Source organism: Desertivirga arenae (assembly GCF_017355785.1).
Classification (GTDB): Bacteria; Bacteroidota; Bacteroidia; order Sphingobacteriales; family Sphingobacteriaceae; genus Desertivirga; species Desertivirga arenae.
Window position 1 is genome coordinate 57,672 of the sequence record NZ_JAFEWE010000014.1, and the last position, 115,343, is coordinate 173,014.

Here is a 115,343-nt window from a genome sequence, read left to right on the forward strand (position 1 = left end):
CCAACAGAAAGGCTTCATCTTTTACCGATATACCTATCTCTAATATCTCCAGAAATTCAGCCCTGTTGTTTGCATTTTCCTGCTCAAATACTGCCTGTAGAAGCTGCAAAGCTTTATCAGGATCTGTCGTCCTTAGTCGGGCCAGAAAGAGCTTACGGTCTTCGAGGCTCCCCGTTTCCCAATCGATTTGCTCCTCATTCTTCAGGGTTAGTCTCTGCCAGTTTGGGTTTAAAGAGCAAAGCCACTCTCCTGTTTTCCCGCAAACAGCGATTAGTTTTTCAGCTTTTCTTTTCTGTTCAATTGCTCTATTTAGCAACAGCGGTACCAATTTAGAAGAAACGGTTTTATCGGCCTCGAGGGTTTTGGTTAACAGGTATTCGAAAAATACTTCGTCTTTTGATAGGAGCGCATCTTCTAAGTGCTGACTTGTACTTGCACTCAATTCTTCCCTGGTATCATCAGGACATTCAGGGATAGTATTTATTGAATCCTTAGCCTCCTGGCCGCTCTCCTCATAGATAAAAGCTATTGCGGCGGACTTAAGGAAGGCATCCTCTTTATCCTCCTGCTTAGTGGTGATACCATCCTTAATATCCGACAACTCTTCTGGAAGTTGAAATTGTATTTTGTCAGTACCCAGCAGGGCTGTTTTTATAATATCGTTCTGGAGGCTCATTTTATCGAATAGTATCTATTGGAAGGCCATAAAGCCAGGATATTGTACGACTCATTTTCATAGATCCCGAAACAAGGAAACATTTTTCCTTTACTGATTGAAAGAATAGTCCAGCATTGCTCTTCATTATTAGAAAGTCGCAAACCACTCCCATCATCTCCTATAATGTACCAGTTTTTTCCATTAAGAGCTATCCGCCCAGAAGATAAAATAAAGGGTATTTCAGAAACAAACGGATTAAGTGAAAATTTACTTGTCACATCCTGCAAAAGTGTTGATATAGAACTTCTAATGCCAGGTTGTATGAACCTTCCATTTATCTCAAACGGTTCTTTCATTAATCCCCGTAGCGGGGTTGTTGACGGGTAGAACGCCAGTTCACCTTTTACTGTTCCCCCTTCCACAAAAGCGTGTCCACTTAGTTGTGCCCCAGCATAAAAATTTAGGATAAGTGCAAATTTTTGACACCCTAAACCAAAAAGCCAGATCTTTTCGGTCCTTAAATTTCCCTCTTCTTCGTTCGAAATACTTAAGATCAGCCACTCGTCTTTTATACCTGTTGAATTCAACACATCCTCTTTCGGAGTGTTCCATCCTATTAAGGTTTTAATGTCTGATTGAAGTTCAGTGTTTAGGGCCTCAATATTTTCATATGCCTCTGTTATCAGATAGGTCTTGCTTAACTGCTTAATAAGTGCCTTCTGCCAGCCTTCCTGGTAAAAGTTAATTTTATTGATCCTCCTTAACTGATTCGCTAATCCAGCAGCCTGAGAATCAACCATCCGGGCAATGATATTTTGATTAAACTGATAAGGATCTTGTGGCACATTCATAATTCCAGTTCTTACCACATCCTTCATCCAAAACCTTAATTCTTCAATGCCGCCCCTTACCTTTTTCTCTCTTGCTTCAATACGTTTTTGCTGTGCTTGTTCATCCGGTGCTGCTTTTTCAACCTGAACGGGTTTGCTTTCTGCCCTTTCGGCGCGCTTGCCAAGCCACTCACCTACATGTTCAGGCAGTTCCTTTTCTACAGAAAACACATTAGGGTTGGCAGCGTAAAGGAAGAGTAAACCAAGCCCATGTTTACAGGGGAACTTGCGACTGGGACAAGAGCATTTAAAGGCAAGATTAGTCAGATCTATAATCGTTCTATAAGGATTTTTACCACTTCCCTGGCAGTCGCCCCACAAAGCTTTCTCATGTACGCACCTTAAAACCCACTTGGAATTACTGGCAAGAGCTTTACCTGCTTTCGCTGAAGCATCATCGGGAGCTAGTTTAGTAACCTGTTCCTGTGTAAACTGCATGTTAAATAGCAAGAGTATAAGAGTTTATAGAAATGTTTTTAGTTGAGGTTTCCAGACAAGGTTTATTCTGCATTAGAAATGATTTAATTCTCTCAAACATAAAAATTTGAGCGAATTAAATGGATGATGTGCGAAAAAAATATGTGTTATGCACTTACCTAGCCCCTCGTATTTCCATATATTCAAATAATATTTATTTTTGAGTTCCTTATTGCAATATGGAATATAATCCCGGGTTACACATTTTAGCTGAATTTAAAACAGAGAGAGCTGATCTTCTCTGCTCTTCGGCAGCTTCAAGAGAACTTTTTGAAAAACTCATCACGAGGTTTGAGCTATCTTCTGTTGGTGAAGTTTATCATGACTTCGAGCAGGGAGGCTTCACAGCTGTAATTTGTCTTACAGAATCACATCTTTCTATACATACCTGGCCGGAGTTTAAGCTTGCCACTTTTGATATATTCCTTTCCAATTTCAGGAAGGACAATACTGAAAAGGTTAGAGCGATTTACAAGGAAGTGCTGGCATTTTTTGAAGGCAGCGAATTGCAGAAAACCGAATTAAGGCGCTAATTATGGCAACAGTGAAACAGCTTTCTTTCCCGGAACCGGAAACCTTCAAGTGTCCGAACTGTCATGAATCGATTACACTTTTTGATCCAGATGGAAGTGAATTCTGTATTTGCGGTTCATGTAATTCCTTTATTCGTTTTGTTACTGCTTATACACCGAAAGTCCAAAAAAACGTTCCTCCTGTTAAAGCAAAACCCCTTATTCCCCTTGGGGCAGAAGGAACCTTAAAGGACCATAAGTTCCGGGTGATAGCCTACCTCGAAAAGAAAGAGAAAGGTACAAGCTATGGCTGGAAAGAATATTTGCTATATAACTACGAAAAGGGATACGCAACATTGTCGGAGTTTAACGGGCACTGGAATTTTATTGTTGACAAGATATGGGAGCCTTCCCTGGAAAAAGCGTATAGCGATTCTGGAACTGCTACACATAATAATATTGAATATCGGATTTTTAATAAATATACTCCAGTAATTACTGGCCTAATTGGAGAATTTGATTGGGATGTTATGGAAGACCATCCCAGAGTGAATGAATATATCGCCCCACCCTTTATTATTAGCAGGGAAGTTGGAAACTCCGGAAGTAACAAAGCACAGTATTTTTGGGGGGAATATACTGAGCCGGAAGAAATTGCTGAAGGTTTTGGATTGAACGCGGATAGTTTTCCACCTAAAGTTGAGATTGGGGCAAATCAACCGTCCCGACAGGGAGCGAGTTTTGACACCCTGGCCAAGGTCAGTATTCTAGCTGCTCTTGCTGTTTTGCTGGTTGTATTCCTTTTCAGGGCAATCAGGCCTGAGCGGGAATTGCTTAATAGTGATTTTAATATTTCATTTGAGCGAAACTCCACAGATTCAACTAGTTATTTGGGTTCCAGTTCAGGCACTTACGAATACAAGCCATTCTTAAGCTCTTCTTTTGAGCAACCCTATGGAAAAACAACGCTTGAAATAGAAGTACGCGCAAACGTTGATAATAGCTGGATGGAAGCGACAGTTGTTTTGGTTAACGAAGGCACAAATGAAACCTGGGAAGTAACTAAAGGAATTGAATACTATCACGGCTATGAAAGCGGTGAATCATGGTCTGAGGGATCGAAGAGCCAATCTATAATCCTCTCGAAAATCCCTGAAGGTAAATATCATCTTAATATTTATCCAGCTTCAGGTGATCCCACTCAAACCTATCTCCATATAGCGGTTACTGCAAACGTAATGATGTGGCGTAACATCCTACTAGTCTGGCTTCTACTAAGTATTTACCCAATCATTAGTTACATCCGCTGGACAAGCTTCGAAAGGAAGCGTTGGATGAGCAGTGATTATTCTCCTTACGAAACTGATAATTAAGATATGGATATCAAACCATTAAAATACTATATAGGATTTATGCTGGTTATTCTGTTTTATTTTGGTTATGCTACCTGGAATGGAATTACATTTTGGGCAGATAAGGCAGAAAAAAACACCGAGTATACAAATACGAACCGTGGACATTTTGGTTCAGGAGCAAGGTTTTACCACAAGTAGGTTAACCAGTCATCTCAAATAATAAGAAAACTTCAAAAAAATAAGAAAATGAGTTTACACGAACTGATCAATTACAAGTATTTAGTTGCATCCTTGGTTTATTCAGTACTTGGTATTGTAATCCTGGTTATTTCTTTCGTTATAATAGAAAAGATCACTCCGGAAAATCTGTGGAAAGAGATCGTTGATAAGAAGAATAACGCACTTGCTATTGTTTGTGCTGCATTTATTATTGCCATCGCTATAATTATTAGTTCTGCCATTCACGGATAGAAAATATGAATAACAAACTTCCTGCAGTGTTGCTGCTCTCTGTATTTGTAGTTGCAACATGCGGGTTAATTTATGAACTGATTGCCGGAACTCTTGCCAGTTACCTTCTTGGAGATTCCGTAACGCAGTTCTCTACCATTATTGGTGTTTATTTATTTTCAATGGGAATTGGCAGCTGGTTGTCCAAGTACTTTGAGAAAAATATCTTATCCTGGTTTATCCAAATAGAAATATTGGTTGGAATTGTTGGTGGAATAAGTTCTACTTTACTATTTCTTCTATTTGAAAGCATTGCCTCTTTCAGGGTACTGTTGTACGGTCTGGTATCCCTTACAGGAATATTGGTAGGTTTGGAAATCCCCTTGCTGATGCGTATCCTTCAGAACCGTTTTGAGTTTAAGGATCTTGTGTCGAAGGTGTTTACCTTCGACTATATTGGGGCCTTGCTTGCATCCCTTATCTTTCCGCTGGTATTGATCCCCTATTTAGGCTTGGTAAAAACAGCATATCTGTTTGGCATCCTCAATGTCTCTGTTGCTTTATTGGTCTGTGTAAATTTTAAAAAAGAGATACCAGCGGTTAATTACCTTCAATCTGCCTCTATAATAAGTATCCTTGGTCTGCTGCTGGGTTTTGTATACGCCGAAAAGATCACCAATTTCTCCGAAAGTCTCAGCTATAACGACACCATTATTTATTCCAAGAGTACCTCTTACCAACGCATTATCCTGACTAAACGAGGAAAAGTCCTACGGTTATTCCTGAACGGAAATCTTCAGTTCAGTTCCGACGACGAGTATCGCTATCATGAGGCCCTGGTACACCCCGGTCTTCAGGCCCTGCCGCAAGCACGTAAGGTTTTGATAATGGGAGGCGGCGACGGTTTGGCGGTTAGAGAAATACTTAAATATCCTAATGTAGAGCAAATTACCCTTGTTGACCTGGACAAAGGAATGACCTCTTTGTTTCAAAAGAATGAGATGTTATTGAGTTTGAACAAGAAATCATTACTGTCGAAGAAAGTGAAGGTGGTTAATGCAGATGCTTTTACCTGGGCCCGTCAGCAAAAGGAAACTTTTGATTTTATAGTTATTGATTTCCCGGATCCTTCTAATTATTCTGTAGGAAAATTATACACAAATTCCTTTTATTCAATAATTAAGGAACTATTAAATCCAGACGGGATCATGGTGGTACAATCTACATCTCCTTTTGTAGCCCCTAAATCGTTCTGGACCGTCAATAAAACTCTTGAATCTGTAGGTCTGCACACTGTTCCCTATCATAACTATGTTCCATCTTTCGGTGAATGGGGATATATTATGGCGATGAAGAAGAGTTTCTATAAGAAGCCGAACTCCTTTATTTCCAACCTTAAGTTCATAAGTAAGGAAAGCATGGATCAAATGCTGTATTTTCCAAAAGACATGGCCAAGAGAGAGACGGAAGTGAATAAATTGAACAATCAGGTGCTGGTGAAATATTTTGAGGATGAGTGGGCATCGGTTCTTTAAGAACTCAATTACAAATAGTATCAGCAGAAGAGGATTTATGCTTCGTGCGGGACTTATTTGTTCTGGCATTGCGCTCAATGCCTGTATCCGAAAAATTAAGCCCGGGTCTTCTCCTTATTCCGATATACCAGCTGAACTTAAAGGACCCGATGCAAGCGCTGGACATGTTCTGAGGGACAAGGTATCACTACCTAAACCCTCTTACTCCAGGGATGTTGGTGTTTTAGTTATTGGAGGGGGAATTTCCGGCCTTTCGGCTGCGCGTTGGCTGAAGAAAAATGGCTTAGAGAATTTTGAACTGCTGGAATTAGAGAACCAGACAGGGGGAAACTCAAAGTTCGGGGAATCGAAGGTTTCAAAATACCCTTTGGGTGCACACTATGTTACCCCTGCCAATAATGAAAATAAGGATCTGATTGATTTTTATCAGGAATGTAACCTGATCACTCATTTCGAGAACGATCTCCCTTTTTATAATGAATATTCAATCTGTTTCGACCCGGAGGAAAGATTACTCATAAACGGACAGTGGCAGGAAGGCCTTATTCCTGAATTTGGTATACCCGCAGAGGATAAAGACCAGATAAAAAGATTTCTGGCTTTAATGGAGGAACTGAGATATGTTAGAGGAAATGATGGAAAGTATGCTTTCGATATTCCCTTGGATCACAGTTCGACAGATACTACATGGCGGAAACTTGATAACCTATCTTTCAGCGATTACCTAAAGGAAAGCCGCTTCAACTCCCCTTACCTCCTATGGTATCTTGAATATTGTTGTAAGGACGATTATGGCCAGAAGCTTGACAAGATATCAGCGTGGGCTGGCTTGCACTACTTCGCAGGAAGAAAGGGAAAGGCAGCGAATGCCGAGAGCTCAACAGTTCTAACCTGGCCTGAAGGAAATGGATATTTGATGCAACGTCTTACTGCCCGACTTGAAGGGCACGTTCGTTCTTCTACACTTGTTTATGGTATTAGGGAAGATAAGTCTTTCATGCTGGTCGACGTGTATGATCTGAAGAAAAAAGAATCTTACCAGATAAGGGCAAAGAAATTGATCATGGCAACACCTCAATATGTAACAAGGAAATTGCTCAAAAATTTCACAAGAGCCGAGGTGGATTATGAAGGCTTTAACTATGCGCCCTGGCTGGTTGCCAACATTACACTTAAAGGCTTAGCAGGAGCACCGGGCGCGCCACTTTCCTGGGATAATGTAGCTTATAACACGCCCTCCGTTGGTTATGTCGATGCAAATCACCAGGATATTACAGCAGAGGGCGGTTCCAAGATCATTACGTACTATCTTCCTTTATGTGATCAAGATACCCGTATTGCCCGGCTAGCTGCTTACGCTAGAAATCATGAACAATGGCTGGACATAGTAGTGCCCGAGCTTGAGTACCTGCATCCTAATATCACCGACCAGATTGAAAATGTAGAGTTCTGGGTTTGGGGACATGGAATGATAAGTCCTGCAAAAGGTTTTGTTTGGGGAGAAAGCAGAAGAAATGCTAATCAGCCACTAAATCATCAGATATTTTTTGGACATAGTGATTTAAGTGGAGTTAGCATTTTCGAAGAAGCCTTTTACCAGGGAATAAAGGCAGCCAAACAAGTACTCGATTCGTATGGAAAAGTTTAAGGAGATCAAGCAACCCTGGTTAAATTCTGTTAGCTCAGACACTATTTTTATCCTACTTCCACCCTTTCTGGCCTTGTTTATTGTTGGTTTATTCCCAACGCAATTTAAGGAATCAGATGCAATGCCCGCTCTTTATTGGCTAATATTGATTGTATTTGTGGATGTGGCCCATGTTTACAGCACTTTATACCGCACCTATTTTAACCCCAGGGAACTCAAAGCAAAAAAATCCTTATTAGTGGCTGTACCTTTGTTCTGCTACGTGATCAGTGTCGTTTTCTACAGCCTTGATCAACTATTGTTCTGGCGCGTACTAGCTTATCTGGCGGTATTTCACTTTATCCGGCAACAGTACGGGATCATGCGGTTATACTCAAGAAATGAGAAAGAAGATAAACTATCCATAGTGATCGACTCTCTAACGATCTATTCAGCAACCCTTTATCCGATCTGCTTCTGGCATCTTAACCCCAACCGGAACTTCAATTGGTTTATTGAAAACGATTTCCTTCGTTATCCTCTGCCCTTCCTATCACTGTTATTTGCCTGGGTATATGTTGCTGTACTTATACTTTACATCCTTAAGGAGATAACTCTGTTAAACAAACATAAGCAGTTTAATGTCCCCAAAAATATATTGATCCTTGGCACAGTCTTATCCTGGTATTTCGGTATCGTTTACTATAATGGAGATATGGCCTTCACTACCCTTAATGTTTTATCGCATGGGATCCCCTACATGGCTTTAATCTGGTTTTTCGAAAAGAAAAGATATAGTAAAGAGATAACTGAAGGCAGCAAGGTATTAAAATTTTCCTTTGGGAAGTATGGTGTTGTAGTCTTCATCCTTATCCTTGCCTCTTTAGCATACGCGGAAGAAGGACTTTGGGATGGTTTAATCTGGAAGGAACATAATGACCTTTTTCCCGTATTTTCAATTTTACCAAAGATTGAAGAAAGGCAACTACTTTCATTATTGGTTCCCTTGCTTGCCCTTCCTCAATCCACCCACTACGTTCTTGATGGCTTTATTTGGAAAATTAGAAAGAAATCTTGATCCGATCACTCTTTATTGACCTAAGGCAAGTCAAGCGATTAAAACCCTTTATGTCTTAGTCTTCAACCTCCTTAAACTTTATCCTTAATCTCACTTTCTGGGTCCCTGCTTTAGGCCCGTGCCAAGCCGGTCCGTCTACTACCAGGCTGATCGCCTTAACATTTAGATTTGGACTATCGGTTTTTACAATCTTGAAATCGCTGAGAGATCCATTAGAAGAAACAGAGAAGCTTAGTACAACCGTACCTTTTTGTCCTTTTGATACTATCGCGTTTTTCTTTATGTACTTGTTATATTCCTGCCATCCATGAACAGGTGCAACTTCCCTATTTTGATTATCCGCAGGATCATCATCTCTTTTACTTCCGTAGCCGACTACCACAACTTCATTTAGTGAAGAACTGGAAGGATTCATGGCGATAACAATACTATCGTTCTTATTTACCTTTATTGATGCGCTGTCGAAACCTATGTAAGCTAGTTGCAAGGTTTGATTAGAGTCAGGAACCGCTAACTTAAATTGTCCGTTAAGATCTGTAACAGTCGCAATGTCAGTTCCTTTTACTTTTACAAATACCCCTGGGAGTGTTTGGTTAGTCGTTTTGTCTCTCACTGTACCTGTTACTTGTTTTCCATCACCTTGTAAGTTTGTTTTAAGTGATGATGAGCCTCTAATCTTAAACGTCTTAGACTTCAATTCGTCTACTGCCACTCCTGGAACACGACCTTGCAAGGCTATTTGCGGAGCTAATTCCTCTGCTTTGATAGTAGCGACAGCACCTGTAACAGAACTTTTCTTTTGAGTGCCATAGCCTATAATAACTACCTCATTCAATTGCCCAGGATCCTTTTTTTCGGGAACCTCAAGCATTGCTATTTCTGGTTCAGCTCTTGATACGGTTACTAAGTTGTCTCGCGGTTTTTCCGGAGCTGGCTTGCGCTTTCTGGAGTTTGTTGCAATATCCACCTTTTCATCCATAACTTTAGCTGGGTCAGGATTTGCAGGTTTTAACACACTATCAACTTTCGATGATCTCTCTTTTTGATTTCCTGCTGAAATCCTTCCTGGAGATTTATCTTTTATCACAAATAACGCAGCAAGGCCAGAAACGATAAGTATGGAAGCAGCAATACTCCACCTAATTAAAGGAAGAATACATGATTTTTCGGGTCTTGTCCTTTGATCGATAAGATCATCGATCTCTAGTAACACCCTTTCATGTTCCTGCGGCTCCCCCGATTCCATCCCCATGATCAGATCCATTAAAAGCGGATCTTCCTGGGCTTGGCGTTCAAGCTCATACATAGCTTTAGCATCAAGTTCTCCATTGAGATACTTCCGAATTAAGGATATGTTGTATTTGTTACTCTCCACCGTTCTTCTCCATACAAATTTTTAAATTCCTTTTTCCGTTCTGTATATAGCTTTTAACCTCATTCAAACTGAAGCCTGTTAAATCCACAATCTCTTTGTAGCACTTCTCATTTAAAAAGAACAGGTCGATACTTTGTTTTTGCCGTTCTGGTAGCTTCTCCACGCATTTCTCGAGTGCGGTAAGGGCTGCCTCCTTTTCTTTATGGTCTTCCTGATGCTGACTTACAGGAAATTCCACAAATTCATCGAAAGAAACATATTGCATTTTCTTATTTGAACGCAGCTGCATCAGGCAGTAGTTCTTGGTCAACACATAAAGCCAGCTGGCAAATTGCCTGATCTCCTGCTTTTCTATCTTCCTGATAAGCTCTTCGAAGATCTGCATTACAGCATCCTTACTACGTTCAGTATCCTGGAAGTAGCGATAGCAGACATAGTAAACCATTGAGGAATGGCTTTTAAACAGTTTACCCAGGATTTCCAGATCGCGCGTAGCCAGATAACGGTCCAGGAGTTCCTGGTCGCTAGACTGATCTGTTTTCCCTGAATTACTAAACCAACTCATTTAAGTGTCTGAAAATAATTTTTATTTATCGCTTATGGAAATTTTCCTGATGATGCATCCTTCGCCAAAATTCAATAACATGAAAGGAAATCTATACCTCATTATCCTGCTCTTAAGTCTGGTTGGCTTTAAAAGCAGTTCAGTGCGCACTATCAGTGGAACGGTGCGCGATCAATTAGATGGCTCTCCTCTACCGGGTGTGTCCGTAAGAGTGGAAGGTACAACTATTGGAGCATCAACAGATACCAAAGGGCATTATTCTTTAAAGATCCCATCGAACGAGGTGAATCTGGTCTTTTCATTTATTGGCTATGAAACTCTGAAAGTCAAGCCGGGGAAAACTGATCGCCTTAATGTTACTCTAAAGCAGTCGAAATCCGAACTGAAGGAAGTAGTGATAGTTGGATATGGAACCCAAAGAAAACAGGACGTCACTGGAGCAGTGGCAGCTGCTCCTACAGCTGCTATGCAGGCTAAGGTATCTGGGATTGCAATAAGGGGCCAAAACAATCAAGTATATACCCGACATATATTAATTCCCGACCACAACACAGAATCTTACAAGGAGATTACCGAAAACGGTTTCCAGAATCCCAAAGATCAAGCTTTATCGACCTTTGCAGTAGATGTGGATGGCGCTTCCTATACAAATCTGCGTCGCTTTATTAATAATGGGCAGCTTCCTCCCAAAGATGCCGTGCGTGTAGAGGAGATGATCAATTACTTTAAATACGACCTGGAGGGTCCAAAAGACGATAAACCAGTCGCAATTCATACAGAACTGTCCTCTGCGCCCTGGAATGCCCAGCACCAGCTACTACGGATAGGTTTAAAGGCAAAAGAGGTTAAGACAGAAAAATTGCCGGCCTCTAATCTTGTTTTCCTGATCGACGTTTCAGGCTCAATGTCTCCAGAAAACAGGCTTCCTTTAGTCAAGACCTCCCTGAAGATGTTGGTTGATCAGTTAAGGGATAAAGATCAGGTTGCTATAGTAACTTATGCAGGCTATGTGACATTGGCGTTAAAAAGTACTCCAGGTAGCCAGAAAGCTGAAATCAAAAATGCGATTGATGCTTTAGGTTCAGGCGGATCGACAGCGGGTGGAGCAGGATTAAAAATGGCTTATCAGGTCGCTCGTGAAAATTTCAAGAAAGAGGGTAATAACAGGATCATTATGGCGACGGATGGTGACTTTAATGTAGGAGCCTCCAGTGACAAGGATATGGAAGATCTCATTGTGCAGGAAAGAGAAAGCGGAGTAAACATTTCTGTTTTAGGATTCGGAATGGGAAATCTTAAGGACAGTAAAATGGAAACCATTGCTGATAAAGGAAGGGGTAATTATGCATACATCGACAATATTACCGAAGCCAGGAAAGCAATGGTGACAGAATTTGGCGGAACGCTTTTCACCCTGGCGAAGGACGTAAAAATACAGGTCGAGTTTAATCCCGGCAAAGTTCAGGCCTACCGCTTAATAGGATATGAAAATAGGTTGATGGCAAAGGAGGATTTTAATAATGATAAGAAAATAGGCGGAGATATAGGTGTTGGACATACGGTGACCGCACTTTATGAAATAATTCCGGTAGGCGTAACAAGTGATTTCACAGGAAATGTTGATCCTCTTAAATACCAAAAGTCTGAAAAGAAGCCAGATGCAGCTATTTCTGAGGAAGTAGCAACTATAAAATTCAGGTATAAAGATCCTCATTCTGATAAAAGCCGCCTGGAACAGGTAGTTCAGGAAGACAAACCGATATCCTTTCAGTCAACCTCTGCAGATTTTCGTTTCGCAAGTGCGGTTGCAGAATTCGGAATGCTCCTGAGAAATTCAGAGTTTAAACAAGCTTCTTCTTTTGATAAACTTATTTCAAGAGCAAAAGGCGCCAGAGGAAAAGATGATGATGGTTACCGGGCCGAGTTTGTACGCTTGGCCGAAAGTGCTGCGATGCTTTCTAAAGGAATGGAACTTGCTAAAGATTCTGATTAAAACTGATTGGGCATCCTAAACCGTGCCAGGGAGAATTCGATAGTTCTCGAGACCAGCATAGTTTCTGTGCTGGTCTTTTTCAATCTTGCTCCGAAAAAGTCTTAAACTCATCTCCTACAACTCCATAAAGAATTCAGCGAGATTTTTATCATGTTCCAGGTTCAGTTTCTTCCTTAAGCGGTAACGGCGTATCTCCACTCCTCTTACCGAAATGTTTAACAAAGAGGCCATTTCCTTACTGCTCATGTTCATTCTCAAATAAGCACAAAGTTTTATATCGTTAGGAACAAGATCAGGGTAGCGCGATTTAAGCTTTATGAAGAAGCTCTCATGGGCCTCATTAAAACTCGTCTCAAATAAATTCCAATCTCTCTCGTCATTCATCCCCTGGTCAATTACCCGGTAGATCTTTTTCAACTGCTCTGCAGACAATTTCTTTCCGGCAGCATCTTTTAGATGACTTAATTCATCCTTTATCCCCTGCAGCAGCTCGTTCTTGTAAACGATATTCATGGCAGAATTAGCCAACTCCCGGTTTTTACTATCGAGATCTGCTTTTAATTGCTCATTCATAAGGCGAACAATCTTCTGCTCATTCGCTACGGCTTCTTTTTGTAGCAGCTCTTCCTTCTCCTCCTGAAACTTCTGGTGGATAAAGTCCTGGTGCTTCCGTAGTTTCAATTTATACCATTCACGCAGAAGGTATAGTCCTAAGAGAGCAAGGAGAAAATAGACCATGTAAGCCCAAAAGCTCGCATACCACGGGGGTAACACTTTAAATTCAATAACCGCCTCGTCAGAAATATAAATGCCATTTACGCGTGCACGTACTTTAAATTTATAATCTCCCCATGAAAGGTTAGTGAATTCCTTTTGGGCGCTGCTGCTCCAATCAGACCATTTGTCGGAGTATCCATCCAAATAATACTGATATTGGATCCTGGCTACCCTATAGTATGGTAAGGAATAGGAAACTCGAATATTATTGCTTGCATAAGGTATCCTGACACCATCAATAGCAGTAGCATTTTCTGTAACTAAGGATGGTGTTTCCGTTATATTTTCTAAACGTCTTATGAGCACCTGTGGTAATGTTTCCATCCTTTGCTCCTTTCTACCAGACACATCATAAATAACAAATCCATCATCAACGCTAATTAGATAGATGCTCTCATTTATACGGCTGATATTCTCATAATACTGAACCATCGAACCGTTCAGACTGCTAAAAGTGACAAAGTCGATCGAAAACTTACCCGTACTGATCTGGGCCAATGCTACTTTGCCGTGGTTGATGAACCAATACCGGTCACCGCCAGCATTGATGATCCTGTTTGATGCTGAAAAGGAACCAAGGCGTTTGTTCAGGTGTTGGTAGGGGAAAAATTTGTCCGAGATCTCGTCATAGATGTAAAAGCCAGCATCTGAGGAGAAAACGATCTGATTATTCAAATTGGAGATGTTCACATGATAGTCAGAGGGCAACCCATGCGATTTATCATAGGCTTTAGCTTCAATAACCTGACCGAATTCCGGATCAAGTCTCAGCCTGTAAACACCCTTATTCGCATCTGAAGCCCATATGTTTCCTTTTGCATCCTGCTCTACAAATCTTGTGGGTTTATCAAAGCCTTTTACCTGATGCGAAAACGACCATTGTCCATGCGCATTTTTCTTGTAAATCACCAGTCCACTGTAAGTACCCTGAATAAGAAAATTGGGGTTAGTACTTAGCTTCCCTATAGTCCAGCCGCCCTTTATAGAGGAGATTCTATTAATAGATTCGCCTTCTACGCGAAAAGTTCCTTCATTATGTCCGCAAAGCAGCTCGCCATCAATCAATGATAAATTCCAGACTTGTCCCTGCGACCTATCTATTAGTTTAAAGTTAAATGATTGAAACAACTTATTGCTTTCAGACCAGTTGCTGTAATATAAGCCCTGATTCGTACCAAGATAGATCTTTCCGTTATGAACAATACTGGAGTAAACCGTGCCGAAATCACCCGTTTTATCTAAATAGAAATAAAGGGGAGATGTAATGTCTATGCGATCAATTCCATTATCCAGACCGGCCCAAAGATCCTGTTTATTATCCGCGTAGAGGCTTAGTACCGTGTTGTTCTGCAGCCCGCCAGATTTATTTATCCGCTGAACAATGCTACCGTTTTCATGAATGATAATGATACCACCGAGAATAGTACCGAAAGCAAAGTACTTCCCCAGTAGCGCTACACCATTATTTAATTGTAAGCCTTTTAACAGTGTGTTTGCCTGATTTTCCCAGGGTAAAACTTTCTCACCATTAAAAATATACAAACCTTCTCGGGCAGTTCCGATCAGAAATTGATTTTTCTTGTAAGGCAGCACTGTTAAAACTCCATTACCAAGTATTTCGCTACCTGGTACCAAAGTGAGCTGTTTACCTTTCAATTCGAACAAACCCTCAGATAGTATTCCAGTGAAGTAATGTTGCCCCACCTTGTTAAGAAAAAGTATAGGATTTTTCGACTTTATTATATTGAAAGTACCTTTCTCATAAATGTATATCGAGTGGAATGACTGAAAGATAATCCGCTGCCCGTCTACAAAGATCTTCCAGATCTCATCCTGTCCTGCTGCCTTTTGCTTTAGTTTACGGCTTAAAGAGGTATAAGAAAACTTTCCTTTTTTATTATAAGACCAATAACCGAAGTCACCAAAACCACCTGCGTATATTTTACCATTTCCATCGGCACAAACTGCTCTTACAATGATGTTGTTAGGCATAAAGTAAGTTTGCCAATGTTTCCCATCAAAAGATAGTAAGCCATTCGCATTTCCAAAAAACATCACCCCTCTTTCATCTTTGGTTACAGACCAATTCTGATTGCCTGCCTGATAAGAATTCTTGGAGTAGTTTTGAATATAAGGAATGCCTATGTTCTTTATTTCAGAGGCATAAGAACTGACATATAGAAAAATATTTACTAGAAAAAATATCGACCTTAAGGTACTTCTCATACTGATGGAAAGCGGCTATAAATTTTTCAGCTCCTTAGCTGTATTTCAACTGCACTTATGGAATAAGTATATATTGGTTATCCTTGCCCTGCAAGACGCTAATATAGAATTTAACTGTAATTCTATGTTTAAGAGTTCTGATTTTTACTTCAGGTTGAAGGATGGAACTGAGGCCTTATACTTTGCCTCTCACAAAAAAACACAAAAGGGAGGTCTTTGCGGAATAGGTTTAGGTAATCGATCTATAAAAAATTACCAGAGCAATTCCCCCGTACTTGGGGGAATTGTCTGGTACCTCAACAAGCCAAACTAACCAATTCAACTATGACAAGTTGGAATATTATTACTCCAAAACCGGCGGTTCTATTTTGAAAGTAGTTTAAAATCTGCTTCTTTTAAATCCCTGCTATTAGTACCGATGAAGAGTTTAAAATCACCTGGCTCGGCTAAGAAGTTTAAATCGCTGTTATAAAATTTCAAGTCTTCTTCCGTTATCCTGAAAGTAACTGTTTTTGTTTCACCTGCTTTCAGGGATATTTTTTGGAATCCCTTTAATTCTTTTACAGGGCGGGTAACAGTACCAACCAGGTCGCGGATATAAAGCTGCACTACTTCTTTTCCTTCGCGGGAACCAGTATTGGTTACCTTTATGCTTGCAGTGATTGCCTCTCCTGGTTTAAGAGTGCCTTTGCTTAGACTTATATCACCGTAGCTGAAGGAGGTATAACTAAGGCCAAATCCGAATGGGAATAAAGGGTCGTTGGATACATCCAGGTAATTGGAACGAAATTTTTCAAACCATTTTCCTTCAGCCAGAGGACGGCCAGTGTTTTTATGATTGTAGAACAATGGCACCTGACCGACATTCTGAGGAAAGGTTGCTGTAAGCTTTCCCGAAGGATTTACATCGCCAAACAATACATCAGCTATTGCACTGCCTGCTTCACTACCGCCAAACCAAACATTTAATATGGCGGGCACGTTCTCACTCTCCCACTTTAAGGTCATTGGCCTTCCTGCAAACAGAACAAGCACAACTGGTTTTCCGGTCTTTAATAAAGCCTTAAGCAAATCTTTTTGTACATCTGGAATTCCAATATCAGTTCTGCTGGAAGATTCACCACTCATCTCCGCGGATTCACCAAGGGCTGCAACGATCACATCAGATCTATTTGCAACTTCAAGCGCCTCTTTTAACATAGCTTCGGTACTGCGGCTATCCCTTCTTAGTGTCTTACCAAACATTGTCGCTCTTGTTTCCAACGCAGTGTCTGCTGTTAGGTTTGATCCTTTTGCATACACGATCTTCGCATTATTACCAACTGCATTGGTTAAGGCAGAAAGCACCGAAAGAGGTTTGTTGTAATCAGCTGCTACGCTCCAGGTTCCTACCATGTTTTCTTTAGCATCGGCCAGCGGACCAATAAGTCCTATTGTTCCTTTTTTTCTGAGAGGTAGAACGTTCTTTTCATTCTTAAGTAAAACAAATGAGTTAGCCGCTATCTCTCTGGCAGCTGAGCGATGGGCATCTGTAAATATCTCTGTTTTGCTACGTTGTACATCGCAATAACGGAAGGGATCATCAAATAGGCCAAGTTTATATTTAGCTTCGAGGATCCTTTTACAAGCAAGATCAATTTGTGCCTGTGTAACTTTCCCTTCTTTTAACGACTGCTTAAGCGTGGTCAGAAAACCTTCGCCTACCATATCCATATCCACTCCGGCTCTTAAAGAAAGGGCGGAAACAGTTTTCAAATCTCCCATTCCATGGGCTATCATTTCGTTAATAGCGGTAAAATCTGTCACAACGAAACCATTAAAGCCCCATTGTCTCCGTAGTACATCTGTCATTAACCATTTATTTCCACTGGCGGGCACACCATCGATCTCATTAAATGAAGTCATTACGCTACCTGCTCCAGCGTCAACTGCTGCCTTATAGGGAGGGAAATATTCGTTATACATCCTTATACGACTCATGTCGACTGTGTTATAATCCCGACCCGCTTCTATTGCTCCATATAAAGCGAAGTGTTTAACACAGGCCATTATGGTATTATTTTTTGAAAGATCGGAACCTTGATACCCTTTCACCATAGCTTTAGCGATCTGCGATCCTATATATGGGTCCTCTCCTGAACCTTCTGCAAATCTGCCCCAACGTGCATCACGGGAAATATCCACCATCGGTGAGAAAGTCCAGTTAATGCCGTCGGCACTTGCTTCTATTGCGGCTATCCTTGCACTTTTTTCAATAAGTTCCATGTCCCAGGTACAGGAAAGGCCTAAAGGAATAGGAAAAACAGTAGAGTACCCATGAATAACATCCATTCCAAAGATGAGCGGTATTTTTAATCGGCTTTTTTCAACCGCTATTTTTTGCACATCGCGTATCTTTTCAACGGACTTAATATTAAACAGTCCACCCACTTTGCCTTCAGTGATCTGCTTGGCGACTTCCGAGTTTGAGGCCTGGCCAGTGGTTATATCACCCGAAGTGGGGAGATTAAGCTGTCCCAATTTCTCCTCAAGTGTCATTTTCTTCATGAGGGTTGAAATGAACTGATTCATTTTCACATCACTCTTAGTTTGTGCAACCCCATCGTTAATTACCAATGCAACTAAAATTGCAAATGCTGTAATTCGCTTCATACTTTCTAATTATTTAATCTGACCGTTCAGGTCTCCTTTTTTATTTTATTCTTATTGATTTCGTCCTTGCTGATACACCATTTTCATTAAATGCTTCTATAGAGAAGTAATACTCCTGGTCGGCACTTAAACTCTTTAGCTCAAGGCTATCATTGTCATATACCATCCAGGAACTATAAAGCTTATCCGGTGCAATTCCCCAAAGGACATTGTAACCTTGCACCCCAGGCAATTTCTTCCACTTAAGAAGGGCATCTCTTCTGTCTGTTTTTCGGATTACTTCGAAGCCCTGAACAGCAGCTGGCAACTTACCTCCGGCGTTTCCAAATACCCTGAGTCCTGAAATTGACAGATGAGGAGTAGGTACGTGGATGTTTTTGTACCGCACGAATCGCACCTTCTGGGGCTGGGCTAACTGTTCATAATCATTCGGTGTGTCTCTTTTATCTGATGAACGATCTACAAGAGTGATCCATTGCAGCCCGTCCAAAGAGCCTTCTATCAGGAATTGATGGCTTAAGCCAGGTAGCCGGCCATATAAATTCGATTTGTAATCGTGATAATTCACTTGAATAGCGTAAACCTTACAAGGTTTCTGGAGATCCATTTCCAGCCATTGCTGGTTGTCATTCTTATTGGCAACCCAAAAGGTCTTTACAGATTCATCTGCTACTAAGGATGGATCGAAGTCATCCAGTTGGGAAGAGGCTTTAACGGGTTTCTTGTAGGATAGCAACATCCAACCAGTAAATCGTCCTGCCTTTTCCCCTTCTGCTGGCCCATAATGAGGATAGTCCCCGAAGCTTGTGTTAGAGTACATCAGGCCATCTGTATCAAAGTAAGTCGGGAACATACACAATCGCCTTTCCCAATTTACGTTGATCGATACTGCCATAGAAGCAAAATGCCAGTATTGTTTACCGGGGCCAATTACCGTACTACCATGCCCTGCCCCATTCATAAAGCCTCCTGGTTTATAAGAAAAGGGATTATTAGGCATATACTTAAAGGGACCCAGAGGACTATCTCCTATGTAAGCCCCATCCCCATATACATTAAATTCAGTTCCGGGAGCCGCGTATTGAAGATAGTACTTGTTGTTGTGCTTAGTCATCCAGGGACCTTCAATATAGCCCTCCAGGGTATCCGAATGATTCTCACCAAAGCGCTCCCAGCCATGTTTCAACTCGTTCAGATTGAACAACTCTATTGGTTTTCCCGAGGGCTTAAAGTTGTTGCTTCGATCCAGAATCTTAGCTCTGATGGGGTAAAGATTAGAAGAGCCCCAGAACATATAGGTTTTCCCGTCGTCGTCAATAAACAGATCGGGGTCCTGAAGGTCGTTTAGTATTCCTGGAATTGCTTTCCAGTCTCCTTTCTTTGGGTTGTCTGTGAATAGTACACTCATTGATCCTGATGGGTCGCCTGCAACGTACAAAACTGAATCTTTGTAATTGTGAGCAGCTGGGGCATTTGAACCCTGGAAATACCATTTCTCAGGTGTTATAAATTTCCAATTTGTAAGATCAGTAGAATGCCAGTATCCAAGGGATCTGGTAACGAACATATAGTATTCGCCTTTAAATTTCACAACAGCAGGATCAGCTCCGGAACGATAAGAAATATTATCGTAGGCGTTATAGATCATGTAGGTGTAATCCAGGTTTAATGGATTACAGTAGGTTGATGGCTGCTGGGCTTTCCCTGCAAATGCTGCTGATAAAATAATAAGCAGTAATTGCAGTCTTTTCTTCCTTGTCTTCATGCGGTCTACTTTAAGTGGGGACTACTAAAACCTAATTTTCTTAATCCTTCCTGAACTTCCGGAGCCGACATAAACAGGTTCCAAAGAAGGCCGCTTTTGTAGTTCTCCATCATGACGACAATGGGTCCCTGATCTATTGCCAGATATCTCCTCGGATACCATTGCGCAGTCTGACTAAAAGCGTCATAGAAACCAAACTGTCCCCAAACTTTATCCTTCATGTCATGATACCAATGCCTCATAGCCCGTTTGCTTTGCTCTGGAGTATACGGCATAGAAGATAGAGCAGCCGTTGGTGCAATTACACCAAGGTCTTTATCCATGGCTGGGGCGTGGCCCGAATATCCTTTAACAGAATAGCTTGAGGTTAATCCCCAGCTGTCTGGTCCGTACCCGGTAAAATGTCCGGCATTGTTCACACACCAGGCGTAGTTAATCATGGCCTGACTTGTGTTTTCCTGCCAATAATCCGCGTACCTGTCTTTCAGGCCTCTCGGATCAAGGCCGAGGTATGAATAATGAGCCCAGAACAAAGGGCCTCCTGCAGTAGAACCCTGATGTTTCAATTGCAATTTATAGCCATAACTTTCTGTCGGCTGGAGTATTGCTCCCTTATCAGCCCAGCCATTGTGGTAGACCTCCGCTGGAATAGTATGGGTTGGTGAGGCTGCTGCAAGCACGTACATAATCAGGCATTCATTATAGCCTTGTACAGCAAAGTTCATCTCCCAACCATAATTTGGACTCCAATGCCAGTACAAAACGTCTTTACCATTTCGATACCAACTAAAATCTATCTCTTTCCAAAGCTGATCGGCTTTCTCCGCCAGATTCTTTTCCGCCGATGTTCCATCCTTGAAATATTGCCTTATGCATAGAAGTCCCTGGGCCATAAAAGAGGTTTCTACGAGATCGCCTCCATCATCTTTAGTACCAAAGGGCTTAACTTTTCCGGTTTTACCGTAAAGCCAATGAGGCCAGGCGCCATGAAAGCGATCAGCCTTTTCCAGGAAGGCAATTATTTTTTCAAGTCGCATCCGGCCCTCCTCTCTACTAATAAAACCTTTTTCTATTCCTACCAAAATGGCCATTACCCCAAATCCACCACCACCGGTAGTCACTACGTCCTTATCGTTCTCCGGGTAGATTCCGTCTTCGTGATAGCGTTCCCTTGCCAGTCCCGAAGTTTCTTCAGCACCAGACCAGAAATAGTCAAAAGTCTTTCTTTGAACTAATGTATATAGTGAATCATCTGAAAGGGGTTGTTCTGAATTTTCAACAGGATTACGCTTAGCGGTACAAGCTAAAAAAAAGAGCATAGCGGTTGCGAAAGCAATATAAAGTGTGTGTTTTTGCTTCATTTTCTTTTAATAATTGTAGAATTTACCGGTCTCGTCAGAGCTTTGGGTAAGGCCTGATCCCTATAGATTTTATTTGTTATAAAATCACCATTTCAGCAGACAATAGTTAAAATTGATAGTTTTAAGATAGAAGCCGGACGTATTTCTTTACTGCCTTTTTCCTCACCACAAGCAAAATTCGATAGCAGAAAGATTTGAAACAGTACATTGTCCGGCTTCCTCTTAAACGCCTTAATAGTTCGGATTCTGTGTAAGCAAGCCTCCGCTCAGGTCGATCTCAGTCTGGGGAATTGGCCAAACTTCATTTTTGCCAGCCTTCCAACCTTTAGCCCCAAAAACCTGAGCGCCCCGCCCCTGACGAATGACATCAAAATATCTGTCGCCTTCCATGGCCAGTTCATACCGTCTTTCATTCCAGATAGCTGTTCTTAAAGCAGCCTTATCAGTAGTTGTGACCTTTGGTAGTGCCAAAGGGTTACTACCTCTCGCTCGGGCCCGGACTATTTCTAAAGATGCAATAGCCTGTACAGGATTATTTAATTCATTTGCAGCCTCAGCATTCATTAATAGTACCTCCGAATATCGCAGTACCCTGATGTTTTGTTGAGCCCCTTCGTTGTATCCTGTTACGTATAATCTGAATGGAACGTAAGATTTTTGATTGTACATCGGGTTGTCACCAGTGGCTGGAATAGCGTCTCCGGAGGGAGTAGTCTCTCCACGAAAGATAATAGTAGCATCTTTTCTAGTGTCACCGGGTTCAAATGCGTTAGCTAGCTCCTGTGTTGGGACATTGAAACCCCAACCACCGCCTGTAACACCCCTTACCCCTTGTACCTGCGAATATTGGGAATTGGATGCAGGCGCGTTTCCAACAACCAGGGCAGATTGAATTTCAAATATAGATTCCGTGCTATTCTCATTTTCCAACCGGAACTCTTTCTCAAAATCAGATACCAGCGAATAACCCATTCCCATCACCTGATTGGTATAGCTTAATACATCAGACCATTTTTGCTGATACATGGCAACTTTAGCATGCAGGGCCAGAGCTGCCCCTTTTGTAACACGTCCCACATCTTCGCCTGAATAAGAAGGAGGTAAAGCAGCCGCAGCTTCTGTTAAATCTTTTTCGATGGCTGCATATACTTCTGCTGCAGATGCTCGCGGAATATTGTATTCGGTAGCATCCTTTGGTACCTTCAACCTAAGTGGAACCCCACCAAATGCTCTGACTAACCGAAAGTACGAATAGGCTCGAATGAACTTTACCTCTGCCAAATAGCGTGACTTCAAACTTTCGCTCATTGTAATAGAGGGAATATTGTCTAATACCTGGTTAGCATAGTTTATATTTTGATATTGAGCCTCCCAGAATCCGCCCAGTTGTCCCTGAGTGGATGTCGCTGTAAAATTATCGTAGTCATTAAAATAGGTAGCGTCGGTTGGGCTACTTCCCTTTTCGGCATCGTCTCCGGGGATACTTTCAACTGCTAATGCAGGGAAAGCTGTATTTCCCCAGGAACGAAGACTGGCATATGCTGCATTCACAGCCTTTGTTGCATCGGCTTCTGAGGTCCAGAAAGCCGCAGCTGCTTGTTCCCCCTGTGGATCAATATCCAGGAAATCATTTTTACAGCTACTAAAAGTCACAACTAAAGTTACCACCGCAACCTTAACTGTTTTCATTAGGTATTTTGATTGATGAAGTGTCATTGGGCAAGATTAAAATGTAACGTTTAAACCAAAATTATAAGTAGAGTAAAGAGGATATACATTCGCGTCAACTCCAGAAGTAAGTACTGAAGCGCCGCTAACCTCCGGACTAAAGCCCTTGTAACCAAATATGTTTATTGGATTTTGTGCGTTAGCGTAGACGCGCAAACGACTCATTTTAAGACGGCTCGCTATAGACTTAGGAAAAGTGTATCCTAACTGTACATTTCTTACTCTGAAATAAGCGCCGCTTTCAACATAGAAGGAACTAGGGGCTGAGTTTGTGGTTGATCCTACATTAGCAGACGGGTAAGTGGTAGAAGTGCCCTCTCCGTGCCAGCGGTTGTTATAGAAATCCTTCGTGAAGTTCTCATTTCCAAATCTGTAAGCAATGTTAGCATTATAGACATCAACATCTGCGACACCCTGAAAGTCCAGGGACAAATCAAAGTTCTTATATCCGAAATTTGTATTGATACCGTAGTTGTATTTTGGATTAGGGTTCCCAATTGAGGTCCTGTCTCGTCCGTCAATAAGGCCATCACTGTTTTGATCCACATACCGGAAATCACCAGGAGCCGCAGTGGGTTGTGCTGAAGACGCAACTTCTGATGTGTTTTGAAAAATTCCGGCCACTTCATATCCATAGAATTCGGCGATAGGCCTTCCCTGAACTGTACGGGTTACTACAGCTCCATTTGTAATGCCAGTTGCACCTGTTAAAATCGGGTTGCTTCCACTGGTTACCTTTGTAACCTTGTTAACGTTCATTCCAACATTAGCACCAACGGAGTAGGTTAATCCATTTTCGGTAGTATTTCTCCAATTCACCGAAAGCTCCGCCCCTCTGTTACGGAAGCTGGCCTGGTTCGATACTACCCCAGATGAAGTAAGTCCCAAAGAGCGTAATACAGGTATAGCAAAAATTGCATCTTCAGTGATTTTATTATAGTAATCTCCTTCAATGCTTAACTTGTTGTTTAAAAGTGCGGCTTCGAATCCAACGTTTGTTCCTGCTATGCGCTCCCAATTTATTGTTGGGTATGCAATGGATGAAATGGAGGCACCTGTGTAGGCATTCTGATTTGCTCCAAAAATTGCATTTAATGATGCCGCATTATTTACCGTTACAATAGTTGGATTAATGGGAACTCCTGCATTTCCTACCTTACCCCAGCTACCTCTTAACTTTAAGTTATTGAACAGGTGCTGATTTTTCATGAATGGTTCATTTGTCACCACCCAGCCTAATCCAACTGAAGGGAAATACCCCCAAAGATTTCCTCCACCATAGAACTGAGAGAAACCATCGGCTCTAAGTGATGCATTAAGCAGGTAAGTGTTCTTATAGTTATAGTTAGCTCTACCGAAGTAAGATGCCGTCGTAGAAAGACTTCCGCCATCTGTATAGAGCACCGTCCCTGTAGTTGCCAGCTTCAAGTACAAGTCGTCTTCAGAATCATACGGAACACCTTCTCCTGAGGCCCTTGAAGTGTAGGATTTGTATCGTTGAGCGGATTGCCCAACCAATAATGTTACGTTATGGTCGTTGAGCTTTTTATCATAAGTCAGGGTGTTTTCAATGATCCAGTTCCGGGTATTTACTCTGCCCATAGTTAGTTTGGTAGTAGTATTTTTTTGAGCCTGAGTATAGTTATAAGCACCTACGTAATTCCTATACTCCATTTCTCCAAAGTCACCCCCAAAGCTTGTCTTAAATGTAAGTCCTTTTAAGATTTCATAAGATGCATAAGCATTTCCAGTTGCCCGGTACCTTTTGCCTTTTACATTGTAAGCCGCCAGGGTAGCCATAGGGTTGAATTGTACTGCTGACCCCAAAGAAAAAGCGTAAGGATCTCCGTAGGATCCATCAGGATTGTAAACCGGAACTACCGGAGCTGAAGAATAAAGTTCATGCCATATTCCGCCAGGAACATCAGTTGAATCATTATAAACCCCGGTTATATTAAATCCTGCCTTAAATTTGTCACTAAGGGTATAATCATTGTTGAAGCGTGCTGTATACCGTCTGTAGTTATTTCCCTTAACAAGTCCTTCCTGGTTCAGGTATCCTAAAGAAAAATTATAGGTTGATTTTTCACCTCCCCCATTTATTGAAAGCTGATGGTTGGTTATGAATGCAGTCCTCAATGCAGCATCGTACCAGTTAGTACCAGCACCAAAGCTTTGTGGGTTATTGAATAAAGCAGCTTTGCCATTAGAGGTATAAAGTTCGTTTATAATAGTAGCATACTCATTTCCGTTAGCCATTTCGACCTCATTACTTAGTGACTGTAAACCTGCCGTTCCAGTGTAGTCGATAACCGTGCGGTTCTTGGATCCTTTCTTGGTAGTAACAAGAATCACCCCATTTGCTGCCCTGATTCCATAAATAGACTGAGCTGAAGCATCTTTTAGGATACTCATGCTTTCAATGTCTGAAGGATTTAAGAAGCTGATATTGTCATACCACATGCCATCAACCACGTACAATAGGTTTGTGTTACCATAAATGGTTCCAACACCTCGTATCACCACTTTCGGGGTGCCTCCCGGTGAACCAGAGTTTGTTATTTGAACACCCGCTACCTTACCTTGTAAGGAACTTGCTGCATCTGTTGATACTTGCTTGCTGATGTCCCCTCCTTTAACCTGAGCAACCGAACCTGTAACATCAACCTTACGCTGAGTGCCATAACCTACAACAACTACTTGTTGTAATTCCTGGGTGGCATCTTGTAGCTGCACATTGATTTGTGTTCTTCCATTAACAGGGACTTCCAAGACCTGAAAGCCAATAAAGGAGAAAACCAGGGTACCATTGGATGGAGCGTTGATAGAATAGTTCCCGTTCTGATCAGCTTGAGTTGCGCCCTGGCCATTCTTGATTCGTATACTCACACCTGGAAGTGAAATACCTTTGTTATCGGACACCCGTCCTTTAACAGCAATCTGCTGGGCAATACTATTTGTAGTAAACACGACTACAAATGCCAGCAGCAAAATAATAGTAAACTTTTTCATAAAGCGGTTAGCTAAATTGGTTGTAACTCGATAATTGATTGGTCAAATATCAAGGAGAATAATCACTTAAAGCAAGCTTTGTTTGCTCTACATTACTACATCACACTTGCTCAAATTCAATAAAAGCAATTTGTAATCAGCTGAATATCTGATAGGTATGGAATTTTGAAATGTAAATTCAGTACTACAAGCAGAATTTTACATCAGGTGTCTATGAGAGTTAATGATGTAGTAAAACTGTTCTGAATTTTGAAACATGGCGCTTACCCTCTTTTGAACTTAGGTAAGCTTAAGTGGAATTTTAGAGCCAGAACTCTCACAATCACTATAACGAGGATTGACAAGAAAAAACAAATATTGCGTTCAACACCGAACTGAATTAGTAAGAGATAAGCACTCGCTCCAATAAGGCAAGCACTTGCGTAGATCTCTTTTTTAAAAATTATGGGTATTTCATTTAGTAATGTATCTCTGACAACCCCACCCATTACAGCAGTAAACATTCCCATAATTGCAGCCACCTCCGAACTAATTCCGAACCGCAAAGCCTTCTCTGTTCCTAGAATGGTAAAGAGTGAAATCCCGAATGTATCGAAAAGTAGAAAGGTTTTGCGTAGTTTTAGTAAGGTGTTATAGAATATACCTGCAAGGATGATACCAGCAAGGATAGCATATAGAAAGCTTACATTTCCAATCCAGATAAGAGGATAGCTTCCTAATAGGATGTCACGAAGGCTGCCTCCTCCAATAGCAGTAACAAAACCAATAAAACCGGCACCGAACCAGTCGTGTTCCTCGTTATGTTCTGCGGCTGCCAAGGCTCCAGACATGGAGAAGAAGAATGTTCCGAATAGTTCGGTAATGTAAATAGGATCCATTTGAAGCAAAGTACGGAATATTTAATAACAGATAGATCTATAAGGATGAGTTCTTGCATACAAAGGGCTTTTTGGTCCTAAGAAAATCCTTCCTTTCATGTAGTGCTGCAAAAAGCATAAATAATATCTTTGCTTCGCTGTCTTGTTTGTCAGCTAATCTTCCTTATGCCTGATAACTCAGTTGATTCTGAATTTCGTTTTTTAGCTGATGCAGTTCCCGCCAAAGTTTGGAGGGCCGATGCTAGTATGTCAGCCAATTATTATAACCAGGAATGGTTTGATTTTACGGGAACGACCTCCGTCGAGGAATTAAAGAACATCATATGGACTTTGATCCATCCCGAGGACCTACCCTTGGTACAGCGAGCAGCCCAAACTAATTTACAAGGCCAAACGAGCTATGAAATTGAACAGCGTTTCAGGGATAAAAACGGAATCTATCGCTGGCATCTAAGTAAAACGAAGCCTGTGTTCGACAATAATGGGCTCCTGACCTCCTGGTTGGGTATTTGTGTAGATATCGAAGACCGAATGCAGTCCTCGGAAGCCATCCGGAAAAATGAAAAATATTTTAGATTTCTTGCCGATAATACTCCTGTTATTATTTGGCGAACTGGTGTTGATGGAAGGTTGAATTATATCAGCAAGCAATGGGAGAACTTCTCTGGCTTAACTGTTGCGGAATGTTATGATAGTGGGTGGTCGAAGTTATTGCATGAGGATGATACGCTGGAGGTTCAAAAGTACTACGATAAGGCTTTACAAAACAGAGAGCATTATACCGGCAAGTTCCGGCTTAGGAGTGCGAACAATGAGTATAGGTGGTTCCTCTCGGTAGGACTACCTGTTTTTGATGAAGAAACTGGTTTTCTTGGCACATTAACTGACATCACCGAGCAGGAAAGAGAGCACCAACATAGCAACTTGCAGTTGAAAAAAATGGACGAGTTCGTGAGTATCGCTAGTCACGAATTCAAAACTCCTCTCACTAGTCTAAAACTTTATTTGCAGCTTTTAGATAAAAACAAAGCTGCTGAACAGGCTACATTTATTTCTCGTGGCCTTGACCAATTAAAACGTTTGGAAAGGCTTACTGGTGATTTGCTTGATGTTTCTAAAATATCGGCCGGCAAGCTCGTCTATAACATTGAAGAAATTGAATTTTCCGAACTTCTGGACGAATTCGTACAAACCTTAAAAAGCTGGAATATAAAGCACCGAATTATTGTTAAAAGCAGGTCCTCTGTAAAGCTTAAGGGAGATCGGTATCGGTTAGAGCAGGTATTTGCTAATATACTTTCCAATGCCATTAAATATTCCCCTGAAGCCGACCGTGTTGAGATAGATACTTATGTCCAGGCTAATTATGTAATTACTTCAATAAGAGATTTTGGCATCGGCATAGCAGAAAAGGATCTTGCAAGGATCTTTCAACGGTTTTATCGTGTGGATGCTACCGCAATGAAGTATGAAGGCTTGGGCTTGGGCCTTTTTATAGTGTCAGAGATATTAATTAGACACAAAGGAGATTTCTGGATCGAAAGCGAGCCTGGAAAAGGATCTACGTTCTTTTTCAAACTCCCCCATAATGAACTTCATCGTAAGATAATCGTTGATTCTTCAACTGATTACAAAGATAACCACATGGGCATAAGCTTTAAGCGCTCAACCGGAATCCTTGAAGTGGATTGGATTGGCTTTCAGGATCTGGAATCTGTAAAATATGGCTGCCTGAAAATGCATGAATTGTTAAAGGCAAATAAGTGTGAGCTGGTGCTAAATGATAATTCGAATATCACCGGAGTTTCTGACGCTTCCGAATGGGTAGGTGGCCAGTGGTTTCCTATGATGGAGGCTGCAGGTCTGCGTTATTTTGCGTGGGTGTTCTCTTCTGTAATGTTTAACAACATATCCGCTCAAAAAGCTGTGGATCTGAAGCAGGGAAATGTAATAACCCAATTTTTTACATCTACAACAGAAGCCCGGGAATGGTTACTATCACATGTATGATTAACCGGCGGCCCTTCTCTCCTATTGCTACTGAAAGGAGGGGCTACCGGAGCAGAGGTATTTTTCAGTTGCCCTACTATTTGTTAGGGTTATTTTCGGTTTCGCTTCAAAGGGTTCCCATACTTTCGAAAATGCTTGCCAATCGTCCTCAAATAAGATTCCGGTTTATCCAATAAATTATTTAATTGCTCTGGATCTTCCTGCATTAATAAGCCGCAGTGTAAATAAAGCATTTTAATTATGAATTATTGAGTTAGGCATCGATAGAGGAAAACCTTTCCCAAAATTTCTCAGTATAAGCGGATGCAGCGCATCTCAAAGTTTGCTGCGAGTTACCTGTTTAGCTCCCAGACAGATAGAAGAAGGTTTTATCGAAGGTGGCATTGAAATTGAATAAGTGTGTTCATTAAGTATGAGTATGAAGTATAAAAATCTACTAACCTATTCCCTTTTATTTGCAATGGCTTTTCAGGCCTGCAAGAAGAATGATGAAAAGCTATCTTCCAACAGCGATATTAACAAGCTTACGGATGTGAAAGTACCTGAAGGATTCCTGTGGGAGTCTTCACGTGATGTGACCTTTAAAGTTTCAGTTACCGATACCCGATTTTCGGATGCATCACATATTATAGCGGTATACACTCCTGATGGTAAATTACTGTCAAAAGGATCTGCCTCAATTGATGCAGCTTTTGAAACTAAGGTTTACGTGCCAAGCAACATAACAGAAGTTTATGTAATTAAAACAGCTCCTGATAATTCTACTGTAAATAAAAAAGTAGAGCTAAACAGTTCAGATATCAATCTCTCTCTTGGCGCAACAAGTACAACAACATCATCACTAAAAGCTAATGGAAGCACCTTTGCAACCAGCCCTGATTGCAGTACTGGCTGTGCTCAAAGTGTAAATATCACTTCCTCCGGGCAATGGATCACAATTGAGGGTGGAAAAACAGTATGTATCAGTGGTTCAAATAAGACCTTCAACGTTACTTTTGGCAACGGCGGGGGTACTGCGCGTGTTTGCGGAACTGATCTTACCGTCCAGAATATTAATAAGAATGCGGGCAGCAGTGCAATTAGCTTTGTTGTAACAAATGGAAGTACTGTTAACTTTCCAGGCTTGGAGTTTGACAGACCCTCTCATGTTTTCAGCAACTATGGAACTGCTAAGTTCACCGGAAATCTTGCTTCTGCAGGAACTGTAAATAATTATGCAAGTCTTACAGTAGCAGGCGATTTCAATCTGAATTCATCTAATATCACCGACACTAACGAGGGTACAATAACTGTTAGTGGAACAATGAACGTTAACAGCACTACAACATTCGAAAATCAAGGTTCTGCAACTGTTAATAATCTTCAAATAAATGGTAGTGGTATTGTAAATAATCGTTGTAAATTAATGGTTTCGAACAGTTTCATTACCAACAATATCCTAAACAACTATTCTTATGCACAGGTAAGCGGCAATACGCAAATAAATGGAAGTGCGCAGGTAAATCTAGTTGAAGGTGCTTACTTTAAGACTAAGGATCTGGATAAGATAACAGGCAGTTTCGCAGCAAGCGGATCATCTTCAATGGTAAAAATTAGCGGAACAATTAATTCCAACCTAATACTTGATGCTCAGCAAACGTCTAACGGTCAGAAATTTAAGGGTAATTTAAAGGTATGCTACGGTTCAACTCTACCAGCTGGATTGTTTAAAGAGGGAGCGTCTCAAGGCTGTGATCTTTATATCCCTGCCACAGGTTGTAACCCAGGAAATGGTATGGCTACCATCGTTGATACAGATGGAGACGGAGTTGCAGACAACCTTGATGATTACCCTACTGATCCTTCAAAAGCTTTCAATAATTATTACCCAAGTGCGGCTGCTGACGCCGGAGCAACAATTGCTTTCGAAGATATGTGGCCTGTAAAAGGTGATTATGACATGAACGATGTTGTATTTTCTTACAAATTGAAGATTGTAACTAATGCAGGAAATAAGGTAGTTCAGGTAGATGGCACTTATGATCTTTTGGCCAGGGGTGGAATTTTTCAAAATGGCTTTGGAATAGAATTCCCAGTAAAAAGGGAATTAGTAGGCGATGTAAGTGGTGGTACACTCGAGGCTGGACAAGAGAAGGCGGTAATTACCCTTTTTGATAATACCCACTCTCAAATGCTATATTACAACACCCGGTCTGAAGAACCTTCTCAACCCGCAAAAACTTATAACATCAGCTTTACAGTAGCTAACGGTCCTTCCCTTTCCAGCTTCGGTTTAAGTGAATATAATCCGTTCATCTGGAATAAGAATGCTGGTAGAGGTAATGAAATACACCTTCCTGGTAAAACTCCTACTTCACTGGCAGATAATAGCCTGTTTGGAACAGGTGATGACCGAAGCAGCGTAGCTTCAGGCAAATACTACTTAACTGCTGAAGGTTATCCATGGGCAATAAGTGTTCCTGTAAAGAACTTTGTATATCCAATAGAAGGAAAAGATATCAGTACAGCATACCTGAAACTTCCTAATTGGATCTTATCTGGTGGAACCCAATATACAGATTGGTATTCGAACACTGGTTCGGGTTATAGAAATACCGTTAACCTTTTTGGTAAATAAATTAAAGATCTTTTTTGCGTTGAAATCCATGAGGAAGGCCCATTCGGCCTTCCTTTTTTTGTTAAAGGCCTTTTATTTTCCTCTCTTCATCTACTCCACCCCCAAACATTCCTGGTAGATCTAAAGTTCTATGAACTATTTTAACTTCTTGTGCTATTGCATGAAATTTTTACTCGGTTTCCATTTCTTGTTGTTGATCCATAATCTACAGGTCACCTTTGCTCAGGCTCCTTTTGAGTCTGTCAAAGACACCTATTTCCCCAGATTACAACTAGAGAAAACAGACTCTGCGCTACACTTTATTGCGTTGGGGGATTGGGGCAAAAATGGTGGAGACTTTCAGAAGCCCGTTGCGTATCAAATGGCAAAAGTTGCTGAAGAACTGCCACTAGATTTTATTATAAGCACCGGAGATAACTTCTATCCTTCAGGGGTTGAAAACATGGTTGATCCTCTATTTAAAACATCATTCGAGGACATATATAATTATCCATCACTACAAGTAAAATGGTTTCCCGTACTTGGAAACCATGACTACCTTTCAAACCCGGATGCTCAGGTAGGATACTCTGCCCACAGTACGAGATGGTCAATGAATGGTAGATATTATTCAAATGTTTTCAATATTCAGGGCGATACGACGCAAAAGGTTCTATTTCTATTTATTGATACGAATCCCCTTGTTCCAAGGTACCATAAAAAGCATCACTATGGTAAGGAGATTAAAAGTCAGAAGCCTGAGGTACAAAAAGAATGGATCAAGAAGAATCTTGAAGACTTGCCAGCGAATATTAAATGGAAAATTATAGTGGGGCATCATCCCATTTATACTGGTGGGCAGCGTCGATGGGCCTATGATACTAGGGCTGTACGATCAAGGCTAAAGCCAATAATCAAACGCTACCAGGTGGATGCTTATGTATCAGGTCATGAGCATAATCTGCAACATTTAAAAATAAGCAAGAAGGCACATCAATTTATATCCGGAGCAGGTTCAGAGTTTTTACCTTTAAAGAATATACCGAAAAGTAAAATGGCAATAGCAGCGTCTGGTTTCCTGGTCTTTTCAGTAAAGTCTAATCAATTGCTAATGCAAGCAATAAGTAAAGAAGGCGAAGTGCTTTACAAGTGCTGGATTAATAAACGTTAGATAGGTATAAATATCAAAAGTCTAGTAAAAGTTATTTTAAGGCCATAAGAAGGCAACTTATACCACTTCAAATCGTAATAAGCAGTAATAGTTTTATGGTAGATATAATTAAGCGAAATAACGTTCGAATCCACGGAGACGGGAACAAGTGCATGGTAATGGCGCATGGATTTGGATGTGATCAGAATGTTTGGAGACATTTGATAAAGGCCTTTGAAACCGAATACAAAGTTGTGGTATTTGACTATGTCGGCGCTGGACAATCTGATCTCGATGCTTACGATCCTAAAAAGTATTCCTCATTAGATGGTTATGCTGAAGATGTTCATGAGGTGATACAAACTCTTGCGTTAAAGGATGTGATATTTATTGGTCACTCTGTTAGCTGTATGATCGGATTACGGGCTGCAATAAAATATCCTCAACATTTCCAACATATTATTATGGTTGCGCCCTCTCCTTCATATATCAATACTGATGATTATATAGGGGGAATGAATCGGGAAGATATTGAAGCCTTATTTGAAGTAATGGACGCAAATTATCTTGGTTGGTCCGCCTCCATGGCACCTCTTATTATGGGAAACCCTGATGCACCGGAATTGGGAGAGGAACTCGCTGCAAATTTTTGTGCTACAGATCCCGAAATTGCCCGGCAGTTTGCCAGAGTTACTTTTTTTTCAGATAATCGTTCGGATCTTCAAAACCTTCCAGTAAAAAGTCTAACCTTACAATGCTCTGATGATATTCTTGCTCCCCTTGAGGTAGGCTTTTATATTGAGAAGCACACACCTCAGAATACACTGGCTATATTGAATGCAACCGGTCACTGCCCCCACCTTAGTGCACCAGAAGAAACAATAGCTGTAATTAAAAGCTATCTTAATACTAATTAATGACCCACGCTCTCCCTCCCAACTATTCCGATCTTTATAATTTATCGCCCTGCGGTTTATTAACCCTTGAACAAGGTAAAATAGTTCATGTTAATTCTACTTTTCTAAGTTGGCTACAAAAGGAAGAGAATGATATTCTTTCAAAAGAGTTTACTGATCTGCTGAATAAGGGCGGGAAATTATACTACCAGTTGTTTGTGCAACCCCTTATAAAGATGCATGGTTCAGTTAAAGAAATTGATCTTTCTATTGAAACTGATGACTCTTCTTTTCCATGCTTCTTTAGTGCTAAGGGCTCAAAGAAACCAGGAGAAGATCTGGTTCATTGCGCTATTTTTAAAGTAGGCGATCGAAAGAAATATGAAACTGAGTTGCTTAGGAAAAAGGAGAAGGCCGAGGAGGAAAAAAAAGATAAGGTTCAGGCATTAAATGAAATTGCTTTTGATCAGGCTCATTTAGCGAGAGCCCCTTTAGCTAATATGCTCGCGATTATTTCTTTGGTTAAAACCATGGACATCAGTGAGGATGTAGATAGGCTAATTGACTTGCTTCAAACAAGTACAGAGCAATTAGATACTCAAATAAAGGAGATTGTCAGGAAAACAGGAGCTTAATATTGTTTGAATTCTAAAAACTACCAACTATAATTCTCCTGCTAGCTGCAACCCCCGCCATTGTACCCATATACACGGCGTTCGCAACTGACCTCATCCGTGTAGTATTATCACCGCAGGCATACACTCCTTCAATTGTTGTAGACTGAGTTGGGTCAACTTTAATATATCCTTCCTCAGTTATTTCGCATCCTAATTCATGTGGAATTTCACAATGCTGAGTAAAACCTGGGCGGTAATATATAGCTTTTAATGCGAGCTCTTTACCATCCTCCAATAGAAGATTCGTTAACTGCCCCTCATTATGCTGTATTTCTATAATCCTTCTTTCTTCAATTTTTATAGCATGTTTTTTTAGCTTACTCTCCTCTTCTTCCGTAAACGAAGCATCACCATTGGTCAAGATGGTAAGGTCTTTTGTCCAGTTCGATATAAGAGCAGCTATTTCAATTGCTTCAGGGCCATTACTCAAAATACCTGTAGGCATGTCTCTTACTTCATAACCATGGCAATAAGGGCAGTGAATTACTGAAATACCCCAGCATTCAGCTATTCCTTTTGGCTCAGACAATTTGTCTTTAATACCTGTTGCAAAGATTAACTGACCAGCAAAGTAACGGTCTCCTTTTGCTTCCACTATTTCAAACAATCCATCATCAGCCTTTTTGCCACTTACCGCTATCCCTGTTAAAAATTCAATCGTTTTATATTTTAGTACCTGTTCTTTGGCTAATGCATGTATCCCGGCAGGTGTTTTCCCATCTTGAGTAAGGAAGTTATGAGAGTGAGGCGTTGGTTTGTTACAAGGGTCACCGCCATCAATGATTAAAACCTTTCTAAGTGCCCTTCCAAGTGCCAATGCAGCTGCTAGTCCAGAATAGCTTCCACCGATAATAATTACATCAAATATTTTTCTTTCCATTTCAAGTTTTGTTAATGCCTTTTTAATGAATAACAACTACAAAACTAAATGCGTGGGTACCCTGGAAATAGAACAAAGCTTTACTTGAATAGCACTTATCTAAAGTTTTTCCTGTAAAGGTCGGGAGAATAGCCCGTGTGTTTTTTGAAAAAGCGAATAAAGTAAGATACGTCTTCATATCCTAAATGCTCACTGATCACCTTCACCTGCTCATCTAAAGCCAGTAAATGTCTTTTTGCCTCCAGAACGATTTGTTCATTTATGATAGCCGAGGCTGTTTTCCCGATAGTAGTTTTAGTGATCTCATTTAACTGAAAGGCTGACAAATTCATCAATTCAGTATATTGAAATACCTGCTTCATCGTATATAGATTAACCCGTAATAAATCCAGAAACTCCTCAAGCCGTTCTTGTTTGTAAGAATGCATCTGATCTTCCTCTTGGCCTTCTCTTCTGCACTTCCTGACAAGTTCAATAAAGAACATATCCAGAGAGGCTTTGATCATACTGGTATACCCTTCTTCTTTATCGTGAAACTCCTTAAATATTCGCTCTGAAATGGAGTATACCCGTTCAAATCGGTCAATGTCTAAAGGGCAGAGGTTATTATGAGTGGCCTTTCTAAACTTCTGAACAATGGACTTTTCGTTTGGATGATAAAAATCCGAATTGAAGCGCATCACGTAACCTTCAGCTTCGCTTTCTAATCTAAGTTGGTGCATTTGTCCCGGTCGTAAACAGAAGATCATGTTATCCGCAACCTCGTAAGGAACCAGGTCGACTTCATGAATTCCAGAGCCTTTCTTTATAAGGAGAATAAAAAAGAAATTATGACGATGGCAACCCCTTACCCTCTCCTTGCCAAGCAGGGTTGAGTCTAACTCAGAGATACTGAAGCCATTGGCCTCAGAATGTCTTTCTACCTGGGGAATTTCTACTATGGGGATCTTGCTCATGCGATTATATAACTACAATTTCTTTATTTGGAATTTGCAGGTAAACACGTCAATTTGGTAAAACTAATAAACAATAGTAATTTTCTATTTGCAATGATAACATTTGACAAATTAAGGAATCTAGCCTTGTCACTTCCCGAAGTAACAGAAGAGCCGCATTTCAGTAAAACCTCATTTAGAGTGAAAAACAAGATATTTGCTACTTATTCTGCGAAAGAAGAGAAAGTAACCGTTAAATTATCAGAAATAGATCAGGATGTATTTTCAATAGACAAAACAATCATTCATCCGGTGGAGAATAAATGGGGAAAACAGGGTTGGACAATAATCGATCTGCAACTAGTGAATGAGGAACTTTTTAGTGATGCTTTAAGAATGGCATATTTTGAAGTTGCTCCAAAGAACCTGATAAAGCAATTGCAACAACATAAGGATAAATCTGAAGATGATTTTTAGCTGGTGCCCGGAGAGAGACTCGAACTCTCAAGAGACAATTCTCAACGGCTTCTGAGACCGCAACGTTTACCAATTTCGCCATCCGGGCAGGGTGGTTTCTGTAATTGTTGCACAAATATATAATTCACGGGGAAATTGTGGGACTCAAAAACAGAGAAAATTGTAGCTTGATCTCTTTAAACTTATAAGTCAGCCAATTAAAATTCAATTGGGAATGAGGGTCCCAATCCTATAGAGAAATACCCTTATTTCATAGAAGGAAAGCCTATTTGATTACCCTCTGTATTCATGTCTTCTACGTAAATTTCTACCCACCCAATAGGATTTCTGCTGCTTTCCATATCGCTGTTGTATTTGGTTTATTAATTCCAAATATCTGCCATAAACTAAAAACTCGGGTGTTTAGGATCCGACAAAAAGAGGGCTAAAAGCGGCTCTTATTTTAGGCTTATTACAAACCTTTGTACAGCCAGCGTATCGCGGTCTCCAAGGCTATTTATAAACTCTTCGTTAAACTCGTTGTACACAACACCTTCCTCTTCTATAGAACTGACTAATCTCCCGTTGCTATCTAGCTTATTCTTGGATAATTTATAAGCTATACATGAAAAATCTAAATTTTTTATGGTTCCTTTTGCTACACGTATCTCTTTGCCCATTAATCCTTGAGCAGTGTTAATTTGAGGTTCCTTGTACTTTAACAAGGCTGCAGATACTGGAGCGCCGTCGCCCAGTTCGAAAAGGAAAGTTGAATAGAAGAAAAATTTCCCGTCCTTATTTTCATAGGTATATAAATTATCGGGGTAATTGAAGAATACCGAATCAGGTGATAGAACTGTTAACGATCCAAAGCGATTTTCCTGTAGATGCAAGTTAAACAGCTGACTGGCTTCTACAAATTTATTAGCTTTTGCCTGGTCCTTTATTTCCTGCTTATTGGTGTAGATCTGTATTTCTGACTTTTTCTCCACCGTGGCATTTTCAAGAGTAAAAGGATATTCAATCGCAGGTTCTTCTTGCGTTTTTTTGCAGGAAGATGAAATAAAAAGAATTGTAATTAAAGGGAGTGTGATAAGCTTAAAGTTCATAGATCCAATTAAATGCCGTTTAGTTATTGCGGCGCAAAAATAAAGATTCGGCACAAAACCGCAAACTATTGCTTGAAATATTCCACAATTAATTACTAATCCATCCTTTATTTTCTTAACATGAACCATTTCTCTTATTTTTAGCAGGTACCCATGAGGCAAATACTACAACTTTATCTGAATTCGTATCGCGGATTATCCAAACCTGCCTGGATGCTTGCTTTAATAATGCTGATCAACCGCAGTGGTGCCATGGTTATTCCATTTCTCGGCGTATACATGACCGACGCACTCAAATTCAGTTTAAAAGAAACGGGTACTACCTTAAGTTGCTTTGGAGCAGGTGCAGTAGCCGGATCTGCTTTAGGAGGCTGGCTAAGTGATCGTTTTGGTAATTTCAAAGTACAGTTTCTTTGCCTGATGTTGTGTGTCCCGGTTTATTGTATCCTTCCAATTTTAACAGCACCTGTTGAACTGAGCATAGGTGTTTTTCTCCTTAGTGTCATAAGCGAAACGTTTCGCCCTGCCAATACAGTTTCCATAGCCTCCTATACTTCTCCTGAAAATATTACAAAAGCATTTTCCCTCAACAGGATGGCTATGAACCTGGGATTCTCTATCGGACCTGCTCTCGGCGGCTTGCTTGCTGCCATTTCTTATCATTGGCTCTTTTATGGAAATGCAATTAGTACCTGTTTGGCAGGCCTCTTTTTTTATTTCTATTTCAAACGTTTACAACCTGTTCAAACGGAGCAAAAGCAAACCGGGAAGGAGAAAGCTGGCTTGTCGCCCTGGAAAGATCTCCCCTTTCTTATCTTTAGTTTTTTTTGTTTTCTATACAGTGTTTGTTTCTTCCAGTTACTCAGCACCCTCCCACTCTTTTACCGAACTGTCCATCATCTTAGTGAATGGAGCATTGGAGTGATTCTGGCCTACAGTGGATTTGTAGTGTTCTCTCTGGAAATGATTCTTGTTCATGTAGCCGAAAGGCGAATGGGTTCTTCCAATGCAATAATATTGGGAACCCTGTTAGGTGGTGCGGCATTTCTTGTTCTCTTATTACCAGGCAAATTCCTTTTGTTATACTTTGGTATGTTCCTCTTATGTGTATCAGAGATACTTGCGATGCCTTTTATGGCAACTCTTACCATGCACCGCGCTTCCGGAGGGAAACAAGGTTCATATATGGGAGTTAACTCTCTTTCATTTTCTGCAGCCCATATTGTTTCACCTTTTCTAGGAACCCGCATTGCTGATCATTATGGTTTCAATACTTTATGGACTTTAACCGGCCTTATTTCAATTATCACAGCTATTGGGTTCTATTGGATCATCAAAAGGTTATAAACATTCTTAAAGAATACCAGATTTCTCCCGATCCAGAATCTTTAAACAATATCAATGTTTCTAAGGTCCTACAATAAATTTTGTAGAAATCAGGAGAATGAATAATATTAACGCATTAGCAAGTTTAATTTTGGCTGTTGGCCTTACTCTGGCCGGCTGCAATTCGAAAAATAATCAATCACAAAGCAGCGGATCAGACACGATCTCAAGAAACACCGCTGCTGCAGGAGAACTTGTGCTGCCAGAACCTGATACAACAGCTTCAAAAACAAATTTTTCAGATATTATAGGTTGGCCAGAAGGAAAAACACCTGTTGCTCCTCAGGGATTTCATGTGACCAAGTTTGCTAACGGGCTCCAGAGTCCACGGTGGATCTATGAAGCGCCGAACGGGGACATATTTATTGCTGAGGCTGCTACTGAGAAAAAGCTAAAAGCTAAGATTAAGGATAATATCAGTGGTAAAGCAAAATCAAATCAGCAGGACGGAAGTGCCAACCGGATTACAATTTTGAGAGATACCGATAAGGATGGCAGGATAGACTTACAACAAGTGTTCCTGACCGGACTCGAACAACCACTTGGTATGTTGATCCTGAATAATTCTTTTTATGTGGCGAACACTAATGGACTGGTTAAATATCCATATACTCCGGGAGCTACAAAAATTACGGCTAAGGGAACGAAACTAGTTGAACTTCCTGCTGGTGGTTATAATAACCATTGGACCCGGAATATTATAGCAAATAAGGACGGGTCTAAGATTTATATCTCTGTTGGTTCAGGCTCTAATAATGGAGAGAATGGCATGGAGAATGAAGTTCGGCGGGCTGCAATTCTGGTGGTTAATCCCGACGGCTCTGGAGAGCAGGTATACGCCAGCGGATTGAGAAATCCTGTTGGTATGGATTGGGAACCTAGTACCGGAACGTTATGGACTGCAGTGAACGAACGAGATGAACTAGGCGATGAGCTGGTACCAGATTATATTACCGGAGTGAAAGCTGGTGGTTTCTACGGTTGGCCTTATGCCTATTTCGGACCAAACGAAGATCCAAGGTTGAAGAACGTACGTCCGGACCTTGTAACAAAGACTATTGTACCTGATGTACCTCTTGGTGCTCATACCGCCTCCCTGGGTCTAGCATTTTATGATCAGAAAACTTTTCCTGCAGCTTACCAGGGAGGAGCATTCGTTGGACAGCATGGATCATGGAACCACTCGAAACTAGTAGGTTACAAGGTGGTGTTTGTACCATTTAAAAACGGCAGACCATCTGGTAAGCCTCAGGACTTTTTAACTGGATTTATAGCAGACAAAGAAAAGAGCAAGGTTTATGGAAGACCTGTAGGTGTAGCGGTAATACGTGACGGATCATTGCTTGTTGCCGACGATGCTGCAAACACTATTTGGAGGGTGGCACCGATGAAGTAGGAGCTTCTCTCGTCCTAATAATAGCTTGTTTAGTTCCACAATTAGGGCAGAATTTAGCATTCGAAGGATATACAAGTTGTTTGCAATTACTGCAAGGTTGTAAAGCTGAACTAGACATCCGGGTAATCTCAGAAGAAACAATACCGGTGGGAACCGCTATAATTCCATATCCTATGATCATAAGTGCGGAGGCAAGAAATTGTCCCAATGGGGTAGCCGGGGAGATATCACCATATCCCACTGTGGTAATGGTTACAATGGCCCAGTAAATAGAAACAGGTATACTGGTAAAACCGTGCTTTTCACCCTCTATCACATACATAAGGGTACCAACAATGATAACAAGGGTAATTACGGTGGTTATAAACACAATAATTTTATACATGCTTGCTCTTAAAGCAAGCATAAGCACATTCCCCTCATTTAGAAAACGGGTAAGTTTCAGGATACGAAAAACCCTTAATAATCGAAGGGCCCTGATCACTCTGAGGTATTGCAGATTTGGAATAAACAAGGCCAGATAAGCTGGCAGAATACTTAGCAGGTCAATTATTCCATAAAAGCTAAAGATATACTTATACCGGTTAGGCGAACTATAAACCCTTCCAAGGTATTCAATAGTGAAGGAAATCGTAAAGAACCATTCTGCACCGGTTATTAGTTCAGCATAATCCTTCCTGACGGATGAAATACTTTCGATTACCACAACAGTAACACTTAGAAGTATCAGCCACAAGAGGATAATATCAAACCGTCTTCCTCCCCTAGTATCAGAATGAAAGATGACAACGTAAAGCCTGTTACGCAGATCAGATAAGGACATGCAAGCTGAACAACGGCGTTATAGGAAAGTTTGATGTCGTAAACTACCTCAATGGTCTTTAAACCTTTTGACTTGAGTTGGAAACACTATTTTTTCAACAGATATTCAATCTTTTCAAAAAGTTGCTCCATTTCAAAAGGCTTCGCTAAAAAGTCATCTGCTCCGGCATCGAATGCAGAATTCTCAATATGCCTGCTTGCAGATATCATTAAAACAGGCATTTCCCTTGTTCTCTCATTTCCTTTTAATGCCTTACAAATCTCAATTCCATCCTGACCAGACATCCAGATATCAAGTAACAAAAGATCGGGTAATTCAGCCTGAACTTGATTCAACGTATTTTTCGAAGATGGTAATACTTCATATCCGCGGTATTCAAGCATAATCCCAACAGAGTCTAATATACCCGGATCATCATCCGCTATCATAATTTTTGCCGTCGTATTATTCATTAGGTTAATCGTTTTTTTTATTTCCCGTTGCTGGAATTGAAAAACAAAAGGTGGAACCTCTTCCTTCCATACTAGTTACCCAAATCTTCCCTCCCTCCCGTTTTACAATTTCTGAGGAGATATAAAGACCAAGACCGAGTCCTGGAAATGTATGTTGCTCATCACCACTCACCCGATAAAACTGTTCAAACACTTTATCCTTTTTTTCGCGGGGTATTCCAATACCGAAATCCTGAACGCATAATCGAACATTATTATTCTCGATCCTTGTATATACCTCTATGCGGTCTGCATTTGGAGAATATTTAATAGCATTAGTGATCAAATTGGTTACTACCTGGCCGATGCGTTCCCGGTCGGCGTAAACCTCTCCTGTCTCTTCTAAATGCGTAATTATTGAATGCTTTTTACTCGTACGACCCACATCTTCAACCAGTTCTTTTACCATCTCATTAAAGTCGAAATAGCGGTCATTAAATTGAAGCTTACCGGTCTGAATTTTGGTAACATCCAGCAAATCTCCGATCAGGTTGATCAGTCGATTTACCTGTGCGTCCATCTTTTTCACCATATCGGCCTTTTTTGTGTCTCCACTGTCTCTCAGCATCGATTCAAGAACCTGCGTATAGGCCTTAATGCTGGTTACGGGCGTTTTAAGCTCGTGACTGGCAATGCCCAAAAATTGGTCCTTCTGTTCTTGCAACTGCTTCAACTCGGTAATATCAACACAAGCGCCGATATAACCTATAAATTCTCCTTTGGAATCATAATGAGGGTTTCCTGTCCGTATTATCCATCTGATGGTATTGCCATTTGATACACGGAACTGGCAATGATGAAATTTCCGGTCCTTAAAGTCTTCCCCAAATTTAAGCTCGGCCATTTCCCGATCAGCAGGTAAGACGGTATGACATACAGGTTCACCTAACTGGGCCTCTAGTGGTTGTCCTGTCCATTCTTCCCAAACCTTGTTCACATAAGAAATTCTCTGCGCATCATCGCACATCCATAAAGCGGCGGGAGCAGCGGTAGTAATTTCCCGGAAAAGTTTCTCACTGTCCGAAAGCGCCTTTTGAGCAGCCAGCTCAGGACGCATATCTCGCATAAGAGCTCCAACTGCCACCATTTGCCCGGTTTTAGGATCGTCAATCCTGATAGATTTATTAAATATTGGAAACTCTTCAGCTGTTTTTAAGTGCCGGACGATCATCTGTCCCTCCCAACGACCAAACTTTTCCAGCGCGGGCAATACCTCTTTACTCACTTGTTCAAAATGCTCAGGACTATGAAGATCAGATATCGGTGTAGAAAGAACTTCCTTTTCCGACTCAAATCCCAGTAACTCCCTCCCTGCTTTGTTGATATAGGAATTTAAACCATTTGGTTCAAGTATCGACATCAGATCAGCACTATTTTCCACTAGTGTAAAGAGTTTCTGTTGCTCCTTTCTAGCCGCCTGAGTAGCGCGAAGATCGCGGGTAACGGAAGCCATACCTATTGGTTGCCCACTAACCGGGTCGGTAATAACAAAAGCATTAAGATCACAAAGAATAGGTTCGCCTGTCTTAAAATGCCTATAGCTGATTTCACCCCGCCACATACCCTTCTCTGCCATTGAAACTTGTATTTCCGGACGAAGTCTTATGTAATCTTCATAAATGAAATAATCAACAGATGGCCGGTAGCATTCATCAATACTCGAAGCTCCCATTAGCATTTGTCCAGCTTTGTTCAGATATGTAACGTTTCCCTGCATATCTGTTATGCCAATAAGATCACTGCTGTTTTCTACCAAGGCAATTAACCGGTATTGTTCTTTTCGGTCTTCGTGGTTATCCACAGCGGGCCCTGATACCTCTTTCAGCATTTGTAAAATCCCCCATACACTCCCGTCTTCTCGTTTTAAAGGTTTAGAATGCAAATCTACTTGTACCTTCCGTTTAATATGGTTATCAGATAGTTCTAAAATTACATGCTGTAGCTTTTGCTCAGAACCACTTGTTAAAGCTTTATGGGCAGAATCTATCAAGCGTTCTTGTCCTCCAGCTTGAAGTACTTCGGATAAAGGTTTACCCTCCACACCTTTACTTATTCCCAGTAGAATTTGAGCTTCCCTGTTAACTGTCTGTAGCAATAGATCATTTCCTTCATAGATAATGAAGGGAAGAGTTATTTCGTTTAGTATTTCTTGAAAGACTAGCTTTTCCAATGGTTCGTTTTAAGTGGCTTCTAAAATACATGTTTTAACACTATTACTAAAAGTAACCCGCATACTATTTTATCGGGGATACAAAACCATAGGCAATTTAAATCCTACTACTGTAAAAATGGAAGAGCGCTTCCTATTGTCATTGTTTTAAATATTCATGCTAATTCCGTTTCTTAGCAAGATAATACAATAGGTTCTACGGTATGTATGCTTTCGCCAAACTTCTCCTTCCGTCCCTGGTGCTGAACGGCATTATATGTCATAGCTGTAATTCAGCAAGTACAGCACCAGTAAAACATGAAAAAGCCAAGGTTAGTAAAAAACCAAATGTTATAAGTCAGCAGCCGAAAAGCACTGAAACTGAAATAAGTGACGAAAATCCTGATGACTGGGCAGAATATTATGTGTTAATGGCGGACACTGGTCAGAATTATCAACCTCTACAGAAAGCAATGAAAGAGGTATCTCATCTTACTAATATTAAAATTGATACGCTTAATCGCTCATTTCGTGCTGATAAGAATTTGATTGCCCTGGCTGATGATGACGAAGATGAAATGTATGCGGGCGACTACTTTCCTCGCCGCTTCCAGGGAAATTTCCTGAGTATTGAATACCTAAGTTCCTACCTGGACGATGCTCCCGAAAAAACCATGGTATTAATTGCAGGCATATATGATAATAAAGCAAGTGCCGACTCTGCGTTCCAAGTAATATCAAGCAAAGGCGTTAAAGTTCAAAACCGTAAGACAAAGATGTTTATAGGCTGTCTGCATTGATGGTACAAAGCATGCAAGAAAAAGAAACTAAAATAGAAACCTTCTGTCCCGCAGACAGACAAGCATGGCGCCGATGGTTAGAAGAGAACCACCGCTCAAAAGCGTCTGTATGGATTGTTCAATACCGAAAACATACTAATAAGCCTAGTATTTCCTGGAGCGAAGCGGTAGATGAGGCGCTTTGCTTTGGCTGGATAGACAGTATACGAAAATCTATTGATCAGGATAGTTTTATTCAGTTTTTCTGTCCCAGAAAACCCAGGAGTGCCTGGTCGAAGATTAATAAGGCAAAGGTTGAAACACTGATAAAAAGTGGATTGATGACCGAAGCAGGCTACAAAGCTATTGAAACTGCAAAACAGAATGGATCCTGGAGTATTCTGGATGAGGTTGAGGAATTGGTAATACCAGAACAACTAATACAACAATTTGAAATCCATCAAGGATCATACGAGTATTTTCTAGGCCTGAGCAGATCAGTAAAAAAGATGATCTTACAGTGGATTGCAATGGCTAAAAGGCCAGAAACCCGCGAAAAACGAATTAAAGAAGTAGCTGAACTTGCAGGAAGAAATTTGAAGCCAAAACAATTTATGTAAAGGCTCTCATGCATTTTTAATGGCGGAAGCAAATCAAATCATTCCTGCTTAAAACGATATCCTACAGCAGTTTTGCTTGCACCGTCATTGGAATGGTGAACCAAAATGTACTTCCTTTTCCTAATTCACTCTCCACCCCTATTAAACCTCCGTGATTTTCTACTATGGTAGAGCATATGTATAATCCCAGGCCTAAACCAGAATATTGATGGCCACCAGGATCAGCCCTGTAGTAAATGCCGAATAAATGCTCTTGCTTTTCCTTCGGAATTCCCGGTCCGAAATCCTCTACTGAAACTTTGATAAAGTCATTAATCCGTTCAGCACAAATGAGGATCTTCTCTGAGGTTCTTGCATACTTAATACTGTTGCTTAAGAGATTGATTAACACTTGTTCTAGTTTTTGATAATCACCAAACACCTCAACATCGAGGTCGCCAGACAACTCTATATTAACCGACGTTCCCAGTTGAATAGTCTCTGAACAACTCTTTGCAAGATCTCTCAAGATGAATGAAGTCTTGTTCAGCACAAGTTGGCCCTGGTCAATTTTAGTCACATCCAAAAGATCATTAACAAGCCGGGAAAGCTTATCTGCATGGACGTTAGAAGATTTTAACATCTTTGTCAAAATAGGCTTTAGATGTTCTTCCTTATTGAACTCCCGCTGCATGATTTGAAGACTCGCCTTTAAACTTGTGAGCGGTGTTTTCAACTCATGACTCGCAATGCTTATAAACTCTTCCTTCTGTTTCTGTAATTTCTTCTGTTCATTTATATCGGTACAGGTTCCAAACCAACGGGTAATTTTACCTTCAGAATTAAAAATTGGCTCAGCTCGTCCTAATACCCAAACATATTCACCTGTCTTTTTACGCAACCGGTATTCTACTTCGTATGGGTGGCCGGTACTGAGTGAATATCGCCATTTCTCCCATGCCCTTTCCCGGTCATCAGGATGGAACATGGAACTCCAACCTTCTCCTTCAGTTTCTTCGATTGAGGCACCGGTAAAATCGTACCAGCGCTGGTTATACCACTCATGCATTCCCTGAGGGTCGGTCACCCAGATCATTTGCACAATAGAATTTGCCATTAACTGGAACTGAGCTTCACTTTCCTGTAATTTCTTTTTGGCTATAACCTGTTCTGTTACGTCCTGGCACATTGCCACTACTCCGCTAATCCTTCCATCATCCTCCCGGTAAGGCTGATAGACTATATTTAGAAAACCCTCTTTTTTAAGTCCTTCCGCCAGTACAAAATAGGGGCAGTCGCATAAATAGAGTGGCTCCCCTGTTTCCCGCACTTTTCTAAGGAGAACAAGAAAATTTTCTGCTGTCTCCGGAATTACATCAAAAAGGGGTTTACCGATCAGCTCCTCTGCACGTTTATTTATTAGAGCACAATAGGAACTGTTAGCATCCTGAACGGTCATTTCGGGACCTATAAGGATAATTATTCCAATGGTAGCCTCACGGATAAGTCTTTGAAAACGTTTTTCTGATTCTATTAAGCGTAAGTGATTGTTTACCTTTTCAGTTGTCTCTGTACAAGTAACCAGTACCCCTTCTATCGTACCCTGATCTCCATAAATGGGACTATAACTGAAAGTCCAGTAAACGTCCTCCAATTTCCCATTCCTGAAAATCGGCAAATAATGATCTTCAAACCAGGCCGCTTTACCTGTACTTATAACTTGGTGAATCAGCGGACCTATAAAATGCCAAATCTCTGGCCAAACATCTATCGCACTTTTACCAATTGCCGGATGCTTGCCATTGTTTCCCAAACTTGGACGGTAAGCATCATTATAGAAACAAAGATGGTCTTTTCCCCAAAAAATGAACATAGGAAAAGCTGAGCGAAGCATAATTGCCAGTGTCGTACGAAGGCTTTGCGGCCACGAAGACGGTGGCCCAACGGGACTGGCAGCCCAGTTATATGAACGAATAAGTTCTCCCATTTCCCCACCTCCTTCAAGGAAGTAGTATGAATTGGAAGTTGAGTTATCAAGAGATGGCATTTGTAGCTTTAACGTTTGCAAAAGACCGAATTTTATTGGAAAATTTGAAGAAAAACCTTCAAACACACGCTTTCGGCCTACCTTCCATAACTTACTTCCAGACCTTCAAGCATTATCCTGCTTGCGGTCCCGGTACTGCCGGTATGCTGCAGACCAAAGCTTCCAAATAAATTAGGGGCTACTTCTGCCATCAGGCTTACCTCATGCGGAAGCCCTGCATCTTTCTGACCTTGTTGCTGCGAACTGCTGGTGCTTACCTTGGCCCGTAATGTCTTTCCAGAATAGTCAAGGTCCAACTTGCAGCCAGGCAAAAACGCTGAAGAATACTGATGTTCTGAAATAGGTGTTCCTAGACCATTCGTAAATTTGTATAATGTAAATTGTACCCCGTTTCCAAACTTAGGTGTACGTTCTATCCTTAATCCATAGCCGCTTTGGGTCATCGGGTCATACTTTATGTAAACATCCAGGTATTGCCCGGTGGCGCTTCCAAATCCTTGCCCTGCAGCTTTGTGGGGACTTAACTTCAAAACAAGGTGCATATCGTTCTTCTGCTCACCCTGCATATAAATAAGCCTAGCTCCCCTTCCTACAGTCATTAAACCTTGCCTGTCCTTAGTGGCATCACTACCCCAACCATATTCCCATCCTTTTCCAGTATCGGCGGTCCACTGAAAATCCCTACTCAAATCTTTAGGACGATGCGTGTCTACCAACCAAAAGCCTTTTCTAAAAGACAAAGTTCTGTCTGTTGGCAGATTTTTAAAGTCCGTTTTGATTGAAGTAGTCATAATGTCTTTCGAAATTATTTTCCTGCTGCCTACAAGAACAGGCTCACCAAAAACACTGGTAGAATGTTTAGGATATATCTGAGCAAAGAGGTAAAAACCAATATCACCTGTGCTTAGCGGATAATCCTTCAAGGGGGAACTGGTTGTACTTACGGCTACCTTTACCGTATCACTTCCATCTTTCCTCAAGCTCCTATACCATGTAATTGCAGATATATCTTCCCTATTGCCTAGGTTTAGCTTATAGTTTAACGAAATCAGGCCGGCATCAGGCGAATTCATTATTGGTTTTCTTGTAAATAACGGAGCATTCTGAGGGATACCCGTAACCTCAAAATAAGTAATAGCTTGAATTCCCTGTTCTGTTTCGGCCTTCAAAAAAGCTCTTTTAGTACTATCAGAGGTATTAGTGGCAGTAACAGTGATTGTTCCATCCTGATTTTTAGCAAAAGCCAATAAGTCGCGATCACTTACGCTCCATTTCAAAGGAGTGCTGGTCTTAATACGATCAGGATAGATGTTAAATCTAACCTGAGCAATCTCCTTTGTTGCTCCATTTAATTTAAGTTTATCTGCAATCAAGTCCATCCGCAAAGGTAGATCCTTGTAATTTGCCATCCTCGCCTTCTGATTGGCCGGATCCCAGTCGTCATTACCTCTTAATAAATTATAGATGTTATACTCAGACCCTACCTTGTAGGCGGCGAGACTCTTTCCACCTAACGTAACAGAAAGATTAGGTTTACTAGTTGTAATTTTAACCTTCCCCCCATTTAATATATTGTTATAAACATAATGGCGTACATGATCTGCAGGAACGTCTGTCCATTCTAAACTAGTAGCATTTCCTTTAAAATTTGCGTCAAGCACTGCAAAGATATTATTGTTTTTAGCAAAGAAAATGGTCGAATTTGCTCCCGGATCTCGCAGTACTGTTTCAAAATAACATCCCAAATAGGCTTGTAAAATACGAGACCCTCCCCAGGAAGGGTGATTGGCGAAGAAACGGAAATGGCATTTCTCAAAAACGCTAAAATCACCAGAGCCCACTGCGTCATCTGTGCATTGAAGAAAACAATTTTTATAATAAGCACGATGAGGCTGGTTTCCGGCAGCAAAGGTATTCAGATAGCTTATAAACCGGCAGTTGTCAAAGATCCATTTGTCCATATTGCCATTATGGGCCTTCGTAAGTACCTGGGCCTGCGTAATGGTAGATTGGCGCTTCGGGAGGTTTTTAGAGGGATCTAGCGGATAAACAAGATCTTCATTACAGTAATTGCCGAAAGTAATATTATATGCTTTGAAGCCATCCCCAACGCCTACCGTATTCCAGTTCCCGATGGCACCTGCCATTTGTCCCCTGTTTCCTGCTATGATCGTATGTTCGGGGTTTCCATCTAATCCAATTAAGGTAATATTTGCCTGTGGAATAAGCAGCCCGATTAATTTATTCTCTCTATTGTCGCTTTTCGGATCATCAGTCCAGTACACGTCTGGCTCCATGTAAATAACTGTCGGGGTTTCTTCTGTTCCATCCTTTGCAAACCTCACCACATCCTGAAGACTTTTAAAGGCAAACGAACCCAGTTCAGATTCCTTTAACCTGGGGTTAAGATATAATGCCCGTTCATTTAACTGTATAGTTTTACCTTGATATTTTATTTTAGCTACTGGCTTTTTGCCAGGTAACATCCTATTGGAATACTCTCTCTTTAGTGGCGTAACAAAAGCCGAACTGTTTTGTGGCCTCGCCAGAAGGACGAATGCAGTGATCAACAGTGAGTAGAAACGTCGGTTCATATTAAAAAATGGTTTTTAAAACTAGGATTAAAAAAACTTTTATACCAGATGTAGTAGCAGTTTTACAATTGTCATGGTTTAGCCACTAATACATCTCCTATTTGGAATGTCCATTCCAAATCATACCTTTGATACGTGGATAAGAAAGAACAAATAATTGTAGCAGCAATGAGATTGCTTACAGAGCGTGGTGTTCAGGCTACCCCGATGTCGGCCATTGCAAAAGCAGCAAATACAGGCATGGGTACTATCTATAATTATTTCGCAACGAAGGAAGAATTGATCAATGCAATTTACCTTTATATAAAACGATCAGTGATCCACCTTGTAGCAGAAACTGTGAACAGCAATGCACCTCTAAAAGCCAGGTTCTTTAGCTTTTATTCCGGATTGGTTAACTTTTATTTTAAGTACCCTGAAAGCTTCGCCTTTATGGATCAGTTTCACAGTTCTCCGTTGATCACTGAAAACACACGCTTGGCCGGACAACAAGATTTTATGCCTGTTATAGACCTTCTACAGCAAGGTCAGAAAGATGGTATAATCAAAAAAATGGATCTTAATGCTATTCTTCACTTCCTTGCTGGCTCTATTACTACTTATATACAATGGATGCAAAGTGAGGGAAAGGAAAATGATGAAACACATTTAGAGAGACAATTCCGCTTAGTCTGGGATGCTATAAAAGAATAAAAAATTTCTCCCGCTTTGGAATGAACGTTCAGTCCAGGTATAAGCCATTTAATAATGAAACGACTTTTTAAAATAGTTAAATACACAATGATCACTTTACTATCTCTGGTAGTTTTTCTAGCACTCGCTACCTTTATTTTTCTTAAACAACCTCAGTTCGGTCAGGCTGCATCCGGCAAACGTCTTGAACGAATGAATCAATCAAAGCATTTTCGCGATGGTGTGTTTCTGAATCAAAGCTTTACCCCACCACTTACAGAGGGTTACTCAATGACTTCAGTCCTGTTTGACTTCTTTTTCAAATCAATTCCAAATAAAACTCCCGGAAAAGCTCTTCCACATATAAAAACTGACTTAAAAAGCCTTCCTGCCGACAGTAACGTTGTGGTCTGGTTTGGCCATTCTTCCTATTATATGCAGCTCAATGGAGTAAAAATTCTTGTGGATCCTGTATTTAGTGGCAATGCCTCGCCTATTCCATCAACAACGCGTGCTTTTGCGGGAGCAAACACCTACGGAGTTAAAGATTTTCCTGGAATTGATGTGTTGTTGATCAGCCATGATCATTACGACCACCTGGATTATTCAACGATCAAAGAACTAAAGGGTAAGGTAAAAAAGGTGATCTGTGGATTGGGTGTGGGGGCTCATTTTGAACATTGGGGATATGATCCGAAAATTATTTCTGAACATGACTGGAATGAGACGATAAGCTTAAATGATGATTTTAAAATTCACACCTTACCTGCTCGTCATTTTAGTGGTCGTTCCTTTAAGAGAAACAATACCCTTTGGATGGCTTACCTTTTAGAAACGCCCGAGAAAAAGATCTTTGTGGGCGGTGATGGTGGTTATGATGCTCACTTTGCCGAAATCGGTAAGCGCTTTGGCAGTATTGATCTCGCTATTCTTGAAAACGGCCAATATAACGTGGCATGGCATGCAATACATTGCCTGCCTGAAGAGGTAGTACAAGCCGGAAAAGATCTTCATGCTAAAAGGGTCCTGCCAGTCCATTCCAGTAAATTTTCGTTAGCCCTGCATAGTTGGGATGAACCCCTAAAGGAAGTTTCCCGTATCGCCAAATCACAAAACCTTCCCTTAGTTACTCCCATGATTGGTGAAGTAGTATGGATGGATAACGAGCAGCAAGTGTTCAAAGAGTGGTGGAAGGAGCTTAAGTAAACCTAAAGGCATAATTTTTAAACTATCTTTACATCCGAATTAAAACAAAAATTGTTATTGAGATAGAAGGTTCAACCGAGTAACATACCCTGAAGCATGAATAATAATGATATAATGAAAAAGCTCCGTGTAGCAATGAAGTTCACCGACGACGATATTGTCAAAGTTTTGGCACTCGTAGATTTCAGGATCACCAAAACTGAACTTGGCGCTATTTTTCGTAATGAAGACCACCCTAACTATAAACCTTGCGGAGATCAGATCCTACGCAATTTTTTAAATGGCCTGATCATTCATAACAGAGGACCAAGACCAGCAAAAGATTAAATCTTAAAGCTGGTCTCCAGTTTTTCAACTCCAGATCTCATTTTTTTCAGTAAGTATAATTGGTACTCCGTCTGTCACCAAGATCGTATGTTCGTGCTGTGCCATAAAGCCTCCTTTATTACCTATCATGGTCCAACCATCACTTTGGGTTTCTGCAATTGTTGACGTGGTTGATATAAAAGTTTCCACAGCTACAACCGAATTTTTCTTGAACCTTGTCATGTTAAACCGGTCTTTATAGTTCGCTACTTCGTTGGGCTCTTCATGGAGACTTCTTCCAACTCCGTGGCCAGTGAGGTTCTTGATAACTTTATAGCCACGCTTCTTAGCTTCTGTTTCGATAAGGTGGCCCACGTCAGAGATCTTCACACCGCCCTTAATATTGTTTATTGCTATACGTAGAATTTGCTTAGATGCATCCACGAGCTTTTGATGTTGGTTAATATCCTCACCCAAAACAAATGAAGCCCCATTATCTGAAAAAAAACCGTCAAGTTCCGCAGAAACATCAATGTTGATCAGATCGCCTTCCTGTAGTATCCTTTTGTCAGAGGGAATACCATGGCAAAACTCGTTTCCTACACTGATACAGGTCCAGCCAGGAAATTTATAGGTAACGAAAGGCGCAGAATTAGCACCAAAATCCTTAAGAATACTTGCTCCGTAGTCATCCAGTTCCTTAGTACTTATACCTGGTTTTGAGTATAATACCATTTCTTTCAATGCGCAAGCCACTGCATCACTAGCCTTTTTCATCCCCGCTAGCTCTGATTCATTCGTAATTAACATGATTGTATGATCCTTTTACCAATTGTCGTTATATGCCTGTTCAAGCTTCCATTGGCGCAATGAAAGCCTTTTACGCCCCATAGATACAAATAATAATTAAGTCTTTAATGACAATTGAAGAAGGTAAAACTTTAAAGAGTTCTAGCTATGTTTGTTACAGAATAGAATTTTACCAAGAAAACAACAAGCGAAAAAAATGAAGTTAAAATATAGCCTGCTAATTATTTTCCTTATCACGTCTAAAATCGCCAGCTCTTGCAAGTGTATGGCTTTGGGTAAGATCGACGATAAACAGTACGATCAGTATGAATTAATCGTCAAAGGACGTATTATTAAAGTGGGCATCGAAGGAACCAAAAGGAGTATTTCGGTTAAAGTGCTTAACTGCTTTAAAGGTAGCGAAAAAGCCGATACGGTTTTTATTTCTACTCCAATTGATGGAGCTGCATGCGGTATCTCTCCAAAGGTGGGCGAAAAATGGTTACTTTTTGCCAATGGTAGCGCGGAAAACTATACAACAAGTATGTGTACACGTTCCAAGTCGATGAGTTCTAATGCGGAGAACTTTAATAAAAAGGAGGTCCGTAGTGATCTTAAATATTTAAAGAGGAAGAACTAGTGGTCTAATTAGCAGGTATCTTAAGCCTGCCAGAAAAAATAGATCTCCAAACAGTCGAAGCCATTACCATGATATGGCTTCGTTGTGTTGAATGTTATAGGGAAGCGACCAACTAACTATCACAATTATTGTAATCCCCTGGTTCCTAAACCAATTAAAAATTCCTTAACTTAGAGAATAAATAATTACCTCTAGCCGTATTATAAATGAAAGTTCTAAAAAGGGTCCTCACGGGTATCATCTTAATTTCCAGCCTTCTTTATATCGCCTTATGCCTTTGGTTTTACAACTCTCAAGACAAAGCATTATTTAAATCAGTAAAGCATCCTTCCAACTATCGTTATCAATTTGCCATTCCTTTTGAGGAACGCAACATAACAATGAAAGACGGCAAAAGGCTGAACGGTCTACTTTTTAAAGCAAAAGCATCAAAAGGTCTTATTTTGTGGCTGCCTGGAGGCCGGGGAATGCTTGATAGCGTCGGCCAGGATGCAAATTCGTATACAAAGATGGGATACGACATTTTTTTACTTAACTACAGAGGATTTGGTAAAAGTGAGGGCAAGGTATCTTCAGAAGAACAATTCAATCAAGATCTCCTCGCCGTTTACGATAACCTGCAAAAAGAATATGGTAACAACATCTACATTTTCGGATATTCCTTAAGTTCTGGCCCTGCAGCATTTTTGGCCACTCAAAGGTCTCCTAAATCCTTAGTATTAATTGCTCCTTATTATAATTTCACCGAATTCGTACAGAAATCATTGCCCTATATTCCTGCCGGACTGTTATTAAAATACAAATTCCCTACAGACAAATATTTGCCCCTGGTAAAATGTTCCGTGTACTTGATCCATGGCGAAAAAGATGATAAGATCGACCCTAATGTGTCTGTAAGATTAAAAGAACTGGTAAAATCCTCTGGAGAACTTTTCATCTTAAAAGATCAGAAACACAATCAGTTTGAGAAGAATCCGGAATATATTTCTGTAGTAAAGAAGATATTAGATTCTAGCCATTAGGCATTTAAGGGTACAAAAAAATAAAACCGAATTCATCCTTGCAACTTCAATATATTCTAATTTACTTTGTATTCCAAAGTTCTTTAAGACACACAAGTGTCTTTTTTATTAATTGAGCACTTTGAATAACAAAGTACTTTAACAAAACCATTAAATAAATGACTAGATTTATTTCAACCTTAAAGCAAGATAGTATTATTTACACGGGGATCTGGATGGCAATAATATCAGGTCTCATCCTACTTGCAGGAACCTGTGTGGAAGTTTCGAATGAAGATAGCTTATTAGCGTTTTTCTTTTTGAATTATGTAGCCACTGTTATTTATACAATAATTGTTTTCAGTACTGCCCTGAACAGGCATGGCTGGAGGCTTTCTAAAAGTAAAATAGATTACACTGTGATCATGTTAATTCTCTGGTTTATCAGTGCCTTTGCATTAAACAGGTTAATGAATGTTTTTGATGACTCAGTTCAGTGGCTCAGCATCCTGTTGGTCATGTGCTGTATGGCGCTAATTGGCGCTCTTTTCATAAAGGACCTTCCCCTACCGTTAAAGCATATTACATTCTTTATTCTCGGATTAGCGATCGTAATTTTTGCGTATTACTCTTTCTCGCTAATACCATTGTATCTCCTAAGCGTTCCTGCTTCAATCGGTCTTGGGATATCTCTTCACTCTTTTACTCCTCTTTGCCTTGCCATTGTTACTATCACTGTTTCTATTTATGGCATCAAAAAACACGATAGATTAAAATTTTCAATAGTTGCAGGTCTGCTCTTGGCTGTAACAAGTATAAGTTGGTTCACCTACAAGTGGAAATACATCAATGATTCGATAAACAAAATTTCTACCCACAACACTCTTGCAGAAGGGAAACTGCCGAATTGGGTATTGATAAGTCAAGCTATACCGAAAGGTGTCGTATCAGAGCGAATCATCAAGTCTGACCTTGTTTATAAAACTCTCGACCTAAGTGGTAACTGGCTATGGGGGGGATTCATGAATAGTGCATTTGATGAGAAACAGCAACATGACCCTTTAGTTGTTCTTGCAAGTCTATTTGTAGGGAAGCCGCAAATAGATCAACGTGAACGGATCAAAATCCTTGAATCAATGTACGATTCAAGGCACCAGGCCCAGGAAAGGTTATGGAGCGGCGATAAACTGAAAACGCATACAGTTATTTCTAATGTCAGACTGATGCCTGAGTACCGCATGGCTTATACGGAGAAGATTCTCACCATCTCTAATAAATCCGCAGCAAGATGGAACCTGGATCAGGAGGCAGTCTATACCTTTCATCTTCCTGAAGGATCGGTGGTGAGCTCTCTGTCACTTTGGATCAATGGGAAAGAAGAAAAAGGTTATCTCACTACAAAAGCAAAGGCAGATTCAGCCTATAGACAAGTTGTTGGAGTAGAACAACATGACCCCTCTGTTATTCATTGGCAGGAAGGGAATACGGTGAGTGTACGGGTTTTTCCTTGCACACCTCAGGAGGACCGACGATTTAAGATTGGCATTACCAGCCCATTAAGAGTTTCAGGTACTGATCTCGTTTATGGAAATATCTATTTCGACGGCCCATCTGCAAATGAGGCAAATGAGGCTTTGCAGTTAAGCTCATCTCTACCATTACCCGAATCCAGCATTCCAAAGGGTGCTGAGCTCGTGTCTAAAAATGTCTACCAGCTTGACGGGGATTATCAGTCCGAATGGGAATTGAGGCTTCCAACCCCTTCCATTTCATCTCAGGTTTTTTCGTTCGACGGCAAGTCCTATCAGCTTTCAGATGCCAAGCTTGAGAGGTCTTCCTTTTCTCCAGAGCATATTTACCTTGATATAAATAGTGGGTGGACAAAGGATGAATTTTTAAGTTTATGGAAAAAAATCAAAACGAAAAATGTCTATGTATTTGACGAAAAGCTGGTTCAACTGGATGAAGATAATAAGGACATGGAATTTCATAAATTATCAAACCTTAATTTTAGTCTTTTCCCGCTCTATAAGATCAGCACACCTTCCACTGCTCTTCTAATTTCAAAAAGCAATGGTCCTTCACCAAATCTGTCAGATCTGAAAGGCTCTGAATTTTCGAATAGAATGGAAGCATATCTTACTTCTGCCCCACCAATTCACTTGTATTTTATCGGCGAGCATTTATCCCCATACCTTCAAACCTTGAAAGAATTAAGAGTATTCCAGTATCAGGGCGGAGAACTTTCTACCTTGTTTAAAAATCTTGATAACAATACATTTACCAGTATTAGAGAAGATTCAACATCAGTTACTATAGCCGCGGCAAAGGTAAGTATACGGGAAATTACGGGCAAAGCGACAAGTAATGCACCCGATCATTTACTTCGGCTATATGCGTACAATCATATTATGAAAAAAGTAGCAGGCGGCTATTTCAAGGATGACTTTCTACAACCGGAAACAATTGCTGAAGCAGAGATAGCAAATATTGTAAGCCCTGTTTCAAGCTTGATCGTATTAGAAACAAAACAGGATTATGAGCGCTTTGGCATAGAAGAAAGCAAAAACAGCTTAAAGAATGCTTCTATGAAATCCTCAGGAGCCGTGCCTGAACCTCACGAGTGGATGCTAATTCTGCTAACTGGTATAATTGTACTCTACTTATTAAGGAATAAGCAATACGCTAAAAAGGCTTTATGATAAACTTTGCTTTAGTTCTTTTACGACCAACGTTCAGCAAATTTTCTCACCTGGTAGTTTTGTTCTACCTGAGCATTGGCCTTGTTGCCTTTCGTAACTATTTTATTTGGGATGCGACGACTGTGTGTGGCTTTTTACTATTGCCCTTAATTTTCAGATTAAACGCCTGCTCGCGATCGATGCGCTTCCTTCCCCTTTCACTATTATCCGCAGTTCTGGCTATTTTTTTTCCTGTTAATAGTTGCCTTTTTCTCGCAGCTATTTTTGCCCTGATGTTCTTTACCGAAACTTACATCGGTAAGATAAATGTTTCTGCCGTTCTAACCCTGCTAATCGTCTCCCCTGTTTTTAAGTTCTTTATCAATACCTTTGGCTTTCCTCTACGTTTATGGCTAAGCGATATTGCGGCCAACATCTTTAGTATAAGCGGCTTGCCAGCAAAAGCCGAGGGTAATATTATTAACATTAACCAAAATAGCTTCACCGTTGAACAAGCATGTGCCGGCCTTAGCATGCTTAGTATTTCCCTGGTTATTTGTCTGTTTCTGATAGCTCATTGGGAAAGCAGAGTGAACAAACGAATTAAGGTATGGCAGATTTTTGGTCTTTTGACACTAAGCTTTTTCCTTAACCTTTCTGGTAATCTCATTCGAATTCTGTTTTTAGTCTTACTGCGGGTTGAACCTGATAACATTTTTCACGATTTGATAGGTGTAACTTGCCTTATTGTCTATACGGTGCTGCCCCTTATGTATTTCGCCAAATGGCTCGTAAAGCGTGGAAACTTAATAGAACACCCTACAAATAAGATTAATAATAATTATCCGCCCCTGCTGGTCATTCACTTCATACTTTTCTCTATAATACTCTATGTTTCCTTAAACCTAAGTTCGATTGATAACATGAATACCAGAACAACTCGCATTCATCTGAACGGGTTTGATCGGGAAATTATGGATAATAAAATTGTGAAGTTCAGTAATAAGAGTTCGCTTATTTACTTTAAACCCAGCGTTTTTTACGCTCCTGATCACGATCCTAAAATTTGCTGGAGGGGAAGCGGATATATGTTTGATACTGTTAAAGAGGATAAGGTATTAAATTATAATGTTTATACAGGTATTCTGAAAAAGGGCAAGGAAAAGTTATATACCGCATGGTGGTACAGCAGCGGCAATACCACTACCACCAATCAATTTGAGTGGCGCTGGAAGTCAGCAGTTTCTAACGAGGAGTTTTACCTTATCAATGTAACAGCAGGTTCCGAAAAAGAAGTATTGTCGTTGGTTAGAGCACTTATTTCAAAACCTTTTCCTCTTAGAAACGACCTTTCAAGCTATTTCAACAAGTTCATTTCGTTGCCGAAATATCCAGATAGAGGTTGGCTAATAATAAAACACAAAGATACTTAACCATGCCGCCTCTAAGTCATTACTTTTCCCAATCAAGCCGATACATATGGACATCATACTTTAATTTGTACCCCAAAGAGGGCTTAGGGTCCTTCACCGGCAGGAATAATTGACTATCAGTTATGGTCATTTCAGCCAGATCCGGTACATGCCCTTTTCCCACTTTTTCTGGCGCTATCATTTTCAGATCTTCAATTTTTCCTGAAGAAGCATTGATCTTTGCTACAGCGAACTTTGCTTTCCATTCATCCGAGGCGAATAGATACCAGGAATTGTCCCGGAGATCGGATCTGAAGGAAGGCCTTGTTACATTGCCATAAGCTCTTGGAATAGCTGAAGCCGACTTTACAACAAAATTGGAGTCCAGATTATAAACAAGAATGCCGTTAGCCGTATACGTAGGGGGAATTTTGCTGCCGGGAGTTCCAGGAAGATAGCGGACATCACTTAAGGCAATCAAATAACCATCTGCTGGGAAAGCTACACTCAGCAGGTTCAGGCCCGATACACTTCCAAGGTCCAGTCTCGAAAATTGCTTATTTAACGGAACAAAAGATTTTTCCAGGGTTTTTAAGTCTGCTTTTCTAAAGCTTTTCCTGAATGACACTTCCTTGTTAGTGCCAAAATCATACTTATTCAGGATATAGGTATATTCAGGCCCGTTAGTAAAACCGCCCGTGAGATAAGCAGTATTATTTCGGTGGGTGTCCGTTATAAGATTTAAGGACCCTTGGCCCTGCAAGCCTGATGAGAGACCAAATGGTTCTAATACCATGGCCGATACTTCTTCTTTCCCTGCTTCAAACTTGGCAATTGTTATCCCCTTTTTTTCTTCTGATACAGCAACATACAGATCCCCGTTTATGGTTTTAGCTGCCCCTATAAAGTCGCCATCCGGCAGAACAGGGAAAACCTTGTCAATAGTTGCAAGATGGCTATCATAGGCGGAGACGCTAAATTTCCTTATTGCAGAGGCATTATTCGCCATTTTCCTGGCCGCCCATAATGAACCATTCGCATCCGCTGCTACTATAAAATTTCGTTTCGCACTGGTCTCTCGGGCAATCAGACTAAAGGTTTTCCTGTTCTTAGACACCACAAATTCGGCTACAGTCAAATAGTCGTTATTACCTTCGTAAATTACCTTTTCATGGATCACCTTACCATCCCTTGCATCCAGTAGGAAAGCTTTATAAGTACTATTATTCCCCCCAACAGAGGCTGCAAAATCGGTACTGACTATTACCAGGATTTTATCTTCTAGGTCTGTACTAAACATTAACGAGCCTTCTACCGTCTGTTCCCAGTTCTTTTTCATCTCCAGTGAAGATGAAATGATCTTTACTCTTTTATCATTTTCGCTCGACAGGAGTAAAAGTTGCCCTAAGTGCAAAAAGCTGCTAACATGGGTACTATTAGTAAAATAATATGGGGTTCTGATTTGATTTTGTGCTTTTAGTTTCGAAAAAAAGCATAACAGGAAGACTAAAAATAGTACACGAAAAAACTTAATACTAATCATTCTAAGGTTAAGTTGTTACTCATCATTTTGCCCCAAGGGGCAGTTTGGGCAAATCTACAGATTCAGGCAGGAATTCAAAAAGATTTAAAAGCTGATATTTTTCCCTTTATCTTTAATCCGACTTCATATTATCCCCATCCTTGAAATGAAGACGCCTGAAGATCAACCCAGACAGGAAGGTTAAAAGACCAACTACAAGAAAGGTATACCTGAAAGCATTATGGATCTCATTTTGAATGAGCTTTTCATCTCCCTGAAAAATCTTAAGGACTATTAGCCCAAAGGCCACCCCAAAACCAATGGCTAATTGCTGATTCACTGACACAAGCGAATTGCCGCTGCTCGTATGATACTGCCGCAAGTCGGCAATTGAAATGGTATTCATGGCCGTAAATTGAATAGAATTAAAAAATCCTAAAACAGCGATAATGGGCATATACCAATAAATAGAAGCGTGAGCAGCAGGGATAGACATACTACAGATCAGCAGACCAATAATGAACGTATTAGTCATTAAAGTAGTCCGATACCCAAATTTATTCAATATTCTAATTACTGCCGATTTACCAAACATAGCTGTTATAGCCATTGGGGCCACAATCCAACCAGAAGTAACGGCTGATCTGCCATAAGCAATTTGAATCATCATAGGCAATAAGAGAGGAATGGCACTGATTCCCAACCGGGTAGCCAGGTTACCCAGAATTCCTACCCGAAACGTCCGAACGCGGAAAAGATTTAACGGAAAAATAGGGTTATTATCCGTTGAAGCATGGCGGTAATAAAAGTAAAGCATTAAAAAACCAGCCGAAAATACCACAAGTACGGGTGTCACATGCACTGTATTTCCAAATAGTTCTAAAGCAATAGAAAGCAACAAGGAGCTTGCAGCAAAAATAAGGAAACCTTTAAGGTCGAAGTCAATGATTGCCGACCGGTAGTCAGGCATATATTTTATGCTTAAAATAATTCCAAGCAGGCCAATTGGAAGGTTGATGAGAAATATCCAGTGCCAGGACAGATAATCCACCATATACCCGCCTACCAGGGGTCCCAACACAGGTCCGATCAAAGCGGGAATAATGGCAAAGTTCATGGCCTTCAGCAATTCATTTTTGGGGAAAGTCCGGATGAGAGCTAACTTACCCACCGGCGTCATCAAACTACCTCCAACTCCTTGTATCATTCGTGCCACTACCAACTGAGCCAGGTTTTCCGCCATCGAACAAAATAACGAGCCAAGGCTGAAAAGGATCAATGAGAAAATAAAAACCTTTCTAGTACCAAATTTATCAGCCAGAAATCCACTCACCGGCATAAAGACAGCTAAAGTAAGCACATAACTGATAATTGCATTTTGCATATTAAGAGGCGATTCATTTAAATCCCTCGCAATAGCCGGCAAGGAAGTATTCAGGATGGTAGAATCAAGCATCTGCATAAAAATTGCAGTAGCCAGAATTATAGGAAGCAGTTTTTTTGTCGAAACAGTAATTTCCGCTGATCCCTTATTAGTCGCTTCAGACATAGAGTGCATAATTTTAGGGCATTCCAATCGAAAGAGCCTTTCACCTCTCATTCATTTGCTAAACAAACCAGAATAAAAGTATCGCATGCCTTTAATTCCAACACTGCACTATCACGAATGTTCTGGTTTAAATCCCCGCACCTTATTTATACTCCAGCCCGCCTTTATAAACAGCACCGAAATTTTATTCTCTTCCAGCCTTAAACAATTTTGAAACAGCTACTTAATTTTCAAAAACGCAATATCTTCTCTCTTCTTTGCGGTTTAATTAACAGAACGGCTAAGAAATTTGCAATTTAAGCAAACAGTAATTTAATTTTGATGTTTAACCTCAAACTTATCTATCAACAACAGAATTAAAAAAACCATGAAAAAGTTACTACTTCTCTTCTCCCTGACAGCTTTATTATCTGTAACAGGTGTAAAAGCTCAGGATTACAAGACTGCGGTAGGTTTATCAATCGACTTTGGTACAGGAGCCACATTGGTAGGTCCCTCCATTAAGCACTTCTTCAACCCAACTGACGCTGTAAATGCCGAAATTATTTTTGGTGGAAACTCAACATTAATTCAGGGCTTTTATCAGCACCATTGGCCGCTAAAAGACGCTCAGGGATTAAAATTTTATCTTGGTGGTGGTCCCGGAGTAAACTTGTATAAAGGAGGTTCTACTTTCATATTACGTCCTATGGCTGGTTTAGAGTACAAGATTAAAGATGCTCCTATTGCATTTAACTTCGATTGGAGACCAGGATTATTCCTATACGATGGTGGCAGCGAATTCGAAGCTGGCAGATTTGGTATAGGGATAAAATATACGCTTAAGTAAAGAAAGAGATACTAATTAAGAAAATTTAAAAGTCAAAAATGGCTGAACAGACAAACCTCTGTTCAGCCATTTTTATTTTCGCGCTTTAAAAAGCGCCGAATTTGCTTCTCAAGTAAGCTAAAAACAAGACCTCCCATGATAAACAATGAAGCCGTAAGCTTCCACGAAGGTAGGTCCTCCCCTAAAAACACGGCAGAACTAAAGAAACCAACAACAGGGATCAAAAGAGTAAAAGGAACCACCGCGGAGGCAGAATAATTCTTCAATAGAAAGCCCCAGGCGCCATAGCCGATATGAGTGGATATATAAACAATATAGAAAACAGCAGCGGCAGTTGACCAGGAAGTATTTTCTAAAGAATGGGTAACAAGAGTTGGTCCTTCCATCACCAATGATAAAATTAGCATAAAGGGAAAAGCAATTAAGTTCCCCCAAACCACCAGGGCGAGTGGCGATTCAGCATTTACCTTTTTTGTAAACATATTCCCTGCAGCCCAGGAGAAGGCAGCTAGTAAGGTTAGCAACAAACCCATAAATGTGGCGCCCCCCTCAATATGTGCAGCAACAACGCCAATACCAATAAAAGAGATCAATGAACCAATGATCTTTAAAACACTCGGTTTCTCCCCAAAGAAGAGAAACGCCAGGGCCATGGAAAAAAAGACTGAAATTTGTAGAAGAAGCGATGCAAGTCCCGGAGACAAGCCAAGATGAATTCCAGTAAATAAAAACCCGAATTGCATCGCAAAATTGAATATTCCAAAGCCTAATACAAATTTAAAAGGAGCATTAGGTTTAGGAAGAAAGAACACCCAGGGCAAGGCAGAAAGCGCAAAGCGTACAGCACCAAGCAGAAATGGAGGGAAACTTTTTAATGCCACAAAAACAGCAATAAAATTAGTACCCCAAAGCAAAACAATCAAAAGGACCAGCAGCAGGTGCTTAAAGCTTAAATTAGCGGAACTACCCATATTCGGCGAAAATAGGCATAAAAGATGGTCCTTCTCTACTTTGAAAGTAAAGGCAAATATTTCCTCTTGTTATCAAAGATGATCCATATAAAAATTACCCATATAGCAATTGCAATAGGTAGACCGCTTCTTTCTACCAACAAATTCGTTAACAAGATCCCTACCATCACTGGAAACAACACCAATGCACCTAATGCTCTTGTCCTTGGCAATAGGATAAGTAATCCTCCCAGAACTTCTGCAAAACCAACTAAGGGTAACAGCCATGATATTTCCATGATGGCCGCAAAATCCTTTACCATTGCCTCAGGAAGATCTTTAGGAACAGGCATGTAGTTAAAGAACTTGTTCAAACCAGCATTAATAAGCATTAAACCCAATAAGGCCGACAATACGTTTAAGATATTTTTTTTCATAACACCAAAAAGTAGTAGTTAAATAAAGATAAAATATAATCACAATTATACCTACTTATCCATACTACATTAGGGTGTAGAAGCGGCAAAAGAGGGGGCAATTAAGACAACAGCACCTCCTCCGCGCCATCCCCTGATACCTGCCCAAAACGCCTTTGTTGAACCTTATCATACTCCTTCACATAGTCAGGGTGTTCCGTCCCGCATATCCTGTCCCAGGTACGGAAATAAAGACCGTAATTGCCTTTAAACTTGCTATGGTGGAGATTATGATGAACAGAGGAATTGAACACTTCGAAAAAGAAAGAATACCTGAAAGACCTCGGCATAATTTCATATCCCAGAAGTCCATATACATTAATTATAAATCCGAGTAGGATAAATAAGAAAATCGCAAGAGGATGCATTGGCAGAACAAATGCCAGAACAATTAGTACACCGCCCTCTGTAAGCGACTCAAGAATATGAAAAGAATAAGAGGCCCAGGGAGAAGGATTAGTTGATCTATGGTGAACAACATGAGCAATACGAAATATCTTTTTGTGATGCAGCAGCCTGTGCATCCAGTAGAAATAGGTGTCGTGAATGATCAGGCTTAATATAACGCTTATGGGTAACCACCAAAGTGGGTAAGCATCCAGGTCATGATAGATCAGCGTAGCTTTTGTAATAGGTGAAAACATCACCGCCACCCCGATCAAAGAAAATATAAAAGCTGAAACAAGGGAATTTTTTACCTCCAAAATAAAATCCTCCGCCTTTGCCTTACGAGACTGGATCTTATTGGCGACAAACTTCAAACTTAATAAGCGGTAGAATAAGAAAAATGAGATCCCTGCAATAAAAAAATACCTAACCAGTGTAAAACCAAAAGCTTTGGCTGTTTCTAAAATTAAATCCTTCATCACAATATCTTTGCTTTCACAAAAATAGATAGCAGGATAAATTCAATCACTTAACTTTTGTTAATTTCGTCGTTCGGCTATTCTTTTTCTAATGCGACTCAGGGACTGAGGAGTGATCCCCAATATAGTTGCAATATACTTATCAAGAACTCTGTTGTTCAGGTCTGGCTTTTCTTTGATCAGTTTCACATACCGCTCCTCAGGCGTTAGCAAGATAAAATCATCCACCCTATCCATTGCTTGTGCCAGCATTGAAATAAGGAAGAAGTTCCGCCCTTCAGCAAATTGTGGGTTAGCGTCTAAAAACTCCATCAGTACATCGAAATCAACCTCTAGTAAAGTTGAATTCTCCAGAGCTTCATAATTGTAAGGAGATGTCTGATTAAAAAAAATACTATGTCTTGATGCAAAAAACTGATCCTCCCAGTAAACCTGAAGAGTAACTTCCTCCCCATTCTCTTTAAATGTAAATACCCTGATAAGGCCCCTCTTCAGGTAACATAACTTTTTATGTAAGCTTCCTTCCTTAATATAGATTTCTCCCGGAGATACCTCCCGAACAGTAGCAAGATTAAATAATGATTCCAGGTCGCTGAGCTGAAGCTTCTCAAATGCCGAGAGATAAAACTTTATCTTTTCTTCATCAATCATACGTTCCGCAACATTCGCGGTTAAAATATGTTTCAAAAGCGCATTTGGAGTTATCACAACAGGTTTTTATCATTCCTCTCAAGATCATACTCATAAAACGCTACATCATCACCATTTCATTGTCCCTGTCAATTGTTATCTTTGTGCTCTAAGTTTTTATTGCAGATGAGTAAGAAAATCCTTGCGTTAGATGATGACCCGGATATTTTGGAGATCTATTCTATAACATTAGGTGCAGAAGGGTATGAAGTAAAAACACTCCTATCACCCGATAACCTCGCTGGTGCTATCGTTAGTTTCTCACCAGATCTATTATTACTTGATATCAAGATCGGTTCTTTTAACGGACTTGAAATGTGCAAAGTGCTTAAACAAAGTTCTATTACCGCAGATATTCCTATTGTTATTGTTTCAGGTTTAGACTGTATCCATAAAGCTATTGAGGAATACGCTGCTGATGCAGTAATATCCAAGCCTTTTGATCTGGTGACTTTAGTTAATACTGTAGATCGCTTTCTGCTTGCCAAAGTTATCCCTTTAGGAAGAGCTCTATAAGGTTGTATTGGCTAGGCGCTTCGAAATTATAGTTCCAATAGAGCAGGTAATACACCTATTTCAAAAAAGCATAATTCAGGAAGACTAAGCCGCCAGAACCTTCAACAGTAAAGGTTTTACTTTCTGCTAGCCCCTGAACGCCATTTAAGCTGATATCAACTTTATTTTCCCCTTTCTTTAAAGGAATACGAACATAATAAATTTCAGAAGGAAGGGTTTGCCAGTTACGGGTGTCGGCCTTTTCAGAAGCTGCAGCATAAATATCAATCAAAGAAGATAACCCTTCCCTAAGCTCCTTATTCTTTGCCCCTTCTTTACCTTTCACAAGATATTGGGCCGCTTTCTTAACAGCCAGACGACTAAGCGTGGCCGACATTTCTTTCGCAAACCGTTGTTTCTGTATAGCTTGAGCTAGCCCTGTAATGTCTTCAACTTTCTCCGCATTCATGGTGTCCAAAACACCAGAAACCCTTACAGAATGACAAACCAGCGGACGGGCAACAAATTTAGGAAAAGCAACGTGCAAGGTATTCAAATTACCTACGTTACTATCGTCACTAAAAGACATCGACCCATCAAAAGGAATTTCATTCCCCCCGGCATCCACAAAATAAAATCCTGAGAGACCTTTGGTAAGCGAAAAGAAAAAGTCCTGCTGCTCTTTTACCGGAGCCATTCCATTTTCAAAAAACACCACCAACTCGCCTCCATCTGCAGGCTTTGCTGGCTGGTACTTCATCTTAAACAGACGCTCAAAACGCATCACTTCATCGGTAAAACCATTTTGGTAGGCTGTCCGCAATACATCCTTTTTCAGTTGAAGCGGTAGTTCGACGCCGTAATATTTCTGACTACTGGTATCATTTAAATAAAGTTCCGCAGAATTGCGGTAGGCAATAAATGCATTATTTACATCCCCCGATCTCTCGTAAATCAGTCCCTGCAACATTAACGAGAAAGCGTCCTTTGAATAGCGCTTGTCCTTATTTCCAGCATTATCACCAATCTGCTGATTTTGCAAAGTAATCCTGCGTGCTTCAACTATGGCCTCATCAGGCTGGTTAAGGTATAAGTAATTCAGAGCTTTATAATAATGGATCATAATGCCCTCAAAAGCCTCGGCTTTGTATTGCTGCATCATCGGGTTCATCAGCAATCCAACAACTACATCAGCAGGTTTTCGCCCCTGCTCTTCAATTAATCGGTCAGCCTCATTGAAAAAATAGTTGCTGGTATCGTAGGCACCTTGTAAATGTGCCACACGCCCCTTCTCCAACAAATATAAAAGACTGTTCCTGCCGGCCTTTAATAACTTATTCGCCTCCAGTTCCTTATCTGCTTTCGAATAATTGCCTTGGGTTATGCTGGAATAATATGTTTGGATTCGACTATTATAGGTAGCACAGGAGCAAAGCAACAGCACCATCAGCGCTAAAATGGATAAACCTTTTCTTCTTCTAAAAAGCATGATAAAAAAAGGAGCGGGAAGCTCCTTAAGAATGTTGAATTTAATTTTTTACGTATTTGGTGATCTTCTTATCTCCTATCCAAACTACCTCATTGGTTTCAATATTAGTCAACTCCATATTCACCTGGTAAGCAACCACCTTTTGTTTTTTGTGAGCGTCAACGATCGAATTTATGGAACCCTGAAGGATATAATCAGCACCTTTTTCCAAGCCGAATTTTTTCATGGTAGAGGCCGATGAATTTGTCTGCTGATCAGCCTTCTCGCCCCTTAGTTCCTCACGCTTTTTACCGCCCTGTACCAAGCCTACTTTTTGAGTAAAAATGAAGCTTCGTTCAACATCTTTGGTAAATGTTTCAGCATCAATATGTTCATGCGATTTGTTTTGAAAGAGCCCAACGATCACTACTGGTTTCTTTCCACTTTTCTCCTGCAAATGATTAGTTAGCCAGTCGGCAGTTAGAATACTGCCAGTCATTTCTTCAGCTACCAGCCGGGAATCGGTATTATTCCAGTTTCCACTGATGTCCACCGTAGTATTATTATCTATCCGGGTCACTTTACGTCCGCAGGAAACCATAAAGAAGAAAGCCATAGCGATGGCACAAAAGCTAAATTTATTGAGCTTCATATACATGTATAAATTGAATGTGTGTATAAACGGATGAAAGTATTACCAGTTGTAATAACGGAAAGGCCGAGCGCGACCTGGGAAGTTACGGTAATAAGAACCTGAATTTCTCCAATAAGGCGAATAAAAAGAATCAGACCAGTAGTTATTGTACAATAAAGGCCGGTTCATATTCTCCTGATGCCTCCATTCACGACGCTGTGAACGACGAGCCAAACGAGCTTCATAAAAATCGTAAGCTTTGTAAGTCTGCTGAGTGGTTGTACCAAGGGTTTTGGTTAACGAATCAGCTATAGGAGTGTACTTTTGAAGACTTTCTTTATATCGTGGATTCTGGTCAGCAACTAAATTTGACGTAGTTTGTGCCCGGCTGTTCAGGGCCAGAGCAACGAATACTATTAAGGTATAAACTGCCGCTTTCATTCTGATATGATTTATTAAGTAAATATAAGACGATTAGTTGAGTTAATTTGTTACAGCACTGTGTTATTTTATTTAAATCACTTTATTTCTCCCTATGCATCCTGCCAGAAATCTAAAAGAATGACCCATTTGCTTGTCCCCCATTCTCTCTCCTCAAAAAACCGAATAATCTCAAATCCTGTTTATGGTAGCATTATTGCTATTTACAATTCATGATCTTTTCAAGTGAGACCTACCAGTTCTTAGAAGCAGCGCCGCCTTGTTTGATATTAGAAGCAAATTCTCCTGTGTATACTATTTTATTCGCAAACCAGGAATATTATAAGGCAACGGGCACTTCTGAATCAGATCTAATTGGGACACCATTATTTAAAGCATTCCCTAAAAACCCCAACGATACAGAAAACGATCCCGTTGAAGCCCTGAGAAAAAGTCTGGAGGAGTGCCTTTGCAGTAAAAGAAAAAGCCACCTGCCCACCCAGCGTTATGACATTCCTATCAGGGGTACAAACAACTTCGAGCTAAAATACTGGGAAGCGTCTAATACGCCGATCCTTGATAGTAAGGGAGAGGTAAAATATATTAATCATACTGTAGTAGATATAACAGGTGCCTTCGACCTTGCCAAAAAAGAACGGATAAGCTTTGAGGTGGCAGAAATGAAGCGAATATCGCTATATCGACTACTAATGGAGGCACCCGCAATTATTTGTGTTTATCAGGGGCCTGACTTTATATTCGACTTCGTTAATCCTGGCTTTCAACAGCTTTTTCCCGAAAGAGAACTGCTGGGAAAGACCTTCGCAGAAGCTTTGCCCGAATTAGTAGACCAGGGTTTTATGGAGGTGATGAGGGGTGTATATCAAACGGGCCAGAGCTTTGAAGGTAAGGAGCTACCCGTTTCGCTACCTGAGCCTGATACCATGAGCTTTACGCAGCATTACTTCGATCTTGTTATACAAGCCCGTTATGCCGATTCTGGAAAAATTGACGGCATTAGATTTTATGCTCACCATGTTACAGACCGGGTAAAGTCGCGGCGACTGGTGGAAAAAAGTGAAGAGCGATTAAAGAGCATGCTGAACAGTCTTGCACAGATCACCTGGACCACCAATCAGAAAGGTGAAATTCAGTTCTTAAATAAGAAATGGATGGATTATACCGGGTCCAATCATTCAGACAGTGAGGGATTAAGCTGGTCGGATATCATACATCCTGACGATTATAAGGATGCCTCTAAATCCTTAGGTAATCTCCTTTCCGAACATAAGGCAGGCGAGTTCAAATGTCGCTTGCGAAGGTACGATGGTGCCTACCGATGGCATCTGAATACACTAAAACCTCTTGACTTTGTAGAAGATGAGGAGGAAACCTGGATCGGGACCGCTACCGATATCGAGATGATCATGAAGATGCAGAAACAAAAAGATGAATTTGTAAGCACTGTCAGTCACGAATTAAAAACCCCCGTTACGTCCTTAAAGGCTTACACCCAACTCTTGCATCGCGAGATCCTTAAAAATGAAAACTGTGGCAATAAGAGCTATGTGCAGCGCATGGAGGCTCAGATCAACCGCTTGGAAATCCTTATCCGCGATCTGCTTGACGTCTCCCGCATCGAGTCTGGAAAACTGGAATTTAAGGAAGAAACTTTTGACATAAGTGAACTGATAACCACAATAGTACGCGATCTTCAATTAGTCTCTCCTTCACATCAGTTGATCGTTCAGGAAAATCCTCATCTCATGGTAAATGCAGATAAAAACAGGATAAGTCAGGTAATTATCAACCTTGTTACCAATGCGGTTCGGTATTCTCCCGGAGGTAAGAAGGTCAATATTTCCCTTAGCAGGGAAAACAATCAATTAGTTGTCAGCATTGAAGATTTTGGAATTGGGATTCCTAATGATCAGAAACCTTTTATCTTCAATAGGTTCCATCAGGCCGAAAGAAGTAACGCAGGCGCAGGTTTGAATTTAGGACTAGGTCTCTACATCTGTAAAGAGATCATTGACAGGGCGGGAGGAAAAATATGGTTCCACTCAGTTCCTAATGAAGGCAGTATATTCTATTTCAGCTTGCCGCTGTCTTCTTAGAAAAAATCCCTCCGTTAATTAAACGGAGGGATCTAACTTTTACTGATTTATTTTTACCAGCTTCATACCGAGCTGCTTTTGTTTTTTCAGGTAATCCACCATCATAATGTATCCAGGTTTTGCAGGATACAAATAAGGCGAATCCTTAAATGGAATGTTAAGCTCATCAACGGTCACCATTTGTTTATCGGTAAGGATAATATTCCCAACAACATTCTTAGCTTTTTCACCCCTGTCCTTATCGTAGTCAACATAAACAGCGTTAAACGTTTTCTTATTCGCGCTGCTGGAGAAGAACTGATAGTCAAAGTCGCCATACATTTTCAAAAAGCGACCAATTACACCCACACCATAAAGGTCCGTACCATACGGTAGTGTTATATTGGATTTATTTTTATTGAACTGAAGTACCTCATGTAGTGATAGATCTGGGTTTACTACAAAAAGAAGCATATTACCCACTACTCCCTTCATTATGTTTGTTGAACTGCCACCTCCCAGCGCAATACTGGCAGCCATAGAGGCTACGCCAACAGCACTTACATTTTTCTTAAACTGCTCTACCAGGATATAGGTTTTTCCATTATCCATTCGCGCTATCTTGTGTGTATAGTTATTGTAAGAGCCATCGATAACGGTCGCACCGGCAGCTTTTCTGATATCAGTATCCCAGGAAAAGAATTTCTTGGCCTTCTCCTTACCATCCAGGCCAAAACGTTTAGTATAAAAGCCTAAGCTTTTGCCTGCACCTGCCCTACCCCCTTTTGCATAATAATCACCAACAGTTATAATCTCGTTATTCTGCTCGTCTATGCTCATTCCGGTAATAGACAATACTTCGTTATCCTGGCTCTCCACTGGTATTTCAAACAGCTTTTTCCCATTTTCAGTATCGATCAGCATCAGGAAAGACTCATACTTCGTAGAAAAAGCACCCGAACGTCTAAATAGTGAAACCAGTAAATATTTACTGCTAGCCTCCATTGGGATAATGGATTCATAGTCCTTAGAATCTCCACTCTCAATCTTCCATTTGCTTTGCGCCTTATTGTCAAACATTTCCAGTTGCCAGCCTTTTCCCATACCATTTGCGCCATTTTTCACAAAGCCTTTTCCAGGTATAGACATGATATTAATAGAGGTACTAAAGCCACCTGCTCCGTCCTGAACATATTTCAGACTCTCGCGCATGGTCGTGTTGTCTCTTTTACTAACATCCGTAATTACCTGACTGCCAAGCTTAGTCAAATCGCTCGCATACGTTTCAATTTCGAAGGTCTTCTCTTTAAAATTATAGAAAAGAAATCCAAGGGCGTTATCATTGAAAACGTTGTTCACCAACATATAATCGTCCTTTGGTTTTACCAGATTGATCTCTTTAACCATTTTCAGGTTTTCATCATAGATCTTCAATCCATAATTGGAGTTTTTCCGGTCGGCCTTATCTCCCTTGTAGAACAAAGAATAACCCTTCACTTCATTGTTATTGATGATAGGATTGATGCCATTTCTCGAAATTGATTCGAAACCTTCGAGGGTTTGAGTTTGTGAAAAAGCTGAGGTACCTGCCAGAAGCAAAGCCACCAGCAACGAGTTTTTGTTTAACATGATTATTAGGTTTTATTTATTTTTTTGATTTGATATAATTAAAAGATTTCAGAAGGCCTATGAAACGACCTGAAGGATACAACTTCCTATATTCAGATGTCAGGATACCAGCCGCCTGACTATTATTATCGATATGAGCACGGGAAAAGGATGCCATCAAGGAGAACTCATCTTTCGCCTTTGATTCCCCATAGCGTTTGTCAAAGCTCTCTTTTAGCTTTTTAAAATCTGATAGGCTCAGGGCATTCAGGAATTCAACAAAGTTATTTACATCTTTAGGGTTGTGATCACTGCTATTGGAAACTGCTTCCGAATACTTGTGACCCTGCATGTACGACTTTAATTGCAGCAGACTAAGGATAGCTATTGATTTTAAATAAGGGCTTTCATTATCCGGATCTAAGCCGCATAGGGCAGTGTACAAGGACTTGTCAAAGTATTCATTGTCGAACATGGCTTGAGCAGCCTCATACTGAGCAAGAATTTTAACTTTCTTAAAACCGGGATCATTGCTGACCAGAAGCTCAGCAGTGGTATCCCGCCCCGTTTCAAGTAAGAGATTTCTTACGGCGGCCATCCTTACTTTACAATCCGGGTGCGTCTTCAAACTATCCGGAGTGTCAACAACCTCCGCTTTTACATTAAAAATTGATTTTGCTGAAGTATTTTCAGGAGTCCTCTTCCAATTTTCAATGCAGGAAAAAAACTCCGCTTGCTTTTCAAAAACACTACTTGAAGCAAGTGGGTCAAGGTCAAATATTTTCAAAGCATTGTAAGCCTCAGCAGGATCATAGCCAGCTCTTTTAAGGATATAGAAAGCCATGGAATCCGCAGCACTTTCGTCTTTTCTTCGATGGTAAAGGTTATTGCTGGAGACCTTCATCAGTAAAGCTTTCACCCGCTTATTCGTATTATAGCCGTTCTTAATGATCTTAGAATATTCCGCTTGCAGATCCTTATCGTACAGACTTCCCAGGTAATTGCTAATGTTCTTCTGCACATGGTTCATAATGCCGTGGGCCAGTTCGTGAGCAATTACAAAAGCCAGTTGATCTTCATTTCTCAACGAAGCTATAAGTCCCGCATTAATAAATACAGTCCCATCTCCTGTTGCAAAGGCATTATCAATATAACTTCGGGTAACAATCAGGCGGCTGTTTTTAGCCAAAGGTTCTGTTGCCTGTAAGCGACGAAAAGTCTTTTGCAGGAATGGATCCAGAACAGTATCAAGCAAAGCAGTATATTTAACTAGGTCAGCTACCTCCTCTACTGCATTTTCCTTTAAGGCATTAAAGTGCTTCCGGTAATCCCCTTTTATTTTTAATGGCATACTATAAGAAGCATCCACCGAGCCAGACACCGTTTTTGCAAGCGCATTAACCTGAGTAGAGTCTTTTAAAAAGAAGGGGTAATAAGAACTAACCTGAGCATGAGAAGGAATGGAGTAAAAAACAGCAATAAGAAAACCACCTAAAGCGCGGCATAAAATTGAGAAAGACATCAGGTATTAAATGATAAAGCTACGTAATGGCATCAAAGAACCTTTCAGCTCAGTTGATAGTCGCTTTTACGGATAATACCTTAACAGGTTACAAGTAAATTTGAATTAAGTTACCTTAATCAAGGATCACCTACCGATTAACTGTAAGGTCTGACGGTCTTTACGCCCAGCAAAAAACTTAGCAAGAACTTCCTCAAAAACCTCATCTGCGCCTGGTACAGAAGAAAATAAAGTCATTGAAGAATGAAGTTTCATATCATCTGGTGTACCCAGTATCTGTGTAGGGTTTTGTTCCTGAAGCTTCAGTAATTCCCGGCTGATCTCAATAAGCCTCACTCCTAACACAGGATGCTGAAGGTAAGCTTCCGCCTCTTTTAAGTCCTTTATGCCGTATCGTTTAGCCATTGACGAGTACCCTAGTCCGACCATTTGCGGGAATATATACCACATCCAGTGACTACGTTTACGACCTTCCTTAATCTCCCTCAAGGCTATGTCGTAATCTTCCTCTTGTGCTTCTAAAAACCGATTCAGATCATTTCTTTCCATGCTGCTTTAACTAGTGATGTCTAAAAGTTGTTTGCAATGGTAAGGGCGTCTTATTACTGCCGCGTCCCTCTTTTTTTATTGATCTTTTTCCTTAAAAAGCATTCCACTTCTAATAATTCCAGGTCTGCGTATGCCAAATCTAACAAGGCAACAACCTGCTCACTTCTATCGAAGATTTCTATCTGAATATATTCGGCCCCCTTAAACTTTCTTTTAACTACCTTGAAGGCTGAAAGCTGATCCCAGAGAAGATTCTGATTATTCTTCCGAATAAATAGGCCTTTATCATCAAGTATATACATCGGCCTGCGGTCTAGAAAGTTATAGGCAGTTGGAACTAGAAATACACAAAACAACGTTAAAATAAATTCTCTCTCTATCCAGGAATTTGGTACATCTGAAGGGGCTAGAAATACTATTCCTATAAGTATAAATAGGATAAGAAGCGTCAGGCCGTATTTCATCCTGCTTTTATATATGATAAGCTCTGCGCTCATATTGTCTTGCATGTTATCAAACACAGCTACGCTGGAACTGGCCTGGGGTGAAACAAGTGTATTTCAGAAAGTAGTTTGAAAAGTGGCTCTGGTCATAAAAGCCTGCCATGTAAGCTGAAGCTACCAAAGAATGCCCTTCTGCTAAATACTTCTTAGCTGCTTCAATTCTTACAATGTTTAAATATTCATTCGGAGTTACTCCTTTATGCCGCTTGAAAACCCGGATCAGCTGAAATTTGTTTAACCTAAAGCGATCTGAAAGTTCATCCAATTTTAGTTTGTCCTGATAGTGCTCGTCAAGATAATTCTGTATAAACTCAACCTGGTCAACTAATGATGGGCGTTCCCCCTTCCCTTTAACAGTGCTGAAAGTGTTGAAGATACTAGAAAGAGTTTCGTTAAAGATTAAAGCAGTTTGAGGGTCCGGATTCCCGGAAGTAAGCAATTGGTGAAGGTTAAGAAATTTATGATAAGTCTCAGAATTGTCGGTAATAGGAACATCAAAAGTCAACTCACCTTTTCTTACGATCATTCCTTCTTTTTGCAACCAGGAGATATACTCCGGACTGATGTAGACCATCCGGTGAGACCATGGAGAGTGGGGAATTTGCTTGTGCGCATGTATTTCCCGCGGATTTAAAAACATTAAAGAGGCTGGTGGGATAAGGTAGTTGCTCCTTTCCACTTGCATCGTCTGAAGACCTTTTGTGGCAACACCTATGGCATAGCCCTCATGAAAATGCTTTGGGGCATCCATTTGGATACCATCTGATCTCACGAGCTCCAAACTATCAAATGCTTTAAGTTTCCAGGTTTCAAACATCTCCCAAAATAGATTCGGCTAATTTAACACCCTTCTATCTTATTTTTCTTCTTCTGTTAAAAGTTCTGTTAGTACCTTTTCTCCTTTATTTAAATAAAAGGCAATAAACTTCAATGCTTGTTCTTTAGATGCATTGTCAAAGCGCATTACAACCGCCCCTGCTGGTTCGTAAAAGGCATCACCTTTTTTCAAATGCTGTTCTGCCTCCCCTTTTACCTGGTATATTAAATTCCCCTCGGCTATATACCCTATTACCGGACATGGATGTTTATGAAGTGGCGCTTGCTGCCCTGGCTGCATTACTATTTCTTTTGCATCCACTTTATTGACCTTTCGGGCCTGAAACATAACCGTCAATAAGTCTTTACGTTGAACCGTTGTCTGGGCTTGTGAAGAGAGTTTAAATAATAAGAGTATAAGCAGATAAAATAGCTTTTTCATTTCCTGAATTTTTCCAAATATACTCCTGGTGCTTTTTCCAATCTTGGAAAATATTGCGCATTGAATCGGTTGTCGAACCAAAGCCTATAAATTATTTTAATAGTGTGATCCCCGAATAATAGGCTCCCGAGATGCGTTTCTAAAGAAGAACATTTCAAAACCGCCATGCATTTGAAAAACTTCGTTTGGCCTAAAGATATTACCTTTAGCATTTAGTTTTGAATTACTTAAATCTATACGTGGTGCCAAATAAGGTTCAATAGCGGCCTGAAAGCGTTTTTTACTGCTAGTGCTAAACCTTTTCTCAAATAGCATAGACTCCCTTACAAATAATAAAACAGGTTTATTTTCGATAAAGCAATAGCTGTTAGGAAAAACGCCATCCAGATCCAGATTGTCAAAGCTATGGAAGTCTTTATTCATATAACATAGGAAGAGAATGCTATCCCTCAAGTATCGGACGTCTTCAGGGATATCAAAATCAACAATTAAAACGATGTACCCGCTTCTTTTGAATAAAGAATCTGCTTGCAGTTCTGATTTAATAAAAGCCCTAACCTGAGATTCAAGTTTCTTATTTACTAAAGGCCGGTAAGATATATTTGGCAGATCATCATCAGATAGAGTAACAGGTTGACTTTGGGATCTACTAAAAATCAGTATTAGCAGCACCACTAGTATTAAAGCTTTTTTCATAATTGAAGAATACGTTAAGTTAAACAATGCATTTGTTATTTCACATTCCCCTTGATGCATAATATTCTAATATTTCATATTAACTTTATCCTATGGCTTATATAATGGTGGATATAGAGAGTGATGGCCCCATACCTGGTGATTATTCGATGATTTCTTTTGGAGCAGTATTAGTGAATGAAGGTTTAAACACTACTTTTTACGGTAAGCTTAAGCCTATTTCCGATAAGTATGATCCAGAAGCTCTAGCTGTATCCGGACATACCCGGGAGGAGGTTTTAGCGTTTGAAGATCCTGCAACAGTAATGAACAACTTTGCAGAGTGGAAAAAAAACAATTGTAAGGATAGACCGATCTTTATCAGTGATAATAACGGCTTCGACTGGATGTTCATCTGCTGGTATTTCCACCACTTCACCGGCCACAATCCCTTCGGCTTTAGTTCTCAAAATCTTGGAAGCTTATACAAGGGATTGATCAATGATACATTCAAAACCTTTAAGCATTTACGGAAAACAAAGCATACGCATAATCCTGTAGACGATGCGAAAGGAAATGCTGAAGCTTTACTTTACATGAAGAAGGAATTAGGCTTAAAGATCAAACTTTAAAGGTTAACTAAAGCCTTCTACTATAACAATCTTTCCTCTATCTTAGCAACACCACCTTTCTGGTGTATAGCTCTTTGTATTCCTGCTTGCCATCTGGAGATAGAAAAGAACGTGATATCCATTCTAAAATTTCCTCATCCTTGCTGGTAAACTTTTTGAGCGCTCTTTGTACAACTAAATCAGGTAATTGAAGTGCTTTACCAAGCTGGATAAAATCGTGCCTTTTTAGTTCTTTATCCTTACCATTTAGCTTCAGGCCAACATCCTGTTTATCCTTTTTGTTGATGATGGCAGAATTTATCAGATCATACGCCGGTGAGAGTATGATCTCCTTATCCTGATGCAGTACAGAAAAATTCTTAAGGTGCATATCATTATTGCCCGTAATAAAACAGAATAACAGCAATTCAAAGTAACGTTGCAGATCTAATCCCCTATTACTACAATATTGCCTGATTAGTCGTCCAACATGCTCGTAAGAACTGCTGTACTTCTGCTCCGTCTGAAAACCCGCAAGCTGACAGAAGTCCTCCATATGAATTTTCCTCTGACCTTCTCTATCGAACCTTTTTGCGAGGTATACCAAATTTCCGTCTGAAGCTCTTAACAAGCAGTGCCGGCAAGTGGATACTCTGAAAACCGAGGCCAGGTGCATCGTTAAATCTTCATTCTCGGGCATTTGAGAGAACGAGCTATGTTGAGGTTTCAATATAAAATTTCCCCAAAGCCCAACAATCGTAAGGCGGTTATCTTGTCCATCTCGGACAAGGGACATTGAAAGCTTTGGCTGAACCCCGGTTACGGCGATGCGCTGATTAACGGTTTGTTCTGCAAGGCTTTTAAGAAGCGATTGGTCAAGTTTAAGTTCAGGTAATTTACTAGTGCCAAATACCTTTTTGCAGCAAGGCGGATGATATAAACCTCCATCTGGAACAGGTTGGTAACAAAAATAACAATTAGCCATTTTCAATCTCCTCCTCCACAGGTATCACGGTTACGGCACCAATCGTATCCCTACAAAGAGTAATTAATAATTCGAAGCGGTCTGTTGTGCGTATGCGGTAATAATCTTTGGCCAGGTTCAACAACCAGCCTTCCGGAATCAAGCCATCAAAAAAAGCGAATAACGTGTTGCTGTACTGTGGGTATGGTGACAAAGGGAGGGTCAGACTAACCGGCCGCGGTTTTTCGCCAGCAAGATATTCTTCATCATAAATGAAAGTATATCCCCTGTCTGTTTTTAACAAGTATCCAGCCAGCTCTTTTTCATAATAAATTTTAGCCTTGTTCGTCATCGATTTGTTCCTTATCAACTACCCCTACCTGCTTACCAAAAAGCTGCAGAACCTGATTAACCTTATCTAATCTAACAGTTTCCTTTCCCTGCTCTAGTTCTCTTACAAAACGCAATCCTACCCCCGACCGGTACGCAAGATCTTCCTGAGTTAGCTTTAGTTGTTTTCGCTTATTCTTTAGATACGATGCTATCGAAATCATTTAGTATACCCTAACAGGTATAAATATACTACTTTTAGTGTAATTATACCCTTTCAGGTATAAAATTTATGGAAGGTGACTAAATTATACCCCTACGGGTATAATTATCATTTTTATAAATTACATTTCTAAGGCTTTGAATGCTCATCTTCGGGTATTAGGCAGACATGTTCAAGTAAGAGATTATTTATAGTAGACACTGTCTGTTACCACTAAAATTTTTCTACACTATTGCCGTTTATATATCCATTAAGGGTAGCGTTCTGGCTGCTTTGCCGTTTCGAAACCTACACCCCTTAATTTAATTTATCTTTTCTGTTCCGCCGGCGCTGTCTGGCCTCAATATTGTTTAATTTATTTATATGAAAAGCGTGATTTTATCCCTTTTTGCCTGCCTGTTGATGACGGTCACCTTACAGGCACAACAGAACAAGAATCAGTTGGATATACAACTGAACAAGAATGTCTTACAGCCTGGTGATTCATTAATTGTAAAAGTAGATTATAAAGATAATACCGGTAGGCTAATTAATCAGTCCCTAGCTACGGTGGAGCTGATTATTCAAAATGAACAAGGACTGCGTACCAACCTCCGCTGGCCAATGATCAACGGACAAGCTTCAGGTGCTATATTCCTGCCAGATTCGCTAGCGAGAGGAAAATACACGCTGCTGGCGGGACTACAGCAACGCTTCTTCGAAGTGAGAGGTAAACTACAAGACGCAAAGAAAATCGGCAAGATACAAGCCATGCTCCTCACAAAGACAGGCGAGTGGGACTACCAGGAAGTTCCCGTTTCACAGAACGGTACCTTTTCCATTAATAACTGGTTATTTGAAGACAATGCACTAATGGCCTTTTCAGATCCGGGAAACTCTAACCGGCCGCTCAACATCCGTATTAGTACTCAACTCGATTCCACTTATAAGCCGCTAGCAGTGGCAGGCCAGTCATTTTATCTCGGCAAGCCTTCAGCAACTGTGCGTTCGAGCCTTGATCAGCCTGTTAAAATTACCGAAGCTAGTTTCGCTGGACCTAGGATTGAACTCCAGGCAGTGGTAGTAAAAAGTACCGTCAAAAGTCCCGCTCAGCAGTTTAATGAAGAATATGCCAGCGGATTATTCAAGTCTGGTAACGAACGCCTAATCAGTATTATGGATGATCCTAATGCACTAGGTTTCTCAGATATTTTCAGTTACCTGCAAGGTAGAGTTGCCGGCCTGCAAATATCACCAGGAGGTTTCTATGGAGGGGGCGCAAGATGGCGGGGTTCTCCTGTAACGTTTTTTCTAAATGAAATGCGAGTGTCTGCACAAGATATCGCTAATATACCCGTACCAGATATCGCCATTGTGAAAGCCTATCCCCCACCATTCTTTGGTGCTCCAGGTGGTGGCGGTGGCCTTGCAATTTATACCCGTCGCGGAGGCGAGTCTAATTACCTTCCTGCTAACCGGCAAGTATTTAAAGTCAGAGGGTATACACCAGCTGAAACAAGATTAGACATGGACAAGCTGAACATGTAGAAAAAATTAGAGTGCCTCTCCTGTAATATCAATCCAAATTGCAGGGAGGCATTTTATACCTTTACCATTTAATACTAATGTCATTATAAGAAGCCATTTTTTAATCTTTGTATTATTACTTCAGTGGACTAGGCTGAAAGGTCATTAATCGAGCTACCATTATCCATATCCCTATTTGATTTACCTTTCCTTGCCATATAAACCTGAGCTATAAAATAAATAGCACCTGGATAGACAGTAAGTAGAGGCACCCAGTTTCCTTTCCGATTCTCCAAAAAAATGAACGGAATAATCACCATTACAAATCCGGCAATTCTTGCTAAAATCAAACCTGTTTTAGTTTCATAGATCGAAGGACTTCTGGTGATTTGATGGTGAAAGGTTTGATTACGATTCTCAACTTCTGATTTAAAAGCAGTAATAAATTTAACAAAATCATCTTTATCGTTGCTTTTGTTATGCCAGAATTTATAGGTTCTGCCATCTGATAATTTTAATTTAAATTGATCAAAGTTTCTATCCGGTTCAAACTTGTATTCGCTGATCTCCTCCCATTTGATGTCTAAATGATGTTTCCGGTGAAAGATAAATTGATTATGCCAATGGATTACAATTCCTTCTTCAGTCATTGTCCATTCCGTTTTAGCTCTTGCCGTTCTTCGTGTCGCAAAATAACCAGCTGCAAAGGCTAATATTGGCAATGACATGGATACTACCGCATTTCCTTTTGTGGGGAGAAACACTACTCCTGGCACAAATATGCACCCAAGCAGTATGATGTAGGTCAGAAATTGTACTGTTAGGGATGTTATTATGATGTTAAAGGTTCTCATCGATCTAGTTTTCGGTTTTTCCCTTCCTCTGTATGTTTTATTTTTTCCAATTAAATGCCTCCTACGAGCGTCCTGTTACGATTGAACCGTCATCATTAATAAATTCAAACTCATAATCCTGACTAATTACCTCACCTCCTGCAGCTAAGAACCTTCCTATTGGCCCCCGCCAATCCTCTATATCCTCAGACTTATTGCTATCCCAGCGGATAAAACCATAGAGTGAATTCCCTTCAGTCCTGTCAAGAACAACTCCATATTTTCCATTTAGCCAAACTTTAGTAAGGGGAAAAAATATCTGCCCCCTTTTCCATTTATTACTAATCCTAAATATATTCCTGCCAAGATCTTTACCCTTATCTCCCACCACACAGTCCCACTCCCTGCCAGGCGTAAACCAATTCCAAATTGTTGTAAAGTCCGGAATATTTGCACCCTCAAGGTCCCCTAATTCTTCTATGAATACATCCCTGAACTCTGCAGGTATGCTTTCCTCTGCTTCGGCTGTTACTTCTATCAAAAGTTCTTCAGCTCGCCGTAAATCTTTAAACAGTTCAAATAACTCCCATTTCCTCCAGTAATCTGACTTAGATAGTCGATGGGGAGTTCGTTCGTGAAACAGCCTAAAGAACATAGCTTTATAAAGGTTATTTGTAGTCAAGGTCTACTAATCAGTTTCATATTGTGGTTCATGATACTTGAATCCCTATAAATTTAAGCACCGATTAGCTAAGATCAACCCGTGACTGATCTATTTAATCGATTTCAACAGCTCCGTAAATATAAATTCATTGGTTTCCATTGCGGAGTCCATTCTAGGAATAATCAAATCAGATTTAATAGCTGAAACAACAATATTGTAGCCCACAAGAGCATCGTACTCATCATAGAAAAGAGCTGTCCAATCCTTACACTCACCCATAGGCTTCATCATAACCCCGTTAGAATAATATTTTAAAGGCAGGTTGAAAGTAGCAGTAGAAACCGATTTGCTTTTATACTTCATTCCAAGCTTACATACAAGAGCGGAATAGCGAAGTGCTCCTTTAACACGTTCTTTGATTTGATTCAAGTTTTCTGATGTCTTCGGTTTTACCCGCCATTGATTAAACTGTGGCTGGGTATAAGAAAGAGCGACTTCAGTTCCCTCCTGCGTTCGTTTGAAAACGAGGATTTGGTCAAGACTAATCACAGAATACTTCTTCTGCGTTTTCTTGAAAGTACAATAGAGTTTATCATCTTCAATTTTCTCTATTTTAAAGAAAGGAACGTCCTTCCCCTCAATAGTTAGAGATAAAGTAGAATCTTTGGGATCTACATGCCAGTTACCTGAGAAATAACTACCGGTCTCTGCTCCAACGATACCAGTACACTTCTTTTCATTCACAAAGTACAAATAATTGGAGGCAAAAATACGCGAGGATACCCCGTCAAATACTTTGACCGTTAAGTCATCATTGTTTTCAAACGCATGTTCTGCCTTGGATTCAGACTTATAAAAATCCCACTTTCCCTGTAACTGATTTTCAATAGAAGGCTTACAGCCGATAAAACACAGCGCTGCAATTGCGATAAAGGTTGGTCTCATACTCATCAAAATTAATTCGATTGGAATTAAGACCTCAAATTTATATAAAATGCAACTTCCAGCATTGGAAATACAAATTTTTTTATTAAGCAAGTCTAGATTCAGTTCAATAAGTTGTTCTAGCACCCTATAAGTTAAAAACGAATTGAGAACCTACAATCCACGCCATTTCATTAACTTAGCCACTGGTTCGCAGTATTTAGAATAAGGAAGTTTCTAACTATCAACACTTCAATCCGATTACTTATCAAGCAGGATTTTGTAGAGACAGAATTTTAACTGATCAATTCTGACCTTTCAATAAAACAATTAATAAAAATGAAAATAAAACTTTTAAATCTTATCACCGCGATGGTAATCGCGTTACAATCTATTGCTCAATCCGGCACATCAGAAAACGGTTTGTTGTGGGAAATAAGCGGTAAAGGACTACAAGAAAGCTCTTATCTCTACGGAACTTACCACCTGATGGGGAAAAGCTTCACGGACACTTTACCTGGTTTGATGAAGGCATTTCAACACTCTAAGCTCATTGTCGGAGAAGTTGTTATTGAGGACGAAATGGCAATGGCTCAAAAAATGATGCCTTATATGACCTTACAGGGGAAGGGTTTAAACGAAATACTTTCGCCTTCAGAGTTTTCAGAGGTGGACGCTGTAATGACGGCAAAGACAGGCGCACCGCTAACTGTTTACAACGCCTTTAAGCCCACAACCGTACAAATCCTCCTTGTGGCAAAAATTGCTCCTGGGAATATAAGTCCTGACAATCCTGGATTAGATATATTTTTTCAAAAGGAAGGCGCAAAGAATGGCAAAAAGGTAGCTGGCCTCGAGACAATCGAAAAGCAGTCGGCATTATTGCTCAATACACCTATTGAGAAACAAAAGGAAGACCTTTTAAAAACGGTACGCGAAAATGAGCGTTACGCAAATGAATCAAAAAAACTATTTGATGCTTACAAATCAGAAAATCTTTCAGAGATAGAAAAATTAATTCGCGAAAGCCCCGACTCCAGTGCAGAACAATTAAAAACATTATTAATCGACCGGAACAAGGAATGGGTAAAGCTTTTACCCGATTTCTTAAATAAAGGAAACGTGTTTCTTGCAGTTGGCGCTGGGCATTTACCAGGAAAAGAGGGTATAATTGAGTTACTAAAAACTGCTGGGTATACCGTTAGGCCTGTGAGTTTGAAATAGGCGACTTAATTGCAACGATTATGGATTGGGGGATCGTATTTATGAATCCCCAGTCTTTGAATCCCTAGGCCAGGAGAATAACTCTACCAGAACAACGAATGCCAACAATACCACCACTAAGTTTCAGGAAACAAGGCAGCCAGTAGCAAAGCTTTCTAGTGTTTTAATCTAAATAACAAACGGAAAAATTGATTGATGAAAGAACATCATTTTTGAAAACAAATGTGAAAAGGTTTCCTTGTTCAATGTCTGAAAATTGAACAAGATCAGGAATATTATGTAGCTTGTACTGCTCGCCGAAAAGCCGCTTTCCCAAACCTACTTTTAAGTTTCCTTCCAGAGTAAGGTCAGACGTATGGAGGTTGATTGAAACCGGAAAAATATTGTTCCCATTGTCGTAAAACTTGAAATTATCTGTTCCCTTATAAAACGAAAGATAATAGTGTTTCCGTTCCTTTAAACCAGGATTACTATCAGCGATCCTTGATAACTTATTTCTACTATATGCCTTACGCAATTTGTGGTACTGAAATGCATTAGTAAGAACTCTATGGACAAAATTGTCATCATACACGATAAGCTTTTGAGCCTCACGTTTTATCTCCCTTTTTGGATTTACATGCTGGCACCTACCTTTCATTATGGGAAATCGAAAACAATTAAGATAACCAGAAGAATTTTGTAAATCATAGCTCCCTATGTATTTAAGTGTTTATACCCAATTCCCGAAAAAAACTTTATTTTTTATCAAAATAAGGATAAACGGAGAGAGGATTAAGAACACTACGGTTATCCATCCTAGCAATGCAGCTTGCCTACTGTTTAAAAAGGCATCCTCCTTGAACTTTGTGTACAAGCGAAGATGTTTTTTACTATGGAAAAATAGTAAGTAGATAGAAATTGACAATCCACAAAAAATAGTCATTGTTAAATCCTTGTTGAAAAACATTTTTCTGGAATATGGTTCAACTACTATTCCTATTAGTACCTCAAAAGATAAAAACAAGCAGAAAAAAGTCAATAATAGAATTCCAAAAGTACCTAATGCACCTCCTCCACTACTACCATTAGACTTGATATTATAGTGTTTATACAAAATGTAGAATAGTTTATACATTTCCTAATTATTTTCAAATTCTAGATTGATAACTAACCAATCAAGAAAAACAGCTACCAGAACCACGCTCTTTTTAGTTAAATGATTAATTTAGGTGAACGGATTTATAAGGTATTCGTCAAGTAAAGAAGGCTCAGCCGAATCTTAATGTGCCTTTTTCGGTTGTCGTTGTACAAAGCTGAAGAATTATTAAATCACAATAATCTCAAACGGTATCTAGTTTGTCTCATTTTTGAAAGATTTTCTTTTCTTTTAGGTGATAGCTGGTATTATTTTGGTACTACTTATAAATTATTGAACTCGTAACTATTCTTCAAACTTTCAATAATAATAAGTGCAACCTTCGGTGATGAGAATCGGATACTATTGCCACCAAATAAAGATAATTAACTATGGCGATTTGCTTGGAAAGGCTCAAAGGAAAAGGATATTTTGAAAAAATGACCAATGAGAGTATTAGTTACAGGATCGTCGGGTAAGCTTGGTAAAGCAGTTGTGGAGATGTTAAAATCATCCGGAATATCAGTTATTGGTGCAGATTTACTGTCGGCTGACACCACTGACCTTATTCTCGATATTAAAAACAGCAATGAAGTTAACAAAGCTTGTAGCCATGTTGATGCAATAATTCATACCGCAGCAATTCACGGCCGTCATTATGATCTTAACTATCCAAGGGAAGCATTTATAGATACCAACATTTACGGCACCCTTAATTTGCTAAATTCTGCTGTAAAACATAGTGTAAGGCAATTTCTATATATCAGCACCACTTCTATTTATGGTGCGGCTATGGGGAATTCTAGTCATGCCGTCTGGGTAGAGGAAGAACTTGCTGTGGAGCCGCGGGATATTTATGATATTACTAAACAAGCCTCCGAGCAACTTTGTAAAGACTTTTTTTATAAAGAGGGATTGCAAACTTCTGTATACCGGGTAGGAAGATTTCTACCGGAAGAAGCTAATGTGGAAGCTAACCATCGCCTTTATCGTGGTCTCGATGAACGAGACGGGGCCCAAGCTCTGTATTTAGGACTGCAACACCAGTTTGAAAATTTTGAGATTTTCAACATTGCCAGTACCAGCCCTTTTACCAGGGGGGATTTGAAAATACTCAAGGAAAATCCGAAAGAGGCGATTTTAAAACTTTATCCTGAAGCCGAAGCGATATATGCGTCAAGGAACTGGTCCTATCCTGATAGTATCGATCGGTTGTATGTTACGGATAAAGCAAAAAAGGTTTTAGGATTTGAAGCAAAGTATACATTCGATTTTCTGCTGAAGACAATAAGACTTTAAGAAAAGCGAGTACTTCGTATCGCCTCGGCCTAAAGCATAAATTTTTATGTTTTCATTAACTTACCTTAAGTTTAGCATCGAGCCCAGGAACATGCAGGTGTATAGTCAAATTTCCTTCTTCGAAAATTTAACCAGCAAATACTCCTACCAGAACATCGCATTTTCACCTTTCCACAAAATCAGTCTGAACTCCTCGTAATGATTCCCATTCCCTATTGTCTGATTATCCCTGTGACCTTTTCCGAGAAGCAGTTTATGAATAATACCCGTGCAAGAGGCAACCCACAATGTCTTACCATCATCCGAAATGGTCATTCCACTTATCGTTGAACCGAGGAAATGTCTCCAAATTTGCTTCCCGTTTTTGTCTATTGCTTTAATGTATCCTCCAGCATCTCCAAGAATATAGATATCGCCATAAGCCACACCATGATATACTCTCATGCCCTCATCCATTACCTGGAAAAGATCGCTTTCCTGCCAGGGTTCAATGTTCAAACCCTGGAAATCCTCGGATTTCACCCCTATAGTAACCCCGTTATAAAAGTGACAGGAATTGGTGATCAGCTGAGAATCGTCCTGGGCAAACAAGCAAAAATGCGCGTACTCCGATTGCGGACCGATCTCTCCAATCTGTTTACCACTAGGATCTAGAATCCGGTGATTAGAACACTGATCTCCTACTACTACATATTGATTATCAAAAGAAAGGGTTCCATTCTCCATAGCAATATTCGGGTTCCAGTCTTCATCATCGTCATCCTCTGCTTTAACCGGATGAATAAGGAGTTCCTCGTTTTTATCAATTAGATAAATACCTTCAGCCGAAATAATAAGGACCTTGGTTCCATCATTAAATGGAATCAATTCAGTAGGATTAACTTGATTACTAAGTCCAAGTTCAAAAGACGCAATGGTCTCACCTTGCCAGCCATGGGTAGTGGTGATAGTACTGCCATCGTAAAACGCAAATACATTATTACGTTTAGACTTCCCGATTCCCTGAATACTTTCATCAAGCTCAATTAAGCTTTTGCCGTCCAATAAATAAGCCTGTCGCTTTTGCCAGGGAGTCCCGGTGACGAAAACAATTTTATCCGAATCGATATAATGCAAATGCTCAATACTCTGGCCCTGTTTCTCGAAATAAGAAATAAAGGGAGCATGAGCGGGTGGAAAATCCCTCCGGAAATCTTCCACAGTGTTATTCCTGTTTGCTTCTTTTAGCAGATCAACAACTTCCGCTGCCAGGTGATCCCTTTTATCCTCAGGCTCCTCTCCTTTCCAATTATCCCAACCATGTGTTTCTCCAAAACAAACCATCTCATTAATTTGCGATACGTACTGCTCCCCCAAGGAATTCCACTCCTCTTTAAGGTTTGAATTATTTTTCTTCTTATTAAAAAATGGCAGTTTCATTCAGATGAATTTTTGCGATACAAAATATTCAAAAACTCTCATTTTCTATTTAAAGTTCGATTTTTCATATCGAATAAACTTCCATAATCACATTTCCCTATCTTAGACCAGCGAAAGCTTGTTTCAAAATAAATCCAAAGCCTATCAATGAAGTTACTTTGCCCCAATTGTAATAGTCTTATAACTCGTGATAACGTAAACCTTAGAACTAGCATTTGCTACTGTACTTCTTGCGACGAATTCTTTAAGGTATCAGAGTTTCTATCTCCGTTTCAACAGCTCCAGGAAGCAGAAAAACCCTCGCACACGAAGTGGAGCGTTCAGCAAATGGACTCGGAGTATGTAGTAAGCCGGCAACCAAGTGGCTGGTCAGGTGCTAACATTACCCTTTTCTGTATAGCCGTATTTAGCCTGCCTTTCTTTGCTTTCAGTGAACCAGAAATAAAGCCCTGGTCTTTTCTAGTACTTTGCCTAACAACCTTGTCCTTCATTTATTATTTCAACTTAAAACATGAAGTGATTATTAGCTCAAATGAGCTACTTTTTATAAAACGCGTTTTCAAATATAATTGGATAAAGCGAAGAGCTTATACCGACTGGGAACGAGTACGAGTAGAGACAGAAGACAGGGAAGATGCAAAAGTCTACTCTATCCGCCTTTATTTCTCCAAAAGCGAGCCGGTCAGTCTGCCAGAAGGGAAAGAGTTAGAAGAACAACAATGGCTCGCAAAGGAATTATACAAGATCAAGGACGAATGTGCCCTGGAGCGAGCAAAGGCGGGTATGCAGCTATAGAACCTTCAACCAGGTTCCCTAAGCTGCAATCTTGACCGGAAAACACCACTTTGAGCAATTTCCCTATATCATGATACTTATCAAGACAGTAATAAAAAAAATTAAAACCAGTTTTCTTCTCTTTATTACGCCTCTTTCGTCAATCTTAATCTTTGCAAGTCCGGAGCCAACCAAGGTTCTCGATCTGGAAAGCTTCTCTATAGTGATCCCAAAGAGTTATAGCTATAAAAAGCACACTGGGGAAGATTCATTTATTGGTGAACTGGTGACAACAAAAAAGCAAAGCATTGTTTTTGACTTCAGTTGGGAAGGCTATGCGAATTCGCTTCTTCCCACTGCTGAGGAATACCTTCAAACCGAAGAATGGATGCCCTCCTGCCCTTTTTGTGTTCATGGAGTTCAGTATACACTTGCAGAACATGTACAGCGAGTAAAGGCAAGAGAAATGAAAGAAAGAGGAATAAAGGATAGCTCCCTGGTACATGTAGAACCTTTTATACGTCCCGAAAAACGAATTAGCCTTCCAACCCCAGAACAAAGGATTAAATATAGCCAAGCAGATTATATTGCAACATTAACCAATAAAGATAGCTCTATTATTATACCGGTTTCCATTCCCGAAGTCGTAAAACAACATCATATTCAGGTAGATACGACAGACGCATATTTCATCAAAACTATTTATCCTAAAGCTGGCGGTAAGGGGATGACAGGTCTTTATATCAGAGGTAGAAAAAATAGTTTGACATTTAATATCGTAGGTATGAATCTGGACGAGAAGGAACAGAAGGAAGTTTTAGAGGCATTTGCAACAGTTAGAGTTAGGGATCGAAAGGCGTTGAAATAATTGCCTTATAGTAAATTGTCGCTGCGCCGGAGCAATAATAGGTACTTCTAAAAAATGGATGACCATACCCTTTAAATTTCAACACTTTCCACTACATTAGTATAACCTTAAAATTTCGCCAATCTTTCCTTGACATTACAATTTATATCAAACAAAGAAAGACTCTATAATAAGATAGTCAACGTCGCTATTATCAACTTCGCCATTTTTGGAGTTTTAACAGGGATATTGGATCTAATTAAGATTGGTATTATAGAAGCACTGAGTGTCTTTACTTTATTGGTAGCGATCTTAACTCTTCCTGTCGGTGCAATTGCTGCATTTAGTAAGCTTTTCCTTAATAATCGTATCAGGATTGAGCCAGAGGCTATTAGTCAATTGTCGCTTAATATTGGGGAACAGGATTTTGTAGATAGGAACTACGACAAGGTTAAGAATAGTGGCAATTGGATAAGTATTGGAGGAACAAAGTTTGAGCTTGGAGCACGGGATGCGTCATTTGTCGCTGAAGTATTAAGGGATCAATCCACTCTAATCCTTCGCAACGAATCCAAAGTCTTTTTACTTGACGAACCTTCTTATAGCCTATTTAAGGAGGTAGCGCAATCAATGTGGGGATTATGATACTAAAAAAATGAAGTTTTTTATTCTTATAATTGGAATAGCTTAACTTAAAGGAAAGAATAAGTGCTACCCGAACAACATCCTCTGTAAGGCCCTATTACTCCGTTATCTATTATGCCCTGGCAATACCTCTCTTAATCCTTGTTATTGTAAGTAAGAAATTTCGAGGTGGACCTTGTACACCAGGGGAAGACCTCATAATTGCTCTCCTTTTTGGGATTGTAGCCTTGGTGTTGTTTTTTCGAGACTTGTACAAGATCTATAAAAGAACAGTCAACTGGCTCTCATTTGCATTGAATATTTTTGCCATAATTATTTGGATATCGCTACTTTATTTATATTGGTAGACATTGACATTATTGATTCAACTTTTGCGTTGATCATTAAAATCCATAAAGAAGGTACCAGAATTAAATAGGCTTACAGAGTAGGTAACAGATCTTATCAAAGGAGCCTATTTTTCCCTGAGAAATTTTCGCTGAATACCGTTGCAACGTTTTATAAATTTCGGGGCTATTATTGGCGGGAAAGACCTGGCGTAGGAAGTTTTAATATCACCAGGAGTACGACAAAGTGGACGCTAAAACGGTCTGAATGGATTTGAACTTAATATTTAAATAGAAAAAGATATGACTGGAAAACCACAATGGTATTTAATCGAATCTGAAGACGACTATAACAATGCTGTTTCCAGGTATGAACAGGTCAAACGTACATCAAAAGGCTCTGATGAACATAAAGAAAAGCTTTTACTAGCGCACCTCATTTCGCAGTACGAAAAATCGCAGGAAGATCTTCCGGAAGTAGATCCAGTGGAGCTGATAAAAATCAGAATGGAAGATTTTGGATATAAACCTGCAGACCTGGCAAAAGAATCCTAATTTCTTCTACCCCCCTATTCATACTCACTCTTCCATTTTATTCTCTTTTTCATCTGCTCGTAAGTAAAGTTTCCAATAAGCTCAACTTTCCCTTCAGAGTTTATATAGCCTTGCTCCTTACATACTATATCATAATGGTGACAAGCACTTTTCTCATCCGGGTGTTTATCCCAGGGAACCATTTTACATTTTCGTCCAATCAAAGCTTTCCCCTTATGAAAAGAGCTTGCGATTTCAAACTGAGGTTTAATCACAACTTTTCCGAGATAGTTGGCAAAACCAATTTTTCCAGAAGCATCAACAATTCTGATTTTGCCTTCCCTTAATTCGTCGGGACTTGGTTCACCAAAACTTGTGTTATAAACTTTAAACAGAATCTTTTCGTTGATGTCTATTGCGGCCCAACCCTTTACTCCTTTGATACCAAAAACTGCGAAATAGCCAGGCCTAAATCCACTTAAACACATGGTGTATCTTGCCGTATCCAGTTTTTTAACCGTTTTTCCCTTATCATCAACCAGATAGTACTGAGACTTCCAGTCCTTTCCCGTTACTGCTTTAACTGTAAATTTTTGTTGCGCCTGTACTACTGCAGATAATATTAGAAATAGTAACCATAAGATTCTAAGAAACCTCATACCATTAATAGACTTTCCGATTTCCAATATCGGAAAAGAAAATCTTTTACTTCACTTCCCTCGCCGGCATCTTCTCCATAAACTGAATCTGCCTTGGATCATAAACCTCCATTTGAGGCCGTCCTTTATATTCCGTGATCTTTCCTTCAACTGCAATGTATTTACCCTTATATACCTCTTCAGGAGCTGATGAAAAGTTCTTTCTTGCTTCGCCTTTAATCACAATGGTTAATTTCTGGTTAGGATAGTTACCGCCAAGGTTTAAGAAAGTGATGGGGGTATTACCAGCAATAAAACGGGTACTGTAAACAGAATCGGCAACCCTCATGGAATCGCCAATGTGCTGGGTAACCTTATCTGCGGCGATAAACTTTATTCTTTCGGTAGCTGCCTGCGTTGGTCGTGGATAAGAAGGTGGTGCCTGGATTTGAGCCATCACCCCTTTTGCAACTATTACCAGGAGCAGAATAAAAATCAGTTTTTTCATCATGGTAAAAATACCTTTCATTTCGTTTTGTTTCTAATTGATGTAATTGTAAACTATATTGTTCCTAATAAAAATATTTGTATATTAGTACTGTCTTTCAAGACATTTCTTCATGTCACATAAAGTACAGAAGTACTTTAATGACCTTCTTTTACTCCTCTTCGTCTTTTATTCGACTCCGCTTTTACTGTTCTTCCAGACTGCTTCGGGAACGCTTCGGGAACGCTTTTACTTTTCTTTTACTCCGCTTCGTCTAAAGTGGGCCAAGACTCGGAGGAGAGTCGTCTGAGAGACGGAGGGACTCCGAATCAGTCTACAAGCATTCCCAAACACGGGTAAGAAAAAAGACTACTCCCCTATATCCAACACTCTCATTTTCTCCTCAAACACTTCTGCAGCTTCCTCCAGCAGCCCCTTCGTTCGCTCCATTAGTACAGCAAGCTGCTTGTCACTTACTATAAAATCAGAAGTATACCGAGAATCAAGGTAAACATGCTCTAACAGATCCAAAATTTCCTTGTCTTCCTCAGTCTCATCAGGAAAGTAGTCCAGAAGACTTGGAGCAATGCGACGGATATGAGTTTTCAGTGCCCTTAATGAATGCGTTTTCTGGTCCCTCCCATAAAAGGCACGAGTAAGCCAGCGGTAGCACTGTTCAATGGTCTGTTGCAGCATAAAGGTTGCCATGGTATTCTCCCTTCCTGCAGCGTACATGGAGGCTCCCTGGTAAAACAAACTGGAAAGCTTTTTACCAGCCTCAAAGGTGACCGATGCTCTTTGCCTTGTAGCAAGCAAGGAAGCAAATGAAACCTTGGGAAGCTTGGATGCAGTTCTATTGTACACCAGGTTCTTATAACAACAATGCGTTAGGTAAAAGAACTCCCCCTTGTATAACAGCTCCTTTAGCTGACCCCAATTAAGCAACGAACAGGAAATAGAAGCACAGCAGGCAGTAGCAAAATCAAGCACAGGCTCTAGTTCGCGGAAGGACTGACCAGGAGAACCGGCCAATACCAGCACAAAATCGTACCAATGGGGAAAACAGTCTGTTCGCTTCTCCACCATAAATACCATATCAGGCTTGACTACACGAACCAGGAACTCCAGTACTGCCTGCTCCTGATCCAGCTCATTTTCGATTGGGAAAGTCTGGAGGTTTTCCAGCAGATGCAATGGCGACAGGTCAGCAGGTGGATTAGAGCGTTCTTCAGATAGATAAACTGTTTCCATTCCCCTATTCCTCCTTTCTGTGCCAGTCCTGCGGATTCAATTGAACAGTATCCAAGAATTCCCCCTCCCTATTCATTCTCTGTGCCGGTGCTGCCTCCAATAGATAGATTACATGTGATTCGATTGCTTTATTAAGCTTTTTATTACCTTCTCCAGAGACTTCCTCCTCCAGGCTCAGGCCTCCAGGAGATTCATTGTGATTAAGAGCAGTTTGCGACGTGGGTTCCATATGCAGGTCATTTATTGTTGATTTTCGATCTCCTTCCCTGTCATGGAATTAGTAATACATAGAATCTCCTTGGCACATCGTCAACATCCTTAGGTATTTATTAATTCCCTCCTTTTCCTTGCAATACTAATTTCGGCAGAGAGAAAGCGGTACCCCACTAATTATACTGGTGTTTTACTCATTTGTCTGGATATATTACTTTCGAAGTCAAAATGAGGATAAATTTCATTCTAAATAGCAATAAATAGACCTTGGTAACCTCATACAAAATTTGCTCCTTTCAAATAAATCTTCAAGGGCTAATACACGTCCAATTAATAATAACTGTCGTAGGTAAGATACCTGTTATGGCCCTTCTCCGGCAGGTGCCTTGCAAACAAAGAAAATAATAAGGGTCTTCAACTGAAATGAATCAGGGCACTTTTATTTGGAATATGGAAACACTGTGATTTCTTCCTTCCCCTCCTTGTTCTTTTCCTTCAACGCGACCTCTAGTTTGTCGGGGGCTTTTAAGGTGTAACTTAGCTCAGTTCCATCTGCGCCTCTAAAAACAGCGTGGTTCTTCTTTAAACTAATGAGAGGATAAGGGTTGGGAGTATCTTTTTCTTCCCAGCCAACACTTCCCGGGTTGAAGTGCCGGAGATACATAACCGGTACCAGACCTTTCTGTTCGATCACTACAAATTCATAAAAGACAATTTTGCCATCTTTAACACAGCGATAGCTGCTGATCATATTATCACCCATTGGAGCACCCCAGAATTCTTCCATATCTCCCCACTGGTGTTTTAATTGCCATTTGCCTTGCATGAAGCTGAGGTCTTTTATTTCTGCCTTGAATTCCTGCGCTTTAACATGCAGTGATAGAAAAAGAAAAAGGAGGGTTAAGGTAGTAAGGCTTGTTGAATGTTGTTTCATAAGACATGCGGTTTATCAAATATAATTAATTCCTCTATTGAAAGACGAGTAATTTATTCAGGTAGATTAACTTACCAAAGCCACGTGAGTAAGATTCTACTCCAGAAAATCAGGATAAATTTCTTTAGCAGCCCGATCCCCTTCCCTATCATTGCACTATTGCACCGGCCTCCAAACGGATGGCTCCGGCTTCGACCCTGTCATTAGCTCCATCATATAGAACAGAAACTCATTTTGTGTTTTACCACTATCCTCCACTAGTTTCTTAAACGACATATTGGCCAGGGGAAACAAAGAAGTAAGGTTAAATCGCCATTTCGAATCTTCTTTGTAGAAGTGGATGAAAAAAGGAACTGCTTTACCTTTTGAGACAAGTTGTCCTTTTGCAAAATCTCCAGCGATCGTGACGTCTCCAATAGAGTTGTCTGAAACCGACGACTTTCCTACCATTCCAGATTCAATAGCATATAGAAATAAATCGGTGCCTTGCATTTTAAGAATTTCTTCTTTCGAAAGTTTATGCCGGATAACCAACACTGTAAACTTGTCTACTACAGAAAGTTTGTTCACCCCAACACTGTCGAGCATTTTAGTCTTTACCAGCATCTCCTGGTAGTATTTTTTGGTCCTCGAATCTACCTCTGCTAAGGCAGCTTTTGCATTGTCGGTTAAAATAGCCTTCTTGTAATTATCAAAGCTAGCTTTAACCAGCTGCTGAGGAGTTTGAGCAAATAATTGTGCTGTAATCAGGAATAAGAAGGTAATTATAATATTCTTAGATATTTTCATTTTTTGTTTTGTGTAACGCAATGACTAAGCTCTTGTCACTCACCGGCCGCATTGCGGGCTATAGGATTCACCAGAATGGGTAAAGATACCAATATGTAGCAGTTATGAAAAAATGCGCCGGGGTTTTCAGAATTCTTACTTATCGCCTGTTTGGTCAATCTTCAGACTCTGGTAAGCCTCTAATTTTTAGGGTTATCGATATGTTCGTTATTTTACTCATTAATGCATTCGCAAAATATGCATTAGCGAAGCGGAGCTTATTCAAAAATGATTACTTTAGGAAGAATTAAAGAATGATGTTCTTCTTTTTAACAAACTTCATTATACTTTTTTTGATACAGAAGCTAAGGAAGACGGGAATTTTAGGTGCTATCCTAATTCCTGTTTTTATCAGTTGTGCTATTTATATTATTTTCGATATCATTACATATCAGGGTTGCTATTACACTACAACTAATGAAAGAAAAACCTAATACCGAAAAGTTGACTTACCTCCGCCCCTACTACGCAGTTATTTATTACATCCTTGCAACTCTTATTTTAGTGTATGTCGAATCAAGCGGCAAGTTTAGATCATATCATGCGCCTAACCTGGACATAGTGCTTCCTTTCTTCTTGTGGATAGCGACACTGGTAATGTTTATTCGTGGACTTTTTAAGATCTACAATGGAACGATTAATTGGATCTCTTTTGGAATGCATGCATTTGTGCTAATTGCCTCCATTCTATATATGGCTTTCCATTAACCCAATCTCCCGCTAAAAAGGAATCTATCTTTAGTCCATCACGATTGCAACTATGCTTAGTCCAGAAACTACTATTCCAATAATTCAGACATTCTTAAAGGAGAATGATAGACTGAAGATGAACTCTATATCTTTTTCAATCCCTGTTCCTAAGTGCCAACTATATATCCTGGATGCGGCAAAACTGCTTATTGCAGATCGAACGAAAAACAATTTTCCGGTAGTATATTTCAGCATTGATAGCCAGACGAAGCAAGGAAGAAAGGCTCTTGCATTAGCAGGACACTGGAGCATTTTTAAGGATTACGAAGTAATATCCAACTCAAAAATCTTCAGTTCTTATAGAGTCTTCACGTCCGATGCGCAATTACTCTTTAAAGAAGTGCTCCATATAATTGATAGTCTCTTTCCATTAGTCAGTAAAGAGCAAGTAATAGTAAATCTGCAAAGGATTGAAGCTCGTTTGACTATCGAAGAATAAGACGTTAGGCTCATTCTATATTATCTATAATAATAGTACCAGGTTCTAGGTTAGAATGGAATATATCTACCATTCGGACATTGCAGGCACTGATAATCCCACATTCCAGCTTCATCCAATTCGAAAGCACCTTCAGCATTTGCAGGAGAGATAAATGTATTTCTTTTCCACATCCCATCCTCTTTATATTTGTACATCAAAGACCTTGTGGTACCATCGGGACGTACGACAATAAACCTGCCTTCTCCGGTTCTCGGATCGGGCCGATAGATTTCATATTTAACCTTCGCAAACATATCGGGTACTTCTTTAAGGATCTGTGATTTGTTGTATTCCTTACTTTTAAGTGCGCGGAGTTCATTCCTGGTTTTTATTCCTGGGATTACTTCTTCGTATTCTACGCATACATTTGAACGGTCTTTTGCATTGCAGTCTGTGCTGTCTTTTGCATATGTAACTGCCGTCCAGCAGATGGCGTCGTTCATTCCAGGAAGGTAGTAGTAGACTACGAAGTTTTCTTTTTTCTCTGTTTCCTGGCGGATCTGCCGCGCAATTTCTATTAAGCTGTCTTTTCCAATTACGTTCTGTAAAACTAGTTTCAAAACAGTACCATGGGGCCCTTCATCCTTGTGAACTACCAAATAGTCTTGGCTGCCTTTTGTGCAATGGGTAAGATTAAATTGTAGTAAAACTAGAAGGTAAAGAAATAGCGGGGCTTTAAATATTTTTTTCATTGATAAGATTTAGGATTGTTTACGGAGATGGGGCTCAGAAGTTTGCTTTATGGAAAAAAGCTATAGAACTTGCCTTATTATCGATATTATTCAGAATATGCCTGGACTGCCATGAGTACAGCCTATCTGCAACTTTGTGCAACAGCCTTAGCTGTACCATCATTAAAGCCAAGGTAGTATTCCCCATTTTCCAGCAGTCCCAGTAGTGCTTCAACATTTCAAATAAATCCGCTTCCCTGCCCTTGTAATTTTGATGAAGTTCGAACTGGAACTGATCATGAATATGTTTCCTTTCTTCCGGGGTAAGTGGCACCATGGCAAGGTATTTAGCTACTGATCCCCCGCTATCATCCCAAATCATAGATACGGGCTTACCAATTTTAACATAAGTAACGAGGTCATTATATCCGATGGTAATCTTGTTGAGCCCGTTTTCAATTTTAAAAATCATACTCTCATTATTTGGACAGTTCAAAGGTCAATACTTAATGTGCAGTCTTTTTGCGCAGTAAAAATATATTTCGCAGCAAATTCCCTCAGCTTTAAATTTACCTGTTTATTTTACTCATTAGGCAAACTGAGGTTTTATTACACTTCCGAAAAAAATCTATATTTGGGATATGGAAACCTCATCAAAGCCAGCACACATCGGAAGAAAAATCAGTCGCATTCGTGAATTGAGAAATATGAAGCAAGATAGCTTGGCATTCGAATTAGGGGTAAGTCAGCAGACTGTGTCCAGGATGGAAGCAAGTGAGACTGTTGATGATGAGATGCTGGAGAAGGTGGCGAAGGTGTTGGGTGTTAATAAGGAGGTTATTAAGAATTTTAGTGAAGAGGCTGTGTTTAATATTATAGGCAATACGGTAAACAATCACGATAACGGATCGCTATTTAACTATTATCCCACATTTAATCCTCTTGATAAATTGATGGAAGCCATTGAGGAAAACAAGTCTCTTTACGAAGAAAATAAAAAGCTTTACGAGCGTTTGTTACAGAGCGAAAAAGAGAAGGTGGAGATATTGATGAAGAGCAACAGTAAGCCTTAATCTGAATCCTAAACATATCCATGCAAATAATCCAAACCAGCGAAATAAGTCTATCACAAAAAGAATATTTCCAACTATTACTAAAGAAGTATTTTACTAGTCGCAGCAATCTTTACCTGTTAATTGCTCCTGCCCTTCTTCTACTCCAATATACCAGTAAAGGTTTTTTGGATAATGTGGATCGGTTCGTTTTGTTCCTGGTTATTAGCTACCCAGTTTACTTAGTCATTTACTTTTATCGTTTTTCCCATTCCAAAGAAAATAGAGCTGTACTTACCAGGAGAACCTTTAGCATCACATCAGAAGAGCTGAGTGCCGCCATGGAAGACGGTGGAAGTTCTATTATCAAAATGAACAACTTTGTTAAGATCTATAAAACTAAAGAATACGCCTTGCTTTACCTGCTTAAGAATTCTTTCATCTATTTACCTAAATCAGCTTTTGGCTCCGAGGAGGAATACAAAACAGTGTTATCTTGGGTGAAGGCCAAGATTGAGATAAAGAAGTGATAGCTGCTATTAAATACTTAACACAATGAGTAAAGCACCTGATAACGAAAATTCAAACTCGCTACGCCCCTACTACACAGCAATATATTATTCAATTACAATACCGCTGTTAATATATGTTATTGTAAGTAAGAAGTTTCGAGGAGGTCCCTGTACTCCAGGGGAAGATATTATGCTGGCTCTCCTTTTTGGAGTTGCGACCTTAGTGATGTTTTCCCGAGGGTTGTACAAGATCTATAATGCAACGGTTACCTGGCTCTCATTTGCGTTGAATATTCTTGCCATAGTGATTTGGATAACGCTCGTTTTCTTTTATAGGTAGGAATCTATTCAGCTTTGGTACAGTAGGCCCTTATTTGTAATAATAGTACCAATTACTCTGATAGTTATTATCAAAGTTTTCTTTACTATCTAGATTAACCCAAAAGTCCTCCTGTTTGTAATACCCGAACTCATCATATGGTTTCAACAGTTCATAATACCTGTTGGACCAATCCTTGTGAAGGTCGCTCCTCTCGTATTGCGTAACCTGCTCTTTAGTAAATAAGAAAAATATAGTTGCAGCACCAGCTCGGCTAATAGTCCAAAGAAGATCTTCTTGTCCTATTTCTTTCTTTAGTTTCTCCAGCCTATCTGAAGGAATACTATCATTAGTCTCTGCTTTGGCAAAAGCCTCATAAGAAGAATAAGATGTCCATAAGGTTCGCCTTCTTAAACTCAGGAAGCGAAACGTTAAAACAATGCCTGATAATAATGACTGTTTACTGAACATGTGTTTCCTAATTGCCGACCAGTAATCTAAATTAGGTGCCTTCGTCCTATTCTGACAATTGAGGAGACGTTGTTTCTCGCATATTCGTACCTCATGTTCATACTTGAAACATATTTTTAAAGTTGGTTCTCTTTTGGTTCCTTCAAAACTGAAACAAATATTAATTGGCATGACAGCATAATTTTTGAAAATACGGCCCGCAAGTTCTGTGAAATGAGGCGCCATCTGTGTAGTTCCCCTGAGAATTTCTCTTGTTTCGAAGTTTAGCTTATCCGTGTAAAATTTCGTCAAAATGGTAAGTAATAAAGTACCCAGTGAAATGGTGAAAACTAAAAGTCAATATTTTTTTATTATAGTTATAATTTGATTAAAAATATTTACGATATTTCTCATCTCAAGTACTTGTCACAATGGACTTTAAAGATGCAATTCTGCAATTCGCCTCTAGAGTAGAGAAGCTTTGCCCACAAATTCAAACCGAAGAAGCAACCAAAAACGCCTTAATTATGCCCTTTATTCAACTTCTTGGGTATGATGTATTCAACCCGTTCGAAGTAAGTCCGGAATTTATTGCGGATATAGGGATAAAGAAAGGTGAGAAAGTTGACTATGCAATTCTCAAGGATGAGAAACCAATCATTCTGGTAGAATGCAAGCATTACAAAGAAAACCTAGACCCTCATAATTCTCAACTCTTCCGCTACTTTCACACCACAGAAGCTAAGTTCGGCCTGCTTACCAATGGAATTACTTTCAGATTTTATACAGACCTGGTAACTCCAAATAAAATGGATGAGAAACCGTTCTTCGAATTCAAGATCACCGAGATACGGGACAACGAAATTTCTGAACTTAAGAAGTTCCACAAATCTTATTTCGACCTAGAAAGTATTACGAATACTGCTAGTGAGCTTAAGTTCCTGAACGAGATCAAAACGTTATTAGCAAATGAGATGATAAGTCCATCAGAAGACTTTGTAAGATATTTTGCTAAGAAAACTTACCCAAGCGTTGTTACAGCTAAGGTATTAGAGCAATTTACTCCTATCACTAAAAAGGCCTTCAATCTGCTAATGAATGATACTATCAACGACAGGTTGAAAACAGCGCTAAACGCCGAAGTGCAAAACGAAGAACCGCTAACTTCCGATTCTGTTGATACTGAAACAATAACAGAAAAGAGCCTGATAGTAACCACAGAGGAGGAAAAGGAAGCGTTCTTTATAATAAAGGCTATCTTACGTCAGAAGGTTGACTCTAAAAGAATTGTTATGAGGGACGCACAGAGCTATTGTGCAATTCTGTTTGACGATAATAACCGAAAGACAATATGCAGACTGAACCTGGATGGAAAGAAGAAAACAATTGAGATAGCTGCCGCTGATAAAAAGTTTATTAAAACGGAGATTCAAGGGGTGGATGACATCTATACATTATCCGACTCTTTGAATGAGGCTGTAAGTTTGTATTTATAAATTCTTGCGGAGCTTCTAACAGGCTCCGCATCCTTTCTAAATCTTAATGGAAGAGAAATACCAATCCTTAGCCTGCTTCAAGACAAGATGTTTAGGATGCTTCAAAATAGTTGAAATCCCAATTGTAAGTGATTTCATGTACGGAAGCTTTCTCTTTCAAACCAATGATGGACAGGATTTCTACTACGCTAATTTATTAGATGTAAAGGCTTTTCACTTTATACAAGCAGAAATTGAGCGTATCCCATTAATTAAGAAGAAATCAGCATTTAAAGTTCTATCACTAGTAGCCGATCAACCACAAGGCAAACGCTTTACTCCTAATTATCCGGTATGCCCAAGATGTCAAACCAGACTTTTGTTTCACAGCAATGATGAAAGCAAGAAAACAGGCGTCAGGTATTTTAAGTATGCTACGTGGAAGAAGTTTGAGAGTCTTTCAGATGAAGAGAAATTGGAGCGAATAAAAAATGCTTTAAACATTAGGTAAATCCCGCCAGATTTCTAATCTGACTTTGTAACCTCTTCAACCGTCTTGGAGCACCTAAATAATCTCTAACTGACTTTGTCTGAGTAAGTGTACTTATAGTTAAATCTAGCATAGGCAAATCTGTGCAAAGGAATCCCTCCACAGCAACCTCGTCTCCATCCAAATAAAGTTTTTCTCGTATTTTATACCCGTCTGGCATCTCAAAGAATCCAATGTCAATTGCATACTTGAGTAGCTTCAATATCTCGTGAGCCGAGACAGTTTTTGAATAGTTGGAAAAAGTCCTCTCCTCGAATTCTTCGACGGTAATAATTCCGGAACCACTTATTGATATGTGGTATCCCTCGTAGGGACCAAAACCCGGTTTCCTCTCCAGCTGTATTGTTAAATTAGCGAGTGCGAATGGAAATTCAAGCTTCATTTATTTCCTCCTTAAAATTCTTCTGATAGCTTACCTTTTTCCCAATCTAAGTGCTGATAATACAAAGGAAGATTATACTGATCCCTAATATATTTCAAGTATTTGGATACATCCGCTGATGCAGGTAGATGAGTAACAATAACCAGTTTTGAAGCCTTCATTTTTTCTGGCCAGATTGCGTATTCAAGCAATTGCCCAAATGCTTCCCGAATTGATGTAAGTAAAGAGTTGTAAGTTTTTATCTCATAAAAAATTAATCCTTCTTTGGAGTTGACCAGCACATCAATTCTGTTTCTTCCATTTCCTGAAGGATGTTCTGCCGTTACATTATTGTTCCCATGAATTTCTCTTAGCCTCCGTGTTAGGATATTACTAAGGGCGCTATGGAGATAGGTTATTTCTACTGACTGAGGAGGTCTTATCGACTTACGAGTTTCGAGTCCAACATCAGTAGGCTCCGGAACTTGATCAGGTGGAATAAACTGAAAGTTCGGTGAGGTGAAATTTGGCGCAGGCTGGAACTCTTCTTTAAATCGAGCGAAGGTATATCGAGTAATTGTTCTTAATGGATGATCACTTGGAAGTTCAAGGTACGGATCAGTGACGTTTATATCTTTGGGGCGAAACCGAACATTAAACAAGTCGATTCCGGGATAATTAGCGAAATCCATTTTTGATCCTCCACTTTCCAAAATTTGCTCTTCCATCTCGTTAAGCCAACCTCTATCTTTATAAATACCTCTTATCCGTAATGCCTCCTGCTCATCTATAACCTCCACCCTTTCAATATCACCAACCCAATACCTTAATTTCGTTTCTTTATTAATGGTGTAAAGCATTACTGAATAGATTCCACCAGTGTAAGCCTCTTGATATTGTCGAACAGGCTGAAGGAAACCATAATGGTACCCGTCAATTAGTTTACTTACATCAAATAACCATTCTTCATGTCCGTATCCGAATCTATACTCATGACTGTCTTTATCCGTACTTTTTCCAGCTCCACCAGAAGGTAAAACGTATCCTTTATCGTTCCAGGTTAACCTGGCAACTCGTTTATTATTTTCCATAGGTATGATTTTTTAATAGATACTCAATTCTAAAACTTATCCACTGAATAGGCCCTCAGCAATTTGTTTTTCATTCCCAGTGGTAGTGTAGGGCATAAAACTAATAATATATCACTCCCCAACCTTAAACACCCCTTCAAAATTATTCCCCAAAACTTCTTCCGTGAAACGGATCCTAACATCACTATAGAACGAGCAGTAAAATTTGTAGAAGGCAACTCTCCCATTGTAGAGCAGGTACTTAAATAGCTCTTCAGAAACTTCAGCGGCAAGCACCTTAAAGAACATCATTTCATTATTGTACAACTGCTCTAACAGACCGAATGCATTTTTAAGAACGGGTACCCTCAGGTGGACCAAAATCCTTTCTCCTTCCTCAAAATAAATTTTCAGATCTGCAGGTTGGGCCAGGTATCCACTTAAATTTTCTACTGCCAGGATCACTGCTGCCTGTATTTCGCGTTCTTTGTCTTCTTCTGTGGTGATTAAAAATTCCATGTGCCTTGTATTATGGAACAAAGGTTATGGAAGCGAGCGCAGCCTAACTGCGTTGATTAGGAAAATTCTAAATTATTGCTCAACTTTTCACAAAGGAAATCAAGAGCTTTATCCCCTTTAACATATACACCTCTTTTTTCTTCGAACCGGCCACCTGCAGCACAATACAATCCCCCACCTTCAAAAGAGGCCTTTACCTCTATTCTGTCATAGAACATGCCATAATCGTAGTTGTAACTGAGCTTAATACCATGGTCTTCTAAAGAATTAAAGATTAAACAAAGTGATTTTAAACCCGAAGCCGCTCTTTTGTTATAGGCGTCGGCCAATTCTTCAAGTTGAAGGCTTCTGCTGCCTTTTAGAAAATAGTCAAAGTCAGCAGAGCTCGACTTCACAAAACATATGGAATGCGTTTTAAGGAATAATTTTAAACTCATGTAAAAGGTATTCAGGATTTATTAAGCTAACATCAACGGAGGAAAATCCTCGCTGGTGAGAAAGTTACGATAAGGATTTTGAAAACAGATCCAACCTTGAAAATAAAGTTCGCGAGCAGGAACTCCCTTGTAAGGAATTGCAAAACCTCTCCTTAGCAGGAAACTTGCAACTTCGGGCGAAAGGTATGCTTGAGTAGCTATTTCCCTTCCATTTTGAATAACCTTGGATATTCCATTAAATACCAGGTCTTCGTCGACCATTATATTAGATACGTCTCTCGCTATTTCATCCTCCAAATGGTAGGGCGACCGGAGCAGTAAAAAGTAATTGCTCATTAGTTCTGCAGGGTCAATCATCAGAATATTCTGTTCTGTATTCAAATATCGCTTCCCGCTCCAGCTGCATAGTATAAACATGCCTTCATACTGCATAAAGTACTCTACCTTATGCTCGTAGTTATAAACTTCTTCTATATGTATCTCCTTTTTTATGGGTTAAAATAAATCTTCCAATTCAAGTTCTCCTGCCAGTCAAAATAAAACCATTCGTAGTTCTTTTCTAAAGGTGCGTCATCATCCAGATTGAGCACTTCAATCTTGTAGTAAGTAATCGTGTAAGACTTCCCTTTTGAGCAAGTGAATTCGAAGCTGTATTCATCACTAATATAGGTATTTGCATCAGGCAGAAGCGCTTTCATATTTTCCAGGTCCTCCTCTGTAAAAGGAGGCCTTGGTTTCTGACTTCTACTCATTTTGCTTAACCTTTGCTAATTACAAACTTTTTGTTCGTTAAATTTCCTGTTAAACGTGCCCCTATTAGGCCTTTGTCGACCTCGGTGGTAGAACCTGGAAGCAGAATGATATGACTAAAACCATGCATTAGATTAACGTTCAGTCCTTTTGTTTCAGCATTAAAGGGGTAATCTGCAACATAGCTAATCCGGTATTCCCCTGCCGAAGCTTCTTTTACATATAAAGCCTTGTAATCAAACCTGGCAATAAGCATACAATAATATCCAATAAGAGGATTATTAAAGCACAGGATCATTCCTTTGAAATCCGCCACCTTTCTTATCCCACTGATATTTTGAAAGATTTCAATAGCAGACAGGGCTAGATCAACATTAATGGGCCCTGCATCTTCCCCTGGTAATTCCAAAGTACCTGTTGCTTTTAAAGGGTAATTTAAAAGCGAAGGATTATAACTTTGGAATGGATTCAATAACTGCTCAATCGGATCTATAATTACCCGGTTATCAACTAGCATCACCCTGTTCCTACGGCTTAGTACCCCAGAGCTTAGTATTGCAGAGGCGTCAAAGCTTCTTTTTTCAAAAGCGTGAATCATTGCACCTGCAAATTCTGCTCTTGACGAGGACCAACCTGGCTTACCAACTTCCTCGTTAAACCGGTCTATTAATTGCTCATCTGAATAGTCATCAAACCATGTCCTGAAATCATTTAAATTTTTACTCATAGTGTTTCTCCTTGAACGCTACAAAGAAAGACCGACTTAATGCAGTCTATTTGCATTGCCCTGGAAAGAAATTTTATCTTTTATTTTAAGAAAGGTACTTCCGCCATTATTTTTACCACAAACTTGATCACAATGCCTACTAATTTCGATGCATTACTCCGTTACCATACTATAGACAAGTGTTTACAAAACCGTTTCCGGAAATGGACCTGGCAGGATCTGGCAGAGAAGTGTACTGATGCCCTTCTTGAGGCAAATTCAAGACCTTCCAAAAACACTGTTAGTCAACGTACCATAGAAGAAGATATCCGGATCATGCGGAGCGACCTTCTTGGCTACAATGCACCTATCATCCGGAAAAACGGGGAGTATTATTATGATGACAAAGATTTTTCCATCCGTAATATTACCCTCACTACAAAGGATATTGAAAACCTCTCCGCAGCCATAAGGCTATTCAAAACCTATAAGGGATTAGAGTTTTTCAAGGAGGTAGAAGGTATTTTGAACAAGCTCGAGAAGAAGGTTCACCTAAAGACCTACCAACAAGTCCAGGAGACCATTTGCTTTGAACATACACCTTCCAGCGAGGGACTAGAATGGATCAATCCTCTCATGAATGCCATTAAGGAGAAGCAGGTGATCAACCTGAAATACCGCAAGTTCACCAGCGAATATGAGAAGGAATACAAGTTCCACCCCTACTTGCTAAAAGAATATCGTAACCGCTGGTACCTGGTTGGCTGGTATGAAAACGAAGGCTATCTCAAAACCTTTGCACTCGACCGTCTCTCTGGTTTTGATGTGATTTCGGATGAGAAATACCTGGAAGAGTTCAGACCTGATCCTGATACTTATTTCAAACATACTATTGGGATAACTACTACTAATGCGGGTCCTGATGGTATTGTATTAAAATTCACTGGATCCATGATCCCGTATATTAAAACCCAGCCCTTACACCACAGCCAGCAGGTAATAGAAGAAAGTAATGTTTCTCTTACTATAAGTTTAAGTTTGATGATCAATTATGAATTGGAAAGGATCATTATGGGCTTTGTTGACGAAGTAGAAATACTGGAGCCAGCAAGTTTAAGAGATAAGATAAAATCCAGGATACAAAAAGCCGCAGGAAAGTTTTAGAAGCACCATTAAAAACAAAAGGGAGATCAAAGCAATCTCCCTTTTGTTTTCAGCACATAAAGGTTAGTTTAACAGTAATTAAACTACTCCTACCCGAACTGCAGAACCTAGTCCTACCGAACCACCTTCCGTTAAAATCAATCCAAGCTTTCTAATGGTTTCAACGGATGGTTTCGTTTTGAAAACTCCGGTTGATCCATCCTTACGTACACCACGAACAAAGAGGTAAATCACTCCTCCAAATTGCGTCTCGTAGTCGAAGTCCGGAATACGGCTTTCCAGGTATTTCTTGGCGGCAAGCGTGTAGATTAGATACTGCAAATGGTAATTATTTTCATTCATGGCCTGCTGTAAGGCCTCCTCATTGTAATTCTCAATAGAATCCCCCAGGAAGTTGGACTTCCAATCCAGCACATAATACTTGCCCTGGTGTTCAAAGAACAAGTCGATCTTACCGTTCATAATACCTTCCAATTCCTCAAAACCCCTTACTTCAATATCCATACCTTCAGTACTCAGCTTTTTTAGTTCAGGAACCCTGAAGGGCGAAACATTGAAATCAAACTCAAACTCATTGATTCGTCGATAAGGGTCAATCTCATTAAGGCTAAAAGTACTACCGTCGATATTCATTGCAGCACCTAGAACTTGCTCCAGCATCGTAAAGATCAATGCGTACAGCCTTTCGTCTTCCTGTTTGCCATAAAACTGCAGTACAGCCTGACGGATCACCCTGTCCCACTTGTCCTGATTATCAAACGCAATATTCTCAAAAATATAATGCAGCATATTTCCCGTCTTCGCTCCTGCCTTTAACTCCGAGAAAATGAAGCGATCGTAGTTGTTTGTAAACTCGTTAGCCCTGAGTTTGATAGAGGTATTATGATCTGCTCGTAGTCGTGAATAACTCATCTTCACCCAGTTCTTATGCAAAAGATCAAAGTCGACAATAGGCATTTCATGTTTTAAAGCTAGTGCTTCTTTCCTTTCATACCGTTCTGCTTCAGGCTCAGCCATAGCTGTGGTTATTTGTACCCCATCAGGAAGGTTGCGCTTGATAGCCTCAACAAAATAAGAAAGAGAGCTGCTGCCCCTGGTAACTCTATAAATGAAGCACTTATAAACAGCACGAGTAATGGCGACATAGATAAGCCGGCGGTTCTCTTGTTCCGTCTGCCTTAAAAAGGCGGCATGATGATCCGCACTGATCATATTCTTATGTTCACCAACGTATTGCCCGGTATCCGGATCTCTGAAACTCCAATAAGTAATTTTACTATAAGGCTCGGCCTTCAAATCCAGGTAAGGTGCCAGCACGATCTTATATTCCAAGCCCTTACTTTTATGGATAGTCACGATGTTCACGCATTCTTCATCACTCTCAATACGCTGAACGTACTCATCTCCCTCTGTCTCCATGCCTTCTATCCCTCGTTTCAACCAGCTGATCAGTTCAAGCGAAGAAAAACGTTTCCGGGACTGGACCTTATGAAGTAGCTCTACCAGCTGATAAAGGTTTGTAATACTACGTTCACCGGTACCTGGTCTATCCAGGAGGCGTTTATTCACCCCAAAATCAGCAATAAAAGCATTCATCGCAGGATAAATACCTTCATCCTCCCATAGGTTCTTATATCTCCTGAACAACTCAACCACCGCCTGATCATCTAACTGCAGTATCTGGAAGTCGAGGTAGCCGGTAAAAGGCGAAAGCAATGCTTTATTAATCGCCGCAGTAGAAATGTTTTCCATAGCCTCCAACAAGTAAAGCACATAGGATGATTCTTCAGAGTTCAATACCCTGGCATCTCCTATCGTTACTGCTGGTATGCCCAAGGCAGCAAGTCGGTTTTTTATAGTTGCGCCTTCCGTACCTGTACGTACAAGGATCCCGATATCCGAAGGACGAACCTTACGTTTCTCCTTTCCGTAAATGGTGTACGACCGGTTGCTTAGTAAATCCAATACCTGCTGGGCAACAGCTTCTGCAATAGAATCCTTATTTGCCAGCTCTGTTATCGTTACTGGAACCGCTGCTGAACCTTCAAAGACAAGCTCCCCCTTGGTGTTTGGCTCAGGAGATTCAACAGGAATATAATTGATAGCAGAATCTTCAGCAGCAAAATGGAAGGTATCAAAGTTTTCTTCAGGCAGGAAGAAGCTATTCATTGCCTCGATCAAAGATTTAGAAGAACGGAAATTCCTGTTCATTCCATATACGTTGGCAACACTTCTTCTGGCTTCAAAGTAAGTTTCTATATCCGCCTTTCTCCATGCGTAAATACTTTGTTTTGGATCGCCGATGTAAAACAGAATAGTCTCCGTACCAAAAGCTCTGTTGAAGATTTCGTATTGATAACGGTCCGTGTCCTGAAACTCATCAATAAATACAGCCTTATATTTCTGCTGCAGCTTAGATACTAAAACAGGATTTTCAGTTTTAACCAAAGCCACATGAAGGTTTCCAATCAGATCGTCAAAAGCCATCTGATTTCGGGAAGTCTTACTTTTATAAAGTCCTTTTGTTATGATACTTATAGCAAAGCAGGTAATGTGCCGGATTAAATTGACAACAAGTTGAGTAGCCACCCTTTTCAGGTTATTATACTCTTCCAGTTGGACCAGGATTTCAGGAAATGTTTTTTCGATATATTTCTTAGTGCTGTTATTTTCTATAAATTCCAACAGGGCTTCTGGTTGATCATAAAGATCTAGCATATTCTTCCGGGCATGAGAATTCGAATCGCAACGCTGCCTCATCTCCTCCGGGTTATTCCTTACATAAGTAACAATCCTCTCCCAGGCTGAATCCGCCCTTTCCCAAGCCTCAGTGTAATTCTGATGAAAGTTGGTAAGTTCCTCATCCTTTAAATCATAACATTCCTCAGGGTTAAAAATAAGGAACCTTTTCCCCTGGATATGTTCGTCGACCACCTTCTTTAAGTTTTCGCGACTTAAGCCATTCCTGATCAGCAGACCCAACACTTTCGTAGGAATACTGGTAATGTACCCTCGCCAGAACTTATTGAGTTCATCCATCAGCATTCCGCTCGTGTCCTGAACAAGTTCAGCTCCGAACAGCTGTCTGGTTTCAAAAGCAAATTCATTCAAGGTTTGCTGGCAAAAGCTGTGAATGGTCAGTACCGAAGTTTCATCCAGAAATAGCACTGCTTCCCGCAATGTCCTTACTATTTCATCCTGTCCATGAAGATCAATTGCTTGCCCTACTAAAGCAGCGATAGTATCGTCAGTAATAGTTTCTCCCTCACTCGAACGGTAGGCCTCCCGGATGAATAAACGGATACGTTCTTCCAATTCTGCAACAGCAGCTTTGGTAAAGGTGACCATCAATATCTCCTTAACAGTCAATTGTTTTTCTAGTAGTAGACGTAGGGCGAGTATAGCGATAGAATATGTTTTGCCAGTTCCGGCACTGGCTTCAATTAGGTTTGTTCCATCCAGGGCTACTGTAGCCGGATTAAAAGGTTTAAAAGTGATATCAGGCATGATCGTAATCGGGGAAAAGGTGAATTAATGGTTCAAGTAATAAGCCGGCACAACGCTGGTGCAGCTCAAAAGAAAGCTCCTCTTCGAAATATCCTTCCGCATACTTGGCAAGGATGTAAGGGTCGTCGCAGGGGAATTCAAAATGATTCACGGTCCCGCGCACATGCGATATAAAGGCTTCATGATCCAATTCCGCCAGCTTACTAAGCTTTAGTTTAAAGCCTACCCAAAAGCACAGGGCATGCTGGTGGCCTTCTTTATAAAGCTTTATAAGATCTAACAGTTTGTTGCGGGCTTCCTCCGCACTAAAACCAATAGCATCAAAACGAGCCGCTTTAGCCGAGCTGATAAAATGTAAGCTTATATCAAGACCAGCTGCTCTCCCTGCCAGATACCGAATATAAGCATCCAACATATTTTTAACATCGTTACCAGACCAACAAACCTCCACCTGCTTCCTCTCAAAGATCCCGGCAATTTTTCCTGTCAGGCGCATACCCTCTTCCGGAAAATTAATCTCAAAATGCTCTACCTGTTCTTCTGCGCAATCGATACAAGTATTATAAATTTCTCTAACCGGAGCTACCGTCTCTTCGATAGTGTGAAAAGTAATAGCAGACATATTCTTCAAAGGCAAAGCGGCTTTCTTCAACAACTCAGCCCTTAGCAGATCCCGCTCCTCTTCCTCCAGTCCGAGTGTATTATTCTTAAGGTTCCAATCCTGCAGGTGATCCGTCTTAAATACTTCTGTATCACTCAGTAAAGACTCCTCACTTTCATACCTAATGCTTAATACATTATTAAAATACGTTTTAATAGGATGCTTACAGAATTTAATAAGAGCATCGAGACTTATTTCTTCCAGCGCTAGTCTTGGCGAGGCCGTCTTAGTCAGTAGCTTATCCGTAATTGTAGCTTGTTCTGACTGATAACGATAATCGTACAAGCCAGGCAAACTGCTGTTATATTTCTTGCTGAAGGCATGCAATGGATGATGGATCACGAGCAGATCATTCAATTTCTCTGGCCCCTCATACCCGGCCTGGATGTAATCCAGCAATTCGTCGATTAAACCAGAAGGTGGTAGATGCCCATTATCCTTAACATCCTGACCGATATAACTCAGATAAAGATATTTCCTGGCAGATAGCAATGTCTCAAGGAAAAGATGCTTATCGTTCTCCTTCACATTACGATCCCCCTTCCTCTTCTCTCGCTCCATTAAACTAAATCCGGCAGCCTGTTCCCGTCTCGGGAACTTATCGAAATTCAATCCCAGCAAGGCAACGATCTTAAACGGAATACTTCGCATCGGGATCAGCGAACAGAAAGTAATCCCCCCGCCAGCAAAGGAACCTACTTTAGCCGCCGAACTGATATTTTGTAGGAAGGTACGGGAGAATACCTCATAGCTTAAATCCTCCTGCATGATCTCGTCCAGGCTATTATACTTCTCCAATTGCTTTAACAGCAATGCGTAATCCTCTTCAGGCTCCTCAGCAGAATTAATGATCAGATTGCTTAATATCTGTTCTGTATAGCTGGCCCAGCCAACAAGACTCCGGTCAGTTTTCCTTGCTTCAATAGCTGAGATGAGTACCTCTACAAAGTGGCAGAAACGAATAAGTTCCTGAGCCGCCTGACCCTCCATCAAATCCAAAGGATAGAACTCGTCGAGACCATCATGATATTCCTCTTCACCACTGATACAAACACCGTAGATGATCCTTTTCAAGCCATATTTCCAGCTCAGGTACACACTATCGTCCTCCCTGCTTCCTTCAATGCCAAAACGTATTCCAGCAGCATTAACCACCTTTCTGATCAGTTGCAGATCTGTAATACCAAAACGGTTTCTCACATAGCTGGAATCCAGCACTTGCAGCACCTCCTCCGCTTTAAAGTTCTCTTCATTCAAGCAGAAGATCGCATTCAAAGCGGCGGCAATAGTATCATCCTCGGTATAACTTTCATCAGCAACGGTATAAGGAAACTGATAAGGCGCGTTATCAAACACCGCTCTTATATACGGAGCATATGCATTCACATCCGTTACCATCACCACAATATCCCGCGCTGAGATCTTTTCAGCTCCTTTATCCACCAGATGCACCAGGTAATTATACAGCGCCTCCACTTCCCTTGCAGGAGTATAACAAGAATGAATGCTAAGTGAGCCATCCTGGATCTGTTCCAAGGCTAAGGTGGTCCTTTCAGTACCCGGGCGATTATGATAGATATCCTGCTGGATCTTGTGCAGCAATGAATCTCCTAAAGGTTCTTCAACATCCAGTTCTTCGTAAGTGTTCAGGATATCGTCATGCTGAAACAACAGCGAAAACGTATTCTGAATAACCTTACCCCAGCTGGTAAGCAAGGCATTTCCATAACTCTCGTCATCGCTGAATGCCCAGCCTTTCTTCCGCAAAAATGCCAGTTGCTTTTCACTCTTATCTTCAAACCAATAAACAGATGGAGCAGGATTCAGGAGATAAAAACGTATTTCCGAATACAGGCCAAGTTCATGGAATATCTGCAGGTGAAAGGCCGTACTTACCGAAAGGCCGAAGATATAGGCCGATGGAAGTAACTGGCGGATCCTGTCCTGGTTCTGAGGATCCTTCAAGGCGTTCACAATGAAGTTGCCCACGGTGCTTTTATCAGGTAATTTATCACCCAGAAGCTCCTTGCATCTCACCCAAATATATTGCTGCCATTCCTCCTTATCCCCCTTTAGCGACTTTAAATCCGCCTGATTCCAGGCACTGATCATCTCCGGGCGGTAGATCTGGTACTGATCGAAAAGGTCGGCCACTTTTTCTGCCAGTGCCATTCTTTTCAGATCCCCTACCTCTGCTGCGTCCAGGTAATAGTTAGCAACCTCAGGGTATGACTTGATAAACTCCTCCTCAGCCAGTACAGAATAGAGCAGCCAACATTGGTTTTCTGCCGATAAAGGCTGCTGATATTGCCCACCCAGAATGCGGTAAGCCTGGTGAATAAGATCATTGGGTTTGAGGAACTGGTAATTCGCTGCAATACCCAAATGGTCTGCCATTTGCATTTTAAGCCAGCTATTCATTCCTTCCGTTTGCGTAATCACGTAATCCGTATGAAACACAGAACGGGTAGTATTTTTAAGATCGCTGCATAGCTCCTTAGCCAGATTAGCGAGAGAGTTAGAGACTTTTAATTGTAAAGACATGGTGTGTAATTAGGATAGGTTAAGAAAACGTTCGCTGATACCAGATGCCCGACTTACCTGCCGTGCTGCTGTCTCCAAAACAAGCTCCTCCGTAGCTTGAATATACACTTCCGATTTTGCACGCGTGATGCCGGTATAGAGTAGCTCTCTGGTTAGGATGGCTACTTCAGTAGTGTCGGGCAGCAATACCAGTACCTGATCAAACTCAGAACCCTGACTTTTATGGATCGTCATGGCATATACCGTTTCCACCTGTGAGAGCAATCCGGGCAGAATGCCATTCAATTTCCCTTCCGCAGTCTCGAACCAGACTTTCAAGTTACCCTGATTGTCGGGCCGAACAATACCGATATCGCCGTTATAAAGACCAAGTGTATAGTTGTTGCTCGTTATAATAACAGGACGATGCTCGTAGAAATCGCCTTTCAAGCTGATCAGTTTCTTATCGCTCAGCACCTTTTCAATCTTTCTATTGGTGGTGTACAAGCCCTGTTCCCCTTCCCTGATGGCACAAAGCACCCGTAGCTTGTTCAGCTTTTTCAAGGCAGTAGCAATATCGGGCTCCTGAATATACTCCTGATAACCCGATACAAATTCCTCAAACAGTTCCTGTGAATAAGAGGAATCAAAACGAACCTGAGGATCAGTGTTGGAGGTCATGAAGTTTTTAATTACCTCCTGGTCATTATTAATTACGGCGCGACTGATCTTTCCAATGCCTTCATCACCTTTAAAGCGGTGACTCACCTGCAGCTCCACCAAATGCTCAAAAAGAGGATGAGTAATGGTAGGTGATGAATAATCTGAAAGAGGCTTGAACTTCCCGTCCATAAAGGAATTGATCAACTGAATATAGTCCTTAGAAAAGAGATTCAGCTGATCTTGTGATTGGCATAAGTCTCCAAACAAGCTGCCTGCTTCAACTGAGGCCAACTGGTCTTTATCCCCCAACAGAATCAAACGAGTATCAGGACCGATTGCACTTAACAACTTGGAGAACATGGCCACATCGATCATAGACGATTCGTCAACGATCACCACATCATAAGGCAATGGGTTCCCGCTATTGTGCTTGAAGTAAATACTTCCTGGGACATAACCTAGTAAACGGTGCATCGTAGATGGCTCTAAAGCCAGGAAACGTTCCTTTGTCCGTTCGTCAAGCGCTATTTTTGCCGACTTCAGCGATTCGGCCATCCTCGCCGCAGCTTTCCCTGTCGGTGCTGCCAGGGCAACCTTAAGATCGCTGTCCGTAGCGAAAAGGATAGCCAGAACTTTAGCAATGGTAGTAGTTTTCCCCGTACCAGGACCACCGGTAATAATCGTAAAGTTATTGAGTACTGCTGTAATCGCAGCAGCCAGTTGCCAGTCGCAATAAGGCAAGTCTGTACTACTATGAGCCTTAAATAGATCTTTAATTAAAGCACTATGCTTCTGAAGACCGAGTAATCTTTTTTCCCGCTCTCGTTGTCCGGCTTTCGTGAATTCAATAATGCGTTCAAGAATTGCCGTTTCGTACTTAAAGTAACGCTGCAGATAAAGGCGGTTATTAGAAAGGATAAAAGGCTGCGTATCCAAATTGTCTTTTCCAACCTGCTGCTCCAATTCGAGATTAAAAGTGACCGAGTCCTGCTCCTTAAACACAGAAGGTAAACTCTCCCAATCTTCCTCAAGCGAATCCAATTGTAAACAGATATGCCCTTCACTCAGCTTCCTGGAAACCAGATAAGCATAAGGTTGAAGACCCGGACTTTTAAAAAACGAAGCGAACTGGTGATGAACATCGTTTAGGGTTTGTACCATAAATTATAAGGTGATTTGTGATAATACTATTTAAAATAAGGCTTGTATACACCGGAAGGACACCCCGGTAAAACGCTCTCAATATAGATAATTTTGGGAATCCTGCCTATGATCCTAAAAAATTCTTCAAGGCTATGCCAGAGGATTCTATTCCTATTAAAAGGCCTGCTTCAACATCATAAAGGTAAACCAGCCGAACACAAAGATCACAAGGCCGCCAATTACCAGTAATAAAAGCAATCCCCAAAGCTTGACGATGAAGTTTG

109 protein-coding genes and 1 tRNA gene (2 of these 110 cut by a window edge) are annotated in these 115,343 nt (G+C 40.3%); 45 read left to right on the top strand and 65 right to left on the bottom strand.

Features of this window, described 5'->3' with window-relative positions; genetic code table 11:
* Positions 1 to 676 carry the beginning of a DUF5691 domain-containing protein gene (locus tag J4N24_RS20555; RefSeq protein ID WP_207535611.1) on the bottom strand. 794 nt of this gene lie to the left of the window's left edge, so 676 of the gene's 1,470 nt are visible here — the first part of the coding sequence; the start codon lies at positions 674 to 676; the stop codon falls past the left edge of the window.
* Entirely contained in the window at positions 673 to 1,986 is a 1,314-nt protein-coding gene (locus J4N24_RS20560; protein ID WP_207535612.1) for an SWIM zinc finger family protein, read from the bottom strand. The genes J4N24_RS20555 and J4N24_RS20560 overlap by 4 nt, the downstream gene beginning before the upstream one ends.
* Before the next feature lie 218 nt (positions 1,987 to 2,204).
* On the opposite strand from J4N24_RS20560, the gene J4N24_RS20565 reads away from it, so the two are divergent.
* From J4N24_RS20565 to J4N24_RS20595, 7 genes are read left to right on the top strand one after another with little or no spacing between them, the layout of a single operon-like run.
* Positions 2,205 to 2,558, top strand: a complete 354-nt coding sequence (locus J4N24_RS20565; RefSeq protein WP_207535613.1) for an S-adenosylmethionine decarboxylase family protein — start codon at positions 2,205 to 2,207, stop codon at positions 2,556 to 2,558.
* A gap of 2 nt (positions 2,559 to 2,560) precedes the next feature.
* Entirely contained in the window at positions 2,561 to 3,910 is a 1,350-nt protein-coding gene (locus tag J4N24_RS20570) for a DUF4178 domain-containing protein (protein ID WP_207535614.1), read from the top strand.
* A 3-nt stretch (positions 3,911 to 3,913) separates the two neighbouring features.
* A complete protein-coding gene (locus J4N24_RS20575) occupies positions 3,914 to 4,090 on the top strand; it encodes a hypothetical protein (protein WP_207535615.1) in 177 nt (58 codons plus the stop codon).
* Positions 4,091 to 4,138: 48 nt separating this feature from the next.
* Positions 4,139 to 4,363: a DUF350 domain-containing protein gene (locus tag J4N24_RS20580; RefSeq protein WP_207420347.1), complete on the top strand. Its 225-nt coding sequence runs from the start codon at positions 4,139 to 4,141 to the stop codon at positions 4,361 to 4,363.
* Positions 4,364 to 4,368: 5 nt separating this feature from the next.
* Positions 4,369 to 5,877, top strand: coding sequence for a polyamine aminopropyltransferase (locus tag J4N24_RS20585; RefSeq protein ID WP_207535616.1), 1,509 nt, complete (start codon positions 4,369 to 4,371; stop codon positions 5,875 to 5,877).
* A complete protein-coding gene (locus tag J4N24_RS20590) occupies positions 5,855 to 7,525 on the top strand; it encodes an FAD-dependent oxidoreductase (RefSeq protein ID WP_207535617.1) in 1,671 nt (556 codons plus the stop codon). Before J4N24_RS20585 ends, J4N24_RS20590 begins: the two co-directional genes overlap by 23 nt.
* Positions 7,512 to 8,582, top strand: coding sequence for a hypothetical protein (locus J4N24_RS20595; protein WP_207535618.1), 1,071 nt, complete (start codon positions 7,512 to 7,514; stop codon positions 8,580 to 8,582). The genes J4N24_RS20590 and J4N24_RS20595 overlap by 14 nt, the downstream gene beginning before the upstream one ends.
* A 55-nt stretch (positions 8,583 to 8,637) precedes the next feature.
* Here J4N24_RS20595 and J4N24_RS25935 read toward each other — a convergent pair whose 3' ends face one another.
* Positions 8,638 to 9,957, bottom strand: a complete 1,320-nt coding sequence (locus J4N24_RS25935) for a carboxypeptidase-like regulatory domain-containing protein (RefSeq protein ID WP_207535619.1) — start codon at positions 9,955 to 9,957, stop codon at positions 8,638 to 8,640.
* A complete protein-coding gene (locus J4N24_RS20605; protein WP_207535620.1) occupies positions 9,947 to 10,522 on the bottom strand; it encodes an RNA polymerase sigma factor in 576 nt (191 codons plus the stop codon). Before J4N24_RS20605 ends, J4N24_RS25935 begins: the two co-directional genes overlap by 11 nt.
* Positions 10,523 to 10,601: 79 nt before the next feature.
* On the opposite strand from J4N24_RS20605, the gene J4N24_RS20610 reads away from it, so the two are divergent.
* Positions 10,602 to 12,515 (top strand): vWA domain-containing protein, encoded by a 1,914-nt coding sequence (locus J4N24_RS20610; RefSeq protein WP_207535621.1) that lies wholly within the window; start codon positions 10,602 to 10,604, stop codon positions 12,513 to 12,515.
* 114 nt (positions 12,516 to 12,629) lie between these two features.
* On the opposite strand, the gene J4N24_RS20615 is transcribed toward J4N24_RS20610, so the two are convergent.
* On the bottom strand, positions 12,630 to 15,518 hold the full coding sequence (locus J4N24_RS20615; RefSeq protein ID WP_207535622.1) for a triple tyrosine motif-containing protein: 2,889 nt from the start codon (positions 15,516 to 15,518) through the stop codon (positions 12,630 to 12,632).
* Positions 15,519 to 15,522: 4 nt separating this feature from the next.
* Between J4N24_RS20615 and J4N24_RS20620 the strand changes: the two genes are divergently transcribed.
* On the top strand, positions 15,523 to 15,831 hold the full coding sequence (locus tag J4N24_RS20620) for a hypothetical protein (protein ID WP_207535623.1): 309 nt from the start codon (positions 15,523 to 15,525) through the stop codon (positions 15,829 to 15,831).
* Positions 15,832 to 15,881: 50 nt separating this feature from the next.
* Here J4N24_RS20620 and bglX read toward each other — a convergent pair whose 3' ends face one another.
* The 6 genes from bglX to J4N24_RS20650 form a co-directional block, all read right to left on the bottom strand.
* Positions 15,882 to 18,170: a beta-glucosidase BglX gene (bglX, locus tag J4N24_RS20625; protein ID WP_207535624.1), complete on the bottom strand. Its 2,289-nt coding sequence runs from the start codon at positions 18,168 to 18,170 to the stop codon at positions 15,882 to 15,884.
* A gap of 40 nt (positions 18,171 to 18,210) precedes the next feature.
* Positions 18,211 to 19,935, bottom strand: a complete 1,725-nt coding sequence (locus J4N24_RS20630; RefSeq protein WP_207535625.1) for a family 43 glycosylhydrolase — start codon at positions 19,933 to 19,935, stop codon at positions 18,211 to 18,213.
* A gap of 5 nt (positions 19,936 to 19,940) precedes the next feature.
* Positions 19,941 to 21,296, bottom strand: coding sequence for a glucoamylase family protein (locus J4N24_RS20635; protein WP_369806247.1), 1,356 nt, complete (start codon positions 21,294 to 21,296; stop codon positions 19,941 to 19,943).
* A 231-nt stretch (positions 21,297 to 21,527) separates the two neighbouring features.
* A complete protein-coding gene (locus tag J4N24_RS20640; protein ID WP_242691756.1) occupies positions 21,528 to 22,985 on the bottom strand; it encodes a RagB/SusD family nutrient uptake outer membrane protein in 1,458 nt (485 codons plus the stop codon).
* A gap of 36 nt (positions 22,986 to 23,021) precedes the next feature.
* On the bottom strand, positions 23,022 to 26,036 hold the full coding sequence (locus tag J4N24_RS20645; RefSeq protein WP_207535627.1) for a SusC/RagA family TonB-linked outer membrane protein: 3,015 nt from the start codon (positions 26,034 to 26,036) through the stop codon (positions 23,022 to 23,024).
* Between the two features lie 263 nt (positions 26,037 to 26,299).
* On the bottom strand, positions 26,300 to 26,914 hold the full coding sequence (locus J4N24_RS20650; protein WP_207535628.1) for a trimeric intracellular cation channel family protein: 615 nt from the start codon (positions 26,912 to 26,914) through the stop codon (positions 26,300 to 26,302).
* Between the two features lie 165 nt (positions 26,915 to 27,079).
* Here J4N24_RS20650 and J4N24_RS20655 point away from each other — a divergent pair, with 165 nt between their 5' ends.
* From J4N24_RS20655 to J4N24_RS20675, 5 genes are all read left to right on the top strand, one after another.
* Entirely contained in the window at positions 27,080 to 28,924 is a 1,845-nt protein-coding gene (locus tag J4N24_RS20655; protein ID WP_207535629.1) for a PAS domain-containing sensor histidine kinase, read from the top strand.
* A 418-nt stretch (positions 28,925 to 29,342) separates the two neighbouring features.
* Positions 29,343 to 31,541 carry an LruC domain-containing protein gene (locus tag J4N24_RS20660; protein WP_207535630.1) on the top strand — a complete coding sequence of 733 codons (2,199 nt, stop codon included), beginning with the start codon at positions 29,343 to 29,345 and terminating at the stop codon, positions 31,539 to 31,541.
* A gap of 160 nt (positions 31,542 to 31,701) precedes the next feature.
* Positions 31,702 to 32,691 (top strand): metallophosphoesterase, encoded by a 990-nt coding sequence (locus J4N24_RS20665; RefSeq protein WP_207535631.1) that lies wholly within the window; start codon positions 31,702 to 31,704, stop codon positions 32,689 to 32,691.
* Between the two features lie 95 nt (positions 32,692 to 32,786).
* Entirely contained in the window at positions 32,787 to 33,587 is an 801-nt protein-coding gene (locus tag J4N24_RS20670; protein WP_207535632.1) for an alpha/beta fold hydrolase, read from the top strand.
* The gene (locus tag J4N24_RS20675; protein ID WP_207535633.1) at positions 33,587 to 34,201 is read left to right on the top strand and encodes a PAS domain-containing protein; all 615 of its coding nucleotides are present in this window, start codon (positions 33,587 to 33,589) and stop codon (positions 34,199 to 34,201) included. The genes J4N24_RS20670 and J4N24_RS20675 overlap by 1 nt, the downstream gene beginning before the upstream one ends.
* Before the next feature lie 13 nt (positions 34,202 to 34,214).
* Here J4N24_RS20675 and J4N24_RS20680 read toward each other — a convergent pair whose 3' ends face one another.
* Positions 34,215 to 35,123 carry an NAD(P)/FAD-dependent oxidoreductase gene (locus J4N24_RS20680; protein WP_207535634.1) on the bottom strand — a complete coding sequence of 303 codons (909 nt, stop codon included), beginning with the start codon at positions 35,121 to 35,123 and terminating at the stop codon, positions 34,215 to 34,217.
* A 95-nt stretch (positions 35,124 to 35,218) separates the two neighbouring features.
* Positions 35,219 to 36,079, bottom strand: coding sequence for a helix-turn-helix domain-containing protein (locus tag J4N24_RS20685; protein ID WP_207535635.1), 861 nt, complete (start codon positions 36,077 to 36,079; stop codon positions 35,219 to 35,221).
* A 93-nt stretch (positions 36,080 to 36,172) separates the two neighbouring features.
* Between J4N24_RS20685 and J4N24_RS20690 the strand changes: the two genes are divergently transcribed.
* On the top strand, positions 36,173 to 36,535 hold the full coding sequence (locus tag J4N24_RS20690; RefSeq protein WP_207535636.1) for an MmcQ/YjbR family DNA-binding protein: 363 nt from the start codon (positions 36,173 to 36,175) through the stop codon (positions 36,533 to 36,535).
* 1 nt (position 36,536) lies between these two features.
* On the opposite strand, the gene J4N24_RS20695 is transcribed toward J4N24_RS20690, so the two are convergent.
* Positions 36,537 to 36,623 (bottom strand) — tRNA-Leu (locus J4N24_RS20695).
* Between the two features lie 349 nt (positions 36,624 to 36,972).
* A complete protein-coding gene (locus J4N24_RS20700) occupies positions 36,973 to 37,623 on the bottom strand; it encodes a hypothetical protein (RefSeq protein ID WP_207535637.1) in 651 nt (216 codons plus the stop codon).
* A gap of 153 nt (positions 37,624 to 37,776) precedes the next feature.
* Here J4N24_RS20700 and J4N24_RS20705 point away from each other — a divergent pair, with 153 nt between their 5' ends.
* A complete protein-coding gene (locus J4N24_RS20705; protein ID WP_207535638.1) occupies positions 37,777 to 38,970 on the top strand; it encodes an MFS transporter in 1,194 nt (397 codons plus the stop codon).
* Between the two features lie 97 nt (positions 38,971 to 39,067).
* Positions 39,068 to 40,405 (top strand): PQQ-dependent sugar dehydrogenase, encoded by a 1,338-nt coding sequence (locus J4N24_RS20710; RefSeq protein WP_207535639.1) that lies wholly within the window; start codon positions 39,068 to 39,070, stop codon positions 40,403 to 40,405.
* Here J4N24_RS20710 and J4N24_RS20715 read toward each other — a convergent pair.
* The 3 genes from J4N24_RS20715 to J4N24_RS20725 all read right to left on the bottom strand — a co-directional run bounded on the left by J4N24_RS20715 (position 40,377) and on the right by J4N24_RS20725 (position 43,889).
* Positions 40,377 to 41,228, bottom strand: a complete 852-nt coding sequence (locus J4N24_RS20715) for an ion transporter (protein ID WP_207535640.1) — start codon at positions 41,226 to 41,228, stop codon at positions 40,377 to 40,379. The two genes, J4N24_RS20710 and J4N24_RS20715, sit on opposite strands and share 29 nt — an antisense overlap.
* Before the next feature lie 86 nt (positions 41,229 to 41,314).
* Positions 41,315 to 41,680, bottom strand: a complete 366-nt coding sequence (locus tag J4N24_RS20720; RefSeq protein WP_207535641.1) for a response regulator — start codon at positions 41,678 to 41,680, stop codon at positions 41,315 to 41,317.
* A 4-nt stretch (positions 41,681 to 41,684) separates the two neighbouring features.
* Positions 41,685 to 43,889 (bottom strand): PAS domain-containing sensor histidine kinase, encoded by a 2,205-nt coding sequence (locus J4N24_RS20725; RefSeq protein WP_207535642.1) that lies wholly within the window; start codon positions 43,887 to 43,889, stop codon positions 41,685 to 41,687.
* A gap of 203 nt (positions 43,890 to 44,092) precedes the next feature.
* Here J4N24_RS20725 and J4N24_RS20730 point away from each other — a divergent pair, with 203 nt between their 5' ends.
* Both J4N24_RS20730 and J4N24_RS20735 read left to right on the top strand, forming a co-directional pair.
* Positions 44,093 to 44,668 carry a hypothetical protein gene (locus J4N24_RS20730; protein ID WP_207535643.1) on the top strand — a complete coding sequence of 192 codons (576 nt, stop codon included), beginning with the start codon at positions 44,093 to 44,095 and terminating at the stop codon, positions 44,666 to 44,668.
* Positions 44,669 to 44,679: 11 nt separating this feature from the next.
* Positions 44,680 to 45,267: a YdeI/OmpD-associated family protein gene (locus J4N24_RS20735; protein WP_207535644.1), complete on the top strand. Its 588-nt coding sequence runs from the start codon at positions 44,680 to 44,682 to the stop codon at positions 45,265 to 45,267.
* A gap of 61 nt (positions 45,268 to 45,328) precedes the next feature.
* On the opposite strand, the gene J4N24_RS20740 is transcribed toward J4N24_RS20735, so the two are convergent.
* Positions 45,329 to 47,293, bottom strand: a complete 1,965-nt coding sequence (locus J4N24_RS20740; protein WP_207535645.1) for a PAS domain-containing sensor histidine kinase — start codon at positions 47,291 to 47,293, stop codon at positions 45,329 to 45,331.
* A gap of 77 nt (positions 47,294 to 47,370) precedes the next feature.
* The gene (locus J4N24_RS20745; RefSeq protein WP_207535646.1) at positions 47,371 to 49,887 is read right to left on the bottom strand and encodes a pectinesterase; all 2,517 of its coding nucleotides are present in this window, start codon (positions 49,885 to 49,887) and stop codon (positions 47,371 to 47,373) included.
* A gap of 135 nt (positions 49,888 to 50,022) precedes the next feature.
* Here J4N24_RS20745 and J4N24_RS20750 point away from each other — a divergent pair, with 135 nt between their 5' ends.
* From J4N24_RS20750 to J4N24_RS20760, 3 genes are all read left to right on the top strand, one after another.
* The gene (locus tag J4N24_RS20750; protein WP_207535647.1) at positions 50,023 to 50,580 is read left to right on the top strand and encodes a TetR/AcrR family transcriptional regulator; all 558 of its coding nucleotides are present in this window, start codon (positions 50,023 to 50,025) and stop codon (positions 50,578 to 50,580) included.
* A 54-nt stretch (positions 50,581 to 50,634) separates the two neighbouring features.
* The gene (locus J4N24_RS20755; RefSeq protein WP_242691757.1) at positions 50,635 to 51,765 is read left to right on the top strand and encodes an MBL fold metallo-hydrolase; all 1,131 of its coding nucleotides are present in this window, start codon (positions 50,635 to 50,637) and stop codon (positions 51,763 to 51,765) included.
* A gap of 114 nt (positions 51,766 to 51,879) precedes the next feature.
* The gene (locus tag J4N24_RS20760; RefSeq protein WP_242691758.1) at positions 51,880 to 52,092 is read left to right on the top strand and encodes a DUF1456 family protein; all 213 of its coding nucleotides are present in this window, start codon (positions 51,880 to 51,882) and stop codon (positions 52,090 to 52,092) included.
* Positions 52,093 to 52,116: 24 nt separating this feature from the next.
* On the opposite strand, the gene map is transcribed toward J4N24_RS20760, so the two are convergent.
* The gene (map, locus tag J4N24_RS20765; protein WP_207535649.1) at positions 52,117 to 52,881 is read right to left on the bottom strand and encodes a type I methionyl aminopeptidase; all 765 of its coding nucleotides are present in this window, start codon (positions 52,879 to 52,881) and stop codon (positions 52,117 to 52,119) included.
* A gap of 196 nt (positions 52,882 to 53,077) precedes the next feature.
* Between map and J4N24_RS20770 the strand changes: the two genes are divergently transcribed.
* From J4N24_RS20770 to xrtN, 4 genes are all read left to right on the top strand, one after another.
* Positions 53,078 to 53,500: a hypothetical protein gene (locus J4N24_RS20770; RefSeq protein ID WP_207535650.1), complete on the top strand. Its 423-nt coding sequence runs from the start codon at positions 53,078 to 53,080 to the stop codon at positions 53,498 to 53,500.
* Between the two features lie 206 nt (positions 53,501 to 53,706).
* Entirely contained in the window at positions 53,707 to 54,522 is an 816-nt protein-coding gene (locus J4N24_RS20775) for an alpha/beta hydrolase (protein ID WP_207535651.1), read from the top strand.
* 158 nt (positions 54,523 to 54,680) lie between these two features.
* Positions 54,681 to 57,203, top strand: coding sequence for an XrtN-dependent VIT domain-containing protein (locus J4N24_RS20780; protein ID WP_207535652.1), 2,523 nt, complete (start codon positions 54,681 to 54,683; stop codon positions 57,201 to 57,203).
* A complete protein-coding gene (gene xrtN / locus J4N24_RS20785) occupies positions 57,200 to 58,615 on the top strand; it encodes an exosortase N (RefSeq protein ID WP_207535653.1) in 1,416 nt (471 codons plus the stop codon). Before J4N24_RS20780 ends, xrtN begins: the two co-directional genes overlap by 4 nt.
* Positions 58,616 to 58,634: 19 nt before the next feature.
* On the opposite strand, the gene J4N24_RS20790 is transcribed toward xrtN, so the two are convergent.
* Together J4N24_RS20790 and J4N24_RS20795 are read right to left on the bottom strand one after the other, a co-directional pair.
* Complete coding sequence (locus J4N24_RS20790) at positions 58,635 to 59,933, bottom strand: hypothetical protein (RefSeq protein ID WP_207535654.1); 1,299 nt, start codon at positions 59,931 to 59,933, stop codon at positions 58,635 to 58,637.
* Between the two features lie 316 nt (positions 59,934 to 60,249).
* Positions 60,250 to 61,665, bottom strand: a complete 1,416-nt coding sequence (locus J4N24_RS20795) for an MFS transporter (RefSeq protein WP_207535655.1) — start codon at positions 61,663 to 61,665, stop codon at positions 60,250 to 60,252.
* Positions 61,666 to 62,032: 367 nt separating this feature from the next.
* Between J4N24_RS20795 and J4N24_RS20800 the strand changes: the two genes are divergently transcribed.
* The gene (locus J4N24_RS20800; protein ID WP_207535656.1) at positions 62,033 to 62,494 is read left to right on the top strand and encodes a hypothetical protein; all 462 of its coding nucleotides are present in this window, start codon (positions 62,033 to 62,035) and stop codon (positions 62,492 to 62,494) included.
* Positions 62,495 to 62,556: 62 nt separating this feature from the next.
* On the opposite strand, the gene J4N24_RS20805 is transcribed toward J4N24_RS20800, so the two are convergent.
* From J4N24_RS20805 to J4N24_RS20820, 4 genes are all read right to left on the bottom strand, one after another.
* Complete coding sequence (locus J4N24_RS20805; RefSeq protein WP_207535657.1) at positions 62,557 to 63,465, bottom strand: EamA family transporter; 909 nt, start codon at positions 63,463 to 63,465, stop codon at positions 62,557 to 62,559.
* Between the two features lie 35 nt (positions 63,466 to 63,500).
* A complete protein-coding gene (locus J4N24_RS20810) occupies positions 63,501 to 63,881 on the bottom strand; it encodes a DoxX family protein (RefSeq protein ID WP_207535658.1) in 381 nt (126 codons plus the stop codon).
* 101 nt (positions 63,882 to 63,982) lie between these two features.
* On the bottom strand, positions 63,983 to 64,786 hold the full coding sequence (locus J4N24_RS20815; protein ID WP_207535659.1) for a sterol desaturase family protein: 804 nt from the start codon (positions 64,784 to 64,786) through the stop codon (positions 63,983 to 63,985).
* 60 nt (positions 64,787 to 64,846) lie between these two features.
* Positions 64,847 to 65,473, bottom strand: a complete 627-nt coding sequence (locus J4N24_RS20820) for a Crp/Fnr family transcriptional regulator (protein ID WP_207535660.1) — start codon at positions 65,471 to 65,473, stop codon at positions 64,847 to 64,849.
* 129 nt (positions 65,474 to 65,602) lie between these two features.
* Between J4N24_RS20820 and J4N24_RS20825 the strand changes: the two genes are divergently transcribed.
* Positions 65,603 to 65,992 (top strand): response regulator, encoded by a 390-nt coding sequence (locus J4N24_RS20825; RefSeq protein ID WP_207535661.1) that lies wholly within the window; start codon positions 65,603 to 65,605, stop codon positions 65,990 to 65,992.
* Between the two features lie 55 nt (positions 65,993 to 66,047).
* Here J4N24_RS20825 and J4N24_RS20830 read toward each other — a convergent pair whose 3' ends face one another.
* Genes J4N24_RS20830 through J4N24_RS20840 form a run of 3 tightly spaced genes read right to left on the bottom strand, consistent with a single transcriptional unit; the run spans position 66,048 to position 68,514 of the window.
* Positions 66,048 to 67,460 (bottom strand): COG3014 family protein, encoded by a 1,413-nt coding sequence (locus tag J4N24_RS20830; protein ID WP_207535662.1) that lies wholly within the window; start codon positions 67,458 to 67,460, stop codon positions 66,048 to 66,050.
* A gap of 40 nt (positions 67,461 to 67,500) precedes the next feature.
* On the bottom strand, positions 67,501 to 68,091 hold the full coding sequence (locus J4N24_RS20835; protein ID WP_207535663.1) for a penicillin-binding protein activator LpoB: 591 nt from the start codon (positions 68,089 to 68,091) through the stop codon (positions 67,501 to 67,503).
* A gap of 42 nt (positions 68,092 to 68,133) precedes the next feature.
* Entirely contained in the window at positions 68,134 to 68,514 is a 381-nt protein-coding gene (locus J4N24_RS20840; protein WP_207535664.1) for a hypothetical protein, read from the bottom strand.
* Between the two features lie 212 nt (positions 68,515 to 68,726).
* Between J4N24_RS20840 and J4N24_RS20845 the strand changes: the two genes are divergently transcribed.
* Entirely contained in the window at positions 68,727 to 70,610 is a 1,884-nt protein-coding gene (locus tag J4N24_RS20845) for a PAS domain-containing sensor histidine kinase (protein WP_207535665.1), read from the top strand.
* 39 nt (positions 70,611 to 70,649) lie between these two features.
* Here the strand turns inward: J4N24_RS20845 and J4N24_RS20850 are convergent, their stop codons facing one another.
* The 7 genes from J4N24_RS20850 to J4N24_RS20880 form a co-directional block, all read right to left on the bottom strand.
* On the bottom strand, positions 70,650 to 72,218 hold the full coding sequence (locus J4N24_RS20850; RefSeq protein WP_207535666.1) for a DUF6770 family protein: 1,569 nt from the start codon (positions 72,216 to 72,218) through the stop codon (positions 70,650 to 70,652).
* A gap of 16 nt (positions 72,219 to 72,234) precedes the next feature.
* Entirely contained in the window at positions 72,235 to 73,719 is a 1,485-nt protein-coding gene (locus J4N24_RS20855; protein WP_207535667.1) for a M48 family metallopeptidase, read from the bottom strand.
* A 126-nt stretch (positions 73,720 to 73,845) separates the two neighbouring features.
* Positions 73,846 to 74,268 (bottom strand): DUF1810 domain-containing protein, encoded by a 423-nt coding sequence (locus tag J4N24_RS20860; RefSeq protein ID WP_207535668.1) that lies wholly within the window; start codon positions 74,266 to 74,268, stop codon positions 73,846 to 73,848.
* 53 nt (positions 74,269 to 74,321) lie between these two features.
* Positions 74,322 to 74,765, bottom strand: a complete 444-nt coding sequence (locus J4N24_RS20865) for a hypothetical protein (RefSeq protein WP_207535669.1) — start codon at positions 74,763 to 74,765, stop codon at positions 74,322 to 74,324.
* Positions 74,766 to 74,781: 16 nt separating this feature from the next.
* Positions 74,782 to 75,588 (bottom strand): AraC family transcriptional regulator, encoded by an 807-nt coding sequence (locus J4N24_RS20870; RefSeq protein ID WP_207535670.1) that lies wholly within the window; start codon positions 75,586 to 75,588, stop codon positions 74,782 to 74,784.
* A 39-nt stretch (positions 75,589 to 75,627) separates the two neighbouring features.
* The gene (locus J4N24_RS20875; RefSeq protein WP_207535671.1) at positions 75,628 to 76,029 is read right to left on the bottom strand and encodes a cupin domain-containing protein; all 402 of its coding nucleotides are present in this window, start codon (positions 76,027 to 76,029) and stop codon (positions 75,628 to 75,630) included.
* Between the two features lie 96 nt (positions 76,030 to 76,125).
* On the bottom strand, positions 76,126 to 76,725 hold the full coding sequence (locus tag J4N24_RS20880) for a hypothetical protein (protein ID WP_207535672.1): 600 nt from the start codon (positions 76,723 to 76,725) through the stop codon (positions 76,126 to 76,128).
* A gap of 92 nt (positions 76,726 to 76,817) precedes the next feature.
* On the opposite strand from J4N24_RS20880, the gene J4N24_RS20885 reads away from it, so the two are divergent.
* The gene (locus J4N24_RS20885) at positions 76,818 to 77,336 is read left to right on the top strand and encodes a 3'-5' exonuclease family protein (protein WP_207535673.1); all 519 of its coding nucleotides are present in this window, start codon (positions 76,818 to 76,820) and stop codon (positions 77,334 to 77,336) included.
* A gap of 37 nt (positions 77,337 to 77,373) precedes the next feature.
* Here the strand turns inward: J4N24_RS20885 and J4N24_RS20890 are convergent, their stop codons facing one another.
* From J4N24_RS20890 to J4N24_RS20900, 3 genes are read right to left on the bottom strand one after another with little or no spacing between them, the layout of a single operon-like run.
* Positions 77,374 to 78,300: a HipA domain-containing protein gene (locus tag J4N24_RS20890; protein ID WP_207535674.1), complete on the bottom strand. Its 927-nt coding sequence runs from the start codon at positions 78,298 to 78,300 to the stop codon at positions 77,374 to 77,376.
* Positions 78,293 to 78,631, bottom strand: a complete 339-nt coding sequence (locus J4N24_RS20895) for a HipA N-terminal domain-containing protein (RefSeq protein ID WP_207535675.1) — start codon at positions 78,629 to 78,631, stop codon at positions 78,293 to 78,295. The genes J4N24_RS20890 and J4N24_RS20895 overlap by 8 nt, the downstream gene beginning before the upstream one ends.
* Positions 78,615 to 78,833, bottom strand: coding sequence for a helix-turn-helix transcriptional regulator (locus tag J4N24_RS20900; RefSeq protein WP_207535676.1), 219 nt, complete (start codon positions 78,831 to 78,833; stop codon positions 78,615 to 78,617). The genes J4N24_RS20895 and J4N24_RS20900 overlap by 17 nt, the downstream gene beginning before the upstream one ends.
* Before the next feature lie 362 nt (positions 78,834 to 79,195).
* Here J4N24_RS20900 and J4N24_RS20905 point away from each other — a divergent pair, with 362 nt between their 5' ends.
* Positions 79,196 to 80,359: a hypothetical protein gene (locus J4N24_RS20905; protein WP_207535677.1), complete on the top strand. Its 1,164-nt coding sequence runs from the start codon at positions 79,196 to 79,198 to the stop codon at positions 80,357 to 80,359.
* Between the two features lie 128 nt (positions 80,360 to 80,487).
* Here the strand turns inward: J4N24_RS20905 and J4N24_RS20910 are convergent, their stop codons facing one another.
* From J4N24_RS20910 to J4N24_RS20920, 3 genes are all read right to left on the bottom strand, one after another.
* Positions 80,488 to 81,192 carry a hypothetical protein gene (locus J4N24_RS20910; protein WP_207535678.1) on the bottom strand — a complete coding sequence of 235 codons (705 nt, stop codon included), beginning with the start codon at positions 81,190 to 81,192 and terminating at the stop codon, positions 80,488 to 80,490.
* Positions 81,193 to 81,253: 61 nt separating this feature from the next.
* Entirely contained in the window at positions 81,254 to 81,826 is a 573-nt protein-coding gene (locus tag J4N24_RS20915) for a hypothetical protein (protein WP_207535679.1), read from the bottom strand.
* A gap of 117 nt (positions 81,827 to 81,943) precedes the next feature.
* Positions 81,944 to 82,780, bottom strand: coding sequence for a hypothetical protein (locus J4N24_RS20920; protein ID WP_207535680.1), 837 nt, complete (start codon positions 82,778 to 82,780; stop codon positions 81,944 to 81,946).
* A gap of 318 nt (positions 82,781 to 83,098) precedes the next feature.
* Here J4N24_RS20920 and J4N24_RS20925 point away from each other — a divergent pair, with 318 nt between their 5' ends.
* Positions 83,099 to 83,983, top strand: a complete 885-nt coding sequence (locus J4N24_RS20925; RefSeq protein WP_207535681.1) for a TraB/GumN family protein — start codon at positions 83,099 to 83,101, stop codon at positions 83,981 to 83,983.
* Positions 83,984 to 84,146: 163 nt separating this feature from the next.
* On the opposite strand, the gene J4N24_RS20930 is transcribed toward J4N24_RS20925, so the two are convergent.
* Positions 84,147 to 84,623 carry a hypothetical protein gene (locus J4N24_RS20930; protein ID WP_207535682.1) on the bottom strand — a complete coding sequence of 159 codons (477 nt, stop codon included), beginning with the start codon at positions 84,621 to 84,623 and terminating at the stop codon, positions 84,147 to 84,149.
* A 924-nt stretch (positions 84,624 to 85,547) separates the two neighbouring features.
* Between J4N24_RS20930 and J4N24_RS20935 the strand changes: the two genes are divergently transcribed.
* Positions 85,548 to 86,399: an NAD-dependent epimerase/dehydratase family protein gene (locus tag J4N24_RS20935; RefSeq protein ID WP_207535683.1), complete on the top strand. Its 852-nt coding sequence runs from the start codon at positions 85,548 to 85,550 to the stop codon at positions 86,397 to 86,399.
* A 144-nt stretch (positions 86,400 to 86,543) separates the two neighbouring features.
* On the opposite strand, the gene J4N24_RS20940 is transcribed toward J4N24_RS20935, so the two are convergent.
* The gene (locus J4N24_RS20940; protein WP_207535684.1) at positions 86,544 to 87,818 is read right to left on the bottom strand and encodes a PQQ-binding-like beta-propeller repeat protein; all 1,275 of its coding nucleotides are present in this window, start codon (positions 87,816 to 87,818) and stop codon (positions 86,544 to 86,546) included.
* A gap of 147 nt (positions 87,819 to 87,965) precedes the next feature.
* Between J4N24_RS20940 and J4N24_RS20945 the strand changes: the two genes are divergently transcribed.
* The 4 genes from J4N24_RS20945 (at position 87,966) to J4N24_RS20960 (ending at position 90,965) form a co-directional block, all read left to right on the top strand.
* A complete protein-coding gene (locus J4N24_RS20945; protein WP_207535685.1) occupies positions 87,966 to 88,613 on the top strand; it encodes a hypothetical protein in 648 nt (215 codons plus the stop codon).
* Between the two features lie 70 nt (positions 88,614 to 88,683).
* A complete protein-coding gene (locus tag J4N24_RS20950) occupies positions 88,684 to 89,460 on the top strand; it encodes a hypothetical protein (RefSeq protein ID WP_207535686.1) in 777 nt (258 codons plus the stop codon).
* A gap of 129 nt (positions 89,461 to 89,589) precedes the next feature.
* Positions 89,590 to 90,084 (top strand): hypothetical protein, encoded by a 495-nt coding sequence (locus tag J4N24_RS20955; protein WP_207535687.1) that lies wholly within the window; start codon positions 89,590 to 89,592, stop codon positions 90,082 to 90,084.
* A gap of 629 nt (positions 90,085 to 90,713) precedes the next feature.
* Positions 90,714 to 90,965 carry a hypothetical protein gene (locus J4N24_RS20960; protein WP_207535688.1) on the top strand — a complete coding sequence of 84 codons (252 nt, stop codon included), beginning with the start codon at positions 90,714 to 90,716 and terminating at the stop codon, positions 90,963 to 90,965.
* A 14-nt stretch (positions 90,966 to 90,979) separates the two neighbouring features.
* Here the strand turns inward: J4N24_RS20960 and J4N24_RS20965 are convergent, their stop codons facing one another.
* From J4N24_RS20965 to J4N24_RS20990, 6 genes are all read right to left on the bottom strand, one after another.
* Positions 90,980 to 91,603 carry a WG repeat-containing protein gene (locus J4N24_RS20965; RefSeq protein ID WP_207535690.1) on the bottom strand — a complete coding sequence of 208 codons (624 nt, stop codon included), beginning with the start codon at positions 91,601 to 91,603 and terminating at the stop codon, positions 90,980 to 90,982.
* A 46-nt stretch (positions 91,604 to 91,649) separates the two neighbouring features.
* Entirely contained in the window at positions 91,650 to 92,111 is a 462-nt protein-coding gene (locus J4N24_RS20970) for a hypothetical protein (RefSeq protein WP_207535692.1), read from the bottom strand.
* A 327-nt stretch (positions 92,112 to 92,438) separates the two neighbouring features.
* Complete coding sequence (locus J4N24_RS20975; RefSeq protein WP_207535693.1) at positions 92,439 to 93,320, bottom strand: HEPN domain-containing protein; 882 nt, start codon at positions 93,318 to 93,320, stop codon at positions 92,439 to 92,441.
* 4 nt (positions 93,321 to 93,324) lie between these two features.
* Entirely contained in the window at positions 93,325 to 93,549 is a 225-nt protein-coding gene (locus tag J4N24_RS20980) for a hypothetical protein (RefSeq protein WP_207535695.1), read from the bottom strand.
* A 423-nt stretch (positions 93,550 to 93,972) separates the two neighbouring features.
* Positions 93,973 to 94,467, bottom strand: coding sequence for a DUF6265 family protein (locus tag J4N24_RS20985; RefSeq protein ID WP_207535697.1), 495 nt, complete (start codon positions 94,465 to 94,467; stop codon positions 93,973 to 93,975).
* Positions 94,468 to 94,623: 156 nt separating this feature from the next.
* Positions 94,624 to 95,256 carry a hypothetical protein gene (locus J4N24_RS20990; protein WP_207535698.1) on the bottom strand — a complete coding sequence of 211 codons (633 nt, stop codon included), beginning with the start codon at positions 95,254 to 95,256 and terminating at the stop codon, positions 94,624 to 94,626.
* A 456-nt stretch (positions 95,257 to 95,712) separates the two neighbouring features.
* Here J4N24_RS20990 and J4N24_RS20995 point away from each other — a divergent pair, with 456 nt between their 5' ends.
* Positions 95,713 to 96,003, top strand: coding sequence for a hypothetical protein (locus tag J4N24_RS20995; RefSeq protein WP_207535699.1), 291 nt, complete (start codon positions 95,713 to 95,715; stop codon positions 96,001 to 96,003).
* 52 nt (positions 96,004 to 96,055) lie between these two features.
* Positions 96,056 to 96,484, top strand: coding sequence for a hypothetical protein (locus J4N24_RS21000; protein WP_207535701.1), 429 nt, complete (start codon positions 96,056 to 96,058; stop codon positions 96,482 to 96,484).
* A 50-nt stretch (positions 96,485 to 96,534) separates the two neighbouring features.
* Here J4N24_RS21000 and J4N24_RS21005 read toward each other — a convergent pair whose 3' ends face one another.
* Positions 96,535 to 97,218 (bottom strand): hypothetical protein, encoded by a 684-nt coding sequence (locus tag J4N24_RS21005; protein WP_207535702.1) that lies wholly within the window; start codon positions 97,216 to 97,218, stop codon positions 96,535 to 96,537.
* A gap of 34 nt (positions 97,219 to 97,252) precedes the next feature.
* Positions 97,253 to 97,669 carry a hypothetical protein gene (locus J4N24_RS21010; protein ID WP_207535704.1) on the bottom strand — a complete coding sequence of 139 codons (417 nt, stop codon included), beginning with the start codon at positions 97,667 to 97,669 and terminating at the stop codon, positions 97,253 to 97,255.
* Between the two features lie 169 nt (positions 97,670 to 97,838).
* Between J4N24_RS21010 and J4N24_RS21015 the strand changes: the two genes are divergently transcribed.
* From J4N24_RS21015 to J4N24_RS21025, 3 genes are read left to right on the top strand one after another with little or no spacing between them, the layout of a single operon-like run.
* Positions 97,839 to 98,270, top strand: coding sequence for a helix-turn-helix domain-containing protein (locus J4N24_RS21015; RefSeq protein WP_207535706.1), 432 nt, complete (start codon positions 97,839 to 97,841; stop codon positions 98,268 to 98,270).
* A gap of 20 nt (positions 98,271 to 98,290) precedes the next feature.
* Positions 98,291 to 98,779, top strand: a complete 489-nt coding sequence (locus J4N24_RS21020; RefSeq protein WP_207535708.1) for a YcxB family protein — start codon at positions 98,291 to 98,293, stop codon at positions 98,777 to 98,779.
* Between the two features lie 25 nt (positions 98,780 to 98,804).
* Positions 98,805 to 99,101, top strand: a complete 297-nt coding sequence (locus J4N24_RS21025; protein ID WP_207535710.1) for a hypothetical protein — start codon at positions 98,805 to 98,807, stop codon at positions 99,099 to 99,101.
* Between the two features lie 30 nt (positions 99,102 to 99,131).
* Here J4N24_RS21025 and J4N24_RS21030 read toward each other — a convergent pair whose 3' ends face one another.
* Positions 99,132 to 99,842, bottom strand: coding sequence for a hypothetical protein (locus J4N24_RS21030; RefSeq protein ID WP_207535711.1), 711 nt, complete (start codon positions 99,840 to 99,842; stop codon positions 99,132 to 99,134).
* 119 nt (positions 99,843 to 99,961) lie between these two features.
* Between J4N24_RS21030 and J4N24_RS21035 the strand changes: the two genes are divergently transcribed.
* Positions 99,962 to 101,026: a type I restriction endonuclease gene (locus J4N24_RS21035; RefSeq protein WP_207535713.1), complete on the top strand. Its 1,065-nt coding sequence runs from the start codon at positions 99,962 to 99,964 to the stop codon at positions 101,024 to 101,026.
* Between the two features lie 46 nt (positions 101,027 to 101,072).
* On the top strand, positions 101,073 to 101,516 hold the full coding sequence (locus tag J4N24_RS21040; RefSeq protein ID WP_207535715.1) for a hypothetical protein: 444 nt from the start codon (positions 101,073 to 101,075) through the stop codon (positions 101,514 to 101,516).
* Here the strand turns inward: J4N24_RS21040 and J4N24_RS21045 are convergent.
* The 7 genes from J4N24_RS21045 to J4N24_RS21075 form a co-directional block, all read right to left on the bottom strand.
* Positions 101,509 to 101,937 (bottom strand): DUF6438 domain-containing protein, encoded by a 429-nt coding sequence (locus J4N24_RS21045; RefSeq protein ID WP_207535717.1) that lies wholly within the window; start codon positions 101,935 to 101,937, stop codon positions 101,509 to 101,511. The genes J4N24_RS21040 and J4N24_RS21045 overlap by 8 nt on opposite strands.
* Before the next feature lie 11 nt (positions 101,938 to 101,948).
* Positions 101,949 to 103,007: a hypothetical protein gene (locus J4N24_RS21050; protein ID WP_207535718.1), complete on the bottom strand. Its 1,059-nt coding sequence runs from the start codon at positions 103,005 to 103,007 to the stop codon at positions 101,949 to 101,951.
* Positions 103,008 to 103,118: 111 nt separating this feature from the next.
* Entirely contained in the window at positions 103,119 to 103,505 is a 387-nt protein-coding gene (locus J4N24_RS21055; protein ID WP_207535719.1) for a hypothetical protein, read from the bottom strand.
* 56 nt (positions 103,506 to 103,561) lie between these two features.
* Positions 103,562 to 103,942 (bottom strand): hypothetical protein, encoded by a 381-nt coding sequence (locus tag J4N24_RS21060; protein WP_207535720.1) that lies wholly within the window; start codon positions 103,940 to 103,942, stop codon positions 103,562 to 103,564.
* A 21-nt stretch (positions 103,943 to 103,963) separates the two neighbouring features.
* The gene (locus tag J4N24_RS21065; protein ID WP_207535721.1) at positions 103,964 to 104,374 is read right to left on the bottom strand and encodes a hypothetical protein; all 411 of its coding nucleotides are present in this window, start codon (positions 104,372 to 104,374) and stop codon (positions 103,964 to 103,966) included.
* 56 nt (positions 104,375 to 104,430) lie between these two features.
* Positions 104,431 to 104,694 (bottom strand): hypothetical protein, encoded by a 264-nt coding sequence (locus J4N24_RS21070; protein ID WP_207535722.1) that lies wholly within the window; start codon positions 104,692 to 104,694, stop codon positions 104,431 to 104,433.
* 5 nt (positions 104,695 to 104,699) lie between these two features.
* Complete coding sequence (locus J4N24_RS21075) at positions 104,700 to 105,419, bottom strand: hypothetical protein (RefSeq protein WP_207535723.1); 720 nt, start codon at positions 105,417 to 105,419, stop codon at positions 104,700 to 104,702.
* A gap of 132 nt (positions 105,420 to 105,551) precedes the next feature.
* Between J4N24_RS21075 and J4N24_RS21080 the strand changes: the two genes are divergently transcribed.
* On the top strand, positions 105,552 to 106,562 hold the full coding sequence (locus J4N24_RS21080) for a helix-turn-helix transcriptional regulator (RefSeq protein WP_207535724.1): 1,011 nt from the start codon (positions 105,552 to 105,554) through the stop codon (positions 106,560 to 106,562).
* Positions 106,563 to 106,640: 78 nt separating this feature from the next.
* Here J4N24_RS21080 and recB read toward each other — a convergent pair whose 3' ends face one another.
* The 4 genes from recB to J4N24_RS21100 all read right to left on the bottom strand — a co-directional run.
* Positions 106,641 to 110,069, bottom strand: coding sequence for an exodeoxyribonuclease V subunit beta (gene recB, locus J4N24_RS21085; protein WP_207535725.1), 3,429 nt, complete (start codon positions 110,067 to 110,069; stop codon positions 106,641 to 106,643).
* Positions 110,062 to 113,274 (bottom strand): exodeoxyribonuclease V subunit gamma, encoded by a 3,213-nt coding sequence (recC, locus tag J4N24_RS21090; RefSeq protein ID WP_207535726.1) that lies wholly within the window; start codon positions 113,272 to 113,274, stop codon positions 110,062 to 110,064. The genes recB and recC overlap by 8 nt, the downstream gene beginning before the upstream one ends.
* A 9-nt stretch (positions 113,275 to 113,283) precedes the next feature.
* A complete protein-coding gene (gene recD / locus J4N24_RS21095; RefSeq protein ID WP_207535727.1) occupies positions 113,284 to 115,077 on the bottom strand; it encodes an exodeoxyribonuclease V subunit alpha in 1,794 nt (597 codons plus the stop codon).
* A 156-nt stretch (positions 115,078 to 115,233) separates the two neighbouring features.
* Positions 115,234 to 115,343, bottom strand: the end of a protein-coding gene (locus J4N24_RS21100) for a hypothetical protein (RefSeq protein WP_207535728.1). Its footprint extends 232 nt past the window's final position; 110 of the gene's 342 nt are visible here — the last part of the coding sequence; its start codon lies off the right edge, out of view; it ends in the stop codon at positions 115,234 to 115,236.

What these genes read in the sequence shown, in the direction of transcription:
- J4N24_RS20560 (WP_207535612.1), bottom strand. Translation starts at nt 1,986, where the DNA reads ATGCAGTTTACACAGGAACAGGTTACTAAACTAGCTCCCGATGATGCT.
- J4N24_RS20845 (WP_207535665.1), top strand. Translation starts at nt 68,727, where the DNA reads ATGATCTTTTCAAGTGAGACCTACCAGTTCTTAGAAGCAGCGCCGCCT.
- J4N24_RS20900 (WP_207535676.1), bottom strand. Translation starts at nt 78,833, where the DNA reads ATGATTTCGATAGCATCGTATCTAAAGAATAAGCGAAAACAACTAAAG.
- J4N24_RS20940 (WP_207535684.1), bottom strand. Translation starts at nt 87,818, where the DNA reads ATGAAACTGCCATTTTTTAATAAGAAGAAAAATAATTCAAACCTTAAA.
- bglX (WP_207535624.1), bottom strand. Translation starts at nt 18,170, where the DNA reads ATGAAGCGAATTACAGCATTTGCAATTTTAGTTGCATTGGTAATTAAC.
- J4N24_RS21010 (WP_207535704.1), bottom strand. Translation starts at nt 97,669, where the DNA reads ATGATTTTTAAAATTGAAAACGGGCTCAACAAGATTACCATCGGATAT.
- J4N24_RS20895 (WP_207535675.1), bottom strand. Translation starts at nt 78,631, where the DNA reads ATGACGAACAAGGCTAAAATTTATTATGAAAAAGAGCTGGCTGGATAC.
- J4N24_RS20655 (WP_207535629.1), top strand. Translation starts at nt 27,080, where the DNA reads ATGCCTGATAACTCAGTTGATTCTGAATTTCGTTTTTTAGCTGATGCA.
- J4N24_RS21070 (WP_207535722.1), bottom strand. Translation starts at nt 104,694, where the DNA reads ATGAGTAGAAGTCAGAAACCAAGGCCTCCTTTTACAGAGGAGGACCTG.
- J4N24_RS21045 (WP_207535717.1), bottom strand. Translation starts at nt 101,937, where the DNA reads ATGAAGCTTGAATTTCCATTCGCACTCGCTAATTTAACAATACAGCTG.
- J4N24_RS21050 (WP_207535718.1), bottom strand. Translation starts at nt 103,007, where the DNA reads ATGGAAAATAATAAACGAGTTGCCAGGTTAACCTGGAACGATAAAGGA.
- J4N24_RS20670 (WP_207535632.1), top strand. Translation starts at nt 32,787, where the DNA reads ATGGTAGATATAATTAAGCGAAATAACGTTCGAATCCACGGAGACGGG.
- J4N24_RS20865 (WP_207535669.1), bottom strand. Translation starts at nt 74,765, where the DNA reads ATGAGCGCAGAGCTTATCATATATAAAAGCAGGATGAAATACGGCCTG.
- J4N24_RS20790 (WP_207535654.1), bottom strand. Translation starts at nt 59,933, where the DNA reads ATGAAAAAGAACTGGGAACAGACGGTAGAAGGCTCGTTAATGTTTAGT.
- J4N24_RS21020 (WP_207535708.1), top strand. Translation starts at nt 98,291, where the DNA reads ATGCAAATAATCCAAACCAGCGAAATAAGTCTATCACAAAAAGAATAT.
- J4N24_RS20960 (WP_207535688.1), top strand. Translation starts at nt 90,714, where the DNA reads ATGACTGGAAAACCACAATGGTATTTAATCGAATCTGAAGACGACTAT.
- J4N24_RS20825 (WP_207535661.1), top strand. Translation starts at nt 65,603, where the DNA reads ATGAGTAAGAAAATCCTTGCGTTAGATGATGACCCGGATATTTTGGAG.
- J4N24_RS20760 (WP_242691758.1), top strand. Translation starts at nt 51,880, where the DNA reads ATGAAAAAGCTCCGTGTAGCAATGAAGTTCACCGACGACGATATTGTC.
- J4N24_RS20630 (WP_207535625.1), bottom strand. Translation starts at nt 19,935, where the DNA reads ATGAAGACAAGGAAGAAAAGACTGCAATTACTGCTTATTATTTTATCA.
- J4N24_RS20665 (WP_207535631.1), top strand. Translation starts at nt 31,702, where the DNA reads ATGAAATTTTTACTCGGTTTCCATTTCTTGTTGTTGATCCATAATCTA.
- J4N24_RS20950 (WP_207535686.1), top strand. Translation starts at nt 88,684, where the DNA reads ATGATACTTATCAAGACAGTAATAAAAAAAATTAAAACCAGTTTTCTT.
- J4N24_RS20795 (WP_207535655.1), bottom strand. Translation starts at nt 61,665, where the DNA reads ATGTCTGAAGCGACTAATAAGGGATCAGCGGAAATTACTGTTTCGACA.
- J4N24_RS21005 (WP_207535702.1), bottom strand. Translation starts at nt 97,218, where the DNA reads ATGAAAAAAATATTTAAAGCCCCGCTATTTCTTTACCTTCTAGTTTTA.
- J4N24_RS20910 (WP_207535678.1), bottom strand. Translation starts at nt 81,192, where the DNA reads ATGAGAACCTTTAACATCATAATAACATCCCTAACAGTACAATTTCTG.
- J4N24_RS21015 (WP_207535706.1), top strand. Translation starts at nt 97,839, where the DNA reads ATGGAAACCTCATCAAAGCCAGCACACATCGGAAGAAAAATCAGTCGC.
- J4N24_RS20980 (WP_207535695.1), bottom strand. Translation starts at nt 93,549, where the DNA reads ATGGAACCCACGTCGCAAACTGCTCTTAATCACAATGAATCTCCTGGA.
- J4N24_RS20685 (WP_207535635.1), bottom strand. Translation starts at nt 36,079, where the DNA reads ATGAGCAAGATCCCCATAGTAGAAATTCCCCAGGTAGAAAGACATTCT.
- J4N24_RS20730 (WP_207535643.1), top strand. Translation starts at nt 44,093, where the DNA reads ATGTATGCTTTCGCCAAACTTCTCCTTCCGTCCCTGGTGCTGAACGGC.
- J4N24_RS20975 (WP_207535693.1), bottom strand. Translation starts at nt 93,320, where the DNA reads ATGGAAACAGTTTATCTATCTGAAGAACGCTCTAATCCACCTGCTGAC.
- J4N24_RS21075 (WP_207535723.1), bottom strand. Translation starts at nt 105,419, where the DNA reads ATGAGTAAAAATTTAAATGATTTCAGGACATGGTTTGATGACTATTCA.
- J4N24_RS21040 (WP_207535715.1), top strand. Translation starts at nt 101,073, where the DNA reads ATGGAAGAGAAATACCAATCCTTAGCCTGCTTCAAGACAAGATGTTTA.
- J4N24_RS20965 (WP_207535690.1), bottom strand. Translation starts at nt 91,603, where the DNA reads ATGAGGTTTCTTAGAATCTTATGGTTACTATTTCTAATATTATCTGCA.
- J4N24_RS20640 (WP_242691756.1), bottom strand. Translation starts at nt 22,985, where the DNA reads ATGAAAACAGTTAAGGTTGCGGTGGTAACTTTAGTTGTGACTTTTAGT.
- J4N24_RS20740 (WP_207535645.1), bottom strand. Translation starts at nt 47,293, where the DNA reads ATGCCATCTCTTGATAACTCAACTTCCAATTCATACTACTTCCTTGAA.
- J4N24_RS21035 (WP_207535713.1), top strand. Translation starts at nt 99,962, where the DNA reads ATGGACTTTAAAGATGCAATTCTGCAATTCGCCTCTAGAGTAGAGAAG.
- J4N24_RS20875 (WP_207535671.1), bottom strand. Translation starts at nt 76,029, where the DNA reads ATGAAAAAGCTATTTTATCTGCTTATACTCTTATTATTTAAACTCTCT.
- J4N24_RS20615 (WP_207535622.1), bottom strand. Translation starts at nt 15,518, where the DNA reads ATGAGAAGTACCTTAAGGTCGATATTTTTTCTAGTAAATATTTTTCTA.
- J4N24_RS21060 (WP_207535720.1), bottom strand. Translation starts at nt 103,942, where the DNA reads ATGAGTTTAAAATTATTCCTTAAAACGCATTCCATATGTTTTGTGAAG.
- J4N24_RS20565 (WP_207535613.1), top strand. Translation starts at nt 2,205, where the DNA reads ATGGAATATAATCCCGGGTTACACATTTTAGCTGAATTTAAAACAGAG.
- recC (WP_207535726.1), bottom strand. Translation starts at nt 113,274, where the DNA reads ATGTCTTTACAATTAAAAGTCTCTAACTCTCTCGCTAATCTGGCTAAG.
- J4N24_RS20905 (WP_207535677.1), top strand. Translation starts at nt 79,196, where the DNA reads ATGAAAAGCGTGATTTTATCCCTTTTTGCCTGCCTGTTGATGACGGTC.
- J4N24_RS20645 (WP_207535627.1), bottom strand. Translation starts at nt 26,036, where the DNA reads ATGAAAAAGTTTACTATTATTTTGCTGCTGGCATTTGTAGTCGTGTTT.
- J4N24_RS20680 (WP_207535634.1), bottom strand. Translation starts at nt 35,123, where the DNA reads ATGGAAAGAAAAATATTTGATGTAATTATTATCGGTGGAAGCTATTCT.
- recB (WP_207535725.1), bottom strand. Translation starts at nt 110,069, where the DNA reads ATGCCTGATATCACTTTTAAACCTTTTAATCCGGCTACAGTAGCCCTG.
- J4N24_RS20930 (WP_207535682.1), bottom strand. Translation starts at nt 84,623, where the DNA reads ATGAAAGGTAGGTGCCAGCATGTAAATCCAAAAAGGGAGATAAAACGT.
- J4N24_RS20690 (WP_207535636.1), top strand. Translation starts at nt 36,173, where the DNA reads ATGATAACATTTGACAAATTAAGGAATCTAGCCTTGTCACTTCCCGAA.
- J4N24_RS20850 (WP_207535666.1), bottom strand. Translation starts at nt 72,218, where the DNA reads ATGTTAAACAAAAACTCGTTGCTGGTGGCTTTGCTTCTGGCAGGTACC.
- J4N24_RS20585 (WP_207535616.1), top strand. Translation starts at nt 4,369, where the DNA reads ATGAATAACAAACTTCCTGCAGTGTTGCTGCTCTCTGTATTTGTAGTT.
- J4N24_RS20745 (WP_207535646.1), bottom strand. Translation starts at nt 49,887, where the DNA reads ATGAACCGACGTTTCTACTCACTGTTGATCACTGCATTCGTCCTTCTG.
- J4N24_RS20590 (WP_207535617.1), top strand. Translation starts at nt 5,855, where the DNA reads ATGAGTGGGCATCGGTTCTTTAAGAACTCAATTACAAATAGTATCAGC.
- J4N24_RS20995 (WP_207535699.1), top strand. Translation starts at nt 95,713, where the DNA reads ATGAAAGAAAAACCTAATACCGAAAAGTTGACTTACCTCCGCCCCTAC.
- J4N24_RS20945 (WP_207535685.1), top strand. Translation starts at nt 87,966, where the DNA reads ATGAAGTTACTTTGCCCCAATTGTAATAGTCTTATAACTCGTGATAAC.
- J4N24_RS20620 (WP_207535623.1), top strand. Translation starts at nt 15,523, where the DNA reads ATGGAAAGCGGCTATAAATTTTTCAGCTCCTTAGCTGTATTTCAACTG.
- J4N24_RS20705 (WP_207535638.1), top strand. Translation starts at nt 37,777, where the DNA reads ATGAGGCAAATACTACAACTTTATCTGAATTCGTATCGCGGATTATCC.
- J4N24_RS20800 (WP_207535656.1), top strand. Translation starts at nt 62,033, where the DNA reads ATGAAAAAGTTACTACTTCTCTTCTCCCTGACAGCTTTATTATCTGTA.
- J4N24_RS20700 (WP_207535637.1), bottom strand. Translation starts at nt 37,623, where the DNA reads ATGAACTTTAAGCTTATCACACTCCCTTTAATTACAATTCTTTTTATT.
- J4N24_RS20840 (WP_207535664.1), bottom strand. Translation starts at nt 68,514, where the DNA reads ATGAAAGCGGCAGTTTATACCTTAATAGTATTCGTTGCTCTGGCCCTG.
- map (WP_207535649.1), bottom strand. Translation starts at nt 52,881, where the DNA reads ATGTTAATTACGAATGAATCAGAGCTAGCGGGGATGAAAAAGGCTAGT.
- xrtN (WP_207535653.1), top strand. Translation starts at nt 57,200, where the DNA reads ATGATAAACTTTGCTTTAGTTCTTTTACGACCAACGTTCAGCAAATTT.
- J4N24_RS20675 (WP_207535633.1), top strand. Translation starts at nt 33,587, where the DNA reads ATGACCCACGCTCTCCCTCCCAACTATTCCGATCTTTATAATTTATCG.
- J4N24_RS20575 (WP_207535615.1), top strand. Translation starts at nt 3,914, where the DNA reads ATGGATATCAAACCATTAAAATACTATATAGGATTTATGCTGGTTATT.
- J4N24_RS20925 (WP_207535681.1), top strand. Translation starts at nt 83,099, where the DNA reads ATGAAAATAAAACTTTTAAATCTTATCACCGCGATGGTAATCGCGTTA.
- J4N24_RS20650 (WP_207535628.1), bottom strand. Translation starts at nt 26,914, where the DNA reads ATGGATCCTATTTACATTACCGAACTATTCGGAACATTCTTCTTCTCC.
- J4N24_RS20735 (WP_207535644.1), top strand. Translation starts at nt 44,680, where the DNA reads ATGCAAGAAAAAGAAACTAAAATAGAAACCTTCTGTCCCGCAGACAGA.
- J4N24_RS21055 (WP_207535719.1), bottom strand. Translation starts at nt 103,505, where the DNA reads ATGGAATTTTTAATCACCACAGAAGAAGACAAAGAACGCGAAATACAG.
- J4N24_RS20990 (WP_207535698.1), bottom strand. Translation starts at nt 95,256, where the DNA reads ATGAAAATATCTAAGAATATTATAATTACCTTCTTATTCCTGATTACA.
- J4N24_RS20580 (WP_207420347.1), top strand. Translation starts at nt 4,139, where the DNA reads ATGAGTTTACACGAACTGATCAATTACAAGTATTTAGTTGCATCCTTG.
- J4N24_RS20755 (WP_242691757.1), top strand. Translation starts at nt 50,635, where the DNA reads ATGAAACGACTTTTTAAAATAGTTAAATACACAATGATCACTTTACTA.
- J4N24_RS20660 (WP_207535630.1), top strand. Translation starts at nt 29,343, where the DNA reads ATGAAGTATAAAAATCTACTAACCTATTCCCTTTTATTTGCAATGGCT.
- J4N24_RS20860 (WP_207535668.1), bottom strand. Translation starts at nt 74,268, where the DNA reads ATGGAAAGAAATGATCTGAATCGGTTTTTAGAAGCACAAGAGGAAGAT.
- J4N24_RS20855 (WP_207535667.1), bottom strand. Translation starts at nt 73,719, where the DNA reads ATGTCTTTCTCAATTTTATGCCGCGCTTTAGGTGGTTTTCTTATTGCT.
- J4N24_RS20805 (WP_207535657.1), bottom strand. Translation starts at nt 63,465, where the DNA reads ATGGGTAGTTCCGCTAATTTAAGCTTTAAGCACCTGCTGCTGGTCCTT.
- recD (WP_207535727.1), bottom strand. Translation starts at nt 115,077, where the DNA reads ATGGTACAAACCCTAAACGATGTTCATCACCAGTTCGCTTCGTTTTTT.
- J4N24_RS20830 (WP_207535662.1), bottom strand. Translation starts at nt 67,460, where the DNA reads ATGCTTTTTAGAAGAAGAAAAGGTTTATCCATTTTAGCGCTGATGGTG.
- J4N24_RS20880 (WP_207535672.1), bottom strand. Translation starts at nt 76,725, where the DNA reads ATGAAAAAAGCTTTAATACTAGTGGTGCTGCTAATACTGATTTTTAGT.
- J4N24_RS20915 (WP_207535679.1), bottom strand. Translation starts at nt 81,826, where the DNA reads ATGTTCTTTAGGCTGTTTCACGAACGAACTCCCCATCGACTATCTAAG.
- J4N24_RS20720 (WP_207535641.1), bottom strand. Translation starts at nt 41,680, where the DNA reads ATGAATAATACGACGGCAAAAATTATGATAGCGGATGATGATCCGGGT.
- J4N24_RS20770 (WP_207535650.1), top strand. Translation starts at nt 53,078, where the DNA reads ATGAAGTTAAAATATAGCCTGCTAATTATTTTCCTTATCACGTCTAAA.
- J4N24_RS20780 (WP_207535652.1), top strand. Translation starts at nt 54,681, where the DNA reads ATGACTAGATTTATTTCAACCTTAAAGCAAGATAGTATTATTTACACG.
- J4N24_RS20870 (WP_207535670.1), bottom strand. Translation starts at nt 75,588, where the DNA reads ATGTTTGAAACCTGGAAACTTAAAGCATTTGATAGTTTGGAGCTCGTG.
- J4N24_RS20935 (WP_207535683.1), top strand. Translation starts at nt 85,548, where the DNA reads ATGAGAGTATTAGTTACAGGATCGTCGGGTAAGCTTGGTAAAGCAGTT.
- J4N24_RS20815 (WP_207535659.1), bottom strand. Translation starts at nt 64,786, where the DNA reads ATGAAGGATTTAATTTTAGAAACAGCCAAAGCTTTTGGTTTTACACTG.
- J4N24_RS20715 (WP_207535640.1), bottom strand. Translation starts at nt 41,228, where the DNA reads ATGTCCTTATCTGATCTGCGTAACAGGCTTTACGTTGTCATCTTTCAT.
- J4N24_RS20595 (WP_207535618.1), top strand. Translation starts at nt 7,512, where the DNA reads ATGGAAAAGTTTAAGGAGATCAAGCAACCCTGGTTAAATTCTGTTAGC.
- J4N24_RS21080 (WP_207535724.1), top strand. Translation starts at nt 105,552, where the DNA reads ATGCCTACTAATTTCGATGCATTACTCCGTTACCATACTATAGACAAG.
- J4N24_RS21025 (WP_207535710.1), top strand. Translation starts at nt 98,805, where the DNA reads ATGAGTAAAGCACCTGATAACGAAAATTCAAACTCGCTACGCCCCTAC.
- J4N24_RS20570 (WP_207535614.1), top strand. Translation starts at nt 2,561, where the DNA reads ATGGCAACAGTGAAACAGCTTTCTTTCCCGGAACCGGAAACCTTCAAG.
- J4N24_RS20635 (WP_369806247.1), bottom strand. Translation starts at nt 21,296, where the DNA reads ATGAAGCAAAAACACACACTTTATATTGCTTTCGCAACCGCTATGCTC.
- J4N24_RS20605 (WP_207535620.1), bottom strand. Translation starts at nt 10,522, where the DNA reads ATGAGTTGGTTTAGTAATTCAGGGAAAACAGATCAGTCTAGCGACCAG.
- J4N24_RS20890 (WP_207535674.1), bottom strand. Translation starts at nt 78,300, where the DNA reads ATGGCTAATTGTTATTTTTGTTACCAACCTGTTCCAGATGGAGGTTTA.
- J4N24_RS20610 (WP_207535621.1), top strand. Translation starts at nt 10,602, where the DNA reads ATGAAAGGAAATCTATACCTCATTATCCTGCTCTTAAGTCTGGTTGGC.
- J4N24_RS20920 (WP_207535680.1), bottom strand. Translation starts at nt 82,780, where the DNA reads ATGAGACCAACCTTTATCGCAATTGCAGCGCTGTGTTTTATCGGCTGT.
- J4N24_RS21000 (WP_207535701.1), top strand. Translation starts at nt 96,056, where the DNA reads ATGCTTAGTCCAGAAACTACTATTCCAATAATTCAGACATTCTTAAAG.
- J4N24_RS20885 (WP_207535673.1), top strand. Translation starts at nt 76,818, where the DNA reads ATGGCTTATATAATGGTGGATATAGAGAGTGATGGCCCCATACCTGGT.
- J4N24_RS20985 (WP_207535697.1), bottom strand. Translation starts at nt 94,467, where the DNA reads ATGAAACAACATTCAACAAGCCTTACTACCTTAACCCTCCTTTTTCTT.
- J4N24_RS20835 (WP_207535663.1), bottom strand. Translation starts at nt 68,091, where the DNA reads ATGAAGCTCAATAAATTTAGCTTTTGTGCCATCGCTATGGCTTTCTTC.
- J4N24_RS20810 (WP_207535658.1), bottom strand. Translation starts at nt 63,881, where the DNA reads ATGAAAAAAAATATCTTAAACGTATTGTCGGCCTTATTGGGTTTAATG.
- J4N24_RS20970 (WP_207535692.1), bottom strand. Translation starts at nt 92,111, where the DNA reads ATGAAAGGTATTTTTACCATGATGAAAAAACTGATTTTTATTCTGCTC.
- J4N24_RS20775 (WP_207535651.1), top strand. Translation starts at nt 53,707, where the DNA reads ATGAAAGTTCTAAAAAGGGTCCTCACGGGTATCATCTTAATTTCCAGC.
- J4N24_RS20710 (WP_207535639.1), top strand. Translation starts at nt 39,068, where the DNA reads ATGAATAATATTAACGCATTAGCAAGTTTAATTTTGGCTGTTGGCCTT.
- J4N24_RS21065 (WP_207535721.1), bottom strand. Translation starts at nt 104,374, where the DNA reads ATGCAGTATGAAGGCATGTTTATACTATGCAGCTGGAGCGGGAAGCGA.